The sequence below is a fragment of the Glycomyces lechevalierae genome (assembly GCF_027622945.1).
Lineage (GTDB): Bacteria > Actinomycetota > Actinomycetes > Mycobacteriales > Micromonosporaceae > Glycomyces > Glycomyces rutgersensis.
The window spans coordinates 51,102-160,148 of record NZ_JAPZVQ010000009.1; the positions used below are offsets into that span (position 1 = coordinate 51,102).

The 109,047-nt window shown below is 69.4% G+C and carries 113 protein-coding genes, 1 tRNA gene and 2 pseudogenes (1 of these 116 cut by a window edge); 55 read left to right on the top strand and 61 right to left on the bottom strand.

Features of this window, described 5'->3' with window-relative positions; genetic code table 11:
• Positions 1-108 precede the first annotated feature (108 nt).
• Positions 109-750: a formylglycine-generating enzyme family protein gene (locus tag O2L01_RS15200; RefSeq protein ID WP_270122810.1), complete on the bottom strand. Its 642-nt coding sequence runs from the start codon at positions 748-750 to the stop codon at positions 109-111.
• 139 nt (positions 751-889) lie between these two features.
• Between O2L01_RS15200 and O2L01_RS15205 the strand changes: the two genes are divergently transcribed.
• Positions 890-1,237 carry a DoxX family protein gene (locus tag O2L01_RS15205; protein ID WP_270122811.1) on the top strand — a complete coding sequence of 116 codons (348 nt, stop codon included), beginning with the start codon at positions 890-892 and terminating at the stop codon, positions 1,235-1,237.
• A gap of 51 nt (positions 1,238-1,288) precedes the next feature.
• Here O2L01_RS15205 and O2L01_RS15210 read toward each other — a convergent pair whose 3' ends face one another.
• The 3 genes from O2L01_RS15210 to O2L01_RS15220 form a co-directional block, all read right to left on the bottom strand.
• Complete coding sequence (locus O2L01_RS15210) at positions 1,289-1,759, bottom strand: carboxymuconolactone decarboxylase family protein (RefSeq protein ID WP_270122812.1); 471 nt, start codon at positions 1,757-1,759, stop codon at positions 1,289-1,291.
• Between the two features lie 170 nt (positions 1,760-1,929).
• On the bottom strand, positions 1,930-2,412 hold the full coding sequence (locus O2L01_RS15215) for a carboxymuconolactone decarboxylase family protein (RefSeq protein WP_270122813.1): 483 nt from the start codon (positions 2,410-2,412) through the stop codon (positions 1,930-1,932).
• A 115-nt stretch (positions 2,413-2,527) separates the two neighbouring features.
• Complete coding sequence (locus O2L01_RS15220) at positions 2,528-3,403, bottom strand: LysR family transcriptional regulator (RefSeq protein WP_270122814.1); 876 nt, start codon at positions 3,401-3,403, stop codon at positions 2,528-2,530.
• Positions 3,404-3,508: 105 nt separating this feature from the next.
• On the opposite strand from O2L01_RS15220, the gene O2L01_RS15225 reads away from it, so the two are divergent.
• Entirely contained in the window at positions 3,509-4,366 is an 858-nt protein-coding gene (locus O2L01_RS15225) for an oxidoreductase (RefSeq protein WP_270122815.1), read from the top strand.
• 22 nt (positions 4,367-4,388) lie between these two features.
• On the opposite strand, the gene O2L01_RS15230 is transcribed toward O2L01_RS15225, so the two are convergent.
• Positions 4,389-4,775 (bottom strand): hypothetical protein, encoded by a 387-nt coding sequence (locus tag O2L01_RS15230; protein WP_270122816.1) that lies wholly within the window; start codon positions 4,773-4,775, stop codon positions 4,389-4,391.
• A gap of 99 nt (positions 4,776-4,874) precedes the next feature.
• Positions 4,875-8,417: a DNA polymerase III subunit alpha gene (gene dnaE / locus O2L01_RS15235; RefSeq protein ID WP_270122817.1), complete on the bottom strand. Its 3,543-nt coding sequence runs from the start codon at positions 8,415-8,417 to the stop codon at positions 4,875-4,877.
• 312 nt (positions 8,418-8,729) lie between these two features.
• Here dnaE and O2L01_RS15240 point away from each other — a divergent pair, with 312 nt between their 5' ends.
• Both O2L01_RS15240 and O2L01_RS15245 read left to right on the top strand, forming a co-directional pair.
• A complete protein-coding gene (locus O2L01_RS15240) occupies positions 8,730-9,509 on the top strand; it encodes a DUF4192 domain-containing protein (protein ID WP_270122818.1) in 780 nt (259 codons plus the stop codon).
• Complete coding sequence (locus tag O2L01_RS15245; RefSeq protein ID WP_270122819.1) at positions 9,506-10,996, top strand: recombinase family protein; 1,491 nt, start codon at positions 9,506-9,508, stop codon at positions 10,994-10,996. Before O2L01_RS15240 ends, O2L01_RS15245 begins: the two co-directional genes overlap by 4 nt.
• Positions 10,997-11,616: 620 nt before the next feature.
• Here O2L01_RS15245 and O2L01_RS15250 read toward each other — a convergent pair.
• From O2L01_RS15250 to O2L01_RS15270, 5 genes are all read right to left on the bottom strand, one after another.
• Positions 11,617-12,348, bottom strand: coding sequence for a hypothetical protein (locus tag O2L01_RS15250; RefSeq protein ID WP_270122820.1), 732 nt, complete (start codon positions 12,346-12,348; stop codon positions 11,617-11,619).
• Positions 12,349-12,565: 217 nt separating this feature from the next.
• Positions 12,566-12,748: a hypothetical protein gene (locus O2L01_RS15255; RefSeq protein WP_270122821.1), complete on the bottom strand. Its 183-nt coding sequence runs from the start codon at positions 12,746-12,748 to the stop codon at positions 12,566-12,568.
• A 227-nt stretch (positions 12,749-12,975) separates the two neighbouring features.
• The gene (locus O2L01_RS15260; RefSeq protein WP_270122822.1) at positions 12,976-13,863 is read right to left on the bottom strand and encodes a hypothetical protein; all 888 of its coding nucleotides are present in this window, start codon (positions 13,861-13,863) and stop codon (positions 12,976-12,978) included.
• 11 nt (positions 13,864-13,874) lie between these two features.
• Complete coding sequence (locus O2L01_RS15265; RefSeq protein WP_270122823.1) at positions 13,875-14,066, bottom strand: hypothetical protein; 192 nt, start codon at positions 14,064-14,066, stop codon at positions 13,875-13,877.
• A complete protein-coding gene (locus tag O2L01_RS15270; protein WP_270122824.1) occupies positions 14,063-14,314 on the bottom strand; it encodes a helix-turn-helix transcriptional regulator in 252 nt (83 codons plus the stop codon). Before O2L01_RS15270 ends, O2L01_RS15265 begins: the two co-directional genes overlap by 4 nt.
• 1,424 nt (positions 14,315-15,738) lie before the next feature.
• On the opposite strand from O2L01_RS15270, the gene O2L01_RS15275 reads away from it, so the two are divergent.
• Both O2L01_RS15275 and O2L01_RS15280 read left to right on the top strand, forming a co-directional pair.
• Entirely contained in the window at positions 15,739-16,932 is a 1,194-nt protein-coding gene (locus tag O2L01_RS15275) for a helix-turn-helix domain-containing protein (RefSeq protein WP_270122825.1), read from the top strand.
• Complete coding sequence (locus O2L01_RS15280) at positions 16,933-17,298, top strand: hypothetical protein (RefSeq protein WP_270122826.1); 366 nt, start codon at positions 16,933-16,935, stop codon at positions 17,296-17,298. It begins immediately after the preceding gene.
• A 519-nt stretch (positions 17,299-17,817) separates the two neighbouring features.
• Here the strand turns inward: O2L01_RS15280 and O2L01_RS15285 are convergent.
• The 3 genes from O2L01_RS15285 to O2L01_RS15295 form a co-directional block, all read right to left on the bottom strand.
• Entirely contained in the window at positions 17,818-18,768 is a 951-nt protein-coding gene (locus tag O2L01_RS15285; RefSeq protein WP_270122827.1) for an AAA family ATPase, read from the bottom strand.
• A gap of 359 nt (positions 18,769-19,127) precedes the next feature.
• Positions 19,128-19,466, bottom strand: coding sequence for a hypothetical protein (locus O2L01_RS15290; protein WP_270122828.1), 339 nt, complete (start codon positions 19,464-19,466; stop codon positions 19,128-19,130).
• Between the two features lie 511 nt (positions 19,467-19,977).
• Positions 19,978-20,304, bottom strand: coding sequence for a hypothetical protein (locus tag O2L01_RS15295; protein WP_270122829.1), 327 nt, complete (start codon positions 20,302-20,304; stop codon positions 19,978-19,980).
• Between the two features lie 197 nt (positions 20,305-20,501).
• Between O2L01_RS15295 and O2L01_RS15300 the strand changes: the two genes are divergently transcribed.
• Together O2L01_RS15300 and mobA are read left to right on the top strand one after the other, a co-directional pair.
• The gene (locus O2L01_RS15300) at positions 20,502-20,738 is read left to right on the top strand and encodes a DUF4192 family protein (RefSeq protein ID WP_270122830.1); all 237 of its coding nucleotides are present in this window, start codon (positions 20,502-20,504) and stop codon (positions 20,736-20,738) included.
• 297 nt (positions 20,739-21,035) lie between these two features.
• On the top strand, positions 21,036-21,650 hold the full coding sequence (gene mobA, locus O2L01_RS15305; protein ID WP_270122831.1) for a molybdenum cofactor guanylyltransferase: 615 nt from the start codon (positions 21,036-21,038) through the stop codon (positions 21,648-21,650).
• Positions 21,651-21,840: 190 nt separating this feature from the next.
• Here mobA and O2L01_RS15310 read toward each other — a convergent pair whose 3' ends face one another.
• Positions 21,841-22,767: a rhomboid family intramembrane serine protease gene (locus O2L01_RS15310; protein ID WP_270122832.1), complete on the bottom strand. Its 927-nt coding sequence runs from the start codon at positions 22,765-22,767 to the stop codon at positions 21,841-21,843.
• Between the two features lie 9 nt (positions 22,768-22,776).
• Complete coding sequence (locus O2L01_RS15315) at positions 22,777-23,289, bottom strand: peptidylprolyl isomerase (protein ID WP_270122833.1); 513 nt, start codon at positions 23,287-23,289, stop codon at positions 22,777-22,779.
• 116 nt (positions 23,290-23,405) lie between these two features.
• Here O2L01_RS15315 and O2L01_RS15320 point away from each other — a divergent pair, with 116 nt between their 5' ends.
• Entirely contained in the window at positions 23,406-23,777 is a 372-nt protein-coding gene (locus tag O2L01_RS15320) for a hypothetical protein (protein WP_270122834.1), read from the top strand.
• A gap of 418 nt (positions 23,778-24,195) precedes the next feature.
• On the opposite strand, the gene O2L01_RS15325 is transcribed toward O2L01_RS15320, so the two are convergent.
• Positions 24,196-25,371, bottom strand: coding sequence for an aminotransferase-like domain-containing protein (locus O2L01_RS15325; RefSeq protein WP_270122835.1), 1,176 nt, complete (start codon positions 25,369-25,371; stop codon positions 24,196-24,198).
• Between the two features lie 497 nt (positions 25,372-25,868).
• Between O2L01_RS15325 and O2L01_RS15330 the strand changes: the two genes are divergently transcribed.
• Complete coding sequence (locus O2L01_RS15330) at positions 25,869-26,387, top strand: YbhB/YbcL family Raf kinase inhibitor-like protein (RefSeq protein ID WP_270122836.1); 519 nt, start codon at positions 25,869-25,871, stop codon at positions 26,385-26,387.
• On the top strand, positions 26,380-27,537 hold the full coding sequence (locus O2L01_RS15335; protein WP_270122837.1) for a thiolase family protein: 1,158 nt from the start codon (positions 26,380-26,382) through the stop codon (positions 27,535-27,537). Before O2L01_RS15330 ends, O2L01_RS15335 begins: the two co-directional genes overlap by 8 nt.
• Before the next feature lie 189 nt (positions 27,538-27,726).
• Here the strand turns inward: O2L01_RS15335 and O2L01_RS15340 are convergent, their stop codons facing one another.
• On the bottom strand, positions 27,727-27,990 hold the full coding sequence (locus O2L01_RS15340) for a cell division protein CrgA (protein WP_270122838.1): 264 nt from the start codon (positions 27,988-27,990) through the stop codon (positions 27,727-27,729).
• 299 nt (positions 27,991-28,289) lie between these two features.
• Between O2L01_RS15340 and O2L01_RS15345 the strand changes: the two genes are divergently transcribed.
• The 5 genes from O2L01_RS15345 (at position 28,290) to O2L01_RS15365 (ending at position 32,012) form a co-directional block, all read left to right on the top strand.
• A complete protein-coding gene (locus tag O2L01_RS15345; protein WP_270122839.1) occupies positions 28,290-29,438 on the top strand; it encodes a class E sortase in 1,149 nt (382 codons plus the stop codon).
• Between the two features lies 1 nt (position 29,439).
• Positions 29,440-29,727, top strand: a complete 288-nt coding sequence (locus O2L01_RS15350) for a hypothetical protein (protein ID WP_270122840.1) — start codon at positions 29,440-29,442, stop codon at positions 29,725-29,727.
• Between the two features lie 45 nt (positions 29,728-29,772).
• On the top strand, positions 29,773-30,363 hold the full coding sequence (locus O2L01_RS15355; protein ID WP_270122841.1) for an anthranilate synthase component II: 591 nt from the start codon (positions 29,773-29,775) through the stop codon (positions 30,361-30,363).
• Positions 30,364-30,498: 135 nt separating this feature from the next.
• Positions 30,499-30,924: a DUF7144 family membrane protein gene (locus O2L01_RS15360; protein WP_270122842.1), complete on the top strand. Its 426-nt coding sequence runs from the start codon at positions 30,499-30,501 to the stop codon at positions 30,922-30,924.
• Between the two features lie 59 nt (positions 30,925-30,983).
• Positions 30,984-32,012 carry a YihY/virulence factor BrkB family protein gene (locus O2L01_RS15365; RefSeq protein WP_270122843.1) on the top strand — a complete coding sequence of 343 codons (1,029 nt, stop codon included), beginning with the start codon at positions 30,984-30,986 and terminating at the stop codon, positions 32,010-32,012.
• A gap of 277 nt (positions 32,013-32,289) precedes the next feature.
• Here O2L01_RS15365 and O2L01_RS15370 read toward each other — a convergent pair whose 3' ends face one another.
• A complete protein-coding gene (locus O2L01_RS15370; RefSeq protein WP_270122844.1) occupies positions 32,290-32,952 on the bottom strand; it encodes a response regulator in 663 nt (220 codons plus the stop codon).
• Entirely contained in the window at positions 32,949-34,124 is a 1,176-nt protein-coding gene (locus O2L01_RS15375) for a sensor histidine kinase (protein ID WP_270122845.1), read from the bottom strand. The genes O2L01_RS15370 and O2L01_RS15375 overlap by 4 nt, the downstream gene beginning before the upstream one ends.
• Positions 34,125-34,343: 219 nt before the next feature.
• Between O2L01_RS15375 and O2L01_RS15380 the strand changes: the two genes are divergently transcribed.
• Together O2L01_RS15380 and O2L01_RS15385 are read left to right on the top strand one after the other, a co-directional pair.
• Entirely contained in the window at positions 34,344-35,375 is a 1,032-nt protein-coding gene (locus O2L01_RS15380; RefSeq protein WP_270122846.1) for a carboxymuconolactone decarboxylase family protein, read from the top strand.
• On the top strand, positions 35,368-35,796 hold the full coding sequence (locus O2L01_RS15385) for a DUF6220 domain-containing protein (protein ID WP_270122847.1): 429 nt from the start codon (positions 35,368-35,370) through the stop codon (positions 35,794-35,796). The genes O2L01_RS15380 and O2L01_RS15385 overlap by 8 nt, the downstream gene beginning before the upstream one ends.
• Before the next feature lie 57 nt (positions 35,797-35,853).
• Here O2L01_RS15385 and O2L01_RS15390 read toward each other — a convergent pair whose 3' ends face one another.
• The gene (locus tag O2L01_RS15390) at positions 35,854-36,213 is read right to left on the bottom strand and encodes a YybH family protein (RefSeq protein ID WP_270122848.1); all 360 of its coding nucleotides are present in this window, start codon (positions 36,211-36,213) and stop codon (positions 35,854-35,856) included.
• 105 nt (positions 36,214-36,318) lie between these two features.
• Between O2L01_RS15390 and O2L01_RS15395 the strand changes: the two genes are divergently transcribed.
• From O2L01_RS15395 to O2L01_RS15415, 5 genes are all read left to right on the top strand, one after another.
• Positions 36,319-36,837 (top strand): NUDIX hydrolase, encoded by a 519-nt coding sequence (locus O2L01_RS15395; protein ID WP_270122849.1) that lies wholly within the window; start codon positions 36,319-36,321, stop codon positions 36,835-36,837.
• 314 nt (positions 36,838-37,151) lie between these two features.
• Positions 37,152-37,688: a hypothetical protein gene (locus tag O2L01_RS15400; RefSeq protein WP_270122850.1), complete on the top strand. Its 537-nt coding sequence runs from the start codon at positions 37,152-37,154 to the stop codon at positions 37,686-37,688.
• A gap of 83 nt (positions 37,689-37,771) precedes the next feature.
• Positions 37,772-38,335 carry an NUDIX hydrolase gene (locus O2L01_RS15405; protein ID WP_270122851.1) on the top strand — a complete coding sequence of 188 codons (564 nt, stop codon included), beginning with the start codon at positions 37,772-37,774 and terminating at the stop codon, positions 38,333-38,335.
• Positions 38,332-38,850, top strand: coding sequence for an NUDIX domain-containing protein (locus O2L01_RS15410; protein ID WP_270122853.1), 519 nt, complete (start codon positions 38,332-38,334; stop codon positions 38,848-38,850). Before O2L01_RS15405 ends, O2L01_RS15410 begins: the two co-directional genes overlap by 4 nt.
• A gap of 9 nt (positions 38,851-38,859) precedes the next feature.
• Positions 38,860-39,378, top strand: a complete 519-nt coding sequence (locus O2L01_RS15415; protein ID WP_270122854.1) for an NUDIX domain-containing protein — start codon at positions 38,860-38,862, stop codon at positions 39,376-39,378.
• Here the strand turns inward: O2L01_RS15415 and O2L01_RS15420 are convergent.
• From O2L01_RS15420 to gndA, 3 genes are all read right to left on the bottom strand, one after another.
• The gene (locus tag O2L01_RS15420) at positions 39,375-40,007 is read right to left on the bottom strand and encodes a TetR/AcrR family transcriptional regulator (RefSeq protein ID WP_270122855.1); all 633 of its coding nucleotides are present in this window, start codon (positions 40,005-40,007) and stop codon (positions 39,375-39,377) included. The two genes, O2L01_RS15415 and O2L01_RS15420, sit on opposite strands and share 4 nt — an antisense overlap.
• A 71-nt stretch (positions 40,008-40,078) precedes the next feature.
• Positions 40,079-40,891, bottom strand: a complete 813-nt coding sequence (locus O2L01_RS15425) for an alpha/beta fold hydrolase (RefSeq protein ID WP_270122856.1) — start codon at positions 40,889-40,891, stop codon at positions 40,079-40,081.
• Between the two features lie 187 nt (positions 40,892-41,078).
• The gene (gndA, locus tag O2L01_RS15430; protein ID WP_270122857.1) at positions 41,079-42,509 is read right to left on the bottom strand and encodes an NADP-dependent phosphogluconate dehydrogenase; all 1,431 of its coding nucleotides are present in this window, start codon (positions 42,507-42,509) and stop codon (positions 41,079-41,081) included.
• Positions 42,510-42,672: 163 nt separating this feature from the next.
• Here gndA and O2L01_RS15435 point away from each other — a divergent pair, with 163 nt between their 5' ends.
• The 5 genes from O2L01_RS15435 (at position 42,673) to O2L01_RS15455 (ending at position 46,984) form a co-directional block, all read left to right on the top strand.
• The gene (locus tag O2L01_RS15435) at positions 42,673-44,037 is read left to right on the top strand and encodes a cystathionine beta-synthase (protein ID WP_270122858.1); all 1,365 of its coding nucleotides are present in this window, start codon (positions 42,673-42,675) and stop codon (positions 44,035-44,037) included.
• An 83-nt stretch (positions 44,038-44,120) separates the two neighbouring features.
• The gene (locus tag O2L01_RS15440; protein WP_270122859.1) at positions 44,121-44,768 is read left to right on the top strand and encodes an SRPBCC family protein; all 648 of its coding nucleotides are present in this window, start codon (positions 44,121-44,123) and stop codon (positions 44,766-44,768) included.
• Positions 44,765-45,157, top strand: a complete 393-nt coding sequence (locus O2L01_RS15445) for an ArsR/SmtB family transcription factor (protein ID WP_270122860.1) — start codon at positions 44,765-44,767, stop codon at positions 45,155-45,157. Before O2L01_RS15440 ends, O2L01_RS15445 begins: the two co-directional genes overlap by 4 nt.
• Before the next feature lie 174 nt (positions 45,158-45,331).
• On the top strand, positions 45,332-46,573 hold the full coding sequence (locus O2L01_RS15450) for a chitinase (RefSeq protein ID WP_270122861.1): 1,242 nt from the start codon (positions 45,332-45,334) through the stop codon (positions 46,571-46,573).
• A gap of 138 nt (positions 46,574-46,711) precedes the next feature.
• Complete coding sequence (locus O2L01_RS15455) at positions 46,712-46,984, top strand: hypothetical protein (RefSeq protein WP_270122862.1); 273 nt, start codon at positions 46,712-46,714, stop codon at positions 46,982-46,984.
• Positions 46,985-47,013: 29 nt separating this feature from the next.
• Here O2L01_RS15455 and O2L01_RS15460 read toward each other — a convergent pair whose 3' ends face one another.
• Positions 47,014-48,675: a fumarate hydratase gene (locus tag O2L01_RS15460; RefSeq protein ID WP_270122863.1), complete on the bottom strand. Its 1,662-nt coding sequence runs from the start codon at positions 48,673-48,675 to the stop codon at positions 47,014-47,016.
• Between the two features lie 280 nt (positions 48,676-48,955).
• Here O2L01_RS15460 and rpsF point away from each other — a divergent pair, with 280 nt between their 5' ends.
• Genes rpsF through rplI form a run of 4 tightly spaced genes read left to right on the top strand, consistent with a single transcriptional unit; the run spans position 48,956 to position 50,567 of the window.
• Positions 48,956-49,246 (top strand): 30S ribosomal protein S6, encoded by a 291-nt coding sequence (rpsF, locus tag O2L01_RS15465; protein ID WP_208497184.1) that lies wholly within the window; start codon positions 48,956-48,958, stop codon positions 49,244-49,246.
• Between the two features lie 39 nt (positions 49,247-49,285).
• The gene (locus O2L01_RS15470) at positions 49,286-49,795 is read left to right on the top strand and encodes a single-stranded DNA-binding protein (protein WP_205324454.1); all 510 of its coding nucleotides are present in this window, start codon (positions 49,286-49,288) and stop codon (positions 49,793-49,795) included.
• Positions 49,796-49,845: 50 nt separating this feature from the next.
• Positions 49,846-50,091, top strand: a complete 246-nt coding sequence (gene rpsR / locus O2L01_RS15475) for a 30S ribosomal protein S18 (RefSeq protein ID WP_030160643.1) — start codon at positions 49,846-49,848, stop codon at positions 50,089-50,091.
• A gap of 14 nt (positions 50,092-50,105) precedes the next feature.
• The gene (rplI, locus tag O2L01_RS15480; RefSeq protein ID WP_270122864.1) at positions 50,106-50,567 is read left to right on the top strand and encodes a 50S ribosomal protein L9; all 462 of its coding nucleotides are present in this window, start codon (positions 50,106-50,108) and stop codon (positions 50,565-50,567) included.
• Positions 50,568-50,645: 78 nt separating this feature from the next.
• On the opposite strand, the gene O2L01_RS15485 is transcribed toward rplI, so the two are convergent.
• The gene (locus O2L01_RS15485; protein ID WP_270122865.1) at positions 50,646-51,035 is read right to left on the bottom strand and encodes a hypothetical protein; all 390 of its coding nucleotides are present in this window, start codon (positions 51,033-51,035) and stop codon (positions 50,646-50,648) included.
• Positions 51,036-51,336: 301 nt separating this feature from the next.
• Between O2L01_RS15485 and dnaB the strand changes: the two genes are divergently transcribed.
• Complete coding sequence (gene dnaB / locus O2L01_RS15490; RefSeq protein WP_270122866.1) at positions 51,337-52,815, top strand: replicative DNA helicase; 1,479 nt, start codon at positions 51,337-51,339, stop codon at positions 52,813-52,815.
• Between the two features lie 72 nt (positions 52,816-52,887).
• Here dnaB and O2L01_RS15495 read toward each other — a convergent pair whose 3' ends face one another.
• The 7 genes from O2L01_RS15495 to O2L01_RS15525 form a co-directional block, all read right to left on the bottom strand.
• Positions 52,888-53,982 (bottom strand): polysaccharide deacetylase family protein, encoded by a 1,095-nt coding sequence (locus O2L01_RS15495; protein WP_270122867.1) that lies wholly within the window; start codon positions 53,980-53,982, stop codon positions 52,888-52,890.
• 202 nt (positions 53,983-54,184) lie between these two features.
• Complete coding sequence (locus O2L01_RS15500; RefSeq protein WP_270122868.1) at positions 54,185-55,396, bottom strand: RNA polymerase sigma factor; 1,212 nt, start codon at positions 55,394-55,396, stop codon at positions 54,185-54,187.
• Positions 55,396-55,788, bottom strand: coding sequence for a YciI family protein (locus tag O2L01_RS15505; protein ID WP_270122869.1), 393 nt, complete (start codon positions 55,786-55,788; stop codon positions 55,396-55,398). Before O2L01_RS15505 ends, O2L01_RS15500 begins: the two co-directional genes overlap by 1 nt.
• A gap of 188 nt (positions 55,789-55,976) precedes the next feature.
• Complete coding sequence (locus O2L01_RS15510; protein ID WP_270122870.1) at positions 55,977-56,234, bottom strand: TFIIB-type zinc ribbon-containing protein; 258 nt, start codon at positions 56,232-56,234, stop codon at positions 55,977-55,979.
• Between the two features lie 106 nt (positions 56,235-56,340).
• Positions 56,341-57,690 (bottom strand): glycosyltransferase 87 family protein, encoded by a 1,350-nt coding sequence (locus O2L01_RS15515; protein ID WP_270122871.1) that lies wholly within the window; start codon positions 57,688-57,690, stop codon positions 56,341-56,343.
• Between the two features lie 355 nt (positions 57,691-58,045).
• Positions 58,046-58,447, bottom strand: coding sequence for an ATP-binding protein (locus tag O2L01_RS15520; RefSeq protein ID WP_270122872.1), 402 nt, complete (start codon positions 58,445-58,447; stop codon positions 58,046-58,048).
• 116 nt (positions 58,448-58,563) lie between these two features.
• Positions 58,564-59,295: a glycerophosphodiester phosphodiesterase gene (locus O2L01_RS15525; protein WP_270122873.1), complete on the bottom strand. Its 732-nt coding sequence runs from the start codon at positions 59,293-59,295 to the stop codon at positions 58,564-58,566.
• A 186-nt stretch (positions 59,296-59,481) separates the two neighbouring features.
• Here O2L01_RS15525 and larB point away from each other — a divergent pair, with 186 nt between their 5' ends.
• The 4 genes from larB (at position 59,482) to O2L01_RS15545 (ending at position 62,537) form a co-directional block, all read left to right on the top strand.
• The gene (gene larB, locus O2L01_RS15530; RefSeq protein WP_270122874.1) at positions 59,482-60,258 is read left to right on the top strand and encodes a nickel pincer cofactor biosynthesis protein LarB; all 777 of its coding nucleotides are present in this window, start codon (positions 59,482-59,484) and stop codon (positions 60,256-60,258) included.
• A gap of 7 nt (positions 60,259-60,265) precedes the next feature.
• Positions 60,266-61,618 (top strand): nickel pincer cofactor biosynthesis protein LarC, encoded by a 1,353-nt coding sequence (gene larC / locus O2L01_RS15535; protein ID WP_270122875.1) that lies wholly within the window; start codon positions 60,266-60,268, stop codon positions 61,616-61,618.
• A gap of 40 nt (positions 61,619-61,658) precedes the next feature.
• On the top strand, positions 61,659-62,033 hold the full coding sequence (locus O2L01_RS15540; protein ID WP_270122876.1) for a PH domain-containing protein: 375 nt from the start codon (positions 61,659-61,661) through the stop codon (positions 62,031-62,033).
• A 129-nt stretch (positions 62,034-62,162) separates the two neighbouring features.
• Entirely contained in the window at positions 62,163-62,537 is a 375-nt protein-coding gene (locus O2L01_RS15545; RefSeq protein ID WP_270122877.1) for a PH domain-containing protein, read from the top strand.
• A gap of 94 nt (positions 62,538-62,631) precedes the next feature.
• Here the strand turns inward: O2L01_RS15545 and O2L01_RS15550 are convergent, their stop codons facing one another.
• The 4 genes from O2L01_RS15550 to O2L01_RS15565 all read right to left on the bottom strand — a co-directional run bounded on the left by O2L01_RS15550 (position 62,632) and on the right by O2L01_RS15565 (position 70,266).
• Positions 62,632-64,170, bottom strand: coding sequence for a multicopper oxidase family protein (locus tag O2L01_RS15550; protein WP_270122878.1), 1,539 nt, complete (start codon positions 64,168-64,170; stop codon positions 62,632-62,634).
• A 449-nt stretch (positions 64,171-64,619) separates the two neighbouring features.
• On the bottom strand, positions 64,620-67,751 hold the full coding sequence (locus O2L01_RS15555) for a helix-turn-helix transcriptional regulator (RefSeq protein WP_270122879.1): 3,132 nt from the start codon (positions 67,749-67,751) through the stop codon (positions 64,620-64,622).
• 40 nt (positions 67,752-67,791) lie between these two features.
• Positions 67,792-68,031, bottom strand: coding sequence for a hypothetical protein (locus O2L01_RS15560; RefSeq protein ID WP_270122880.1), 240 nt, complete (start codon positions 68,029-68,031; stop codon positions 67,792-67,794).
• A gap of 141 nt (positions 68,032-68,172) precedes the next feature.
• Positions 68,173-70,266: an MMPL family transporter gene (locus O2L01_RS15565; RefSeq protein WP_270122881.1), complete on the bottom strand. Its 2,094-nt coding sequence runs from the start codon at positions 70,264-70,266 to the stop codon at positions 68,173-68,175.
• Between the two features lie 105 nt (positions 70,267-70,371).
• Between O2L01_RS15565 and O2L01_RS15570 the strand changes: the two genes are divergently transcribed.
• Complete coding sequence (locus O2L01_RS15570) at positions 70,372-70,869, top strand: MarR family winged helix-turn-helix transcriptional regulator (RefSeq protein WP_270122882.1); 498 nt, start codon at positions 70,372-70,374, stop codon at positions 70,867-70,869.
• Here O2L01_RS15570 and O2L01_RS15575 read toward each other — a convergent pair.
• The 3 genes from O2L01_RS15575 to msrA form a co-directional block, all read right to left on the bottom strand.
• The gene (locus O2L01_RS15575; protein ID WP_270122883.1) at positions 70,842-72,035 is read right to left on the bottom strand and encodes a cryptochrome/photolyase family protein; all 1,194 of its coding nucleotides are present in this window, start codon (positions 72,033-72,035) and stop codon (positions 70,842-70,844) included. The two genes, O2L01_RS15570 and O2L01_RS15575, sit on opposite strands and share 28 nt — an antisense overlap.
• Before the next feature lie 61 nt (positions 72,036-72,096).
• A complete protein-coding gene (locus O2L01_RS15580; RefSeq protein WP_270122885.1) occupies positions 72,097-72,237 on the bottom strand; it encodes a sigma factor in 141 nt (46 codons plus the stop codon).
• A gap of 259 nt (positions 72,238-72,496) precedes the next feature.
• On the bottom strand, positions 72,497-73,099 hold the full coding sequence (gene msrA, locus O2L01_RS15585) for a peptide-methionine (S)-S-oxide reductase MsrA (RefSeq protein WP_270122886.1): 603 nt from the start codon (positions 73,097-73,099) through the stop codon (positions 72,497-72,499).
• A 65-nt stretch (positions 73,100-73,164) separates the two neighbouring features.
• Here msrA and O2L01_RS15590 point away from each other — a divergent pair, with 65 nt between their 5' ends.
• Positions 73,165-73,551, top strand: a complete 387-nt coding sequence (locus O2L01_RS15590; protein WP_270122887.1) for a VOC family protein — start codon at positions 73,165-73,167, stop codon at positions 73,549-73,551.
• Between the two features lie 91 nt (positions 73,552-73,642).
• Here the strand turns inward: O2L01_RS15590 and O2L01_RS15595 are convergent, their stop codons facing one another.
• Positions 73,643-73,906 (bottom strand): hypothetical protein, encoded by a 264-nt coding sequence (locus O2L01_RS15595; RefSeq protein ID WP_270122888.1) that lies wholly within the window; start codon positions 73,904-73,906, stop codon positions 73,643-73,645.
• 92 nt (positions 73,907-73,998) lie between these two features.
• Between O2L01_RS15595 and O2L01_RS15600 the strand changes: the two genes are divergently transcribed.
• The 3 genes from O2L01_RS15600 (at position 73,999) to O2L01_RS15610 (ending at position 76,835) form a co-directional block, all read left to right on the top strand.
• On the top strand, positions 73,999-75,144 hold the full coding sequence (locus O2L01_RS15600; protein ID WP_270122889.1) for a cystathionine gamma-synthase: 1,146 nt from the start codon (positions 73,999-74,001) through the stop codon (positions 75,142-75,144).
• Between the two features lie 62 nt (positions 75,145-75,206).
• Positions 75,207-76,574: an amidase gene (locus tag O2L01_RS15605; protein ID WP_270122890.1), complete on the top strand. Its 1,368-nt coding sequence runs from the start codon at positions 75,207-75,209 to the stop codon at positions 76,572-76,574.
• A gap of 188 nt (positions 76,575-76,762) precedes the next feature.
• Positions 76,763-76,835: transfer RNA gene (locus O2L01_RS15610), tRNA-Ala, on the top strand.
• Positions 76,836-77,133: 298 nt separating this feature from the next.
• Here O2L01_RS15610 and O2L01_RS25840 read toward each other — a convergent pair.
• Positions 77,134-77,682 (bottom strand): annotated as a pseudogene (locus O2L01_RS25840) (RICIN domain-containing protein); the annotation flags it as partial.
• Between the two features lie 132 nt (positions 77,683-77,814).
• Positions 77,815-80,313 (bottom strand): annotated as a pseudogene (locus O2L01_RS15615) (beta-xylosidase family glycoside hydrolase); the annotation flags it as partial.
• A gap of 785 nt (positions 80,314-81,098) precedes the next feature.
• Here O2L01_RS15615 and O2L01_RS15620 point away from each other — a divergent pair.
• Positions 81,099-82,478 carry a glycoside hydrolase family 43 protein gene (locus O2L01_RS15620; protein WP_270122892.1) on the top strand — a complete coding sequence of 460 codons (1,380 nt, stop codon included), beginning with the start codon at positions 81,099-81,101 and terminating at the stop codon, positions 82,476-82,478.
• 122 nt (positions 82,479-82,600) lie between these two features.
• On the opposite strand, the gene O2L01_RS15625 is transcribed toward O2L01_RS15620, so the two are convergent.
• The gene (locus O2L01_RS15625; RefSeq protein ID WP_270122893.1) at positions 82,601-83,701 is read right to left on the bottom strand and encodes a ricin-type beta-trefoil lectin domain protein; all 1,101 of its coding nucleotides are present in this window, start codon (positions 83,699-83,701) and stop codon (positions 82,601-82,603) included.
• A gap of 280 nt (positions 83,702-83,981) precedes the next feature.
• Between O2L01_RS15625 and O2L01_RS15630 the strand changes: the two genes are divergently transcribed.
• The 3 genes from O2L01_RS15630 (at position 83,982) to O2L01_RS15640 (ending at position 85,823) form a co-directional block, all read left to right on the top strand.
• Positions 83,982-84,572, top strand: coding sequence for a TetR/AcrR family transcriptional regulator (locus O2L01_RS15630; RefSeq protein WP_270122894.1), 591 nt, complete (start codon positions 83,982-83,984; stop codon positions 84,570-84,572).
• A 47-nt stretch (positions 84,573-84,619) separates the two neighbouring features.
• The gene (locus tag O2L01_RS15635) at positions 84,620-85,546 is read left to right on the top strand and encodes an SDR family NAD(P)-dependent oxidoreductase (RefSeq protein ID WP_270122895.1); all 927 of its coding nucleotides are present in this window, start codon (positions 84,620-84,622) and stop codon (positions 85,544-85,546) included.
• A gap of 94 nt (positions 85,547-85,640) precedes the next feature.
• A complete protein-coding gene (locus O2L01_RS15640; protein ID WP_270122896.1) occupies positions 85,641-85,823 on the top strand; it encodes a hypothetical protein in 183 nt (60 codons plus the stop codon).
• A 126-nt stretch (positions 85,824-85,949) separates the two neighbouring features.
• Here O2L01_RS15640 and O2L01_RS15645 read toward each other — a convergent pair whose 3' ends face one another.
• On the bottom strand, positions 85,950-86,633 hold the full coding sequence (locus O2L01_RS15645; RefSeq protein WP_270122897.1) for a hypothetical protein: 684 nt from the start codon (positions 86,631-86,633) through the stop codon (positions 85,950-85,952).
• A complete protein-coding gene (locus O2L01_RS15650) occupies positions 86,633-87,325 on the bottom strand; it encodes a hypothetical protein (RefSeq protein ID WP_270122898.1) in 693 nt (230 codons plus the stop codon). Before O2L01_RS15650 ends, O2L01_RS15645 begins: the two co-directional genes overlap by 1 nt.
• 152 nt (positions 87,326-87,477) lie before the next feature.
• Between O2L01_RS15650 and O2L01_RS15655 the strand changes: the two genes are divergently transcribed.
• Positions 87,478-90,306, top strand: coding sequence for an AfsR/SARP family transcriptional regulator (locus O2L01_RS15655; RefSeq protein ID WP_270122899.1), 2,829 nt, complete (start codon positions 87,478-87,480; stop codon positions 90,304-90,306).
• A 67-nt stretch (positions 90,307-90,373) separates the two neighbouring features.
• On the opposite strand, the gene O2L01_RS15660 is transcribed toward O2L01_RS15655, so the two are convergent.
• On the bottom strand, positions 90,374-90,589 hold the full coding sequence (locus O2L01_RS15660; protein ID WP_270122900.1) for a hypothetical protein: 216 nt from the start codon (positions 90,587-90,589) through the stop codon (positions 90,374-90,376).
• A 61-nt stretch (positions 90,590-90,650) separates the two neighbouring features.
• Positions 90,651-91,523, bottom strand: a complete 873-nt coding sequence (locus O2L01_RS15665) for a LysR family transcriptional regulator (protein WP_270122901.1) — start codon at positions 91,521-91,523, stop codon at positions 90,651-90,653.
• 94 nt (positions 91,524-91,617) lie between these two features.
• On the opposite strand from O2L01_RS15665, the gene O2L01_RS15670 reads away from it, so the two are divergent.
• Positions 91,618-92,355: an SDR family oxidoreductase gene (locus O2L01_RS15670; protein ID WP_270122902.1), complete on the top strand. Its 738-nt coding sequence runs from the start codon at positions 91,618-91,620 to the stop codon at positions 92,353-92,355.
• 19 nt (positions 92,356-92,374) lie between these two features.
• On the opposite strand, the gene O2L01_RS15675 is transcribed toward O2L01_RS15670, so the two are convergent.
• From O2L01_RS15675 to O2L01_RS15700, 6 genes are all read right to left on the bottom strand, one after another.
• Positions 92,375-93,118, bottom strand: a complete 744-nt coding sequence (locus O2L01_RS15675) for an SDR family NAD(P)-dependent oxidoreductase (protein ID WP_270122903.1) — start codon at positions 93,116-93,118, stop codon at positions 92,375-92,377.
• A gap of 2 nt (positions 93,119-93,120) precedes the next feature.
• Entirely contained in the window at positions 93,121-94,326 is a 1,206-nt protein-coding gene (kynU, locus tag O2L01_RS15680; RefSeq protein WP_270122904.1) for a kynureninase, read from the bottom strand.
• Positions 94,323-95,234: an alpha/beta hydrolase gene (locus O2L01_RS15685; protein WP_270122905.1), complete on the bottom strand. Its 912-nt coding sequence runs from the start codon at positions 95,232-95,234 to the stop codon at positions 94,323-94,325. Before O2L01_RS15685 ends, kynU begins: the two co-directional genes overlap by 4 nt.
• Complete coding sequence (locus O2L01_RS15690) at positions 95,231-96,076, bottom strand: tryptophan 2,3-dioxygenase (protein WP_270122906.1); 846 nt, start codon at positions 96,074-96,076, stop codon at positions 95,231-95,233. Before O2L01_RS15690 ends, O2L01_RS15685 begins: the two co-directional genes overlap by 4 nt.
• Positions 96,077-96,139: 63 nt before the next feature.
• A complete protein-coding gene (locus O2L01_RS15695) occupies positions 96,140-96,613 on the bottom strand; it encodes an SRPBCC domain-containing protein (protein WP_344469294.1) in 474 nt (157 codons plus the stop codon).
• Between the two features lie 8 nt (positions 96,614-96,621).
• A complete protein-coding gene (locus O2L01_RS15700) occupies positions 96,622-96,957 on the bottom strand; it encodes an ArsR/SmtB family transcription factor (RefSeq protein ID WP_270122908.1) in 336 nt (111 codons plus the stop codon).
• 110 nt (positions 96,958-97,067) lie between these two features.
• On the opposite strand from O2L01_RS15700, the gene O2L01_RS15705 reads away from it, so the two are divergent.
• On the top strand, positions 97,068-97,421 hold the full coding sequence (locus O2L01_RS15705) for a helix-turn-helix domain-containing protein (protein WP_270122909.1): 354 nt from the start codon (positions 97,068-97,070) through the stop codon (positions 97,419-97,421).
• Between the two features lie 34 nt (positions 97,422-97,455).
• On the opposite strand, the gene O2L01_RS15710 is transcribed toward O2L01_RS15705, so the two are convergent.
• The 3 genes from O2L01_RS15710 to O2L01_RS15720 form a co-directional block, all read right to left on the bottom strand.
• Positions 97,456-98,043, bottom strand: a complete 588-nt coding sequence (locus O2L01_RS15710; RefSeq protein ID WP_270122910.1) for a ClpP family protease — start codon at positions 98,041-98,043, stop codon at positions 97,456-97,458.
• Complete coding sequence (locus tag O2L01_RS15715; protein ID WP_270122911.1) at positions 98,040-98,669, bottom strand: ClpP family protease; 630 nt, start codon at positions 98,667-98,669, stop codon at positions 98,040-98,042. Before O2L01_RS15715 ends, O2L01_RS15710 begins: the two co-directional genes overlap by 4 nt.
• A 76-nt stretch (positions 98,670-98,745) precedes the next feature.
• The gene (locus O2L01_RS15720) at positions 98,746-99,354 is read right to left on the bottom strand and encodes a TetR/AcrR family transcriptional regulator (protein ID WP_270122912.1); all 609 of its coding nucleotides are present in this window, start codon (positions 99,352-99,354) and stop codon (positions 98,746-98,748) included.
• Positions 99,355-99,453: 99 nt separating this feature from the next.
• Here O2L01_RS15720 and O2L01_RS15725 point away from each other — a divergent pair, with 99 nt between their 5' ends.
• Together O2L01_RS15725 and O2L01_RS15730 are read left to right on the top strand one after the other, a co-directional pair.
• Complete coding sequence (locus tag O2L01_RS15725; protein WP_270122913.1) at positions 99,454-100,614, top strand: FAD-dependent monooxygenase; 1,161 nt, start codon at positions 99,454-99,456, stop codon at positions 100,612-100,614.
• A gap of 48 nt (positions 100,615-100,662) precedes the next feature.
• On the top strand, positions 100,663-101,193 hold the full coding sequence (locus tag O2L01_RS15730; protein ID WP_270122914.1) for a COG4315 family predicted lipoprotein: 531 nt from the start codon (positions 100,663-100,665) through the stop codon (positions 101,191-101,193).
• Here the strand turns inward: O2L01_RS15730 and O2L01_RS15735 are convergent.
• Entirely contained in the window at positions 101,190-101,882 is a 693-nt protein-coding gene (locus O2L01_RS15735; protein WP_270122915.1) for a response regulator, read from the bottom strand. The genes O2L01_RS15730 and O2L01_RS15735 overlap by 4 nt on opposite strands.
• Positions 101,879-103,561 carry a sensor histidine kinase gene (locus tag O2L01_RS15740; protein ID WP_270122916.1) on the bottom strand — a complete coding sequence of 561 codons (1,683 nt, stop codon included), beginning with the start codon at positions 103,559-103,561 and terminating at the stop codon, positions 101,879-101,881. The genes O2L01_RS15735 and O2L01_RS15740 overlap by 4 nt, the downstream gene beginning before the upstream one ends.
• A gap of 100 nt (positions 103,562-103,661) precedes the next feature.
• Between O2L01_RS15740 and O2L01_RS15745 the strand changes: the two genes are divergently transcribed.
• The 3 genes from O2L01_RS15745 to O2L01_RS15755 are packed head-to-tail and all read left to right on the top strand — an operon-like array spanning position 103,662 to position 106,695.
• Entirely contained in the window at positions 103,662-104,657 is a 996-nt protein-coding gene (locus O2L01_RS15745) for a Bug family tripartite tricarboxylate transporter substrate binding protein (RefSeq protein WP_270122917.1), read from the top strand.
• On the top strand, positions 104,654-105,178 hold the full coding sequence (locus O2L01_RS15750; RefSeq protein ID WP_270122918.1) for a tripartite tricarboxylate transporter TctB family protein: 525 nt from the start codon (positions 104,654-104,656) through the stop codon (positions 105,176-105,178). The genes O2L01_RS15745 and O2L01_RS15750 overlap by 4 nt, the downstream gene beginning before the upstream one ends.
• An 8-nt stretch (positions 105,179-105,186) precedes the next feature.
• On the top strand, positions 105,187-106,695 hold the full coding sequence (locus O2L01_RS15755; protein ID WP_270122919.1) for a tripartite tricarboxylate transporter permease: 1,509 nt from the start codon (positions 105,187-105,189) through the stop codon (positions 106,693-106,695).
• Positions 106,696-106,750: 55 nt separating this feature from the next.
• Here the strand turns inward: O2L01_RS15755 and O2L01_RS15760 are convergent, their stop codons facing one another.
• Both O2L01_RS15760 and O2L01_RS15765 read right to left on the bottom strand, forming a co-directional pair.
• Positions 106,751-107,902, bottom strand: a complete 1,152-nt coding sequence (locus tag O2L01_RS15760; protein ID WP_270122920.1) for a DUF418 domain-containing protein — start codon at positions 107,900-107,902, stop codon at positions 106,751-106,753.
• 111 nt (positions 107,903-108,013) lie between these two features.
• Positions 108,014-108,766 (bottom strand): DUF2306 domain-containing protein, encoded by a 753-nt coding sequence (locus tag O2L01_RS15765; protein WP_270122921.1) that lies wholly within the window; start codon positions 108,764-108,766, stop codon positions 108,014-108,016.
• A gap of 142 nt (positions 108,767-108,908) precedes the next feature.
• On the opposite strand from O2L01_RS15765, the gene O2L01_RS15770 reads away from it, so the two are divergent.
• Positions 108,909-109,047 carry the 5' portion of a TetR/AcrR family transcriptional regulator gene (locus O2L01_RS15770; protein ID WP_270122922.1) on the top strand. It continues 548 nt past the right edge of the window, so 139 of the gene's 687 nt are visible here — the first part of the coding sequence; its start codon is at positions 108,909-108,911; its stop codon lies beyond the right edge, outside the window.

Sequence of the window (109,047 nt, forward strand, 5' to 3'; positions counted from 1 at the left end):
GCCCCGGGGGCCCCCGCCGGGTTGTGGGGGCGGCCCCCCCCCCCCCCCCGCCCCCGCGGGGGGGGGGCCCCCCCCCCCCCCCCCGCTTCCACGTGCCCGCGGTCGTACTCAAGAGGCGTTGCGCGCCAGGCGGAAGCCGAGGTCGTCGATGCGGAGCGTCGGCATGGTCCGGCGGCGCACGCCCGCCCGGCAGGACCAGTGCTCGTCGAACCAGCCGCCGCCCTTGATGACGCGGTAGTCCTTGTAGACCTCGGCGTCGTAGACGTCCCAGCACCATTCCCAGGCGTTGCCGATCATGTCGTGCAGGCCCCACGCGTTCGGCGCCTTCTCGCCGCCGCGGTGCAGGCGCTCGCCGGAGTTGTCCCGGTACCAGGCGATCTCGTCGAGCTCGCCGTAACGGGGGCCGGTCGTGCCGGCCCGGCAGGCGTGCTCCCATTCGGCCTCGGTCGGCAGCCGGTACCCGTCGGCGGCGCGGTCCCACACCACGGCTCCGCCCTCGCCCGCCGCGCCGGTGACCGTGTAGGCGGGTCGCAGGCCCGCCCGCTCGGAAGCGCGGTTGCAGTAGTCGACGGCCTCGAACCAGGACGTGTTCACCGCGGGCAGCAGATCGTCGGCACTCCCGCGCGCCTCGCCGATCTCGCACTGCGCGACCTGCAACGGCGACAACAGGAACGGTGCGACCTCGACCGTCCAGCTCCGCTCGGTGCGCCGGTCGGTGATCGTCACGGCCCCGGCTTCGATCCTCTGCATCGCCGAATCCTAGGCCTCCGGCCGGCCACGACCGGACGCTCGTGATCCACGACACCTTTCAGGCGTCGCTGTCACGTTCGCGGCGCGCGGCGGTTCAACCGGATGTAAGCGTCCCCGCGAATCGAACCGGAGCATTCCCATGGCCATCGCCCACGTCATCGTCACCATCGCCGCCGCGCTCTGGGTCGGATTCTCGGCCTACTCGCTGCTCACCAAGGCGGCCTTCGTCATCGAGCCTTTGCAGCACTACGGGGTGCCGCAGTCGTGGTGGGCCCCGCTCGGCCTGCTCAAGGCCGCCGGGGCGGTGGGCCTGCTCGTCGGCCTGGTGATCCCGTGGATCGGGGTCGCCGCGGCCGTCGGCGTCATCCTCTACTTCAGCGGCGCGGTCGTCACCGTGCTGCGGGCCCGCTCATACGCGACGGTGGCGTACCCGGTCCTGTACCTGGTCCCGACCGCCGCCGCACTCGTCCTCGGCGTCCTCGCCTGAGCCCGCGCACAGGACAGGGCCCGCGCCGCGCGCGGGCCCTGAACGGTGTTCCTACTTCTGCCACTGCTCGGCGAAGGAGACGCCGACCTTCGGGCTGCCGATGAGGGCCAGCGGGATGAAGTACCCGATCTGGCCGAGGACCCCCGTGAGTACCACGAGCTCCTTGTCGCTGAAGTGCTTCGCGGCCTCGTCGAACAGCTCGTCGCTGACGCGCTCGCCGGTCGGGTTCGGCGTGTGCACGGCCTCGGTGAGCGCGAGGGCGGCCCGCTCGGCTTCGGTGAAGTACGGCGAGGTGCGCCAGGTGGCGACGGCGCCGAGCCGCTCGGGGGTGTCCTCGGCTTCGCCGAGCTGGCGGGCCGTGAAGTAGGAGCTGCCGACCAGCTGGCCGACGCGCAGGCCCACCAGGGTGACCAGCTCCTTGGGAAGCACGCCCTCCTCGTTCACGCGGTTGACGGCCGCGGCGATCTCGCCGACGACGGGAAGGTGCTGGGCGGGGTTCTCGATGCGAGGTGAAGTGCTCATGACGGTGTTCCTTTCTCGTCTTTCCGGTACACCGCCATGACGGATGCCGCCGCGCCGATGTGACCGCCCGAGCCGATCCTCCGTCCGTGATGCCGGTCACTTCCGATGAGTTCGGCAGGGCGGCAACGAAAAAGGGCCCGCGCCGAGCGCGGGCCCTCGCCGTCGTGCCTTCACTGCCTCCACTGCTTGGACGGGGAGGTGCCGGGGATCGGCTGGCCGATGACCGCCAGCGGGACGAAGAACCCGATCTGGCCGATCACGGTCGCGAGCGTCACGAGCCCCTCCTCGTCGTAGTGCTTCGCGGCCTCGGCGTACACCTCGTCGGTGACGCGCTGCCCGGTGGGGCTCTCGGTGAAGACCGCTTCGGCGAGGGCGAGCGCGGCCCGCTCGGCGTCGTCGAAGACCGCGGCGTCCTTCCAGTCGGCGACGGCGCCGATCCGCTCCTCGGTCTCGCCGATGCCGCGGAGGATGTTGACCTGCAGGGTCGTGAGGTACTCGCTCTGGAAGATCTGACCGATGCGGAGCTGCACCAGGGAGATGGTGGCGCGCGGGATCGAGCCGTTGCCGGTGGCCTGGTAGAGGACCTTGGTGGCGTCGTTGACGGCGGGGACGAGGGAGCCGGGGTTCGGGAAGCGGGGCGTGGTGGCGCTCATGGCTGTCTGCCTTCTTTCTCGTTGTGCTCTATGCCCTTATGACGGATGGCGGGCGGCGGATGTGACCGGATCGGACCGGTGTTCTTTCACCGCATCGCCGCTCCGGCTCACGGCCTCACCGCTCGGCGAGTTCGCGGACGACCTCGACGAAGCCGCGCACGAGCGGCGAATCGTCGAATCCGCGCCAGGCCAGGGCCACCCGCAGCGGCTCGGCGTCCGTGAGCGGCACCCAGACCAGGTCCGGCCGGGCGTAGTACGCGGCCATGCTCTGCGGCGCGAAGCAGATCGCGGCGCCCTCGGCGACCTGCTCCAGCATCTCCTCGACGTTGTCGTTCTGCGGTCCCCACAACGGCTCCGAGCCGTCCGGCCTCGGATTGACGGCCCACCAGTCGACCCAGTCGCGCGGCGCCTTGTCCGTCCACATGAGGGGTTCGCTGTTCGTCTCGACCACGCTCACGCCCTCGCGCGACGCCAGCCGGTGCCCGACAGGGAGGCCTACCACGCGCGGCTCGGAGTGGACGACCACGCTGCGGCAGCGGGTGAGATCTGCAGGGAGCCAGACGAAAGCGACGTCCACTTGGCCCTCGCGCAGCGCCGGTCCCTCACCGCCCCAGTCGAACCGCCGGGGCACCACCCGCACGTCCGGGTGCCGCCGGGCGAACTCGGCGCGGGCCCGCGTGGTCAACTCGCCCGCGCCGCTCGCCTCGAAACCGACCCGCAGGACCTGGCCGAGACGGTGCCGGTCGGCAACGGCCGCAACCCGTTCCGCGGCGGCGACCGCTTCGGCCGCTGCGGCCAGGACCTCCCGGCCCGCCTCGGTCGGCACGACCCCGGACGGGTTGCGGTCGAAGACCCGCAGCCCGATCTCGGCCTCGAACCGCTTGAGCGCGTATGAAAGCGCGGGCTGGCTGACGTACAGCGCGTTCGCCGCCCGCCCGAGGTTCCCATGCTCGGCTATCACCGTCACATACCGCAGTTGCCGCAACTCCACGCAGCGATCATAAACGCCGTTTATGACATCTTCCGAAATCGGTATTGGACGCTCCCCATCCCCCAGGGGGATAAAGGAACCGCACACAGCACTGGAAGGAACCCCATGAGCGACAACCCCACCCGCGCCGCCGAAGGCCGCGTCTGGCTCATCACCGGCGCCTCCTCCGGCTTCGGCCGCGCGCTCGCCGAGGCCGCGCTCGCCAAGGGCGACACCGTGATCGCGACGGCCCGCAAGCCCGAGACCCTCGACGACCTGGCCGCCGCCCACCCCGGCCGGGCGATCCCGGTGGCGCTCGACGTCACCGACCCGGCCCGGATCAAGGCGGTCGTGGCCGAGGCCGTGCTCTGGTACGGCCGCATCGACGTCCTGGTCAACAACGCCGGACGCGGGCACATCGGCGCGGTCGAGGAGACCACGGACGCCGAGCTCCGCGCCCTCATGGACCTGCACTTCTTCGGTCCCGCCGACCTCGTGCGGGCCGTCCTCCCGCACATGCGCGCCCAGGGGAGCGGCGCGATCGTGCAGTTCAGCAGCATGGGCGGGCGCATGTCGTTCCCCGGCGTGGGCGCCTACTCCGCCACGAAGTACGCGCTCGAGGGGCTCAGCGACGCGCTCGTGGCCGAGGTCGCGCCGCACGGGATCGACGTGCTCGTGGTCGAGCCGGGCGCGTTCCGGACCGGCCTGACCAGCGGCTCGCAGACGACCTCGGCGCCGCTCGACGCCTACGAGGAGACCGTGGGGCCCTTCAGGACTGCGTTCCCCGACTCGAACGGCAAGGAGCCGGGCGACCCGGCGAAGGCGGCCGCCGCGGTCCTCGAAGCCCTTGCGGCCGAGCAGGTCCCGCTGCGCCTCGTGCTGGGAAACGACGCGGCGGACGCGATCGGCGGCGCGCTCAAGTCCCAGGTCGAAGAGCTCGCCGCGTGGGAGCACGTCTCGCGCGGGACCGACTTCGACGCTTGACGCTCAGGGCCCGTCGGCGACTTCACTGACGGGCCTTCGCGGTCAGCAGCCAGCGCCACCGCGGCAGTTCCGCGATGAGGCTCGCGATCGTCAAGGCGCTCAGAGCGGCCGCGGCCCACCAGGGCCAGGCGATCCAGGCGGCGACGACGCCGCCGGCCATGGTCGCGGCGAGGATCACGATGGTCACCCAGCCGGGGACGGGGACGTGGGCCTGCGGTTTGTCGCCGGGCGTGGCGTAGACGGTGGGGAGTGCGATCGCGGCGAGGACCACGGCGATGGCGAGGGGCAGCGAGATCTGGGCGAAGGCCGTGCCGATGGCGCCCCAGGCGCCGAGCTCGGTGGCGAAGCGCAGGAGGGAGGCTTTCCGCCGGGTCGGCGAGGCTGCACCCAGTTCGTGAACGGGAGTCATGTCGTCATCCTTGCGCAGTGCGCGGTGGACGGCGGGACCGGTAGCCGGAATGCGAAGGGCCCGGCCGCGTTGCAGCGGCCGGGCCCTTTTTCCATGCTTCTAGCCGACGAGGGCGCCGACGCCGAGGATCGCCTTGAGGTCGGCCGAGAGTTCGACCGAGGGCCGCACGCGCCACTGGTCGCCGAGGGCGAGCAGGGTGGTCTTGGGTCCGTTGGCGAGCTGGACTCGGACCTGGGCTTCGCCGCGGTGGGTCTTGAACGTGTCGGAGAGCTTCTCGATGAGGTCCTGGTTCACCGCGGCCGCCCTGAGCGCCAACGTGATCGGCGCCGAGTTCGCTTCGGGGCCGGTCGAGGTGTCGAGGACGGCGAGGTCCTGGGCGATGAGCTGCGCGGTGCCGTCGCGGCGGTCGAGCTTGCCCTTGACGCAGCACACGAGGTCGTCCGCGAGCGAGTCGGAGACGAGCTCGTACGTGTTGGGGAAGAACCGGACCTCGATCGAGCCGGCCAGGTCCTCCAGGGTCGCGGAGGCCCACAGCTTGCCCTGCTTGGTGACGCGCTTGGCAACGTTCTGGAGGATGCCGGCGACGCGCACGTTCGCACCGTCGGCGATCTCCTCGCCGTGGAGCGCGGCGATGGGGCGGTCGGCGTTGGAGGAGAGCAGCCGCTCGAAGCCGTTGAGCGGGTGGTCGGAGACGTAGAGGCCGAGCATTTCGCGTTCGAAGGCGAGCTTGTCGCGGCGGTCCCATTCGTCGTCGGCGATGGTGAGGTCGACGCCGAGGGTCTCGGTGGTGTCCTCCATCATGCCGCCGAACAGGTCGAACTGACCGCGGGCCTCCTCCTTCTTGATGGAGACCATGGCGTCGATCGCCTTCTCGTGCACTTCGGCGAGGCCGCGGCGGGCGTGCCCGAGGGAGTCGAACGCGCCGGCCTTGATCAGCGATTCGACGGTGCGCTTGTTGCAGACCGGGGCGGGGACCTTCTGGAGGAAGTCCTTGAAGTCGGCGTAGGCGCCCTTCTCCTCGCGGGCCTCGATGATGCCGGCGACGACGTTCGCGCCGACGTTGCGGACCGCGCCCATGCCGTAGCGGATGTCCTTGCCGACCGGGTGGAACATGTGGCGCGACTCGTTGACGTCCGGGGGCATGACGGTGATGCCCATGCGGCGGCATTCGGAGAGGTAGATCGCGGCCTTGTCCTTGGAGTCGCCCACGGAGGTGAGCAGCGCGGACATGTACTCGGCGGGGTAGTTGGCCTTGAGGTAGGCGGTCCAGTACCCGACGAGGGCGTAGCCGGCGGCGTGCGACTTGTTGAACGCGTAGCCGGCGAAGGGGAGCATGATGTCCCACAGGGTCTTGATCGAGTCCTTGGAGTAGCCGTTGCCGAGCATGCCGGCCTCGTAGTCGGCGTACATCTTCTCCAGGACGTCGATCTTCTTCTTGCCCATGGCCTTGCGGAGCATGTCCGCTTGGCCCATCGTGAAGCCGGCGAGCTTCTGGGCGATGCGCATGATCTGCTCTTGGTAGACGATGAGACCGTACGTCTCGGAGAGGATGTCCTCGAGGGCCTCGCCGAGCTCGGGGTGGAGCGGGACGACCTCTTGGCGCTTGTTCTTGCGGTCGGCGTAGTTGTTGTGCGAGTTCGCGGCCATCGGGCCGGGCCGGTAGAGGGCGTTGACGGCGATGATGTCGTTGAACTCGGTGGGCTGCATGCGCTTCAGGAGTTCGCGCATGGCCGCGCCGTCGAGCTGGAACACGCCGAGGCTGTCGCCGCGGGCGAGCAGTTCGTAGGCCTTCGGGTCGTCCGTGGGGAGCGTGTCGAGGTCGATCTCGACGCCCCGGTTGAGCTTGATCGCCTCGATCGCGTCGCCGATGACGGTGAGGTTGCGCAGGCCCAGGAAGTCCATCTTCAGGAGGCCGATGTCCTCGCAGGACGGGTAGTCCCAGCCGGTGATGATCGAGCCGTCCGGCCTGGCCCACATGGGGATGCAGTCGATCAGGGGCTGCGAGGAGAGGATGACGGCGCAGGCGTGGACGCCGGCGTTGCGGATCAGGCCTTCGAGGCCGAGCGCGGTGTCGAAGATGGTGCGGACTTCGTTGTCGGTCTCGATGAGGGTGCGGACCTCGCCGGCCTCCTTGTACCGCGGGTGGTCGGCGTCGAGGATGCCCGAGAGCGGGATGTCGGTCGCGGCGACGGGCGGCGGGAGGGCCTTGGTGATGCGCTCGGCGATGGAGAAGCCTGGCTGGCCGTGGTGGACGCGGGCGGCGTCCTTGATCGCGGCCTTGGTCTTGATGGTGCCGAAGGTGATGACCTGGGCGACGAACTCCTTGCCGTACTTCTCGGTGGCGTAGGTGATCATCTCGCCGCGGCGGCGGTCGTCGAAGTCGATGTCGATGTCGGGCATCGAGACGCGCTCGGGGTTGAGGAACCGCTCGAAGAGGAGGCCGTGCTCGATCGGGTCGATGTTCGTGATCTTCATGGCGTACGCGACGAGCGAGCCGGCGGCGGAGCCGCGGCCGGGGCCGACGTAGATGCCGATGGAGCGGGCGTGGCTGATGAGGTCGGCGACGACGAGGAAGTAGGAGGGGTAGCCGGCGTTGATGATGACGTTGAGCTCGAGGTCGGCGCGCTCGAGGTAGTCGGCGGGGACCTCTTGGCCGGGGAAGCGGTCCTTGAGGCCGCCGAGGACGAGGTGGCGCAGCCAGGAGCCCTGGTCGTGGCCTTCGGGGACGTCGATGACGGGCATGCGGTCCTGGACGGCGAAGATCTCGTCGTAGGACTCGACCATCTCGGCGACGAGGAGCGTGTTCTGGCACCCCTCCTGCCACAGGTCGTCGGTCTTGATGCCGTACATCTGCTCGGCCGAGCGCAGGAAGTAGCCCTCGCCGTCGAACTTGAACCGCTTCGGGTCGTCCAGGGTGGTGCCCGACTGGACGCACAGCAGGGCCGCGTGCGTGGACTTCTGCTCCTCGGTCACGAAGTGGGAGTCGTTCGTGACCAGCGGCTTGATGTTCATCTTGCGGCCCAGCTCGTACAGCTCGTCCTTGACGCGCACGTCGATCTGGTTGTTGTGGTCCATGATCTCGAGGAAGAAGTTGTCGGCCCCGAAGATGTCCCGGTAGTCGGAGGCGGCTTGGTAGGCCTCCTTGGTCTGGCCGAGGCGGAAGCGGGTCTGCACCTCGCCGGAGGGGCAGCCGGTGGTCGCGACGATGCCCTCGGCGTTCTGGGCGATGAGCTCGCGGTCCATGCGGGGCTTGTAGTAGTAGCCCTCGAAGGAGGCGAGGCTCGACATGCGGAAGAGGTTCCGCAGGCCGGTGGAGCTCTTGGCGACCATCGTCATGTGCGTGTAGGAGCCGCCGCCGGAGAGGTCGTCGCCGCGCTGGGACGGCTCGCCCCAGAACACGGGCTTCTTGTGGAAGCGGTCCTGCGGCGCGATGTAGGCCTCGATGCCGAGGATCGGCTTCACGCCGGTCTTCTTCGCCTGCTGATAGAAGGCGTAGCCGCCGTACATGTTCCCGTGGTCGGTCATCGCGATCGCGGGCTGACCCAGTCGCTCCGCCTCTGCGAACAGGGGTTTGAGTTTCGCAGCCCCGTCGAGCATCGAGTACTCGGTGTGCACGTGCAGGTGGACGTACTGGTTCGACACGCTTCGCTCCCGCTTTGACCTGTGGTTTCGCCCGCTGCGGGCCCCCGCGCGGCGCTCTTGCGGCACGGGCGCGGGCGGCCCGGTTCAGACCTTCCACCCTATCGCCCCGCGCCGGACGGCCGCGCCGACTCCAGGCCCGCGATGCCCTCCCTCTCAGCCCTCCGAGCCGCCCCGGACGGACCCGCGACGCGCCGCTATCACACTCCGCAAACGGGTCCAAACAATCCACAGGGTGAATTCACCCTGTTTTAGTTATCCACAGGTCAAAAAATAATTCTTGCCAGTACTAGGCAGGTCACGGACAGTTGTTATATGCACACGACACAAGCGAGAATCCGACTCAACGGCCCCACTGATCTTCTTACGACCGTTCCGCTCCTCCTGGGTTTCCATCCGGAGCACAGCCTGGTCGTGGTCGGCCTCCTCAAGGGAGAACTCCAGTGCACCTTCCGGGTGGACCTGCCCGGTTCGGCAGACCATCTGGAGCACCTGCCGGACCTCACGGCGCAGTTGAGCCTCAACGAATGCGACGGCTGCGTGGTCATCGTCTACGGCGAGGCCGAACTCGCGGAGGCGGCCGCCCAGCGGGTCTCGACCCGGTACCACGCCGCCGGCATCGCACCACTCGACCTGCTGCGGGTGGCCGAGGGCCGCTGGTTCAGCCTCACCTGTGAGAAGGCCTGCTGCCCGCCCGAAGGCCTGCCGATCCCCGAGACCTCAGCGGCCTCCTGCGAAGTGGCGGTCGCGGGCGGCTACGCGGAGGCGGACCGCAGCGCCATATCGGCCCAACTGGCCCCGGCCCCCGCCGGAAGCCGCGCGGCTGTGGAACGGGCGGTCTTCAGGGCGCTCACAGTCGACGCCGAAATCGACTGGGTCGTGCAGCGCGACGTCGACCTCCGCGCGATCGACCACTGGATGGAGACGAACGCCCTCCCCGGACCCGACGGCATCGCCGCCGTGGGCTTGGCCCTCGGCGACCTGGACATCCGCGACTACGCGCTGCGGCGCATCAACTCGGGCAAGTTCGAAGGCAACCGGGTCGACCTGTGGAGGTGTTCAGATTACCCCCGGCTTGCTAGGCTGTCAACATGAGGGTTTTGATAGTGACGCGGCTGAGTAAAGCCGCAGATGAGAGCACAAGTATCGAGCGTCAGCGCGAGGCTGTGGAGCTATGGGCGAAGCTCCACGGTCACGAAATCATCGGAGAAGCCGTGGACAACGGCGTGTCGGGGGCAACGTCCCCCTTCGACCGCGAGGGCTTCGGCGAGTGGCTGACCGACGCCAAGGCGGCTGAGTTCGACATCGTATGTGCCTGGAAGCTTGATCGCTTCTCGCGCAGCGTCTCTGAGTTCCTGAAGCTTGCCGACTGGATGACTGAGCACGGCAAGCAGATCGCTACCACAGACGGCACGGTCGATACCACAACGCCTCAGGGCAGGTTCTTCACTGTCCTGCTGTCGGCTATGGCGGAGTGGGAACGGGCAATGGTCAGTATGCGTGCAACTAGCTCGCAAGCCAAGCTCAGGAGCCTAGGCCGTGTTCACGGCTCTACCGCCCCGTTCGGCTACAAGACTGTTCGCCGAGATGACGGCGCGTACCTAGAGATTGACCCCGAAACGGCGCAGATCGCGCGGGAGATGGTAAACAAGCGTCTCGCTGGCATGTCGCAACGCCAGCTTGCGAAGTGGCTCAACGAGAAAGGCGTTCCTACCAAGTACGGCAAGCAGTGGCGCCAGACTTCCGTGAGCGCGATCCTCGGTTCATACGCCTTGATCGGGCAGAGGACATCGAAGGGCCGACTCGTGACAGACGAGTCGGGCACACCCATTCAGTTCGGAGAGCCGCTGATCAGTTTCGAGAAGTTCCAGGAGTTGCGAGCGTTCGAAGACGCTCAGGAGGTTCGTAAGGGTCCGCTGACCGGCCCTTCTTACTTGCTCCGAGGGCTCATAACGTGTGCGTCCTGTGGCCTCGTGATGTATCGAAGCGCAAGGGGCAAGGGTCAGCCATATTCCTACGTGTGTAGCTCTGGCGTCCGAATGTTGCCTTGTGAAGCACCACAACGCATTCGGGCCGATGCGGTAGAGCCAATGATTGAAGCCCTGTTCCTAGATGAGATGGGGGAACGACACGTCTTGGAGCCCGTGTTCGTCCCTGGTGAGGATCACAGCAGAGCACTTGAACAAGTGCAAGCCAATATCGATCGCACCCGTGCTGAGGCGGACGCTGGACTCTGGGAAGGCCACTCCGAGGATTACATGAAGCGTCTGACGGCGCTGACGGCCGAACGCACCCGGCTCGAAGCATTGCCGCAGCGTCCCGACAGAATTGAGATGCAGCCGACCGCGCAAACCTATGCAGAGGCTTGGGCGTCAGCCGATGTTGAGGAGCGGCGCAAGCTATTGGCGAATCTAGAGGCTGCAGCCTGGATCTACGGCGATCCCGAGGCGCCGAGTGTTGAGCCGCCTCCTGCAGGCTATGCCGATATGGTCACGCCCTTGACCATCCGGGGTGGCTATAAGTGGTTGCGGGTCAAGTGGAAGCGACCAGAGAACGAAGAGGTTGTGTTACCTTCATCCTGACAACCGTCAGCCTGTCGGATACAGGCGACACAGCCCCTGGCTTCGGCTAGGGGCTTCTCTTTGTCCTCATGACGACTGACTATCCAGAGCAGAGCTGAGGGAAGGCAGACGGAGCCCTAGCCTTAGAGCGTCCGGCGACGCAAAAGGGCTAGGTGAGTGACTATCCGTCGCTGTCGCTTCGGTCAGTTGACATCACACTAGGCAGGCTGGTTAGGGCTCTGCAAGGGCGGCTGTGTGTCAAGCGCTCTGGTCTCCAGGCATCCTGTCCCCCAAAGCGGGGGAAGCGATGGAGTGTCGCCCTGTAGCTGGTTCTCTGCGAACACACGAGGCCGGGCCTTCCTTGGATGCGTCACGGTCACCCGTGACACACAGCCTCGCTGGCGCTTGACGTCCATTACGAGAGAAGCCCCTTTGACGGGCGAAACACGGGCCGTGAACCCGGTCCCCAACTTCTAGGCCGCCTGGGGCTCCAGCGGCGTTCCGGGCGTTTGGTGGTAGCCTGGCACCTGATTCATTTCCTAGACAGCTATGAATCATACGGAACCCCCGGGGCCAAGTGCCCTGGGGGTTCTTCCGTTGTCTACCAGGGAAAACCCGCTCAGATTGATTCTGAGGGCCGTTCAGGGCCGGTCCAAGGGTTGAGTTGGGGTCCCGTCCGCGCTGGATGGAGCTAAATCAGTTCTAGGCGGCGGAAGTTCGTCGTCGTCCCAAGTGTGGTTGAAATCTGAATAACGGGGTGGTTCGTCAGCTCTAAGCGCGTTCGCTTCTTTCGGACTGAGGAAGCGTATTCGATTGCTTCGAACCACTTGACCATTTCCTAGAAAGACTTGGGCTTTTGTACCATCGCGCCCCAACCGGCTATCAATCCACGCACGGAAGCCATACAAAGACTCATCCTCGGCTATCATCTTCTCCCAGCGGAGAATGCTTTTTCCGCCAATACGCCAGCTTTTTGATTCTCCAGCTTCGAGGCGGCATGGAAAATCCGGTCCCTCGAACCTTCGGTACTCACCAAAAGAGATGCTACTGTATCGAATATTTATACGATTCACGGTGACCGGCATTCTTCCAGTACTTACCACCTTTATCACGACCGAAGGCCGTTCGGCGGTGCGCGCTTTCTCCTCATCACCTAGCCGCAGTCGACGCACTATGGAATCTAGTGGCGCGTCCATGCGTTTGCCGTTGTCAGTTTCGAAGTAAGGCCAAGCTTCCACTTCTACGAGGGGGCCGGACTCCTTATGGGATCGAAACTGCAAGCTCAGGGCAGCGAGCGAGCATAGAAGCGCAAGGATGGCGATCAGAAAAGCGGATACGGGGTTGGAAGCGGCGTCGCTGATGTTGCTCCACATGTCGGCATTCTAGGCGCAGAGACGCGAGAACGGAAGCCCCGAAAAGCTGCGGTCAGAATCCCGGACAACAAGTGTCCTGATTAGATTGTACCGTTCGCCCAGCTAGCGAGCTTGTGTCTGAATTTCGCGAACCTTGAAACCTGTAAGATTCGGCAGCCGGTAGCGCCACGGCGCTTGGATCAGGGCGGGGGGAGGGGGACTCCCCCCACCTGCAGAGCTATAAGACAGCCCAGCTAATCGAGACAATCTGGTTCGGGAAGATAACAGCGTGCACCGTAGCCATCTGGACAGTCACAACCTTGCCAAGCGCGAGCGCCGCAAGGATGCTGTCACGTCCCGTCTTGTCGAGAGAGACAACAAGCGTAGTGCCGTCAGCAAGGGTAAAAGTGTGGTCAATCATGATTCATGTTCCTTAGTCGTAGTTGCTTCTAACGAGGCCGAATCAGGGCAGCTAGCTCATCAGCAGACAAGCCTTTAAGACGCTCTTCACGAGCCTTAGCCGTCTCGCGCTCTGTCTCGACGCGAGCCTTAAGGTAAGCAATGGTGTCAGGACTGGAATCCACGGAGATTCCTGCTTCTGCCCTGGCAAGCATGTCCTCGTATTTGGTAGTCATCGAAATTGTCCCTTCAGAAAATGATGGACTCAGGGTCAGTCTGGCCCTGAGTTTGAATAGCTTTGTCGAGATAGACTGCGAACGGACCGGACAACGGCTTGATACGCGCGCTAGCGGCTTCTACTGCAGCTTCATACTTCAATGCCGTGCTGTGTCGAGTGATGGCTACAGCCTCGCTGAGCGAGGCAAGGCGGAAGTCACCAGCGGTCAAGACCTTGACATCGGCAAGCGACGGAATACCGTCATACGGATCAGCTACCGCAGTTGACGGAACGTCGTCAGGCTTTGCCCACAGCATCGCGGGCGCATCCCAGTTGAAAGACAGCCGGACCAACGTAAACGGGAATTCGACTCGCGCGCCTGCTGAGGCGGCGTATTCGTCGTGGCTGCCGTGCCCTAGGTCGTACGTCTCGGTCATCGAAATGACGTAGGCAAGAGTTGCAATCCAATGACGGCCGAGGAGACTAAACGTCTCCGCATCTTCCGTCGTAGCCGTCTTCTTGGCAATGATCTTCTGCGCAGCCTCATTCAGCGTTGCAATGATCTCGTCAGCATTAGCAAGGATGACCTTGGCTGAGTTGTTCGGTCCCGTCGCACCTCGGCGGTTGGCAAGCTCGGCTCGTGCTTTGGCACGGTCGGCAGAGTCAGCCTCAATCCTGGTGACTGTGCGCTGGTAGGCGTCGAACTCATCTTCAGGTGCATCAGGAGCAGGCAGAGAGGGAGCGACTACTGCAGGCCTACCTAGTCGTGCCCTGAGCGCTTCGACGCGCTCTAGGTGGTCAGCAACCGGCTGAGGCAGGTCAATGAGCCCTGCCAACTCAGTCAAGGTTTCGTAGGGCTGTTCAATCGACAACGGCTTGCGACGCTTGCCGGTAGCAGCGTCGTAGCGGGAGAATGACATTTGGATCTTCCTTAGGGGTTGAGCTGGGAATTGATGGTGTCAATAGCGGCCGCAAGAAACGCCACTCGCGCACGTAGCCGCTCGGCTTCATCGTGTGGGATCACGTCGGCGGCTTCGTCAAGGTGAGACCTGTGCCGGTCAAGTTCGGTGGCTAGCTGGGTGGCAACATCAGGAGCCATGGACAGGGTTACTTTCAAGGTCATTCGCTTTCCTCGGTAGGGCTAACAAGGTCATCAAGGCCGCACCGCAGGGCTCGGGCAAGTTTGAAAAGCAGATGCACCGATCCAGCGGACCGACCTGCTTCGAGGTTGTGGATATGAGCCGCAGAGACCTTCACAGCCCGGGCAAGCTCTTCTGTAGTCCAGCCCTTCTCGATCCGAAAAGTTGCGACGTTGGACTGATAAGCTCGAATATCTTCAGCAACATCAACGGGTTCTGTAAATAGGGGCATGGCAGGTACTCCTTTGCTTCGTAACACAAAATCGTCATCCAAATAAAAAGCCGCGCCGTAGCGCGGTAGCTCGTTGAAGGAGGAAGCCCTTCATAGAGAGATGGGGTTAAAAGCTCTCCCCTACTTACTTACTTCGGTTAAACTAGAACCCCTGGTCAGAGTCGCGGCGCTACGCCGCTGCTACTTCTGACCTCGCTGTTTACTTCGACAGAAGGCGTGAACCCTCTGCAAGATCTTCGGAATTATTTTTGACCCTCAAAGAGAGATGGGGAAGAACCAGGGGTTTCTCTGCGATCCGTGACCGAGATAACATCTACTGAGTTTCCCAGGGATGCCTTTCGCGGAGAGATCCAGTCTGCGAAGGAGAACCAGGCAAGGAAAAGGCCCCTACCGGAGAGGTAGGGGCCTACTAAGGTTCTTACTCTTCTCAGTCTTTCTCTTTGCCTGCTTCCGCCGATTCTATTTCATCCTGGACTGACACACGGTGCTCCATCGCAGAGTTTCGAACATTCCTGACCGTGCCATGCACCGTTGCCCTGACTTCGTCACTGGTGTTGCTGACGACCTCTTCCCTCGCTTCTTTCTCAGAGCGACGGATGTTTTCCCGATCCATTAGATTCCCTCCCAATTTTGAGTCTACCCGTTCAGTCCTAAGAGGGAGATGTTTCGGCCCCCTACGAGAGCCGTAGAGCGCCGATAGAGCCCCGGGGCTAGCGGGATATGCAAACGAAGAGTGTAAGACTTACAGAGGCTCTGAGGGCTTTTGAGGTTCGAACTGATCGAGTTGTTCCAGCAACCTGCGCCCGTACCGCACGGGCTCACACTCGTACGGAGCAACTTCGATGCCAGCAAAGGTCAGGCAGCACGCGCAGTGCTGCCCATCTTCGGTTGGAAAGTGTCTGCGAATGATCCGCTCTGCCTCCTCCCGGGGCGATAGCGGCTTGTAGCTGGCGTACTTGGTCCTCTGCACTGCTCAGCCCTCGCACGCTCGGTACTCGACAAGATTCCGATGCAGCCGCTTCAGCTGTCGTGCGAGCCCGGTCTTCTTGCCCTCTGAGTAGGGGCAGGACTCAAGCCAGGAAACGGCAATCTCCGGGTCCGTCTCTGCCGAAGTGGTCGCGATCGTCGCCACGGCTCGGCCGCGTAGCTCTCGGATCTCTTGCGCGTCAGGGAACCAGAACGCGCCGACCACGGTCTTAGCTCTGTTCTCGAACCAAGCCCCTAGCGGGAACCTCCGCTCTGGCAAGGGTTTCACCTCACGCGTTGTGTGCTCTCGCCTTGACATGACCAGCCCTCCTTGCCAGCTACCAGGGCGAACGCCCTTACAGCTACTCTGGAGCGAAGAGCCGATTACCGGGAGACGCCAGGCGTTGCCAAGTGGTGACTTCCCGAGCTGGCAACAGCATCGCGCGAAGGGTCAGCGCATGGAGTTTGGCGAACTGGTGCGGTCCGAGCTGGACAGCCGAGCGCTGTCGATTCGCGCTGCTGCCAAGAAGATGCATCGTGACCCCGCGATGCTCTCGCGGGTGGTCAACGGTCATCAAGCCATGAGCTTGGGACTCGCTGAGGATCTGGATACTCTCTGTGGCACAGGCAAGTTCGTCAAGGCGTACAGAGCTGGGAAGCAGCCTCGCAAGGCGGCAGAGAGAGGAGTAGACCCGATGCTCAGACGGGAAATACTCCGGCTCGCTGGCGCCAGCGGAGCCATGATGTTGACCAGCTCAGGATATTTGCCGGCCAAACCCGCATTTGCAGAGTTTTCCCAGTTCAACGGGTATGCTGCTGTAAGTTCTCACCTCTGGCGCTTCTACGGGCGCGTAGAAAACAAGGCTGATGTGTTTCCTGCCGTGGCAGAGCACTTGCAGAGCTTGCACGAAGCGCTGACTACCAGCTCAAACGCTGGTCTCTGCGCCCTCCACTCCGAAGCACTTCAGCTTTCGGGTGAGGTTCTGTTTGACCAGGGCCACCATGACGACTCGATCGCGGCCTATGTGCTGGCCGCGAGCGCTGCCAAGGAAGCCAAAGACTACGACCGCTGGGCTACCGCCCTTGTCCGCTGGTCTCTCGTCCTGAACGCTGAACAGCGCTGGGCAGATTCCCGAGAGCTGTTGACTGCAGCGGCTCGGGTAGCCGCCCGTGGTGACCGCCATCTTCCTACTAGGCAATGGGTCGCGTCTGTGCGTGCCGAGGTTGCCGCTGCCGAAGGTGACGCATCAGAAGCTGAGAGATCGCTCGACGCCGCCAGCACAGTCCTGGAGCTGACTGCCCCCGGCGGTTGGCTGCGGTACAGCGGGGATCGCCTGTCCGAGCAACGAGCTTCGGCGTTCCTCGCACTCGGCGAGTACGCGAAGGCTGAGGCCGAACTTGAAAAAGCCCTACAAGCCACGCTGACGCCCCGGAGGGCTGCAGCGATCCTCGTAGACCAAGCACGGCTGAGAGTCCGTCAGGGAGCCGCTGAGGCGGCCAGGGAATCGGTGGAGGCGGCTGCAGAGATTGCCAGCCGCACCAAGTCTGACTACGTGCTAGGAAAGCTGGCTCAGCTCCGAGCTGAGCTGGAAGACGAACCGGATACGGCTGAGCTGAGCGAAGTGCTCAGCGCTGTAACGAAGGGGCAGTAGATGAGTGTTGAGGGTCGGCGGTTCCGGCAAGCCTGGATCGATGGCGTTCGGAAGCACATGGAAGGCGAGCCGAAACCAGGCTATGTAGCGCCCTGGGAGGAGATGGGGCTATGGGAACAGCTCTCAGCGACGGCCGTCTATCAGCAGATTGCCGACTTCATTAAGACAAGCGAGGTTGCTACTGCCAAGCTCAGCCGAGAGGAGCGCGGCAGGTTCGTAAGCATCTGCTGGAACGGACAGGTCTTGAGGTTCTTCGAGGATCCGAAGCCCTCGTATCGGGCTCCCTGGGAAGACCTTCCCAAGTGGCAGCAGGAGACCAACTGTGACATCTTCGATGCCATCGAAGAGCAGGTAACCAAGTCATGAGGCGGAGGGCTAGTCAGCCCGTAGGCGAATGACCTGCAAATACAGCAATAGCCGCCCGCAGGCGGCTAGTTGATCAACCAACTTTCAAACCAACGGCACGGTCACACCGTGCCAGTAGCTTGACTATCAATACTCGGCGGCTCCCTCAAAGGGCCGCCAATTGATTGGCTAACTATCAATCAGGCAGGCCGCGAGCCTGCCATTGAATTATCAATCAATATGATATACCGGCCGCCTCAGCGGCCAGTCATAGTTAGTAGCTAACTATCCACCCGCCGAAGCTTAGAAGCGGGTGGCAAGAGTGGGAATCAATATCAATACGCGGGTCGCGTAGCGAGCCCGTATATATGGGACCCATCTCCCCAATCCCCATAGCCGTTGACCTGCTGATATGCTCAGGCATTGGGGGACTCTGGGACTTTTGTTTCCCCAACCTCAAGCCAACTGCCAGGGCAAACAGAAAACAGGGTTGGGAAAGCTAGAGAAATGCTCCCCCAACCTCCCCAACCCTTGGACCTGCTAGTTTGCGTCAAGCAGCCTTGCCACTGGGCCACCCGGCTTGAGCTTGTCGTACACAGTCGCCTTGTTCAGTCCGAAGTGCTTAGCGGCATTCTCTGCCTGCTGAGTCTTGTTTACGCTTCGACAGTTGGCCTTGATCCAGTTTGCAAGTTCCCTATTTTGGTCCAGCGTTTCAGGCTTCCGCTGCTGCGGAGCCGTCAGCACCTTGTAAACCGGCCGGTCAATTCCTCGCGGCATCTCAAGTTTGAGCTGTTCGCCTTCCGCGTAGTTACCGTCAACGAACAGAGTCCGGCCGCTACCCTCGCGGTCTTTTGCGAGTGTCAGTCGGTGGCGTACATGCCGAACCAGGTTCGAGCTTCCCGAAGGGCCACGGTTAGCGACTGAGGCAGTCGTGTTGACCTTCTGCGAGTGATGGTTAACCACGACAACAGGGATGCCCGCCTGGGTGAACAGCCGCACACCAGCGAACGTCCGGTTCACGTCAGCGCCGCTGTTCTCATCTTCGATCATCTGCGTGACGTTGTCGACAATGACGAAATCAGATCCAGACTCCATTACGGCCTCAAACAAATCTCTCCAGTCTTCGTACTGAAGCAGCCCCTCAGCCGTGAACACGTTCAGATTGTCTCTGACTGACTCAGCAGCCCCAGGTCCGATCCTCGCTAGCCGTTCTGTGTACTCAAGGTGTGCGCGATCATCGGTGCCGATGATCGCAGGGCGATACATCCGGTTCGGCTTTCGTCCGAGGAAGGGCCTGCCGGTAGCCAACGAGAACGTCAGAGCAGCACAGAGCATGGATTTCCCAGCTTCTGACCGACCTGAGATACTGGTAGTGCCGTCTGAAATCAGCCCGTCAATGACCCAGACCGGCCGCGCCTCGCGCTCGGCTTCAATCTCGTCCCATGTCCAGCGACGGAACCGTTGCCGACGCTGCTCAATGATTTGACTCAAAATTTCTCCTTCTAAAGTTGGCGAGAGGGGCCACCAAACGTGGCCCCTCTCAGGTGTCTAACTCAGTAGCTGTGTGGCTGCCTGAGCGACTTCAGATGCGGTCCCAATGATCATCAGGATCACGACGACTGCTGACATGTCCTTCATAGAAGGACGTTCCTTCCGAGCCATGGATGGCTCCTTTCGATCGGTGCAAGTTGACCCTGTTGCCAACCTTGCTCGGAAGTCAGTTGTAACTCGGAAATCTACATTTGGTGACACCGATGTGATTCTCAGCTACCTCACCGTTTAAACACTCTTTCTGAGACGAGACTCAGGCGTGAATCGCCATCAAGAAGGCCCTTCACGTGATCCAATTCTCACTCGCTGGAATTCGCTATATGTGCCAGGGCTGCAGCCATGCCGACCACTACGACTGGCACAGTCGAGATGAAAGCGGTGACCCACCAGGGGGCCGTTTCGATCCCTGCAGCGGCGAGCACGTGATACGCCACCTGACCTAGTCCGCCAATGCACAAGGCAACGATGCTCGATACCTTGGCGAACCCGATTGCCTTCGGAGCTGCCCGACCGGACAGCCACACGTACATTGCGAACGCGGAATACGCTTCCACCCCGATCGGAAGGGCAATCGCTGAGTTGATCGTGAATTCGTCAGCGATCCCCGGAAGCGGCTGGATCTCCCCGAATCCGGTCATTGCACCCAGCCCGACCCAGCCAGACCACACCGCGACGAATGCGGAGATGTAGAGGACCCAAAGGGGCCAGATACGAACCCGCTTGCGTGCTGTCTGGTCTGGTGTCTCCTTCGCTGCGTGCCCAGTAGGGGCCGCAGGGGCTTGCGTGGGTCCCTCAGTAGGGGGCGGCTCTGTAGCTTCGGGAGAGACAGCCTCAGACGCTTTGACTGTCTCGTATTCCGTCTGGCCTGCCCTGTCCGGCTCTGCTGAGTCTCTGCGGAGCTCGTTGAGGTATTTCGAGACGGTTGGACGAGACGCAGGCACCTCAGCCCGCGTCAGGATGTTCATGATCTGCGCTGGCGTGGCTGTGTCGAGTCCGAGCGAATCGGCGACAAGGCGAACGCGCTCGCGGTGGTCTGCTGCTCTCTGCAGCGTGGCGTTACGCACCAAGGCGCACCGCCCGGTTAAGGTAGTTCTGCATGGTTCCTCGGTTTCGATCGGGGGACGGGTCGCAGGTGGCAGCCTGCGGCCCTTACTTGTTGTCGGCCTTGGTTTTTGCATCGCGGTAAAACCGCCAGTAGTCGAGATAGACGCGGTTCTTGGTGTCGAGTCCGACACCTGCAGGGGCGAGCGGCCAGCCGTTGGCCTGGTGTTCGACCTCTAGCAACATCAGGTCGATTTGCTCGCTGGTGAGGCTGAAAGGCTGGCGCGCAACGATCCTCACAGCCGCGCCGTCCGCGTCGTAGCACTTGGCGACCACAGCCCCGGAAGGCTGAAACGTCACTTCCTTTTCGCTCTCAAGGCTGAGCAGCCAAGTAGCCAGCGCCAGTGCTTCGGCTTCCTTCTCTTCGTTGTTCATGGGGGATCATCTCCTTGTCGGCCCCTCCCTGGGAGGGCGTTGGTTGTTCGCCTGCCCCGAGTGGGGTCAGGGATGAGGCAGCTTCGGGAGCTTGGTTACGCGTCTGGCGGAAGGTGCGGCTTCCCGACGTGGTATCTCCGTGGCCTGTGCTCACCCAAGGAGGTGAGTAATCTCAACAGTTTTAGCTGTGGATCTGGGTGGCCCGGCATCTGGAGGACGACCTAGTCCCCGCGGCCGCAACGGTGGCCGGCTTCGCCGCCTACCGCTTCGGCAACGGCGTGCTCGCCTTGGAGGCCCTCGAACTCGCCTTGAAGGCGAGCCCGCACTACCGGCTCGCGCAAATGCTCATGGCCGCTTTGCAAGCCGGCATCCCGCCCGCCGCCCTGTCGAGGATCGGCTGCGGAGACCGAGAAGAAGCCGAGGTCAATGACTGACGAACCCGGCCCCACCTGACGAACATCCCACGGCCCCACGGCCCCACGGCCCCACGGCCCCACGGCCCCACGGCCCCACGGCCCCACGGCCCCACGGCCCCACGGCCCCACGGCCCCACGGCCCCACGGCCCCACGGCCCCACGGCCCCACGGCCCCAACCGATGATCCACCGGACCCGACCCCGAACCCGTAAAGCGCAAAGGAGAAAGCATGGCCAACACCATCCGTAGGAAACCCGACGCGAACGACCTCGCAGCGGCACCTCCCCAGCGCGGAGTGATCGCTACGCTGAGAGCATGGTTGAGCACCCGGGCGGCTTTGCCGCGATCATCCTCATCGGCGGCAAGGCACGGCGATTCAACGGGCGTGCCAAGAGCGAACTGGTGGTCGCAGGTTCCACCATCCTCGAGCGGATGCTCGCGGCCACCGAGGGCGCGGCGTCCCGGGTCGTGGTGGGCACGCGGCCCCCCGAGGCCGGGCCCCTCCCGGAGGGGGTGCTCCAGGTCCTCGAGGATCCACCGGGCTCGGGCCCGGCCCGGTCGGTGCAGGCCGGTCTGGCAGCGGTGCCGGACGACTGCGACCGAGTCGCGATCCTCGGCGGCGACCTGCCTTTCCTGACCACCGAGGCACTGCGCCAGCTCCATCAGTACGCGAGCGAGGGCGGCCCGGAGCACGGAGCGCTGTTCTGCGACAACGCGGGACGAAGGCAGTGGCTGTGCGGCCTGTGGCCCGCTGAACCGGTCCGCCGAAACGCGGCCGAGGTCGAACCGGGAGCCCCCGCGAGGCTCTTGTTCGACGGCATCGACGTCGAGACCATCACCTGGGAGGACGAAAGTCCGCCCCCATGGTTCGACTGCGACACACCAGAAGACCTCGCTCAGGCACGCACCTGGGCTGCGGATCTCAAATAACAATCGGGGCGGGTGGGGTGGGGGCGGGGGGGGAGGGCCCCAAAGGCCTTCCGGTCAGGATCGGTTAATCAAGAAGATCGGCGGGACCACCCGCAAGAGGATCCCCCAAGCCCCTCCGCAGAAGCCAGACCGTCTGGACACGACAAAACCCGAGCGCGAAGCGCTCGGGTTGGGCCGCCTTTCGGCGGCGTCAGACGATGTCGTACTGGTTGTCGAGCACGCCGGTCTGGAAGAACGTGATCGCGGCCAGCACCACCAGGAACAGCGCGAAGCCGACCCAGTGCAGCGACCGTCGCCGGCGCGGTGTGAACGTCAGGATCGCGCCGCAGATCGCGCCACCGACTAGGCCGCCCACGTGGCCCGCGAAGCTGAAGCCCATGACGAGCGTCAGGATCAGGTTGAGCCCGAGCAGGATGTAGATGCCCTGGTTGTCGCGCTTCATCTTGCGGTTGACGAGGATCAGCAGGCCGAAGAGCCCGTAGACCGCGCCGGAGGCGCCCGCGGTGAAGGTGTCGAACGAGAACAGGTACACCGCGACCGAACCGGCCAGGCCCGAAAGCAGATAGGCCGTGAGGTACCGCGCGGGGCCGAGGTCGCGTTCGAGGATCCGCCCGAGCATCCAGAGCACCACCATGTTGAACAGCAGGTGGATGACCCCGAAATGCAGGAACATCGCGGTGAGCATGCGGAAGTAGCCGCCGGCCGCGATGACGGGTGCCGTGATGTGGAGACCGAACAGGTCCACGGTCACGATGGGGTTGTATCCGGGGAGGAAGCCGATCTCCGCGCCGATCAGGTGGAGCGGCGTCAGGCCGGAGCTGGTCGTGGCGCCGATGTTGCCCGCGGAGATGACCGCGAGCAGGAACACGGCGACGTTGAGGCCGATGAGCACCTTGGTGACGGTGCCCGCGGCGCCCGCGCGGGCGCCGCCGCCGAACGAGGAGCGCGCTTGGCGCATCGTCCGGCGGCCGGCGGCCACACAGTCAGGGCATTGGAACCCGACGGGAGCGTCGATGCGGCAGTCGGCGCAGATCGGCTTGTCGCAGCGGACGCACCGCAGATACGTCTGGCGGTTCCGGTGGCGATAGCAGGTGGGGGCCGACTGCTCTTCGCTCATCGAGGCTCGTTACTTCTCGATGACGACGGACTCGATGACGACGTCGTTGACCGGACGGTCCATCGGGCCGGTCGCGACCTTGCCGATGCGGTCCACGACGGACTTGGAGTCCTCGTCGACGACCTTGCCGAAGATGGTGTGGCGGAAGTTCAGGTGCGGGGTCGGGCCCAGCGTGATGAAGAACTGCGAGCCGTTCGTGCCGGGCCCGGCGTTCGCCATGGCGAGCAGGTAGGGCTCGCCGAAGTGCAGGTCCGGGTGGAACTCGTCGGCGAACTGGTAGCCGGGGCCGCCGCGGCCGGTGCCGGTCGGGTCGCCGCCCTGGATCATGAAGCCGTCGATGATCCGGTGGAAGATGACACCGTCGTAGTACGGGCCCGAGCCCGGCTTGCCCGTCGCGGGGTCCTTGTACTCCTTGGTGCCCTCGGCCAGACCCACGAAGTTCGCCACGGTCTTGGGCGCGTGGTTGTCGAGCAGTTCGATCTTGATGTCGCCTGCATTGGTCTTGAGCGTCGCCTTCGTCATGGCGTCTATGGTGCCAGACCGCCGAGGTTCGTCCAACTTTCTCCCCCGTTTCCCTCGACGGGTGTCACAGGCCGGGGCACGATGAGACCTACAGGCACCTAGAGGAGGCATTCACGATGGGCTTCAGCCGACATGCCACGACTCCGACCAAGGAGGCCGTGGACCATTTCACGCAGGGTGTGACCTCGTTCAAGAACGCGGGTTTCGCTGCGGCCAGAGGTACGAAGGAGGCGGCCGCTCCGCGAGTCAACGTCGTTCTGACGAAGGTCGGGCTCAGGAAGCCGCCGGCCCCGAAGTGGCCGTGGGTCCTGGGAGCGATCGGCGCGGGCCTCGCGCTCGGTGGCGTCGCGGCCTACGTGTGGTACCGGCAGCGGACCGAGTCGATCGGGGAGGCGCTCCTCGCGGACGAGCTCCTCGACGACTCAGAGCTCGACAACAACCGGAACCGGGCCCTCACCGAGGAGCTCGTCGACAGCGTCACGCGCTGACGGCGCGCTCCGGGGGGAGTGCGCGGGACCGGGGCGAGGCCGCTACGGCTGAGCCGCGTGAAACGAATAAGGGGGGCACCGGTCGGCGACGACACCGGCCGGAAGCCCGTGTGCGGCCGCCAGGCGGGAACCGGCGGCGGCACGGCAGATCGGGGATCCACGGCGACGTGGATCCCCGAACGCGTGTGCAGAGAAAACGCCGGATCGGTGCCTCGCCTCGGGGGGAGTGGGCGAGTCCACCGATCCGGCGTCAATGGGGGCGGGATAACGACCGCACCGCGGCGAACCGCGGTCACGCACCGATCTTCGCTCCCCGTTTCCGTTCTGGGAAGGGCGTCGCGGTGGCGGTTATACGCCATGGCGCATAACCGCCATCCATTGTCGACGTAACGTCCGCGATCGCTCACGGAGTGTGCGACTAGAGGCTCTTCGAGGCTTCGACGGCCTTCGCGAGGCGGCGCACGCCTTCGTCGATCCGGTCGGCCTTCACCGCCGAGTACGCCAGGCGCAGGCAGGTCTGGCCGCCTTCGAGCACGAAGTCGGTGCCCTTGACGACCTGGACGCCCTCGTCCGCGGCGGCCGCGGCGACCTTCGCGCAGTCGATCCCCTCGCCGAGGTCGACCCACAGGAAGTAGCCGCCGTCGGGGACGATGAACTCGGCGTTCGGCAGGTGCGCGCGCAGCGAAGCGGAGAGCTGGTCGACGCGCTCTTCGAGGGCGGCTTTGACCGTGGCGATCGAGCGGTCCAGCGCCCCGGAGGCCGCGAACTGGTAGATCGTGGCCTGCGCGAACATGTTCGGCGCGATGTACGTGTTGGTGGCGGCGGCCGCGATCTTCGCGATGATGTCGGCCGGGCCCACCAGGTAGCCGGTGCGCAGGCCCGGGCAGACGGTCTTGGAGAACGAGCACGCGTACACGACGCGGCCCGAGCGGTCCTGCTCGAGCATGGTCGGGAACTGCTCGCCGCGGAAGCGGATGTCGTAGTACGGGTCGTCCTCGAAGATCGTGAACTCGTACTCGTCCGCGAGCGCCAGCAGCCGGGTGCGCTTCTCGCCCGAGAGCGTCACGCCCGCCGGGTTCTGGAAGTTCGGGATGATGTGCGCGAGGGTCGGTCGGACGCCGCCCTTGAGGATCCCCTCGAGCTCGTCGACGTCGAGGCCGTCGGCCTGGAGGCGCACCGGGTGCAGCTCGCCGCGGCGGTTGCGCAGGCCGAGGAGGGTGCGGTCGTACGTGGGCCGCTCGACGATCACCGGCGAGTCGGGCTTGACGAGCTCGTCGAACAGGAACGCGTCGGCCTGCATCGAGCCGTTCGTGACCAGCACGTTCGCGGGGGTCACGCCGTGCTTGGCGGCGATCCACTCGCGCAGCGGGCCGTAGCCCACGGACGTGCCGTAGCCGGTGACCCCGGCCGGATCGGCTTCGAGCGCGGCCACGGCGGCGGCCTTGAGGCCTTCCGTGTCGACGATGTCGAGCGACGGGGCGCCCCGGGAGAAAGAGATGACGTCGGTGTTCGGCATGACACCAGCGTAAGCGGCCCGGAGGGTGGACGTCGAGCGGCATATGGGCGGGCTCCGGCACACCCCACCGGGCGGCATCCCGGGTCAGCTTCGGGCACACCGGCGGACGCGGCGGCAGCGCCTGCCGCGGCGGCGTCCACGATGCGGACGGCGGGCCACCGGCGGGGCGAAGAGGATCCCCGTTCGGAGGCCTCAGGAGGCGGCTTGAGGTAGGCAGGGCTGTCGGTACCGTCGCCGGGCGGCGGTGCCAGGCCCGTCGAGCCGGGGCCGGGCCCGCCGCCGGACAGAACGGTCGCGCGGGGGTTCGGGGCGGATCCGGGCCCGGATCCGCCCGCGGGTGGCGGTGCCGCCGGGCCGAACGGGTGCCCGGCGGCGGTCGGGACGGGAGTTCGCCGCGCGGCCCGCTCGTGCCCGGGGCCGGGCCGCGATACGGTGCAAGTGTGGGGCCCCGGCGCCCCGCGAGGTACTTGACGGTTCCGTCGAACATGCGGCCCCGCAAGCGGAAGCGGTCCCGCCGCCCCGAACGGGCGGGGTGGGCCGGTGCCGCGGGCCGGGCCGAGAAGTTGAGGAGAACGATGACGTCGCTCGATCGCACCAGGGCCCCGTGGCCCTACGACTACCTGCCTCCGCTCCCGTCGTTCAGCGTCGTCTCGGACGACGTCGCCGACGGCGTCACCCTCGACCACGCACAGGTCGCCGGGAACGACGTCTCCCCGCACCTGACCTGGTCGGGCTTCCCGGCCGAGACGGCCGCGTTCGCCGTCACCTGCTTCGACCCGGACGCGCCGACCGGCGCCGGCTGGTGGCACTGGATGCTCCTGGGCCTCGACGCGTCGACCACCGAGCTGCCTACCGGCGCGGCCGCCGCGCCGCCGCCGGGAACCGTGCAGCTGCGCAACGACTCCGGAACCGTCGGCTTCGCGGGCGCCGCGCCGCCGCCCGGCGACCCCGAGCACCGCTACCTGTTCGCCGTGCACGCCCTCAAGGCGCCGATCGAGGTCGACCACACCGCTTCGATGGCGGTGGGCTCCTTCCACCTGACGTTCAACGCGATCGCGCGGGGCGTCGTCGCGCCGGTGTACCGCCATGCCTGAGGCCGTCATCCTCGCCGCCGCCCGCACGCCGCTCGGACGGCGCGGCGGGGTGCTCTCCGGCGTGCACGCCGTGGACCTCGCCGCGCACGCGATGATCGCGGCGCTCGAACGCTCCGGACTCGGGCCGGACGCGGTCGACGACGTGGTCCTCGGCTGCGTCTCCCAGGTGGGCGAGCAGTCCTGGAACGTCGCCCGCAACGCCGTGCTGGCCGCGGGCTGGCCCGACCGCATCCCGGGCACCACCGTGGACCGCCAGTGCGGTTCGAGCCAGCAGGCCCTCTCGTTCGCGGCCGCCGCGGTCCTCGCCGGGCACGCCGATGTCGTCGTCGCGGGCGGGGTCGAGTCGATGAGCCGCGTGCCGATGGGGTCGAGCGTCGGCACCGGCGCGGGCGAACCGTACGGTCCGGTAGTGCGCGAACGCTATGCGGCGCATGTGGACGCGACGGCGCCGGTGCTGTTCAACCAGGGCCTGGCCGCTGAGCTGGTGGCCGAGCGGTACGGGATCGGGCGCGAGGCGATGGACGCGTTCGCGCTGTCCAGCCACGAGAAGGCCGCGGCCGCGAGCGACGGCGGCCTGTTCGCCGCCGAGATCGCGCCGATCGCGGGCGTGACCGCCGACGAGGGCATCCGGCGGGACACGAGCATGGCGAAGCTCGCCGGGCTGAAGCCGGCGTTCACGGCGGAGGGTTCGGTGACGGCCGGGTCGTCCTCGCAGATCTCGGACGGCGCGGCGGCGCTGGTGGTGACCACGGACGAGCACGCGCGCCGGCTCGGGGTGCGGCCGCTGGCGCGGATCGCGGCGGCGTGCGCGGTCGGCTCGGACCCGGTGCTCATGCTGGACGGGCCGATCCCGGCGACCGCGAAGATCCTGGCGCGCGCGGGCCTGGACCTGGACGAGATCGACGTGTTCGAGGTGAACGAGGCGTTCGCGGCGGTCCCGCTGGCGTGGCTGGCGGAGACCGGTGCGGACGAGGAGCGGCTCAACCCGCGCGGCGGGGCGATCGCGCTCGGGCATCCGCTGGGCGCGTCAGGGGCGCGGCTGGCCGCGACGATGCTGCACTACATGCGCGACACCGGATCCCGGCGCGGGCTGCAGGTGATGTGCGAGGGCGGCGGCATGGCCAACGCGACCGTGCTCGAGCTGTGGTGAAGGGACGGAACCGGTTGGATCAGGAATTATCCCGATCAATCCGCCCTTAGGGACCCCGGCCTCGGCGAAGCTTGCGAGCCGTAAACTCGCACAGCGCAACGATGTGCCGGGGGTCCGACAGCGTTCGGTTCGAACAAGAGGCGAGGGAGCCTCGGCTCGCGACCGGGGTGAGCGGCCTTCAGGCCGGGGTCAGCGCCACTTCGAGAGGACGAGGAGCGCGGCGACCATGCACGAGAAGCCGACCGCGAGGTTCCAGTAGCCCCAGGCCCCGACCGGGTAGTTCATGCCCGAGAGGTAGAACAGGGTCAGCCACCCGATGCCGATCACGATGAGGGCGACGGCGGTGATCGGCACCCACATCGGGCTCGGCTCGTAGCTCTCGCCCGAGGTCGAACTCGTACTCGTGCCGGAGCTCGAGTAGACCTTCTTCTTGCGCACACGTGACTTCGGCATCGACGACTCTCCAACTGAGGGACATGTCCGGCGTCCAGGGTACCGCCCGCCGGTGACGCGGCGTCCGCGCGGCATCGCGTAGCTCACACCCCTCGGCCTGAGCTGCCGATGCGCCCGGGCCGCACCGCGACACGCCCGATACGGGCCCGCTCGCGCCCATAACCGCGGGAACACTGCGCAGACCTGCCCGTTCGGTTGATATTCGGGTTCGCGGTACAACCCTAGGATTGCCTCGCGCGTTATGGTTACGAGATTCCCCCTACGAAGAGAACACCGGCACTATGGAGGCGACGTTCCAGGTGAGCGATCAGGACTGGTCCCCCTTCGCGAACGAGCCTCCGCCACCGCGGCGGCCCTCGCCGGGACCGGCGGCGAGCGCCGCGCCGAACCCCGGAACGCCGCCGCACCCAGCGGCACCCAATCCCGGAACGCCGCCGCCACCTGCTGCACCGAACCCCGGAACACCGCCCCGCGCAACGAATCCGGGACCGAACCCGGGATCGCCGCCGCGGAGGCCGAGTCCTGGCGCCCCGAACCCCGGCCGCGCCAGCGTCCCCGGCCCGAACCCCGCCCCGGCCGCCGCCGACCCCGACCGGACCACCGCGCTCCGCCCGCCCGGCCTCGCGAAGAAGGCCCAGCAGGCCCCCCTCGTCCCCGAACCCGACGGGACCGCGATCCTCCCCGTCATCCCCGCCGACGCGACCCCCGCCCCGCCCGGCGCCGACAGCGAGGCCCGCAAGAAGCGCTCGGTCAAACGCCACCGCGGCGACGGCGGCCTCCGCACCACCGTGCGCGGCCTCGGCGAAGCGCTCATCACCCTCGGCGCGGTCGTCCTCCTCTACGCCGGCTACGAGGTCTTCGGCGTCTCCGAGGCGATCAACCACGAGCAGGAGGACCTCTCCACCAACCTCGACACGATCTGGGACGGGGAGGCCGAGGAGGAAGGCGTCGACGGCGCGCCCGTCCCCGAACTGGGCGACGCGTTCGCGCGCATGTGGGCGCCCGACATCCGGCCCGAGTCCTGGACCCTCGTCGAAGGCACCGAACCGGCCGACATCGAGTACGCGCCCGGCCGCTTCCTCGACGGCGCCTACCCCGGCGAGCAGGGCAACTTCACCCTCGCCGGCCACAACGTGCCCGCGATCTTCTCCGAGATCCGCTCCCTCGAACCGGGGGACAAGGTCGTCATCGAGACCAAGGAGAACTTCTACATCTACGAGGTCCAGGAGCACGTCGTCGTCGACGAGACCCAGATCGACATCACCGCGCCCGTGCCGGGCCAGCCCGGCGCCGAGCCCGGCGACGAGGACTACTGGCTGACGCTCTTCACTTGCCACCCAAGGTGGGACAACTACGAGCGGTACGTCGTCTACAGCCAACTCGTCGAGACCGTCCCGCGCGACCCCGCGGGCGACCTCCCCGACGCCGCGATCGACCCGGAGGCCTGACGTGTACTCGTGGATATGGAGGAAGCTCCCCGGCGGGCTCCCGGGTAAACTGATCGGCTCGGTCGCCTTGAGCGTCGGCGTGGTCGCCCTGCTGTGGTACATCGTGTTCCCGGCCGTGCGGCCCCTCATGCCGTGGAGCAACGTGGACCCTGCCGGGCAGGTGAACATGGAGAACGGCGAGAGCGGCGCGCCCGCGGACGGCGAGACCTGCACACCGGGCGTCGACTGCCCGGGCACCGGTTTCGACCCCGAGGACTGGGAGACCGCGGAGTCCCCGGACGGGGAGTAGGGCAAGACTCGAACGCACTGGTGGGGGCGCTGATGGAAGACACCGATGGGTAGCGTGCTGGTCGTCGACTTCCGCGACTCGTTCGTCCACACCATCGTCTCCTACCTGCGGGCGCTGGGCGCCCGCGTGGAGGTGCGCCGTTCCGACCGGACCGATGTGGACGAAGCCGTGAGGCTGCGGCCCGCCGGCGTGCTCCTCTCGCCCGGGCCGGGGCGGCCGGACGAGGCCCGGCTCGGACACGACCTGCTCGACCGCTTCGCCGGCGAGGTCCCGATCCTCGGTGTCTGCCTGGGGCACCAGGTGATCGCCGAACACTGGGGCGCCGAGGTCACGCGCGCCGCCGAACTGCGACACGGCGAGACCTCCCCGATCCGGCACGACGGCGAAGGCGTCTTCGCCGGGCTCGCCAACCCGTTCACCGCCACCCGGTACCACTCGCTCGCGGTCGAGCCGGCCAGCGTGCACGACCCGCTCACGGTGACCGCCACGAGCGACGACGGGACCGTCATGGGGCTGCGGCACCGCCGCCTCGACGTCGAAGGGGTGCAGTTCCACCCCGAGTCGATCCTCACCGAGGACGGCAGCGCGCTGCTCGGCAACTGGCTGCGCCGCTTGGAAGGACCGGCGGGCGGCTAGGCGGCGCGCACGGCCGCGCACCTGCCGTTGTGCGGTGAAACCCGAGCGTGGAAACCGCGCACGGAGCGCCGCGTCGCCTAAGCTGTGTGCGCAAGCGGCGCCGTCGGCGCCGCCCGGCACCCCAGGGGACCCCACATGACCCGAGAGGACTGGCTGCCTCGCCGCCGCGCGGACGGCTCCGCGCTCGCGGGCGTCCTGCTGCTGCTCATGGGCGTGTGGCAGGTGTGCATCGGGTACGCGGTCGCGGTCGGCGACGCGTTCGTCTTCACCGGCGGCGGCTACTGGTACCGCGGCGACCACACCGGCTGGGGCTGGGTCAACCTCGCGATCGGCTTGGCGGCCATCGTGATCGGGCTCGGCCAGTTCGGCACGTGGCGGAAGCTGGGCCGCTGGAGCACGCACCCCGCGCCCGCACTGGCGATCGCCGCGCTCTCAGCGGTGAACCAGGCCCTGCTCGCCCCGACGTATCCACTGTGGGCCGCGATGGTGATCGCGGTGGACGTCTTCGTGATCTGGGAGCTCGCCACGCGCGCCCGCGGCGAGGAGACCGGCCGGCGCTGAGGCGTGCCGAGTTCGCCGGAACCGGCCCGTCCCAGGGCGACGCCTGGCACGGTGGGGACATGGGCGCCAGATCATTCCTCAAGGCCGCCAAACGGTACGGCTCGGGCAGCCGCGGGGACACCGCGGCGGCCCTCACGTACTACTCGGTGATGTCGCTGTTCCCCGCGATCCTCGTGGGCGCCTCCGTCATCGGCATGCTCAACGAGGACGCGACCGAGACGCTGCTCGACGGCGTCGCCTCGCTCGCGCCCGGCGAGGGCTTCGACATCATCGAGGACGCGGTGGCGCGGCTCCAGATGAACCCGGGCGCGGCGGGGCTGCTGGCGCTGGTGGGCCTGGTCGCGGCGTTGTGGGCCGCGTCGAACTATGTGGCGGCGTTCTCGCGGGCCCTCAACGCGGTCAACGGGACCGACGAGACGCGCAAGTGGTGGACCGTGCTCATCGTGCGGGTCGTGCTCACCCTCGTGGTGGGCGTGCTGACGGCGGTGTGCGGGCTCGTCGCGGCCACGGGCGGATCGGTGGCGCGCGCGATCGGCGACGCGATCAACGCGGACGCCGCCGCGGTCACGGTGTGGGGCTGGGTGAAGTGGCCGGTCGTGATCGTGCTCGTGGTGGTGATCGTGGCGCTGCTGTACTGGCTCGCGCCCGCGAAACGCTCGCGCTTCGGCCAGCGCGCGCCGGGCGCTGCGCTGGCGGTGGTGCTGTGGCTGGCGGCTTCGGTGCTGTTCGGGTTGTACGCGGCGAACTTCGGGAGGTACGACAAGACGTACGGGGCGCTCGGCGGGGTGATCGTGTTCCTGATCTGGTTGTGGATCACGAACGCGGCCTTGCTGTTCGGCGCGGAGTACAACGCGACGGCGGAGCCGGAGACGGACACGGCCGGGACCGCTTCGGGTGAGGCGGGCGAGCCGAGCGCGGCTGAAATCGATGACTCGGATGAGGCGGGCCGGCCGAATGCGGCCGAGGTGGAAGACTCCGGCGAGCCGGGAAGGCCGAGTTCGGTTGAGGTGGACGACTCGACCGAGGCACACGAGGCTGACATGGACGACTCGGGTGAGTCGGGCTCGGGGCGGGCCGGGAGGGCTTAAGGCCGAATGCCATCCCTAACCCCCACCCACCCGGGGGACCGTAGTGCCCACGATGGCGCGGGGGTACGACAGAACGAGGGGTCCGCGGCGGTCGTGTCGCCCGGACGGGTGACACGGGCGCGGTGCCGCGGCCGCGCCAGCGGGTGCGGTGTGCGGAGGCGAGGGGCGGCCGTGTTTACGGGTGCGAGGGTGCGCGGGCGTGGGGTGCGAAGGGGCGGCCGCGGGTGCGGCGCGGCGCGGCGAAGGCCAGTGCGTTCGGCGGCGGCGAGTTCGCCGCCTAATTGCTCCCCTTGGGCTGCACCAGACCTGACTCGTAGGCGAAGACCACGAGGCCCGCGCGGTCGCGTACTGCGAGTTTCATCATCGCGCGGTGCACGTGGGTCTTCGCAGTCGCAGGGCTGATGAACAGGCGCTCGGCGATCTCGCCGTTCGTGAGCCCGCGCGCGACGAGGGCGACGATCTCGGTCTCGCGCGAGGTGAGCCCTTCGACCTGTCCGGCGAGCCGGGCGGGCGGGTGCGCGACGTACTCGGCGACGAGCTTCGCGGCGATCTGCGGGGACAGCAGCGTCTCCCCCGCGGCGGCGGCGCGGACGCAGCGCAGGAGCTCTTCCGGTTCGGTGTCCTTCACGAGGTATCCGGCGGCGCCGGCGCGGAGGGCGTCGAAGACGTAGGCGTCGAAGGAGTAGTTGGTGAGCATGACGACCCGCAGGGAGGCGAGGCGTTCGTCGGCGGCGATCTCCCGGACGGCGGTGATGCCGTCGCCGCCGGGCATCTCGACGTCGAGCAGGGCCACATCGGGCCGGTACTCGCCGGCGAGGCGGACGGCGGTCGGGCCGTCGGCGGCCTCGGCGACGACGGTCATGTCGTCTTCGGCGTCGATGAGGGCGCGGAAGCCGCCGCGCATGAGCGGCTGGTCGTCGGCGAGGAGGACCCGGATCATCGCTGGCTCCCGGGTTCGGCGCCGACCTGGGCCGGGATCGGGACGGCGGCGGGCTCGGGGAGCGGCAGCCGGGCGGTGACGGTGAAACCGTACTCGCCGGGCCCGACGGCGCCGTTGTCCACAGTGAGGGTGCCGCCGAGGGCGTCGACGCGTTCGCGCATGCCGGTGAGGCCGCGTCCGGGGGTGAAGTCGCGGGCGCGGCCGTTGTCGGCGACGTCGATGACGAGGGCGTCGTCGCCGCGGCGGACCCGGACGCGGACGCGGTCGCCCGCGGAGTGGCGGACCGCGTTGGTCAGTGCTTCCTGGACGATTCGGTAGGCGGCGTGGTCGACCTCTTCGTCGAGGACGGCGGTGTCGTCGACCTCGCATTCGACGTCGATCGTGAAGCCGAGGCCGCGGTAGCGGTCGGCGAGGGGCTTGACGCGGGAGAGCCGGTGGCCCTCGTCGTCGCGGAGCATCGTGAGGGTTTCGCGGAGTTCGCGGGTGGCGTCCTTGGCGGCCTCTTCGACGGCGACGAGCGCGGGCGGCGGTTCTTCGCCGCGTTTGCGCGCCAGGTGGAGCGCGACCCCGGCCTGGACGCGGATGACCGAGATCGAGTGGGTGAGGGAGTCGTGGAGTTCGCGGGCGATGCGGACGCGTTCGTCGGCGGCCTTGCGCTTGACCGCCTCCTCGCGGGTGTGCTCGGCCTCGGCCATGTAGGCGTCGCGCTGGCGCCGCGACTCGCCGGAGATGAGCGCGACGTGGAGCCAGCCGATGACGAGCATCGACTGTTCGAGGACTTCGCCCGTGAGCTGGAATCCGGCCGAGCTCCAGTTCGCGAGCATCGTGACCGTGGAGACGAACAGGACCAGGCCCACGGTGAGCTTGCGGTGGCCTCTGTAGGTCGCGACGGCGATCGCGACGAGCGCCGGGACGGCCGCGAGCGGGCCGACGCCGAGGTGCCCGGAGGCGATGAGGGCGCCGACGGTGACGAGCAGGACCGCCCGCGGGTAGCGGCGCCACAGCGGGAACACCAAGGGGCCGATGGCGAGCAGCGGCCAGCCGTACCAGGGGAGGCCTTCGTCGCTGACGGCCTTGGCCGCGCCCGAGACGAGCGTGTCGGACAGCAGGATCACGGCGACGACCAGGTCGAGGCGCCGGCCTGAGAGGCGGCTTCCGGCGGTGTTCGGCATGGGCCCAATCCTAGGTCGGGGCCGTCACCTCGGCATCGGCCCGCGGTGCAGCGCCGGCGTACGGCGCAGGGTGTACGCGGCGGGCCCGAATGCGGCGCTCGGCGCGGGCCCGAATGTCGGCGCCGGGACGACGCGCCGGAGGCCCGCGGCGGGGAGTCTGGAGGCATGAGGCGCCGCCGGCGAGAACCGGTGGGAGCCAGCCGAACGAGGAGGACCCCCATGCCCCAGATCAGATTCGTGACACCGGTCGACGCCAGACAGGCGGACGGCCTCGTCGCCGAGGTCTACACGCAGGCGAAGCGGGAGCTGGGCGCGGTCGGCGCGCCGTTCCAGATGCTCTCGCCCGCACCGGAGCTGCTCGCGTCCATGTGGTCGCTGCTGCGCGAGTCGCTGATGGTCGGCGGCCCGGAGGAGCGGCTCGCGAAGGAGGTCGTGGCGACCGCGATCGCGGTGCGCAACGGCTGCCGGTTCTGCACGGACGCGCACACGGTGCTGCTGCACGCTTTGGGCGAGTCCGCGCTGGCCGAGGGGCTGCGGGCCGCGAACCCGCCGAAGGAGTGGGCGCCGCTCGCCGAATGGGCGGTGGACCCGGGCCCGGAGGGGCCGTTCGCGGCGTCGGCCGCGCCTCGGTTCATCGGCACGGCGCTGGTGTTCGAGTTCATCACCCGCCTGGTGCAGGTGCTGGCGCACAACGAGGCGCCGCACCCCGTGACGGCTACCCGGCTGGGCCGGTCGGTGGCGTCGCGGACGCTGCGGTCGGCCGTCGCGGCCGACCTGGAGCCGGGCACGAGCCTGGAGCTCCTGGAGGAGCGGCCGGGCTGGGCGCGCGGTCTGAAGGTGCGCGAACCCGCTTGGGCCGCAGGCTCACCGGTGGGCGTGGCCTACGGGCATCTGCGGGCGTACGCGTCGTCCGGGCCGGGCCTGCTCGGTGGGGACGCGGCCGAGGCTGTGGCGCGGACGATCGGCGTCCGCGAGGACGCGTTCATCGACGGCGCGGCCGGCGCGGGTCTGCCGGAGCTGGTGGGCGGCGGCTGGCTCGAGCGCGGTCCCGCGCTCGGGGCGCGGCTCGCGGTGGCGGCGGCGCTCGCGCCGGGCTCGGTGAACGAGGCGGATGTGGCGGTGTGGCGGGGCGCGAAGCACTCCGATCACTGCGTGGTCCACCTCCTCGCCTACGGGACCATGACGGGCGTCGACGCCCTGCAGGACGAAATCGCGACCAGGAACAGCGCCTTGGAGGGCATCGATGCTTAAGTTCTTCCGGATCTGGCTGTTCGCGCTCGGCGCGCTGATCGGCATCCAGTTCTTCCTCGCCGGCTACGGCGCGATCGGCACCGGCTCGCCCGACGAGGCGTTCGCCCTGCACATCATGAACGGCCGCGTGATCGCGGCGGTCTCGCTGCTGGCGATCCTGTTCGCCGCGGCGGCGCGCGCCGGCGGGAAGCTGGTCGGCCGGTCGGCGATCATCTTCGGCCTCGTGTTCCTCCAGTTCGTGATCGCGATGATCGCGGTGGCGGGGACGGTGCCGGGCCAGATCATCTTCGGGTTCCACGTGGTGAACGCGCTGATCATCGAAGGCATGGTCGGCAGCACCGGCAAACTCGCGAAGCAGCTCATCGACGCCCGCAAACCCGCCGAGACCGATGCGGAGACGGCGGCTCCCGCCACCGCTTGAGCTTGAAACCAGGAAACCGGGCCCGCGGCGACACCCCGCCGCGGGCCGCCTCCGTGCTCAGCGCGCCTCGGGGCGGTCCATGATCCGCTTCCACGTGCCGTCGACTTGGCGCCGGAGCACCTGCGTGCGGGCACCCTTGCCGTCGGCACTGACCGTGGACGCCAGCGCGAGGTCCCCGAAGTGGACGGTCGGCAGCTGCTCCTCGTCGGTCGCGAACTTCGCGCCCTGTGCGGCGATCTGGGCGTAGAGCGCCTTGATCGCGTCGATGCCGGTCGTGGTCCGGCCGGGCGGGAAGGCGATGACCGCGTCGTCTTCGTAGAGTTCGGCGATGCCGTCGATGTCGCCTGCGTTGAGTCGTTCCGCGACGAGGCGGGTGACGTGTTCGGGCTCGGTGGCCTTCTTGCCGTCTGCTGCCATGGGCTTTCCCTTCTCACGAGTGCGATGTGGTCCCACCAGCGTCGCACCGGGTACCGACAAATCGCCCCGCGGAAACGCCTTGCTCTCAGCCTTAGGGTGATTCGTATGGCGAACCCCACAGACCCGGCCCGGCGGCTTTCGGCGCGCGTCCTGCTCGTCGACGAGGACGACCGGGTGCTGCTGTTCTTCAACCAGGACTCGGTGGTGCCCGGCGCGGATTCCTATTACACGGTGGGCGGCAGGGTCGAGGCGGGCGAGTCGCTCGCGGAGGCCGCGGCGCGGGAACTCTTCGAGGAGACGAGCCTGCGCGCGACGCCGGAGACGCTGGACGCGGTGGTGTGCCGCCGCGAGGGCCCCATGCGCATGAGCGACGGCACTCTGATGCACGCCGAGGAGCATTACTTCTTCCTGCGAACCGATAACTTCGAGCCCGATCTCAGCGGCTTGGAGGAAGGCGAGCGGCGCGAGATCGTGCACGGCGCGTGGCTGTCGCTCGCGGACCTGGAGGCGACTGACGCGATCGTGTTCCCGATCGGCCTCGCAGGCCTGCTCGAGCGCCTGTTCACGGAGGGATCGCCTGCGGTCCCGATCGAACTGCCGTGGGCTGGTCTCACTTCCAGCTGATTGTTTCGCGCGCCGCGGCGTGTCGTTGCGGGACGATGGCCGTGAAATGTAGTGTTATTGATACATGCCGAGACATCCCAACAAGCACATCCGCGCGGCAATCGAATACATGGAAGGGAAGGGCTGGAAGATCGAAATTTCAGGCGGGCACGCCTGGGGACGTGCCTTCTGCCCCGGTGGTGGCGACGGATGCCGACCGCCCAGCTCGATCTACTCGACCCCGAGGTCGCCCGAACTGCACGCCAGACGATTGCGGTGGATCGCCGACCAATGTCCGCACGGTTTGACCGAGTCAGAGAAGGGAGCCTAAGACAGTGACTGTCTACGCGTTCGAACTGCATTTCTCCGCCCCGCCTGGCGAGGCCGTCATAGACGAGTTGTACGAGGCGGGCTGGGACGATGCCGTGGTCTCCTTCGATCCCGTCACCGGAGGCGAGGGATGGGCGACCTTCGATCGCGAAGCGCCCTCTGCGTTGCAGGCCGTGGTGACGGCGATCCGGGAGGGCCGCAAGGCCGGAGTGGAGCTTCTCGGCGTCACCGAGGACTACGTCTCCTTGAAGGGGATCGCCGAGCGGACCGGCCGCACGCCCGCTGCCGTCGACCATTGGGTGACCGGTCGGCGCGGGCCCGGCGAGTTTCCGGAGCCGCGGGTGCCGCGTCCGCGCGTGAGCCTGTACTCCTGGGCCGAGGTGTCGATGTGGCTGGTGGCGAACGGGCTTGCCGCCCTGTCGCCTGCCGATGTGGAGATCGCGCGGATCTGCGAGATCGCCGATTCGACCCTGCGCGCCAGGCGGCTCCAGCGGCAGCTTTCGGCTGCCGAGCGACGGGAGCTTGATCTCGCCGTCGCATGAGTGTCTGCTCGCCGGTCGTTCGATGCGCCCGGCGAGCACCGCCAGGGTGGACGCGGCCAGGGGCGGGTGCGGATACTCGGTTCATGACTGGTCCTGAGATCGTGCGGCGGCGGTGTGCGCGGGTGCTGCTCGTTGATGAGGCGGACCGGGTGCTGCTGTTCTACAGCCGGGACTACATGGGCCCGGGCGTGGAGTACTACGTGACGCCCGGCGGCGGGCTCGACGCCGGCGAGACGCTGGCTGAGGGTGCGGCGCGGGAGGTGTTCGAGGAGACCGGGTTGCGGATCGATCCGGGCGCGCTCGGGCCGGTGGTGGCGGAGTCGGAGGGGGACTGGTCGGACAGTCCGGAGCTGGTGATCCACTCGCGGGATTCGTTCTTCTTCCTGCGGGTGCCGCACTTCGAGCCGGTGCGCGACCGGCTCGAGGCGGTGGAGCAGGCCGAGTTCACGGCCGCGCGGTGGCTCACCCTCGACGAGATCGGCGAGGCCGACGCCCTCGTGTTCCCCGCGCGGATCGCGGGCCTGCTCAAGGGACTCTTGGCGGGTGTGGTTCCGGTTGCGCCCGTTGAGGTCCCGTGGGGCGCCTGGCGATGGGACGCGGATAGGGACTGGACGGTCACCGAGCGTGCCACCATACTTGACCGGTGAGCGCGACGAACGAACCCACCCGAATCGACCGGCGAGGAGCGCGGGGCATCATCGTGGATGAACAGGACTGCGTCCTGTTCATCGGCGGTTTCGCCACCCCTGAGCGTCCCGCCCGCTGGATCCTCCCCGGCGGCGGCATCGACCCGGGCGAGTCCATGCGGGACGCGGCCGCGCGCGAGCTGTACGAGGAGACCGGCCTGCGGGTCGCGCCGGCCGACCTGGTCGGCCCGGTCGCCCGGCAGTACTACCGGAAGGTCCGCCCCGACAGCACGTTCACGCAGGAGAACCACTTCTTCCTCGTGCGCGTGGAGCGGTTCGCGCCGAAGGTGACCGGCGGGGACGCGTACGAGCAGGACCTCGAGTTCAACTGGATCCCGGTGGACGACTTCCTGACCACCGACGGCTTCGAACAGGTCGAGCCGCTGCTGCATCTCGTCAAGCGCCTGATCAGCGGCGACGTCCCCGCCGAGCCGGTCGAGCTCGATCCGATCGGCCGCCAGCTCGACGCGGCATAGGGAGCCCTCGTGAGCATCGAATCGGAGACCGGAGCGGTCTTCCGCACCGCCGCGCGCGTGCTGTTCCTCGACCAGCACGACACCGTCCTGCACATGGGCGGCGACCAGTGCCTCGACGGGATCACCCGCTGGATCACCCCCGGCGGCGGCGTCGAGTCGGGCGAGGACCTGCACGCGGCCGCCGTGCGCGAGGCCGCCGAGGAGACCGGTCGCGCGATCGACCCCGCGTCGCTCGTCGGGCCGGTCGCGTTCGGTGTCTTCACTGCGTTCCCCAAGGGCCGCTTGCTGGTGCAGAAGAACTGGTACTTCCTCTGCCGCACGGAGCGGTTCGAGCCGCGCGTCACCGGCGGCGACGCCTACGAGCAGAAGTTCGCGTTCGCGTGGCTGCCGATCGAGCAGTGCGGGGCGGCCGACGGGACGATCCTGCCCGACCGCACGGTCGCCCTCGTCAAGCGCCTGCGCGACGGCGACGTCCCGGCCGAGCCGGTCGATCTCGGCGGGACCCACAGCCCCCGCTGGAGTGATTAGGCGCCGTACAGGCGCAGGAACATCCGCACGCCCTCGGTGGTCGTCTCGACGAGCTCCCGTTCGGTGAACGGCAGCGCTCCGAAGAAGGTCCGCTCGGCCACAGGCGTGAACGTCAGCAGCGTGTAGTGCGCCGAGGCCTTCTCGGCGTCGTCGAAGGCCAAGAGGCCCTTCGCTTTCAGGTGCCGGAAGTGCTCGGCGACGACGCGCCGGGAGTGGAGCGGCCCGGTCTCCAGCCACGCGTCGAGGATCTCTCGCGGGAGGTGGGTGACCTCGGCGCGGATGGTCCTGGCGATCGCGGCGTGGTCCTCCCGGCCGAGCACGGCGCGGGTCCGGTCGACGCCGAAGTCGATGAGCTCGGCCTCCAGGTCGACGATCTTGTGCAGATGCCGGTCGGCGAGCGCCGTGATCTCCTCGGAGAGCTCCCGGGACGCCTCGAGCGCGCCGGTGAGGAACAGGGCTTCCTTGTCGGCGAAGTGGTTGTAGATGGTCTTCTTCGAGACCCCGGCTTCGCGGGCGATCGCGTCCACCGTGGCCCGGGTGAAGCCGTCGCGGCCGAACACGAGGTTGGCGGCGCGCACGATGGCGCGCCGCTTGTCGGGGCGTCCTCGGCTCTCGGCTGCGTCTCCCATGGCGGTCCCTTCCGGTTCGGCGCCAGTGTAGTGGCGGCGGGGACCCGCCCGTCCCCGCCGCCTGGCGCAGTTCACGAGAGGAAGTCGTCGACCGCCTTCAGCGCCGCGTCGGGCTGCTCGGCGAAGGTGACGTGGCCGCTGTCGAGCTCGACGTACTCGCTGCCGGCGATGCCGTGGGCGATCTCGCGGGTCAGTTCGACCGGGACCAGGGCGTCCTTGGCGTTCCCGACGACGAGGGTCGGCGCGGTGACGCGGGGCAGCAGGCCGCGGATGTCGAGCCGCAGGTCGAGGTCGATGTGGCGGAGGGTGCCCTCGTCGGGGACCATCCCCGCGTTGATGAAGTCGAGGGTCGGGGCGTCGATCGCGCCGAGGAAGCCCGGACTGAACGCGAGGACCGCGGCGAGCCTGCCGAAGCGCTCGGGGTCGTCGGCGAGGGACTGCCACAGCCGCACCGACTGCTGGAAGCCGAGGTGGTCCGAGCGGGAGAACCCGGCCATCGTGACGAGGCGGACGACGAGGTCGGGGCGCAGCGCCGCGACCGCGGCGACGACGGAGCCGCCGAGGGAGAAGCCGATGAGGTCGACCGGTTCGCCTTCGGCGCGTTCGGCTTCGATGACGGCGATGACCTGGTTCGCGAGGGTCTCGACGGTGAGCGGGGCGCCGTCGTCGACGGTGTGGACGGTGCCGGAGAGCTCGGGGAGGACGAGGGTGTGGGTGGCGGCGAAGTGGTCGAGGAGCTGGCCCCAGACGAATTCGGCGCCGCCGGAGCCGGTGCCGTGGACGAGGACGAGGCGGCGTTCGCTGCCGGAGGCGGAGGGGACGACGCGGTAGGCGACCTGGGCGGCGGCGACGGACAGGGTTGCGGGGGTGGAGAGGGCCGGCATGATGGATCCCTTCGAGGAGACTTAGCGGTTTCTTTAGGAAACCACTTGGTGCAAATCGAGCTTACAACGCCGCCGCGGAAAAGGAAACCCAGGAGTGTAAAAGTGATCGCCGTCATGGTGATCGCCCATGGGGGCGAACGCGAAACGGCGCCGCCCCGAGCGGGGCGGCGCCGTTGAAAGGCGGTGCTTAGAGCTCGATCTCGTTCCGGTCGCCCGACCAGTCCGTGTGGAACGTGCCCTCGCGGTCCACGCGCTTGTACGTGTGCGCCCCGAAGAAGTCGCGCTGCCCCTGGATCAGAGCCGCCGGCAGGCGGCGCGAACGCAGCCCGTCGTAGTACGCCAGCGCCGACGAGAAGCCCGGCGTCGGGATCCCCGCGAGCGCGGCGGTCGAGACGACCCGGCGCCACGCGTCCTGCGCGTCGGTGACGATCTTCGTGAACTCCGGCGCCGCAAGCAGAGTCGGGAGCTCGGGGTCCGAGCGCCACGCCTCGGTGATGCGGTCGAGGAAGCGCGCCCGGATGATGCAGCCCGCGCGCCACAGGGCCGAGCACGAGCCGAGGTCGATGCCCCAGTCGTATTCGGCGCTGGCGGCGGCGATCTGGTCGAAGCCCTGCGCGTACGCGACGATCTTGGAGGCGTAGAGCGCCTGGCGGACGTCCTCGACGAAGTCGGCGGGGAAGTCCACCTTGCCGGTGGGGCCGGTGAGGAGGTCGACGGCGCCTTCGCGCTGCCTGGTGCCCGAGGAGAGGGCGCGGGCGAAGGTGGCCTCGGCGATGCCGGTGACCGGGACGCCCAGGTCGAGGGCGTTCTGGACGGTCCAGCGGCCGGTGCCCTTCTGGCCGGCCTGGTCGACGATGACGTCGACGAGGGGCTTGCCGGTGGCGGCGTCGGTGTGGCCGAGGACCTCGGCGGTGACCTCGATGAGGTAGGAGTCGAGCTCGCCGGCGTTCCACTCGGAGAAGATCTTGGCGAGGTCGGCCGGTTCGATGCCGACGCCGCGGCGCAGGAGGTCGTAGGCCTCGCCGATGAGCTGCATGTCGGAGTACTCGATGCCGTTGTGCACCATCTTGACGAAGTGCCCGGCGCCGTCGGGGCCGAGGCGGGTGCAGCACGGGGTGCCGTCGGGGGCCTTGGCGGCGATGGCCTCGAGGATCGGGCCGAGGGACTCGTAGGACTCGGCGGAGCCGCCGGGCATGATCGCGGGGCCGAGGAGCGCGCCCTCTTCGCCGCCGGAGACGCCGGTGCCGACGAAGTGGAGGCCCTGCTCGCGGAGGGCGGCCTCGCGGCGGCGGGTGTTCTCGAAGTGGGCGTTGCCGCCGTCGATGATCATGTCGCCGGGCTCCATGAGCGCGGCGAGCTGGTCGATGACGGCGTCCGTGGCGTTGCCGGCCTGGACCATGATCATCGCCTTGCGGGGGCGCTTGAGCGAGGCGACGAAGTCTTCGAGCGCTTCGGAGGGCACGAAGTCGCCTTCATCGCCGTGGGCCTCGATCAGCTCGGTGGTCTTGGCGTGCGTGCGGTTGTAGACGGCGACGGTGAAGCCGTGGCGGGCGAAGTTCCTGGCGAGGTTGGAGCCCATGACGGCCAGCCCGACCACGCCGATGTCGGCGGTGCTCATGCCTGTGTCTCCCTACGTTGCGTAAGAGGTGTGCGCCCTGATTGTCGCCGAGCTGTGCGGCGGGGGCGGTCCCACCGCCGATCGTATCCACGAGGCGGGACGCGCGCACGGACACGGGTGCGGACTGTCCGGGTCGCACGGGGCGCAGGCCTAGGCTGTGAGCATGCAGTACTACGAATCGGTCCTGGACCTCATCGGCAACACCCCGCTGGTGCGGCTCAACTCGGTCACGGAGGGCGTGGCCGCGACGGTGCTCGCGAAGGTCGAGTACCTGAACCCCGGCGGGTCCATCAAGGACCGCATCGCCCAGCGCATGATCGACGAGGCCGAGGCCTCGGGCGCCTTGAAGCCGGGCGGCACGATCGTGGAGCCGACCAGCGGCAACACGGGCGTGGGCCTGGCGATGGTGGCGCAGCAGCGCGGCTACCACTGCGTGTTCGTGTGCCCGGACAAGGTCTCCGAGGACAAGCGGAACGTCCTGAAGGCGTACGGCGCGGAGGTCGTCGTGTGCCCCACCGCGGTCGACCCCGAGGACCCGCGCTCCTATTACAAGGTCTCCGACCGGCTCATCCACGAGATCGAGGGCGCGTGGAAGCCCGACCAGTACTCGAACCCGGCGAACCCGGCCTCGCACTACGCGCAGACCGGCCCTGAGCTGTGGAAGCAGACGGACGGGAAGATCACGCACCTCGTCGCCGGGGTCGGCACGGGCGGCACGATCACCGGGATCGGCAAGTACCTCAAGGAGGTCTCGGGCGGGAAGGTGCAGATCGTGGGCGCCGACCCGGAGGGCTCGGTGTACTCGGGCGGGACCGGGCGGCCGTACCTGGTCGAGGGCGTGGGCGAGGACTTCTGGCCGGAGAACTACGACCCCCAGCTCGCTGACCGGATCGTGGAGGTCACGGACGCCGAGTCGTTCGCGATGACCCGCCGCCTGGCCCGCGAGGAGGGGCTGCTCGTGGGCGGTTCGGCGGGGATGGCCGTGGTCGGGGCGCTCGCGGTCGCGCGCGACGCCTCCCCGGACGACGTGATCGTCGTGATCCTCCCGGACGGCGGGCGCGGGTACCTCTCGAAGATCTTCAACGACGCGTGGATGACCGAGTACGGCTTCATGGGCGGCTCGGGCGAGACCACTGTGGGCGAGGTGCTGGCCAGCAAGGGCGGGGAGATCCCCGAGCTCGTCCACGTGCACCCGCAGGACACGGTGCGCGAGGCGATCGACATCATGCGCCAGTACGGGGTCAGCCAGATGCCGGTGCTCAAGGCCGAGCCGCCGGTGACGAGCGGCGAGGTGGCCGGGGCGGTCGCGGAGCGGGACCTCATGGACGCGCTGTTCTCCGGGCGCGCGACCCTGCACGACCCGCTCGAGCGGCACATCGGCGCGCCGCTGCCGACGATCGGCTCGGGCGAGCAGGTCGAGCGGGCCGTCGCGGCGCTGCAGGACCGGGACGCGCTCATGGTCTTCGCCGAGGGCAAGCCGGTCGGCGTGCTGACCCGGCAGGACCTGCTGAGCTACGTGGAGCACTGAGCGCGCGCCTGAGTTCCGGCGTTTCCTCGACATTGCGGCCGTCGCCCTCCTAGTATAAGTAGCAACTTATATTAGGAGGCGACATGCCCGATCCTCGAGACCCGATCGCGTCCGCCGGGATGGTGGCCCGCGAGATCCGCACCGGCGAACGCGGCGGCTCCCCCACGAAAGTCCTCACCGCCCGGCGCACCTTCCGCGCCGACCGGGCCGACGTGTGGGACGCGCTCACCAGTCCCGAACGGCTCCCGCGCTGGTTCCAGCCGGTCACCGGCGACCTCCGCGTCGGCGGCCGCTACCAGTTCGAGGCGCAGGCCGGCGGGATCGTCGAACGCTGCGACGCCCCCGACCTGCTGGCCGTGACCTGGGAGTTCGGCGGCAATCTGTCCTGGGTCGAAGTGCGGCTCAGCGGGAGCGGCGACGGCACCGTCCTCGAACTCGTCCACGAGGCCCCGGTCGACCCGAAGATGTGGGAGCAGTACGGCCCGGGCGCGGTCGGCGTCGGCTGGGACGGCCTCCTGCACAGCCTCGGCTACCACCTCGAGACCGGCGAGGCGCTGGACCCGGACGAGTGGGAGCAGTGGATGACCAGCCCCATGGGCGTCGCGTACGCGCGCCTCCTGGGCGAGGCGTGGGGCGCGGCCGCGATCGCCGACGGCGACGACCCGGAGGCCGCGAAGGCCTCCGTCGACGCGGTCGTCGCGTTCTACACGACCCCGCCGGATCAAGCGTGACCGAGACCGGGCCCGCGGCCGAGGCCGCGTTCGACGCCCTCGGCGACCCGGTGCGCCGCCGGATCATGGAACTCCTCGGCGAGGGCGAACGCCCAGCCGGGGCCGTCGCCGAGATCCTGGGAGCGCACTTCGGGATCTCGCAGCCCGCCGTCTCGCAGCACCTGAAGGTGCTCCGCGAGGCCGGGCTCGTGACCGTGCGGGCCGAGGGGACCAGGCGCTTCTACGGCGTGGACGACGACGGCCTCGCGGCCGTGCGGCTCTGGCTCGAGCGCTTCGCGGACGGCTTCACCGGCCCGCTCGACGCCCTCGAGACCGAACTCGCCCGAGGCAAACGCGAACGCCGCCTTGCCGATCGGCCCGCGAGGACGCGCCGCCGGGACGTGGCGTAGTCGCCGGAAATCCAAATAGGAAAGTATCCGACTCGTTCGGTTGCGAGCCTTGCCAAGACGGGCCGCAAACCGGGCGAGTCGGATTTTTTCCATGCCCGCCTTCTTGACTTTCGCGCCGCGTCTCGACACGATGAGGTAATTATTTTTAGGAATCTTTATATATTTGGAGGTCCCTTGGGACGCATCCGCAGAACGGCCGTCATCGCGGCCGCCACCCTCGCCGCGGCGGGCGCCGCCGTGGCCGTGCCGATCGCCCTGGCCGGCAACGCCTCCGCCGAGACCGCCTGCACCGCAGCCGCATGGGCGCCCGGCGAGGTCTACGTCGGCGGCGACGAGGTCAGCCACGCCGGCCGCGAGTACCGCGCCAAGTGGTGGACCACCGGTGAAACCCCCGGCACCACCGGCGAATGGGGCGTCTGGCAGGACCTCGGCGCCTGCGGCGGCGCCGAACCGACCACCCCCGGCACCGGGTCCCCCACCGCCCAGGAGCCCACCGGCGAACCCACGGAGCAGCCCACAGGCGAACCGGGACAAGGGAACGCGCACCTCACGGGTTACTGGCACAACTTCGACAACGGCTCCGGCGTCATGGAGCTCAACGCGGTCCCCGCCGCGTACGACATCATCGCGGTCGCCTTCGCCGAATCCACGACCACGCCGGGCCGGGTCGACTTCGCGCTCGACTCCAGCCTCACCGCCGCCGGGTACACCGAAGCCGAGTTCAAGGCCGACATCACCGCGCTCAGGGCCGCGGGCCGCCACGTCGTGATCTCGGTGGGCGGCGAGAAGGGCAACGTCACCGTCAACGACGGCGCGACCGCCTCCGCGTTCTCCAGCTCGGTGCTCGCGCTCATGAACGAGTACGGGTTCGACGGCGTCGACATCGACCTCGAGCACGGCATCAACGCCCCGGCCCTGGAGACCGCGCTGCGCGCGATCGACGCCGCGAAGCCCGGCTTCACGTACACGATGGCCCCGCAGACCATCGACTTCCAGTCCACTTCGGCCGGTTACTACCAGCTCGCGGTGAACACCAAGGATCTCCTGACGATCGTCAACATGCAGTACTACAACTCGGGTTCGATGCTCGGCTGCGACGGCCGGGTGTACGCCCAGGGCGACGTCGACTTCCTGACCGCCCAGGCCTGCATCCAGCTCGAGGCCGGGCTCGACCCCGGCCAGGTCGGCCTCGGCCTCCCGGCCGTCTCGAGCGCCGCCGGCTCCGGCTACGTCGACCCGGCCATGGTCAACGCCGCCCTCGACTGCCTCGCCACGCTCGCCAACTGCGGCGACTTCAAGCCCGACCAGGCCTACCCCGGCATCGGCGGGGCCATGACCTGGTCGATCAACTGGGACAAGACCAGCGGCTACAAGTTCGCGAACACCGTGGCCGGCCACTTCCCCAACCTGCCATAACGACCGGAGGGCGGGGCCGGACGTCCGGCCCCGCCCGCTCACTTTCGCAACGCGCGTAGCGGGCTCAGCACTCTCACTGCCCGGCGCGCATTTGCGGGTGGGCGCCAGTTCGGGCTCGGACGCCCAGTCGTCCTTGGAGTGCCCGTCCCAGTCGTAGCCGTCGCCGAGCGGGTAGTGCTGCTCGCCGGGCCCGAACATCTGGAAGTAGTGGTCGAAGGCGCCGACGCCGAAGCGGTCGACCAGCTCGCGGTAGTCCGCCGGGGGCTCGGCGCCGATCTCTGCCGCGACCTGCGCCCAGTCGATGCCCGCGGGCGGCCGCTCGCGCATCCCGGCGCGCTCGGCGAGCGCGCGAAGCCGGTCGTCCACGGGAACTCCCAGGGGTGGAAGGAAACAGGGCCGCCCGCTCGGTGAGCGGACGGCCCCGATGTAGAGGTGCTCGGCTAGCCGATGCTGATCTTGGGTTTGCGGCCGACGGTGAGGACCGGTTTGCGGGTCTCGGCGTAGAAGTCGTTGCCCTTGTCGTCCACGACGATGAACGCCGGGAAGTTCTCGACCTCGATCTTCCAGACCGCCTCCATGCCGAGCTCGGGGTATTCCAGGACCTCCATCGACTTGATGTTGTCCTGGGCGAGCTTGGCGGCGGGGCCGCCGATGGAGCCGAGGTAGAAGCCGCCGTGGGCCTTGCAGGCGTTGGTCACCTGGTCGGAGCGGTTGCCCTTGGCGAGCATGACGAACGAGCCGCCCGCGGCCTGGAACTGCTCGACGTAGGTGTCCATGCGCCCGGCCGTGGTCGGACCGAACGAGCCGGAGGCGTAGCCCTCGGGGGTCTTCGCCGGGCCGGCGTAGTAGACGGCGTGGTCGCGCAGGTACTGCGGCATGGGCTCGCCGGCGTCCAGGCGCTCCTTGATCTTGGCGTGCGCGATGTCGCGGGCGACCACGAGCGTGCCGGTGAGCGAGACGCGGGTCTTGACCGGGTACTTGGAGAGCTCTTCGCGGATCTCGGCCATGGGCCGGTTGAGGTCGACGCGCACGACGTCCTCGTCGAGGTCGTCCTCCTGCACGTCCGGGACGTACCGGCTCGGGTCGGTCTCGAGCTGCTCGAGGAACACGCCCTCGGCGGTGATCTTGGCCGTGGCCTGGCGGTCCGCCGAGCACGACACCGCGATCGCCACCGGCAGCGACGCGCCGTGGCGCGGCAGGCGGATCACCCGCACGTCGTGGCAGAAGTACTTGCCGCCGAACTGCGCGCCGATCCCGAACTGGCGGGTGAGGGCCAGCACCTCCTGCTCCAGCTCGACGTCGCGGAAACCGCGGCCGAGCGGCGAGCCCTCGACGGGCATCCCGTCGAGGTACTTCGCCGACGCGTACTTCGCGGTCTTGAGCGCGTACTCGGCGCTCGTGCCGCCGATGACGATCGCCAGGTGGTACGGCGGGCACGCGGACGTGCCGATGTTCCTCAGCTTCTCCTCCAGGAACCGCAGCATCGAGTCCGGGTTGAGGATCGCCTTCGTCTCCTGGAACAGGAACGACTTGTTCGCCGAGCCGCCGCCCTTGGCCATGAACAGGAACTTGTACGCGTCGCCGTCCTCGGCGTACAGCTCGATCTGCGCGGGCAGGTTCGAGCCGGTGTTCTTCTCGTCCCACATGGTCACCGGCGCCATCTGGCTGTACCGGAGGTTGAGGTCGCGGTACGCCTGCCAGACGCCGCGCGACAGGTGCTCGGCGTCGCGGCCGTCGGTGAGGACGTGCTGCCCGCGCTTGCCCATGATGATGGCCGTGCCCGTGTCCTGGCACATCGGCAGGACCTCGCCGGAGGCGATGTTGGCGTTCTTGAGCAGGTCCATCGCCACGAACCGGTCGTTGCCGCTGGCCTCGGGGTCGTCGAGGATGGAGCGGAGCTGGGCGAGGTGCGCCGGGCGCAGGAAGTGGGAGATGTCCTTGACCGCCTCGGTCGCCAGCTTCGTGAGCGCCTCGGGCTCCACCGTGAGGAACCGCCGCCCGGCGGCCTCGACCGTGTTCACCCCGTCCTTGGTGATCAGGCGGTACTCGGCGGTGTCGGGGCCGAGGGGAATCTGTTCGGTGTACTGGAACTCCGATGTCACGCGTTCCAACTTAGCGCGCAGGGTGCGCGGGCCGTGTGTGAGGCGAAGCTCAGTGGGCGCCCGTGTTCGAACGGCGCGGGCTCGGATGTCGCCCGGCGAATGTCGGACCCGGCCGGTAGCGTCACATCCAGGCGGCGCGGCGCTGGCGCACCGCCTGTAAGCAGGTACGATTGCCCGGTTGTCCGTACCGGCCTCTACTGAGGGCGGGGCGGCACGCGCAAGTGAATCCTCCTGCTGCGGAGAGACCGCAGCCGTTGAGACCAAAGGGGGTGGAGCGATCTTGCGGCACTACGAACTCATGGTGATCCTCGAACCGAACATCGAGGAAGCACAGGTCAGCCCGACGCTGGACAAGTTCCTGAAGGGCGTCAAGGACGCCGGAGGGACCGTCGACAAGATCGACGTCTGGGGCCGGCGCCGTCTCGCCTACGAGATCAACAAGAGCAACGAGGGCGTCTACGCCGTCATCGACCTGCAGTCCGAGCCCGGTCCCGTCGCTGAGATGGACCGTCAGCTCCGGCTCAACGAGTCGGTGCTGCGCACCAAGGTGCTGCGACCGGAGCTTCGGTAACCCGACCTTGCAACTGCGAGACCTTAGGGAGAAGAGGTCATGGCAGGAGAGACAGTCATCACGGTTATCGGCAACCTCGTCGACGACCCCGAACTGCGTTACACGCCGTCCGGTGCCGCCGTCGCGAAGTTCCGAATCGCATCGACCCCGCGCACGTTCGACCGCGAGTCGAACGCGTGGAAAGACGGTGAGGCCCTGTTCCTCACCTGCAGCGTCTGGCGCCAGTACGCCGAGAACGTCGCCGAGTCGCTGTCGCGCGGTACCCGCGTGATCGTGCAGGGCAGGCTCAAGCAGCGCAGCTACGAGACCCGCGAGGGCGAGAAGCGCACTGTGTACGAGCTCGACGTCGAGGAAGTCGGCCCCGCGCTGCGTTTTTCCACAGCGAAGCTCAACAAGTCCGGTGCCGGTTCCGGCGGCGGTGGCGGTCGTTCCTTCGGGGGCGGCGGCAACACCGGCGGCGGCTCCGCACCTGACGACCCTTGGGCCTCGGCCGCCCCTGCCGGCGCTTCCGCCGGCGGTGGAGGCTTCGACGAGGACCCGCCGTTCTGATCGGTCTCGTGCAGACCGGTAACGATCTCGAGTAAGAGGCAAGACAACACATGGCCAACCCGAAATCGGCTCCCCTGCGGAAGCCGAAGAAGAAGCCGAACCCGCTTGAAAAAGAGGGTATCGAGTACGTCGACTACAAGGACACGGCGCTGCTGCGGAAGTTCATCTCCGACCGCGGCAAGATCCGTGCCCGCCGAGTGACCGGCGTGACCACCCAGCAGCAGCGCCAGATCGCCGCGGCCGTCAAGAACGCCCGCGAGATGGCTCTGCTCCCGTACACCAGCCAGACCCGCTAAGGAAGGAGCGCAACATGAAGATCATCCTGACTCATGAGGTGCCCAACCTCGGCTCGGCCGGCGATGTGGTCGAGGTGAAGAACGGCTACGGCCGCAACTACCTCCTGCCGCAGGGCCTGGCGATCGCCTGGACCAAGGGCGGTCAGAAGGAAGTCGACGCGATCCAGCGCGCCCGTGCGGCCCGCCAGATCCACGACCTCGACCAGGCGCGCGCCCTGGCCGAGCAGCTGAAGAAGACCGACGCCCACATCGTCGCCCGCACGGGTGACGGGGACCGTCTCTTCGGCTCGATCACCGCGGTCGACATCGTGAAGGCCGTCGACGAGGCCGGGGGTCCGAAGATCGACCGCCGCCGCGTCGAGCTGTCCTCCACGATCAAGTCGGTCGGCACCTACGACGTGTCGGTCAAGCTGCACCCGGAGGTGACCGCGAAGTTCAAGCTCCAGGTCACCCCGGCCAAGCGCCGCAAGAAGTAGCTCGCGCAAGCGACAGCGAAGGCCCGCGACCGATCCGGTCGCGGGCCTTCGACGTGTGCGCGGGAGTCAGTGGCGCGGTCAGATGACCCAGCCCGCCGTCCGCAGGACCACGGTGACCAGGCCGGCGCCGAGGATCGCGGCGGCCGAACCGGCGACGCCGGCGCGCCAGCCGGCGCGCGGGAGGCGCAGGAGCACGGCCACGAGGAGGCTCGCGGTGAGGGCCGAGAGCGTCCACGCCCAGCCGCCCGCGATGGCGGTGGAGAGCCGCCCGGCGACGGTGCAGCCGCCTTCGGCGCAGCGGGCGTCCACCGGCGGCTGCGAGAGCACCCACGCCAGGTAGACGACCATCGGCACCGCGTACCAGGCGAGCGTCACCAGCAACGTCGGGGTGAACGCGCGCTCCCCCGGGCGGTCGTCGCCGTCGGGGTCGAGCCGCGGCCTGCGCTCGGGTTGCCGGGGGGCGTTCATGGGGTCTCGCTCCTCTGATCCGTGCCGGGGTCGCCCCTCACCTTAGCCGCAAGTTGGCACGAACGAATCTCCGTCCACAGGCGGTGGACGACGTCGGCACAGGTGAACGCCGCGAATCGAGCCGCGATCACGTTCTTGTCCACAGGTTGTCCACAGGCCGGACGCGGTTATCCACAGGTTATCCACAGCTTTGTCCACAGGGTTGTCCACAGGTTCGTTTGCAACCGTGCCCGGCGCGACATAGCGTCGTTGACGCCGCCGAACTGTCGTATGCAGGCGGTACATTCTCCATGAACGCACGGTGACCGAGGGGGTGGACGGCATGACCGACGTGTCGGCGGAAGGCGTCTACTCGCGGGGCGCGAACGGCTCCAGCAACTCCTATTTCGACACTCCGCCCGAAGACCCGTTCAGCGACAACGGCGGTCGCGGCGGGGGCGGCGGCAGTGCCCGCGCCTACGAGCGCACCCCGCCCCAGGACCACCAGGCCGAGATGTCCGTCCTCGGCGGCATGCTCATGAGCAAGGACGCCATCGCGGACGTCATCGAAGTGCTCGGCCCGGGCGACTTCTACCAGCCCAAGCACGGCATGGTCTTCGACGCGATCATCGACAAGTTCGGCAACGGCGAGCCCGCCGACGCCGTCACGATCGCCGCGGCCCTCGCCGACTCCGGCGACCTCGCCAAGATCGGCGGCGGCCCCTACCTGCACGACCTGCTCAACGCCGTGCCCACGGCCGCGAACGCCGGGTACTACGCGAAGATCGTCAAGGAGAAGGCGATCCTGCGCCGCCTCATCGAGGCCGGGACCAAAGTGGTCCAGTACGGGTACGGCGGCGGCCAGGGCGGGCGCGACATCGACGACCTCGTCGACCTCGCCCAGCAGGCCGTCTACGAGGTCACTGACAACCGTCAGAGCGAGGACTTCGCGGTCCTCTCCGACCTCCTCCAGCCCGCCATGGACGAAATCGAGGCGATCGGCGCGAGCCAGGGCCTCATGACCGGCATCCCCACGGGTTTCGCCGACCTCGACCGGCTCCTCTCGGGCCTGCAGGCCGGCCAGCTCATCATCGTCGCCGGGCGTCCCGGTGCCGGTAAGTCAACGGCCGCAATGGACTTCATGCGGCACGCCTCGCTCCACCACCGGCACGCCGCGGCCCTGTTCAGCCTCGAAATGAGCAAGCTCGAGATCGTCATGCGCCTCTTGAGCGCCGAGACGCGCGTGCCCATGCACGTCCTGCGATCGGGCGACCTCTCGGACGACGACTGGACGCGCCTGGCGAAGCGCATGGGCGACATCTCCGAAGCGCCGCTGTTCGTCGACGACACGGCCTCGATGACCATGATGGAGATCCGGGCCAAGGCCCGAAGGCTCAAGCAGCGCCACGACCTCAAGCTCATCGTGGTCGACTACCTGCAGCTCATGACCTCGCCGAAGAAGACCGAGTCGCGCCAGCAGGAGGTCTCGGAGATCTCGCGCGGCCTCAAGCTCCTCGCGAAAGAGGTGCAGTGCCCGGTGATCGCGGTCGCGCAGCTCAACCGCGGTCCCGAGCAGCGCACGGACAAGCGCCCGCAGCTCTCCGACCTCCGCGAGTCCGGTTCGCTGGAGCAGGACGCGGACGTCGTCATCCTGCTGCACCGCGAGGACTACTACGACAAGGAGTCCCCGCGCGCGGGCGAGGCCGACTTCATCGTCGCCAAGCACCGCAACGGCGCGACGGACACGATCACCGTCGCGGCCCAGCTCCACCTCTCGCGCTTCGTCGACATGGCGGTCTAAGGAGATCCCCGCAGCCGCCGGCCCCGCGGCCGGAGCCGCGGGACCGGATGACTTCGGGTCGGTAATCCCTGCCTAGACGCGGGTCCACTTCTGGTTCGCGCCGGTCCAGCAGGAGTAGAGCTGGACGGCGGCGCCGTTCGCGCTGCTGTAGACGTCGAGGCAGAGGCCGGTCCCGGTGTTGCGGATCGTCCCGTCCGATCCGAAGGTCCACTTCTGGCCGCTCGCGCCGGAGCAGCCGCCGATCTGCGCGAGCGCCCCGTTCGCGCTGCCCGAGGGCTCCAGGCACTTGCCGAGGACGCGGAGCTCCTGCGCCGAGGTGTAGGTGAACTGCTGGTTCGCGCCCTCGTAGCAGGTGTAGAGCTGGACGCGGGTGCCGTTGGCGGTGTTGCCGCTCGGCACGTCGACGCACTTGCCGGCCGAGTCCGAACGGAGCAGGTCGGTGCCGGTGCCACCGCCACCGCCCCCGCCTCCGCTGCCCGTGGGGGCGACGGCCTGGCCGGTGGCCGGGGAGATCATCCCCGCGCACAGGCCGCGGGCGCGCAGATTGGAGGCGATCTGCGGGATCGCGTTGATGGTGTTCTGGTAGGCGTCGTGCATGAGGATGACGCCGCCGTTCTGGAGGTTGTTCGCCGCCGACACGATCTGCGCGGTGCTGGCGCCGTTCCAGTCCTGGGAGTCGACGCTCCACAGGACCTCGGTGAGCCCGTACTGGGCCTCGACGGACTTCAGGGTCTGGTTGGTCTCGCCGTAAGGCGGGCGGAACAGCACCGGGGTGCCGCCTCCGGCCTGCTGGACGGCCTGCTGCGTGCTGGAGATCTCCTGCGCCATCTGAGAGGACGACATCTGCGTCATGTGCGGGTGCGTGTAGGAGTGGTTGCCCACCCACATGCCGGCGCTGACCTGCGCCGCGACCAGCGACGGGTTGCTCGCGGCGCGCTGGCCCGTGTTGAACATGGTGGCGCGCAGGCCGTTCGAGGTGAGCGCGTTGAGGAGGCTGCTGGTGGTGCCGGGGTTGGGGCCGTCGTCGAAGGTGAGGCCGACGTAGCCGTTGCAGGTCTGGGCCTGCGCGGGGCTCGCGGCGAAGAGCGTTGCGGCGGTCGCGGCTGCGACGGCGAGTGCGGACAGGGTGGCGATGATCGGCCGGATGCGGCGGCGGATGCCGTGCATGCTGCCCTCCTTTGGGATGCGATGCGGCGCATCAGTCCGCGTCGACGGTTCCCGGGTGAGGGCCGCGATCGCCATGAGGGGGACGATGGAGCGATGCCTTAGACATTGACAATTATCAATGCATTCGGTTCGTCCGGGCAAGGCGCCTGCGCCGGACGGCGGCCCCGGTGCGCCGAACGCGCCGCGAACGGCCGCCCGGCGGTCACTCCGCGATCGTCGCGGCCTTCTTGAGGAGGTAGCGCTGCTCCGGGGTGCTGGTGGCGAGCCGGGCGGCCTCATGGAAGGCGTCGCGGGCCTCGGGCAGCCGTCCGGCCCGTTCGAGGAGGTGGGCCCGGACGGCGTGGAGGCGGTGGGCCCGTTCGAGGGCGGGTTCGCGCAGGAGCGGGTCGAGCATCGCCAAGCCCGCGTCGGGGCCCTCGGTCATGGCGACCGCCACGGCGCGGTTCATGGTGACGACCGGACCGGGCGCGGCGGCCTGCAGCATCCGGTAGAGCTCGGCGATCTGGAGCCAGTCGGTGTCGGCGTAGGCGCCGGCCTCGTCGTGGACGGCGGCGATCGCGGCCTGAAGCTGGAAGGGCCCCACCGGACCCGACGGGAGCGCCGCTTCGAGCAGGGCCACGCCCTCGGCGACGAGCGCCCGGTCCCAGCGGGACCGGTCCTGGTCGGCGAGCGGGACCAGGTCGCCGCGGCCGTCGGTGCGGGCGGCCCGGCGGGCCTCCGTCAGCAGCATGAGGGCGAGGAGCCCGGCGGTCTCGGTGTCGCTGGGGAGGCGGCGGCGCAGTTCGCGGGCGAGGCGGATCGCCTCGGCGGTGAGGGAGACGTCGACGAGGTCGGCGCCGCCGCTGGCCGCGTACCCCTCGTTGAAGATCAGGTACAGCACCTGGCGGGCCGCCCCGACGCGCTCCGGCAGGTCGGCCGCGGTGACATCGCCGAGACGGGCGCCCGCGGCCGACAGCCGGGCCTTGGCGCGGCTGATGCGCTGGCCCATCGTGGCCACGGGGACGAGGAACGCCGCGGCGATCTGCTCGGTGGTGAGGCCGCCGACGGCCCGGAGCGTCAGGGCCACTTGCGAAGCGGGGGCCAGCGACGGGTGGCAGCACAGGAGGAGCACGTGCAGCGAGTCGTCGCTGCCGGGGACCGCCGCTCCGGTCGGCACGTGCAGGCCCGCGTCGCTCTCGCGGTCGATCCTGGCGCGGTCCGAGCGCAGGGCGTCGACCAGCCGGCGGGAGGCGGCGCGGATCAGCCAGCCGCGGGGGTTGGCGGGCAGGCCCTCGCGCGGCCAGTGGACGGCCGCGGCGAGCAGGGCCTCCTGGACGGCGTCCTCGCAGGCGTCGAAGTGGCCGTAGCGGCGCACCAGCGCCCCGAGGACGTGCGGCGACTCGCGCCTCCACACGTCCTCGAGCTCGCCGTCCATCAGTGCTCCTCGCCGCCGGGCCACATCGCCGGGCGCAGCTCGACGGTCTCGCCGGGGCCGGAGAAGGCGTGCGCGATCTCCTGGGCGCGTTCCGGCCCGGAGACGTCGATGAGGAAGAACCCGGCGAGGTGCTCCTTGGTCTCGGAGTAGGGGCCGTCCGTGGCGAGCGGCCCGCCGCCGTTCCAGCGGTAGAGCGTCGAGGTGCTCGGGGCGGCGAGCGCCTCGCCGTGGACGAGCTCGCCGTTCTCGCTCATCTCGGTGAGGAGCCGCTCGAACTCCGCGTTCAGGCGCTCACGCTGCTCGGCGGGCAGCGCCTGGTGCTCGGGGATGTACTCCCCGGTCGGGTGGCCCCACGGCTGCGGGTTGGAGTGGATGAGGATGACGTACTTCATGGTGACCTCCTGGTCGCGGTTCCGGCTCTTGCGAATCTTCGTCTGGGACGACGGAGCCGGTCCGCGCTTTTCGACAACCGCGATGCATCCGTTCCCGATTTTCTTCACGGGGAGTCGAAGGGACTCGACCGGACTCGCCGGTTCCGCTCTTCGCCTGGCGGAGGTCTCGTGAAGCGGCCCGCTCGGGTCTAGTCGCCGAAGAGGATCTGCAGGAGGGTGCGGCGCTCGCGCACCTGCGGGGTCTCGCCGTTCGCGTACTGCGGCATCGGGCTCGTGGCGGCGCCGCCGTCCTGGGAGCCGTTGACCCACTTCTCGGTGTCGATGAGGTGTTCGAGCTCGCCGCGGTCGAGCAGGACGGCGCGGCAGGCCGAGCACTGGTCGACGACGATGCCGTTGCGCTCGTACTGGCGCATGAGGGCAGCACACTTGGGGCAGGTGAGTTGCATGCCCGTCACCGTACACTTCGCCGCGGCCCCTTGCGGTTCCGCTCGCGAGGGTCTTTCAGTGCCGCTTCGGCCGGGCCTCAGCGCCGTTCATCAGCGCCACCATTCATCAGCGCCACCATTCGACCGCGAGGGACGGGCCGAGGCCGGTCTCCTCCTCGAGTTCGTCGACCGCCTCGTCGTCCTGCGCCAGGCCCTGGAAGAGGCTGCCGGTCACGGTGCCCGCCACGGCGTCGCGCAGCGGGAGCCACCAGCCGAGCAGGACCACGGGGTAGAGGAGGTAGCCGAAGCGGGTGGACGGCATGAGCAGGAACGCCGCCGAGAGCCCGGCCGTGCACCAGAGCGCCGCCGACGCGGCCGTCACCGGCGGGCGCACCCAGATCAGCCCGGCGATGACCAGCGCGGCGAGCCCGAGGAGGGCCGGGGCGATGAGGTCGCCGCTCGGGACGTACTGGGCGATAAGGAAACCGGGCAGCGGGGACTGCGCGGGCGAGGTGACCACGCCGTGGCCGAGGCCGAATGCGATCACGTTGTCGAAGAACCCGCGGGCGTCCACGGCGAGGACCGGGAGCATGGTCGCGGCGACGGGCAGGGCGAAGCCCGCGAGATATCTCCGCACATTGATGGCTCGCAAGCTTCGCCAGGACTGCAGGTCGCCGTTGCGCCACAGGAGGAACGCAATGACGACGGCGGCGGGCCACGCGAAGAGCTTGAGGGCGCCGGCCGCGCCGATGGCCAGGCCGGCGGCGAAGGCGCGCTCGCGGTGGGCGAAGGCGAGCGCGAGGACCATGAGGGCGACGACGGGCATGTCGTCGCCGCCGGTCGCGAAGGTCAAGGCGCACACGGGGAAGACGAACGTGGCCTGGACGGCGCGCAGGAGGGGGCCCTTGCCGGCGCCGGTCGGGTTCAGGGCGCTGCCGGGGCCGCCGCGGAGGAGCCGGGCCGCGGCGATGGCGCACGCGGCGGCGGCGAGGAGGAAGTAGACGCGGGCGTCGGTCCACCAGTGCTCGCCGAAGAGCGCGGCGGGGATGCCGAAGACCGCCATGCCGGGCTGGTACGGGTTGTAGCCGAGGAGCGGTTCGGGGAGGGCGGCGATCGCGTCGGCGTGCAGGTAGGGGCTGCCGGTGTCGAGGAGGCGCGCGCCGGAGGCCTCGACGACGAGGACTTCCTCCTGGGCGCGGCCGCTGATGCCGGCGGCGCGGTCGATCGCCATGAACACCAAGGGGATCGCGGTGACGGCGAGGGCGGCGCCGACGGCGACGAAGGCGCGGCGGCGCCAGACGGGGCCGGGCTGGGCGAGGAGGATCGCGGCGCAGATCGCGGCGGGCAGGTAGCCGCCGAAGGCGATCGCGCCCCACTGGGCGTGCGAGTCGAGCGTGGTCCACAGCGCGGTGGCGCCCGCGAAGAGCGCGGCCACGCCGTAGAAGGCGAGGTCGATGATGAGCGGACGGTTGGACACCCGCACAGCGTACGGGGACCGGGCACATGCGGATGGCGGGCAGCCCGCAGGTCCACAGGCCCCGGATTCTTGGGCCCCCGAAGCTCAAGGGTGGCGCGGGGGTACGACATTTTCGAGCGGCTGCCTGCCGACTCGGAAGCAGCCTGCCGCTCGCCGGTTCGATGGCAGCCCGCAGGTCCACAGGCCCCGGATTCTTGGGCCCCCGATGCACAAGGGTGGCGCGGGGGTACGACATTTTCGGGTCGGCTCAGCGGGCAGCCCGAACGTCTTCAGAACCCGGATTTTTGGGCCCCCGGTTATCAAGGGTGATGCGGGGGTGTGACATTTCAGAGGCCGCGGGCAGCCGTGTTCGCTTTCAGCGGACGGGGATGCGGGCCCAGACCTCTTGGGTGCCGTCGCCGAGTGAGCGGGCGCCCCAGTCGTTGGACAGTTTGGACACGATGAACATGCCGCGGCCGTGGGCCGAGTCGAGGTTCACCGCGCATACGTGCGGGTGGGTGCGGGAGCCGCCGTCGATGACGCGGACCTCGACGTCGGCGGGGCCGAGCTCGTAGCTGACGCAGACGTCGCCGCCGGGGAGCGGCCGGGCGTGCCGCACCGCGTTCGAGACGAGTTCGGTCGCGCACACGAGGAGGTCGTCGCGGACCTCGTCGGGCAGATCGGGGAGCGATTCGCGCAGCCACCGGCGGACCTGGCTCGCGGCCCCGGACTGGTGGGGGACGCGCAGCCGCTCTGGTGCCGGTATCGCAGCGGGCATCGCGGTCCCCTTCCTTCCTCCGTGCCGTCGGGGAGGCTATACAGCAACCTACCCGTTGCTTCAGGATGACGCCAGCATTACGGACGGACCCTGAGTCCGTCTTGAGGTGCGGCGCTTCACCCCGCGAGGGTCTGGCGGATCGCGGCCGGGCGGTCGGTGAACATGACGTCGACCTCGAGTCCGGCCATCCGGTGCGCGGTGTCCGCGTCGTTCACCGTCCAGGTGTACACCTGGTACCCCGCGTCGTGGCTGCGCTGGACGAACTCGGGCGTCGAATCGAGGTAGTCGACCCGGGAGCTGAGCACCTGCACACCCTCGGGCGGGCGGCGGAACGGGTACTCGAAGATCCACACGAGCGGAGTGTCCGAGTCCAGGCTGCGCCAGGTCTTGAGGGCCGCCCGGGAGAAGGACATCACGGTCACGTCGAGCCCGGGCCAGCGCCGCAGCGTCTCCCAGAGGCGCAGTTCGAGCCGCGGCCCGAACTTCGACGGGTGCTTGGCCTCGATGAACAGCTTGAGGTCCTTGCCGGAGTCGATGACGAGCGCGAAGAGGTCCTCGAGGGTGGGGATGCGTTCGGCTTCGGGGTTGCCGGCGCAGTCGGGGAACTGGTGGGCGAAGTTCAGGCCCCGCAATTCGGCGAGAGTGAGATCCGCCACGGCGCCTTTCGCTCCGGCGGTGCGCTTGACGGTGCGGTCGTGGTGGAGGACGAGCTGCCCGTCGGCGGTGAGGCGGAGGTCGAACTCGAAGCCGTCGGCGCCCTCGACGATCGCCTGCCGGAACGCGGCGATCGAATGCTCCGGAAGGAACTCGTTCGCGCCTCGGTGGGCGGCGATCAGCGGCTGGGACACCCCTTGACGATAGTCGAGGTATCCGACACCGGGCCCGCTTGTCGGTGACCGGACGGGGTGGGGGTGATGAACGTCCCTCGGCCGGCCGGGTGCGGGTGAACGGCGGGCGCTCGGGCGCGGTCTCCGCGGCTGGGACGGGTGCGATTCCGGTGGCGGCGGGCGCGGGGCGGGAGGGAGGATAGGTCCGTGCGACACGACCCTGAACTTCCGCAAGCGTCCGCGGGGCCCGAATCCGCGCGTGCGTCCGACGAGCGTGCCGAGGCGGTGGCGCCGGCGTTCGGCGACGCCGGGGAGGGGTACCGCGACCTGGGCTGGGCGAAGATCGACACGGGCCGGCCGGCCCGGACGGGCACGGCGGAGGCCGTGTACGCGGCGGGGAAGACGCCCGCGCAGGTCGTGGGCGCGCTCGCGGCGCTGCGTGAGGCGCACCCGGGCCGGGTGGCGGTCGCGACCCGCTGCGATGAGGCGTGCGTGGCGGCGGTGCGGGAGGCCTTCGGCGAGGACGTGCTGGTCGAGAGCGGGGTGTGCGCGGTGGGCGCGTTCCCTGACGCCGAGACCGGGCTGCTCGCGGTGGTCTGCGCGGGGACTTCGGATCTGCCGGTGGCGCGCGAGGCCGAGATCGTGGCCCGCGCCAACGGGATCGACACGCGGATCGTGGCGGACGTGGGCGTCGCCGGCCTGCACCGGCTGCTCGACAAGGTCGGGGAGCTGCGGGAGGCGGCGTGCGTGATCGTCGTGGCGGGCATGGACGGGGCGCTGCCGTCGGTCGTGGCGGGCCTGGTGGCCGCGCCGGTGATCGCGGTGCCGACCTCGGTCGGGTACGGGGCGGCGTTCGGCGGGCTCGCGCCGCTGCTGACGATGCTGAACTCCTGCTCACCGGGGGTGGTCGTGGTGAACATCGACAACGGGTTCGGCGCGGCGATGGCCGCGGCGAAGATGCTCGGCGTGAAGGCGGAGCGGTGACGATCGCATGGTTATCGCATGGTTGGACTGCTCGGCGGGCGCGAGCGGCGACATGTTCTTGGGGGCTTTGGCCGACGCCGGGGTGGACCTCGCGGTGATGCAGGCGGCCGTGGACGCGCTCGGGACCGAGCCGATCCGCTTGCGCGCCAAGAAGGTGACGCGGCACGGGCTGGTGGGGACGAAGGTCGACGTCGAGGCCCCTGAGGTGGCGACGGACCGGCGCTGGCGGTCGATCCGGGCGATGCTCGAAGGAGCGGAACTCGATGCGGCCGTTCGGCGGTCGGCCCTGGACGCGTTCGCGCGACTGGCGGCGGCGGAGGCCGCGGCGCACGGCATCGACGTGGAGGACGTGCACTTCCACGAGGTGGGCGCGCTCGATTCGATCGCGGACATCGTGGGCGCGGCGGCGGGCTTGGCGGCCCTGGGCATCGAGCGGTTGACCGTTTCGACGGTGACCGTGGGCGGCGGCACGACGCGGGGTTCGCACGGGTCAATCCCGCTGCCAGCTCCGGCGGTGCTGCGGGTGCTGGCCGACGCGGGCGCGCCGGTGGTCGGGGCCGTGCCGTACGAGGCGTGCACGCCGACAGGCGCGGCGATCATCGCGGCTGCGGCCTCGGGTTTCGGGTCGATGCCGGAGCTGGTGGTCGAGCAGATCGGCGTCGGCGCGGGCGGCCGCGACCCGCAGGAGCGGGCGAACCTGCTGCGGTTGGTGATCGGCCGCGAGGTGGTACCGGCTCGCAGAACCGGTGCGGCGCATGTGCATCACGACGGGCATGAGCACCATGAACATGGTGCCGGTCATGCGCACGAGCACGCGGGCCACGGGACTGCAGCGCCCGAGCACTCGACCCACGATCATGGAGCCCCTGCGGCGCAGGGGAATCCTGTTTCAGGTTCTGCGGCGCAGGCCGCCGCTCCCGGCGCGAAGCCCGTCGTCATCGAGACCAATGTGGACGACCTTGATCCGCGGCTGTGGCCCGCCGCGCTGGCCGCGCTGCTGGCCGCCGGGGCCTCGGATGCCTGGTTGACGCCGATCCTGATGAAGAAGGGCCGCCCGGCGCACACCGTCCACGTGCTGTGCCGCCCCGAGATGATCGACGCGGTGCGGTCGGCACTGGTCCGGCACACCACCACGATCGGCATGCGCTCCTACGAGATCGAGAAGTATGCGCTGGAGCGGCAGTACACCCATGTCAATGTGGACGGTCATGAGATCGGGGTGAAGATCGCGCTCGAGCGCGGCGAGGTCGTGAACGCCTCGGTCGAGTACGAGGACGCGGCCGCCGCGGCCGCCGCATTGGGGCGTCCGCTCAAAGTGGTGATCGCCCAGGCCACTGCGCTTGCGGCCGAACAGTATTAGGCGGCCCGCGGCGGTGGGGACGTACCGATATCCTGCCCGCATGATCGATTTCGAGAACGGTTCGCTTTTCAAGCTCAAACTCACCGACGACCCCGGGTTCCGCGACGAGGTCGCCCCGCTCCTCGCCGACGGCGAAGAGGTCGCGCTGACCTTCGAAGGCGTGCGCGACTTCGTGGCCTTCACCAACAAGCGGGTCATCGCCGTGAACGTCCAGGGCCTGACCGGCCGCAAGAAGGACTACGCCTCCCTGCCCTACAACAGGATCCAGGCCTACTCGATCGAGACCGACGGCCTCATGGACAACGACGGCGAGCTCGACATGTGGTTCTCCGGCCTCGGCAAGGTCCGGTTCGAGTTCAAGGAGAACGTCGACCTCCCGGCCATCGCCAAGCACATCGCCAACGCCACCCTCTAGACGCGAACCGTCTCCGGCACAACGGATCGTGAAACGCTCGGACCGGGGGCGCCGCGGCGCGGCACCCCCGCCGAAGACCGGCCCGGTCGGAGGACCCGTGAAGAGCGCTCGCGTCACTACGATGAGTGCATGATCGACTTCTCGAACGGATCCCTCTTCAAACTCCAGCAGATCGACCCCGGCAGCGTCGCCACCGAACTGCAGCCCCTGCTCGTGCAGGGCGAACGCCTCGTGTCCGCCTACAAGGGCATCCGCGACTTCGTGGTCTTCACCGACAAGCGGGCGATCGCGGTCAACGCGCAGGGCATCACCGGCAAGAAGCGCGACTACACGTCCCTGCCCTACAGCAAGGTCCAGGCGTTCTCGGTCGAGACGGCCGGGCACTTCGACCTCGACGCCGAGCTCGACCTGTGGTTCTCCGGGCTCGGCAAGGTCCGGTTCGAGTTCAAGGGCAAGTCGGACATCCGGATGCTCGCCAACCTCATCGGCACCTACGTGCTCTAGCTGCTGTTGCGGCGCAGGGGATCCCGTTCGTGGTGCCTACGGGCGGGACCCCTGCGCCGCTCTGGTCCCCGGGCCCTGGCGGCCCGGGGAGGGCTCAGTGCCCGCCGTGGGAGGCCGCGGAGGCGCTGGGCGGGACCGCGCCGATCTCCTCGCCCTCGCCGAGGACCACGAACTGGCCCATCATCCCCGAGTCCTCGTGGACGAGGATGTGGCAGTGGAACATGTACGGCAGGTTCGGGTCGGTGTAGTCGGCGAACCGCATCGCGAGCCGGTACTTGGTCTGCGGGACCAGCTGCACGGTGTCCTTCCAACCGCGCAGGCGCGGCGGCGGCTCCTGGCCGTCCACGGTGAGGACCTGGTACTGGACGTCGTGCACGTGGAAGTTGTGCATGAAGCCGTCCGCGTTCTCGACCTCCCAGACCTCCACGGTCCCTTCGCGGACGCCGAAGTCGATGCGCATGGGGTCCATGGACTCGCCGTTGATCTGGTTGAAGCCCGAGAGGGAGAACGAGCGCTCTTCGGCGACCTCGGCGTCGGCGAGATCCGGTGCGGCGCCCATGGTCTCGGGGATCTCGGTGGTGTCGGCGAGGGTGTCGGCGGCGCGGAACTCGCAGATGTCGAGCAGGTCGTCGCCGCCGTTGAAGCGCGCGAGCGGGCCCTCGTAGCCCTCGTCGGCGGGGTTGGAGCGCAGGACGACCGACTCGCCGGGCTCGAAGGCGACCACGATCTCGGCGCGCTCGCCCGGTGAGAGCTGGAGGCGGTCGGTCTCCCAGGCCTGCGGGAGCAGGCCGCCGTCGGTGGCGATGAGGGAGAACGGCCGGTCGTCGCTGAACCCGAAGTTGTACAGGCGCGAGACGGAGCCGTTGAGCAGGCGCAGGCGCACCAGGCGGGTGCTGACGTCGAAGTAGGGGCCGAGGGTGCCGTTGACCATGATCTCGTCGCCGAGGATGCCCTGCATGCTCATGAACGAGGCGTTGTCGTCGAACTGGTTGTCGCCGTTGAACTTGCGGTCCTGGATGATCATCGGGACGTCGTCCACGCCGTAGTCGGAGGGCAGGTTCAGGCCCGCGGACTCGTCGTCGTCGACGATGAACATCCCGGCGAGGCCCCGGTAGACGTGGTGGCCGGTGCGGCCGTGGGGGTGCGGGTGGTACCAGAGGGTCGCGGCGGGCTGGTTCACCGTCCACTGGGGAGTCCAGACGCCGTCGGGTTCGACCTCCTGGTGGGGGCCGCCGTCCATGACCGAGGGGAGGTGCATGCCGTGCCAGTGGATCGAGGTGCCCTCGTCGAGGCCGTTGTGGACCGCGAAGGCGACCTCCTCGCCGCGCTTGGCGCGGATGGTCGGGCCGAGGAAGGGGCCGTTGACGCCCCAGGTCTCGGTCTCGCGGCCGTCCTTGAAGGCGACCGTGCCGGACTGGATCTCGAGGTTGAAGACCCGCGCGCCCGAGGGGTCCTCGGTCGGCTCGGCCAGCGGGGGGACGGCCAGAGGGGTGTCGAAGTCGATCTCGCCGACGGTCTCGAGCTTCGACTTGTTCCAGAAGTAGCCGAGGGTGCCGGCGCCGCCGAGGGCCACCGCCCCGACTCCGCCCCCGACGCCGATGAGGGTCCACTTCAGTGCTTTACGCCGCTTCATGGCTGCAATGTTCGTGCGGCGGCCACCCGATGACATCGGGCCGGGGAAGGCAATCCGCGTACCACTCCGGGACTACGCCACCGGGCGGCGTCAACCTCCAGTAGCGGTGCGACGCAGGATGCGGAGGTGGGCGGGCAGGTCGGGCAAGCCGGAAAGCAGGGCACGATTCACGGCGAGTCGGCGGGACTCCGAGTGGAAGCGGTGGCGGCTGAGCGGTCTCGAGCCGCGATCCGCAGGCGGGGTCGGCGACCTCGCGCCGCCGCCGGCCCTCGGCGCGGCGCCCGCGCATGGGCGCCTTCGCAGCGACTCGGCCGTTCAGGGGTGCGACCCGATTGCGTGGTCGTCGGTCTCGCGGCGTCGGTCTTCGGCGCGGAACCCGCGCAGGCGGGCGGCGTTCGCGGGTCGCTGGACTACGGCCCGTGTTCGTGCGGGCCGCAGACATCGCGCCGTCAGTCCTCGGTGAGGTAGCCGCGCAGGTGGGCCGCGTTCACCGCTGCCGCGCGGCCGGCGACCTCAAGCTTCGCCATGGCGCGTGAGAGGTGGACGCTCACGGTCTTCTCCGAGATGTACAGCTCGGCGCCGATCTGCTTGTTCGTGAGGCCGCGCGCGACCTGGCGCAGGACCGCCAGCTCCCGCGGCGTGAGCGGCGTCGAGGTCGGGGCGACGACGTCGAGCCGGGCCCGTTCCGCGAGCGCGCACAGCTCCTTCACGAGCGGCACCGCCCCGAGCCGGATCGCGGTCGTCTTCGCCTCGGCCAACACTGCGGCGGCCTCGGTGCGGGACTCCGCGCCGCTCTCCGAGAGCAGGGCCTCCGCGAGGCGCCAGCGGGCGTACGCCTGCCGGTACGGCTCCGCCCAGGTCCCGTCGAACGGCACCGCGTCCGCGGACCGGTCGGCTTCGATCAGCGCCAAGGCCTCCGAGGCGAACGGGTCGCGCAGGGCCAGCTCCAGGCGCTCATGCTCGTCGAGCTCGATCGCGCCGCTGTCCGCCTGCGGCGCTTCGGCACCACCGGTCACGGCGTGGCGGTAGTCGAAGGTCGCGGCGGCCGCGCGCCACAGGTCCGGGTCGCCGTCGCCGTAGAGGCGGGACTCCTCGGCGTCGAGCTGCGCGATCCACGCCAGGCCCTCCGGGCCGAGCTTGCCGGACAGGGGGCGGCCGTGCTCGTTGAAGAACCGGGCCCGCTCGGCCAGGCGCTCCCCCGCCGAGACGGCGGTCTTCGCGGCGGCGGCGTCGCCCTCGCGGCGGTGGCGCTGCGCGAGGTCGGCGGCGGCGCCGACCCCGGCGGCGCAGACCGAGACGCCCGCGAGGTAGTAGCCGCGCATGCGGGTCATCCGCTCGGTGGCGCGCTCGGCGCGGCGCAGCGCCGCCTCCGGGCGGCCGCGCCAGCGGTCGAGTTCGGCGCCGCACACCGAGGCGAGGGCGAGGACCTGGCCGTCGAGCTGCCAGCGGTCCGCGAGGTATTCGAGGCGGCGGTCGGCGGCCTCGAAGCGGCCGCGCGCGACGTCGACGAGGAGCACGGCGGCGGCCAGGCGGGTGAGCACCACGCCGGGCAGCACGCTGGAGGCCATCTCGCCGTTCACGTCGACCTCGTCCCAGCGGCCGATCATGTAGTTGGAGATGACCTGGCGCACCGCGATCTCGAGGCCGTAGCCGCTCCACTTGTCGCCGGTGCTGCGGGCCAGGTCCATGCCGCGGTTGAAGTGGGTGAGAGCCTCGGCGATGCGGGCGGCCTCGACCATGACCAGGCCGTTGTTGAAGTGCGCGCGCAGTTCGACCTCGTGCCAGCCCTTGCCGAGCACGAGCGCGCGGGCCTCGTCGTTGCGGGCCACGGTCTCGGCGAGGGTCTGCTCGCCGTGGCGGAACGCGCCGATGCTGAGGGTCAGGAGCGCGTCGGCCTTCGCCGCGAGGTGCCCGTCGTGCTCGTCGGCCGTGCCCGCCGCGGTGACCGCATCGGCGGTCGCGATCGCGCGGGCGCACCACTCGGCGGCCTCGTCGTACTTGCGGGCGTGGTAGACGGTGCGCGCGACCACGGCCTGGGCCCAGGCCTTGACGGTGTGCGGCTCGTCGTCCTTGACCAGTTGCCAGGCCTCCCAGGCGACCCGGTGGGCCTCCTGCTCGCCGCCCTCGATCGAGAGCAGGTGCTTGGCGTACTTGCGGCGCGTGTAAGCGCCCTCGAGGCGGTCGCCCGAGGCGTCCGCGAGGCGCACTGCGGCGGCCGAGTACGACTGGGCGCGCTTGATCTCGCCGGAGGCCTCGGCGTTCGAGGCGGCCCGCACGGTCAGGCGCAGTTCGGTGAGGCCTTCGGGCCGCTGCTCGGCCGGGACCTGTCCGAACAGGGTCAGGGCCCGCTCGAGGTGCAGCAGGGCCTCGGCCGGGGCGGCCAGCTCGACGGCTTCATCGGCCGCGCGCACCGACGCGGACAGGGCGCAGGAGAGGTCGCCCGACTCGTGGGCGTGATGCGCGAGCTCGGCTTCGGCGCCCTTCCCGTGGTCGTCCGCAAGCGACTCGGCGATCTTCTGGTGGTACCGGATGCGTTCGCCCGGAAGGAGATCGGTGTAGACCGCCTCGCCGAGGAGGGCGTGGCGGAACGCGTACGTGTCCGCGCTCTTCTGCACGATGATGCCGTGCGAGATCGCGGCGCGCAGGGCCTGGTCGAGCTCGCGCTCGTGCCGCAGGCCGTTCTCGTCGAGCATCGACCAGGCGGCGGCGTTGAGCCGCTGGTAGGTGAAGCGCCGGCCCATGACGGAGGCGAGCTGCACGACCTGCTTGGCCGATTCGGGGAGGCGCTCGAGCCGGGCGAGCAGGACCTCGGCGAGCTCGAACGTGACGGTGTGGGTCTCGGCGGCGGCCAGCTCTTCGGCGAGGAACGCGTTGCCCTCGGAGGCGGCGGCGATCTTGGAGACGGTCTCCTCGTCGAGCCCGGTGTTGAGCTCGCGCACGAAGTCGGCGGCGTGCTGGGCGTCGAACGGGTCGAGGTGGAGGCGCTGCACGGCGGGGAGGCGCACGAGCTCGGCGAGGAGGGGCCGGAGCGGGTGGGCGCGGTGCACGGCGTCGGCCCGGTAGGTGCCGAGGATGAGCACGCGCTGGCCGGTGAGGCGCGAGGTGAGGAAGGCGAGGAGGTCCCGGCTGGAGCGGTCGGCCCAGTGGAGGTCTTCGAGGGTGAGGACGAGGGGCCGCTCGGCGGAGAGGTCGGCGAGGGCGGCGTGGAAGGCCTCGAAGAGGCCCAGGCGGCCGAGGTCGCCTTCGGCGGGGGTGGGGTGGCCCGGGAGGAGGGGGCTGAGTCCGGGGTGGTCCGCGGCGAGGTCGGGGTTGTCGCGGGCGAGGGTGCCGACGATCTCGGCGAAGGGGAGGTAGGGAAGGGCGGAGTCGGCGGTGTCGAGGCAGTGGCCGGTGACGGTGAGGACACCGTCACCGGCGCTGTCGTTGAATTCGTGCAGGAGCCGGGTCTTCCCGACCCCTGCGTCTCCGGAGACGAGGACCGTCGCGGGGCGCCCGGCGCGGGCGGCGTCGAGCGTCTCGCGGAGCGAGGCGAGTTCGGCGTCGCGGGCGAACAGGGGGAGGTCGGAACCCAGGCGCGGCATGTCAGCAATCATGACACGGGCCTAAGACGTTCCGCGCCTGTCATTTCGCCGGCTGGACGCGGGCGGACCCGTGTCCTCCGGCGGATTCGCCGGCCCGCTCGCCGCGGCCGAAGGCCTTGGCGACGCGGGCGGCGAGCCCCTCGTGGCGCACGTTCGCACCCGCGCGGCGGGTCGCCTTGGCGGCCCTCACGAGCTCGCGGGCCTGGCGTTCGTGCTCGGCCTGCTTGATGAGCTCCTCGGATCGCGCGTAGTGGAGGTAGTTGAGCTCGAAGTCGTTCATGTGAACTTCCTTTGGTGTCGTAGGCCGGCTTTTCCGGCCTGACACCAATGCTCCGGCTGAGGCCCGCCAGGGGGCATCAGGCTTCCACGCAGTCCCCGCCCTTACGGGCCTCAGTTCCGGGCCCGTAAGGGGCTGAGGCCCTTACTCCGGGGGCCTCAGCGGGGTGAGGGCCTTACTCCGGGCGAGCCGCGACGGCCACCAGACGGCCCGGCCGACGTCGAAGGTGAGCGCCGGCACGAGCAGCGAGCGGACGATCACCGTGTCGAGCAGGACCCCGAAGGCGACCACGAACGCGATCTGCGCCAGGAACAGGATCGGCAGGACCGCCAACGCCGAGAACGTCGCCGCGAGCACCACGCCCGCCGAGGTGATGACCCCGCCCGTGGCGACCAGCCCCCGCAGCGTCCCCGCGCGCGTGCCGAGCCGCGCCGACTCCTCGCGCACCCGCGTCATCAGGAAGATGTTGTAGTCGATTCCCAAGGCCACCAAGAACACGAAGCCGAAGAGGACCACCGTCGGGTCGGCCCCCGGGAAGCCGAAGAGGTGGTTGAAGACGAGCGCCGAGACGCCCATCGTGGCGCCGAACGACAGCACCACGGTGGCCGTGAGCAGCAGCGGCGCCAGGATCGACCGCAGCAGCAGCATGAGCACCGCGAGGATGACCGCGAGGACGATCGGGATGATCACCGCACGGTCCCTTTCGGAGGTCTCCAGCGTGTCGAGCTGGATAGCGGTCGCGCCGCCGACCTTCGCGTCGGCGCCGTCCACGGCGTGCACCGAGTCGCGAAGGCGCTCAACGGTGTCCATCGCCGCGTCGCTGTCGGGCGCGTCCATCAGCACCGCCTCGATCAGCACCAGCCCGTCGGCCTCGAGCACCGCGCCGGAAGGGTCGGTCTTCGGGGCCGCCTCGGCGACGCCGTCCACTTCGGTCGCGGCGAGGACCGCGTCCAGTGCGTCCGCGTTCGCGACGACCACCGCGGGAGCGCCCGATCCGGCCGGGAAGTGCTCGGCGAGGACCTCCTGTCCGGCGACGGAGTCCACTTCGGTGAGGAACACGTCGGTCTGCCGGGTGCCGTCCGCCTTGAGCTGCAGCATGAACGCGGCGGCCACGACCAGGCCTGCGGCCGTCGTCGCCCACACCACGCGCGGTCGGCGCGCCACGAGACCCGCGACCGAGGACCACAGCCGGGAGCGGCCCGCGCCCTTGCCCGGGGCGACGCGGCGTGGCCAGAACGCCGCCCGCCCGCAGAGCGCCAGCACCGCGGGAAGGAACGTCACCGCCGACAGGAACGCCGCACCGATCCCGATGGCCGCCACCGGGCCCAGGCCCCGGTTCGATTCGAGCTGGCTGAACAGCAGGCACAGCACGCCGAGGATGACGGTCCCCGCCGAGGCGGCGATCGGCTCGATCGTGGCACGCAGGGCCCTGCGGACGGCGGTGAACCGGTCCGAGCCCGCGGTGAGCTCCTCGCGGAACCGCGCCACGAGCAGCAGCGCGTAGTCCGTGGCCGCGCCGAACACGAGGATGAACAGGATGCCCTGGCTCTGCCCGTTGAGGTCGATCGCGCCCGCGTCGGCGAGGGCGTAGACCGCGGCGCTGGCGGCGGCGAGCGCGAACCCGCACGAGAGCAGGACGAGCAGCGGCAGGAGCGGGGAGCGGTAGACGAGGACGAGGATGACCGCGACGACGGCGGCGGCCACGAGCAGGAGCAGGCCGTCGACGCCCGCGAAGGCCTCGCCGAGGTCGGCGCCGAGCGCGGCCTGGCCGGTGACGAGCACGTCGAGGCCGTCGGGGCGGCCGTCCTCGAGGACCGTGCGGATCTCCTCGACCGCGCCGTCCTCGGAGGCGGTGTCGATGAGGACGACGAGCTCGGCGGCCTCGGGCGGGGTCTCGGCCGAGAACTGCGGCGGGATCGGCGGCCCGGCGTTGAACTCGAGGGCCGCGAGCGCGGCGGCGGCCGACTCGAGGTAGGCCTGGTCGGCGCCGGTGAGGCCGCCGGGGCGCTCGGCGACGACGATCGCGGGGGTCGCGCCGGTGTCGTCGAACGCGGCGCGCAGGTCGTTGACCTCGGTGGATTCGGCGGTGGACGGCAGGAACGCGGAGCCGTCGTTCGAGGCGACCTCGCTGAGCTTCCCGGCGAAGGGGCCGGCGAAGGCGCCGAGGGCGAGCCAGGCGAGGGCCAGGAGCGCGGGCAGGAGCCAGCGCAGTCGCGGTACGGGTCGGTCGGGGGCCATGAGCGGGTCTCCTCGCGTCGTATCGGGTGGTTCCACGTCAGGATAATTCGATGATCGAAGTATTCGACGGCGGCGTGGCCGGGATCATGGGGGATGATGGGTCGCATGACCCGCGACGACGAGCGGCCGCTCACCGATCTCGACCTCACCCGTCTGCTCCAGACGCTGACGGTCGAGTCCGACCGGTACGCGGAGCGGTTCGGCACCCGGCACGGCCTGCACCGCACCGATGTGAACGCCCTCGCGCTCATCCTCGACGCCGCCCGCCGCGGCGACCCCTTGTCGCCCACCGCGCTCGCCCGTGAGCTGGGGCTGAGCCCTTCGGCGACGACCTCGCTCATCGACCGGCTCGAAGCCCTCGGCCATGTGGAGCGGACCCGCCCGGCCGGGGACCGGCGCCGCGTCGCGCTCGAGGTTCCCGAAGCGGCCCTTGAGGAAGGGCGGCGCATGTTCGTGCCGCTCGCGGCGGCCTTCGCGGCGGCGTGGACCGGTTTCGACGCGGCCGAAAGGGAGGTCGTGGCCCGGTTCCTCGAGGTGAGCACAGAGGCGATGCGCGAGGTCGGCGCCGAGTGGGGTCACGAAGGCCCCCAGCGCCGCCGGTAGGCCCCGTCCGGGTCGAAGCGCTCGGCCTGCCGCGCGTGGTTGAACCCGCGGTTCGGGCGGGTGTCGTTGCCCGTGCCCGCCGTCCACTGCCAGTTCCCCCAGTTGTTCGCCTCGTCGAGGTCGGCGAGGTGGCGGGCGAACCAGGCCGCGCCGTCGCGCCAGTCGAGGCCGAGGGTCTTCACGAGGTAGCCGGCGCAGATGAGCCGCGCGCGGTTGTGCATCCATCCTTCGTGGACGAGCTGGCGCATGCCCGCGTCGACGATGCCGATCCCGGTGGCGCCCTCCTGCCAGGCGTGCAGGGCGGTGAGGTCGGTGTCCCAGTCGTCGCGTGAGCCGGGCCGGTACGGCGTGTCGGCGAGGCGCGGGAACGCGGCGAGGACCTGCCGGTGGAAGTCGCGCCAGCAGAGCTGCCGCACGGCCGCTTCGGGCACGCGCGGGTCGGTCGCGAAGGCGCGGGCGGAGAGGCAGCCCAGGGCGAGGTGGGGGCTGAGGCGGGAGGTGCGGTCGCCGGGCAGGTCGTCGTGGCGTTCGGCGTAGTCCCCCGCGCCGGGCGCCCACGCGTCGAGCCGGGCGAGGGCGGCGCGCTCGCCGCCGGCGGGCAGGCCGGGTGCCGTCCCTTCGGGTTCGGGCAGGTCGTCGCTCGCCGGGAAGTCGGCGGGGACGCGCAGCCGCTCCGGTTCGGGCGCTTCGTCGCGCCATCGCGACTGGGACCAGGCGCGCCAGTACGGGGTGAAGACCTTGTAGTGGTCGCCGCCGCCCGAGGGCAGGAGGCGGCCGGGCTCGACGACCGACGGCCCGGGGGTGAGGAGGAGCGGCACGCGCTCGGCTTCGCAGGCGGCGGCGAGGCGTTCGCGCAGCCGCGTCTCGAACGGCCCGACGTCTGCGGCGCACACGAGCGCGTCCGCGCCGGTCTCGGCGCGGACGGCCATCACCCGGTCCGCGGTGTCCCCGCGTCGGACGGCGAGGTCGCCGCCGAGGTCTCGCAATGAAGCGCGCAGGTCCGCGAGGGCGTCGAGGAGGAGCCGGTGCCGGTTCGGGTTCGAGCGCCGGCCCGGGTCGTCCACGTACAGCGGCACGACCGTGTCGGCGCGGGCGGCCTCGGCGAGTGCCGGGTTGTCGTGCACGCGCAGGTCGGCGGTGAACAGCAGTAGCGCGGTGGCGGGCATGGCGGCTCCAGACGGCACTGGGGTCCGTCCAATGCGGACGGCCCCCGGAGATCGTATGCGATTACGACATGAGGACGGTGTCGATGATGGCGCCGGCCGACCCGCGGTGCGCGTCGAAGCGGGTGGCGGTGCGCCACACCTCGACCAGGACCTCCTGGGCGACCTCCTCGGCCTGGCCGGGTCGCGCAGGACGCGCAGGCACAGGCCGTAGACGCGCGGGGACATCACGTCGTAGAGGGCCGCGAAGGCCGCGTCCTCGCCGAGGGCCGTGCGGTGCAGCAGCGCCTCAGGGCTCTCCGGCTCGCCCGGTACGGGGGCCAGCCGCGGCTCACTCCGGGGGCCGGCCCCCGGCGCCGGTGTCGAACATCCTCACGCTCCCGTGCTCGTCTCGGTGGTCGTTGAATGTTCGGAGCCGCGGCGCGGCCGGATGCGTCGGCAGGACCGATTTCTTCCGCGCCGGGTCAGGCGCGCGGCGGCTCGACCTCGACCTGCGCCTTGACGACGCCGACGGGGCAGGAGAGGCCGTTGGGGCCGTGGTTGCAATAGCCGTTCGGATTGTGGTGCAGGTACTGCTGGTGGTAGTCCTCGGCGAGCCAGTACGGCCCGGCGGGCACGATCGCGGTCGTGATCGGGCCGAGGCCGGCGCCGCGCACGATCGGCTCGAACACCGCCTTGCTCGCCTCGGCGGCGGCCCGCTGCTCGGGCGTGGTCGTGAACAGGACCGACCGGTACTGGGTGCCGATGTCGTTGCCCTGCCGCATGCCCTGCGTCGGGTCGTGGTTCTCCCAGAAGACCTTGAGCAGGTCCTCGTAGTCGACCGCCTCGGGCTCCCAGACGACCTTGACGACCTCGGCGTGGCCGGTCAGGCCGGTGCAGACCTCCTCGTAGGAGGGCTTCTCGGTGTTCCCGCCCATGTAGCCGACGGAGGTCGTCCACACACCGGGGACGCGCCAGAAGAGGCGCTCGGCGCCCCAGAAGCAGCCCATGCCGAAGTACGCGGTCTCGGCGTCGGGCCCCGGGGAGCCGTCGATGGGATGCTTCAGGATCGGGTGCGTCGTGGTCATGCGGCAAGTCTGTCACGCGTGAATAACGATCGCCACCGCTCGCGGCGGCACGTTAGCGTATGCGCATGGTTTCATCAATCAACCAGGTCACGTTCGACAGCCGCGACGGCTATGCACTGTCCCTGTTCTGGGCGAAGGTCACCGGATACGTCGAAGACCCCGACGACCCGAACGCCCCCGAACACACCGAGTGCTTCATCGGCCCGGACGGCGGCCACCCCGGACTCCTCTTCATCAACATCCCGGAAGGCAAAACGGTCAAAAACCGTCTGCACCTGGACATCTCCCCCGACACCACCCGCGACGAGGAGGTCGAGCGGCTGCTCGGCCTCGGCGCCACCATCTTCGAGGACCACCGCAAGCCCGACGGCACCGGCTGGGTCACCATGCACGACCCCGAAGGCAACGAGTTCTGCGTCGAACGCTCCAAAGCCGAACGCGGCCAAGCATAAAGCGACGCCGCGGGCGCCCCTGCCGGGGCGCCCGCGGCGCGAAGTCTGACTGGCGTCTCGCTAGAGAACCGCTGCCTGCCGAGGGGGGTTCCTACTTCTCCGCGACCGCGTCGAGCTCGCCGTCGCCGTCCGCGTCCACCACGGCCGCGTCGTACTTGCCGTCGCCGTCGTGGTCGACCAGCACGTGGTCGATCACGCCGTCGCCGTCGACGTCCACGGCCTTCATGTCCGCGGTGCCGTCGCCGTCGATGTCCACGTGGTACTCGACCGAGCCGTCCTCGTTGCGGCGCACGCCGACCGTCTCGTCGACGCCGTCACCGGTGATGTCCATCTTGTGTACTTCGTCGAAGCCCATGAGGCGCCCCTTAACTGAAGTGGGAAAGTGTTGTCTGCACGATAGCGTGCCTATCCATGGGCAGTGGTACTCGCGTCGGTTAGCGTAGGGACATGCATGAGGGTCACGGGTTTTCCACACGAGCCATCCACGCCGGGCAGGAGCCCGACCCGCTCACCGGCGCGGTCGTCCCGCCCATCTACGCCACCTCGACCTACAAGCAGGACGGCGTCGGCGGCCTGCGCGGCGGCTACGAGTACTCCCGCTCCGGCAACCCGACCCGCACCGCCCTCGAGACCTGCCTCGCCTCCATCGAAGGCGGCAGCCGCGGCTTCGCGTTCGCGTCCGGCCTCGCCGCCGAGGACACGATCCTGCGGGCCCTCCTCGCCCCCGGCGACCACGTCGTCATCCCCGACGACGCCTACGGCGGCACGTTCCGCCTCTTCGACAAGGTCGCCAAGCGCTGGGGCGTCGACTACACCGCCGCGCCGCTCACCGACACGGACGCCGTCGCCGCGGCCATGAACGCGCGCACCAAGATGGTGTGGATCGAGACGCCCACCAACCCGCTCTTGAACATCGCGGACATCGAGCAGCTCTCCGACCTCGCCCACCGCGCCGGCGCGCTCGTCGTCGTCGACAACACCTTCGCCAGCCCCTACCTGCAGCAGCCGCTCGCGCTCGGCGCCGACCTCGTCGTGCACTCCACGACCAAGTACATCGGCGGCCACTCCGACGTCGTCGGCGGCGCGATCGTCGTGCAGGACGACACGATCGCGGACGCCATCGCGTTCCACCACAACTCGATGGGCGGCGTCGCCGGACCCTTCGACGCCTTCCTCACCCTGCGCGGCATCAAGACCCTCGGGGTTCGCATGGACCGCCACTGCGACAACGCCGAAGTGCTCGCCGAGTTCCTCGCCGGGCACGCCAAGGTCGCCGAGGTCCGCTACCCGGGCCTCTCGACCCACCCCGGACACGACGTGGCGGGCAAGCAGATGAAGCGCTACGGCGGCATGATCTCCTTCCGCCACAAGGACGGCGAGCAGGCGGCCGTCGACCTCTGCGCCCGCACTGAGGTGTTCACGCTCGGCGAATCGCTCGGCGGCGTCGAATCCCTCATCGAGCACCCCGGACGGATGACCCACGCCTCGGCCGCCGGCAGCGCCCTCGAGGTCCCCGCGGACCTCGTGCGCCTGTCCGTCGGCATCGAGGACGCCGACGACCTCCTGGCCGACCTGCGCCAGGCCCTGGGCTAGACGGCACCGGCACCCGCTGCGCCGTTGAGAGACACCGCCCCCGTGAGAAAGAAGGACGTGCAGTGAGCTGGTCGGGAACCACCGCGCAGCAGATAGCCAAGGCGGTCCGGCGCGGCGACGCCGACGCCGCGATCGTCGTCGACCACCACCTCCGCCGCATCGAGGACCACCGCGAGGCCGAAGGCGCCCTCACCAGCGTCCGCAAGATCGAATCCCTCGCTGAGGCCGCGGCCGTCGACGAGATCGACAACCGCGACTCCCTCCCCGCCGCGGGCGTGCCCGTGGCCGTCTGCGAGCAGCTCGCCGTCACCGGGCACGCGCCCCGGCTCGGCTCCAACGCCGCCGTCCTGCCGATCGCGGACACCGACCACCAAGCGGTGCAGCGCATCCGCGGCGCCGGCGCCGTGATCGTCGCCTTCGGCCGCTCCTCCGAGCTCGGGCTCTGGCCCGCCACCGACGACGACGGGAACGTCCCGGCCAACCCCTGGCGCCCCGACCGCGGCATCGGCGGCCCCAGCGGCGGCACCGCGCTCGCCGTCGCCACCGGCGCGGCGCCCATCGGCATCGGCCTCGACGGACCCGGCTCGGCCGGCGGCGTGCGCACCGCGGCCGCCGCGTGCGGCATCGTGGCCTACAGCCCCGAGCACGTGCCCGCGGACATCAACACCGACCCCGAGCACTGGCTCGGCGCCCACACCGGCGTCATGGCGACCACCGTCGAGGACGCCGCGCTCGCCTACGCGGCCCTCACCCACCGCCACCCGCGCTCGACCGGCGACCCCGGGCGCCTGCGCATCGCCGCCTCCAACATCGCGCCCCTTCCGGCCCGCGTCGACGACGACGCCACGAAGTGGCTCCTCAAGGCCGTGCGCTCCCTCACCGACCTCGGCCACGACACCTTCCGCGCCAAGCCCCGCTTCGGCGCCCGCCTCACCCCGGCCTCCTCCGGGGCCTGGACCTGCGCGGCCTACCTGCGCAGCCTCAAATGCGGCCCGGACGGGCTGCAGCGCCGCACCAAGCGGCTCGTGTCCGTGGGCGAGAGGACCTACCTGCGCGGCCTCTTCGGGGGCGTCCTCGGCGACGGCAACCGCGTCCGCCGCCACCTCGAGGACTGGTTCGACCTCGAGGACTACGACCTCCTCATCACCCCCGGCCTCCCCGCGGCGCCCCCGGCGGCCAAGGAGTGGTCCACGGAGACCCTGCGCGCCAACGTCACCCACCTCGCCAGCGCCGCCGCCTTCACCGCCCCCTTCGGCCTCGCCGGCCTCCCGGCCCTGGTCGTCCCGGTCGGCATGCGCAGCGACGGCGCCCCCGCCACGGTCCAACTCGTCGGCCCGCCCGGCTCCACCGGCCGCCTCTTCGACGTCGCAGCCCAACTCATCGCCAAACTCCGCCCCCGCCGCTACGCCCCCGGCCTCAGCTGGGACTGACGAACCAGGGCGGGCCCGCGTGCGGGCCCGCCCTTTCCCATCCCTGCAAACAGACCTGCCTCCCGGCCCAGCAAACCCCCAGCTCACCAACGTGACCGCCGTCTCCAGCCCCACCCTGGGGCCGCCCCTCAACACTGTGTAAACTAGTGCCGGTTCCAAGGTCTAAACGCCTCTGGAACGCCAATCAAGGGGCTTTGGCGCAGTTGGTAGCGCGTTTCCATGGCATGGAAAAGGTCAGGGGTTCGAATCCCCTAAGCTCCACAGAATCGGATATTGAGTAAATGAGCGGTCATCAGGTTGATGACCGCTTTTTGCTGTTCCAAGGGTGATTGCGGGTGAGGAGCCCTCTGGGCAATCCTGAGCCGACATCGCGCTGGTGGTGGTCCTCGAGACTTTCCCGAAAAATGGTCGGCACCTGCGGCATCGGGGTCAGTCCGCAGGCGGTTGTCGAGAATCTGGGGTCCAGTGGGACGTTGGGTTCCCGGTCCCGAGGGCCGCCTCGGGACCGGGTTCTGAGCGACGCGGACCCGGGTCGGCGGAGTCCGTGCCGCTCAGGTCAGCGGACGAGCTGCCACTGCTGGTTGGTGCCGTCCCAGTCGCTGTACTGCACGACGGTGGCGCCGTTGTTGGTCGCCGCGTTCCGGACCTCGATCGCCTTGTCGCTGTTGCGGTTGATCAGGCGCACGTAGCCGCCGCCGGAGTCGGCCAGCCGGAACTGCTGGTTGGCGCCGCCGTGGTCGGTCCACTGGTGGATGTTGGCTCCGTCGGCGGTCGACCAGCCGGACACGTCGAGCACCTTGCCCGAGTGCCGCGCCTTGATCGTGTAGTAGCCGCCGCCGGCGTCCACGAACTGGAACTGCTGGTTGGTGGCGTTCGTGCGAGTCCATTGGTGGAGCTGGGCGCCGTCGGCGGTGGACACGCCGCTGACGTCCAGGACCTTGCCGCTGTTGCGGTTCACCAGCACGTACCAGGCGGTGGGGTCCGGCCCCTTCAGCGTTCCGAGGCGGGCGAGCTCATAGCTGAGCGCTCGCTCGGGGGCGTCGATCTGGTTCTGCGTGCCGACCACCCCTTCTGCCACGGTTCGCGCTTCGGCGAGCGCGTCGAGCATCGCCGCCCACGCTTCGGCGGGATAGTCCCCCGAGTCCAGTGATTCGGCGTAGGCGATCGCTGCCTCCAGGTCGCCTTTGTCGAGCGGCTGGTTCTGCGATGTCAGTGTGTCGCTCAGCAGGAAGTGGTCGAAGTCGACGTGGCCGCCGGTCTGCTGGGTCGCGTAGTTGAACAGTGCGACCCGGTGCCCCATGAAGTGCATCGATCCGCCGAACTCGAGCGGTCCGACGGCGTCGCCGAGCTGGGTCCAATCGATCCCGTCCAGACTGTAATAGAAGGTCGTGAAGAGCTGCCCCTCTCTCCGGGTGAAGTCCAGATCCGCCTTGAGGTGCACCTCCGTGGCGTCCCCGAGTTCCGCAGTGGCTCCAGGCAGGAAACGCTCGATCGCCGCTTGGTCGATCGGCGCGGTGAAGGGACGTCCGCGATGGACGACCCCCACCGTGTTCTCCCCGTTCACGCGCTGGACCGCGACATATGAGAAGTCCTGGCCGAATGCTGCGAGTCCGGCGACGTCGCCGTCGTTCATGCCCGAGAAGTCGAGCTTCGTCTCGGCCGACTGCCGCGGTCCGAAGGAGCGCTGCGAGAGCGTGTTGCGCGCTTCTTCCAGCCACGCGAGCTCGCCACCGGAGTCGCGGTGTGTGTACGCACCGGTCACGACCTTGCCGGCCGTCAACCGCAACCACCCCTCGCGGTCGGTGAGCGACCAGTACCGGTTGTCGGGCGTGTGGTTCCACTCCCAGGCCAGATCGAGGTTCGACCCGTTCGGGGCGATCTCATCGGGATGCGGCAGCTCGACGGCGTCAGTCCGCCCGATGAGTGACACGTCGTCGACCTTGTAGTCCATGAGGTGCGTGTCGGGGTCGGTCGACGGATCGCTCACCCAGGGAGTCTCGATGAAGATGCGCACGTCGGAGAGCGCCTGGGAGGCAGGAATCGTGAACGACCCGGACACCTTGCCCCAGGTCCCGCGGGTGACCGCCGTCTGGGGCGTGAGGTTGGCGTAGTTCGTGTTGTCGCCGCCGTACCGGGCGGTGATGATGAACGGCTTGGTCGCCGGGCTTGCGGGGTTCTCGTATTTGATCCATGCCGAGACGTCGTATATGACGTTGTGCTGCACCTTGCCTGTGAGGTCCTGCGCCGGCCCCGATCCCGTGAGGTTCCGCCCGGTGACCGCGATAGCCGTCGAGCCACTGTGCGCGTCCGTCGTCGTCGAGAGCGTCGCACCGTCGTTGGCGATCCAGCCCTCGGTGTTTCCGGACTCGACGCCGGGATTGCCGAAGAGTTCGACCCCGACCAGCCTCTCGTCGATGTCGGGCGGTGTCGGCAGCGTCCACTGCTCGTCCTGGAAGGCACGGTGCGGTGCGTCGTTGTCGAAGTCGTCGGACACGACGATGCACCTGAGCCGCTCGAAGCGCTCCTGCTCCGGGGTGAGCCTGATCGGCTTCTCGAAGGCGCCGTCGACCGGCACGACGCCGTTGTCGCCGAAGGTCGGCCACCTGTCGCTCCAGGTCGCCGGGATCAGCGCCGGGATGCGACCGACCGGATACGAGTCGCGGAAGAAGAAGCCGTGCCAGTCGTCGTCGCCCGCGTCATTCGAGATGGGCACAAGACTGCCTTGCGCGAATCCGTTCGAAGCGAGCGCTCCATAGGACTCGTAGGCCACCGGTGTGTCCGCGAGGCGTCCGAGCAGTTCGGTCGAGCGGAACATGACGACCTGTCGACCGTTGCTGCGCCAGGTGATCATCACCACGTAGTAGTAGCCGTCGATGAACCACACTTGGGCGCCCTCGAAGATCCCGTCGCTGCCGACGTACGGCTCGCTCGAGTAGTCGCTGCGCCGGATGAAGTCCGGGAAATCCTGCTCGACCGCCGTCAGCGTCGGGTTCAGCCGAACCGCGCTGACGCCGCCGTAGACGATGTACGGCGTTCCGCCGTTGGCGTCGTCGAAGAAGAGCGACGGGTCGTGGAAGCCTCGACCGAACGCCGTCTTCGTCCACGCTCCGTTCTCGATGTCGTCGGTGCGGTAGAGGAAGGCGCCGCCGAGGTTCAGCGAATTGATGAGCACGTAGAAGGTGCCTTCGTGGAAGCGGATCGACGACGCCCACTGCCCCTGCCCGTAGGAGTTCGAGCCGTTGCGCAAGGACGCGGCGTCACTGATGTCGAGGCGGTCGAACGCGTAGCTCACGATCTCCCAGTTGACGAGGTCGTACGACTTCATGATCGGTGCGCCCGGGCTGAGATGCATCGTCGTACTGACCATGTAGTAGATGTCGCGCCGCTCATCGTTCTGCGATGCGGGGACGCGCTCGACACTGACATCCGGCACGTCGGAGTTCAGCATGGGAACCGTGTAGGAGCCGTCGCCGGTGTCCGTCGTCGTGTACGACGAATCGGGATTCCATGCTTCGGCGGCCTGGGCGGTGCCCGTCGACGCGAACACTTGCCGGGCTTGGGCTGCGGTGGGCGGGTCGAGTGCGGTCGCGGCGGCGGCCCCGGCGAGCACGCCGGCGCCGCCGATGAGCATCCGCCTGCGGCTCTTGGGCGTTTCCATCCAGGCCATGGTGGTCTCCTTAGTCGAGGGTCGCTTCCCCAGACGTCGCTGATGCGTCGGGTCATGGAGATGAGGGTTCATTGCTGGGGGTGGGACGGACCGACTGGCTGGTGCGCCGCGGTCCGGTCCGGATCGGTCAGTCGACGGAGGCCGCCGCGAGCGCGGCCATGCCTCGGGTCCAGCGGGGCAGGACCGAGAAATCGGGTGCAGCCGATGTCATCGGGCGCTCCTCAGCGGATGCGGGTACGGGAAATGAGGGATTCGCAGGGGGCCGGCAGGGGGTGCCTCCGCTAAGGGTCAGCGGGAGGCGCAGAACGGTCTCGTTGCATGAATTGCCTTTCCTCGAGCAGACAAAGCCGCCTGTTATCGCTCACATGACGACATCTAGCTCCGAAAGATCTGATGATTTTTTCCGGCGATCTGAACTATAGAGAGATCTCTATGTGTAGTCAACGGCTCGACAGAGGTTTGTTGGTACACCTGAAGTTTGTCCTGAAAATCGGCCTGGCCCACTGCGGCGTCGAGGTCAGACCGCTGGTGGGTAGTGGGCGAGGATCTGGTGCGCCAGTTCCCTGACGCGGTGGCGCGCACCTGACCTCCCCGCTCGCACTGGCCTATCACCGGCTCCTCGTCGAGAACGGTCGTGCCGCTGCTTCCACGCTGCTACCCGCCGCCACTGTCGCCAAGCCGCACCGTGCCGGTGCCCCTGCGCGGCAAGCGTTTCGCGCCGCGAGGGGTCTCGCTCACTTACATCGATGTCCTTGACTTTCTAAATGTTACGGGTCACACTTATGCGCGGCGCGGATGTTACCGATCATCTCGGTCGCTCATCGAGCGCTGCTCCTGCTTCAGAAAGGCTGAGAACGATGCCGTCTCGCCGTACCCTGCTCACCACCGCGATGGCCTCCGCCGTCACCGCTGCCATCGCCGTTCCCACTGCCGCACAAGCGCAGTCGTACGCGGCGTACGCGATGGTGTACTTCAAGGAGTCGCCGAACTCGACCGACGACAGCTACGCGCTGCACCTCGCCGTCAGCAGCGACGGCCTCGAGTGGACGCCGCTGCATCAGAACCAGCCCGTCGCCACGCCGACTGAGGGCATGCTGGGCCTGCGCGACCCGTTCCTCCTCCGCAAGCAGGACGGCACGTTCACCGTCCTCGCCACCGACCTCAAAGGACGCGTGTTCAACCTCAACAACCAGTACATCCACGTCTGGGATTCCGCGGACCTGCGCAGCTTCACCGGCTACCGCCGCGTCAAGCTCCACGACCTCGCGACCCACTCGTGGGCGCCCACCGCGTTCTGGGATCCCTCACGCAGCGCGTACGCGGTCGTGTACTCGGCCAACAACGGCACCCGCGACGTCTTCATGGTCAACTACACCACCGACTTCGTGAACATGGGCGCCGCAGAGGTCTTCTTCGACCCCGGCTTCAACGTCCTCGACGGCGACGTCCTCATGCACAACGGCGCGTTTTACCTGGCCTACAAGAACCTCGGCGACAACAACCTGTATGTCGCCCGCTCGGCCACCGGTCAGCCGAACACCTTCACCACGCTCACCTCGGGCCTGCGCCAGGGTGACGCGATCGAGGCCCCGATCCTCGTGAAGTCCAACGCGGGCAACATGTTCTGGCTCTGGGGCGACTCCTTCGGGCCCGCCAACGCCGTGTTCTACGCCTGGCAGTCCAGCGACATCGGCGGCAACTCATGGGCGAGACTCGACCAGCGCACCTTCACCGCACCCATGAGCAGCAAGCACGCCGGGATCGTGCCGATCACCGAGGCCGAGCGGGCCGCGCTCCTGACCCGTTGGGGCGCACCGCAATGGAACCGGCTCAAGTCCTACAACTACCCGGACCGGTATGTGCGCCACGCCGACGCCGTCGGCCGGATCGACCCCTTCCCGATGGAGCCGCCCGCCGACCAGCAGTGGCGACTCCGGTCGGGCCTGGCCGACGCCGCGGGCGTCTCGTTCGAATCGGTGAACTACCCCGGCCGCTTCCTGCGCCACTCCGGTTACGCGATCCGCTTGGACCCCAACGACAACACGGCCCAGTTCGCCGCCGACGCCACCTTCACCCGCACCCCCGGCCTCGCCGACGCCGCCTGGGCGTCGTTCCGGTCCTACAACTACCCGGACCGGTACCTCCGCCACGCCGGGTACGTCCTGCGGATCGATCCGCTCACCAGCTCTTCGTCCGCATCGGACCGCCAGGACGCGACGTTCAGAGTCACTTTCTAACACCCTCCACGGCAAAGGGCCCCCGCGCGACGGCGGCGTGGATGCCCCGAATGGCCCGGCGGGCGTCCGGTGAGTGGTCGAGGATCTGGTGTGCCAGCTCTCAACGAGCTGGCACTCCTTAGTTACCGTCGGGTCCATTGCTGGTTGGCCTGGGCGCTGCCGCAGGTCCAGAGAGTGACCTTCGTGCCGTTACTGGTGCCCCAGCCCGAGGCGTCCAGGCACAGGCCGGACTGCACCCCGGTGATGGTGCCGTTGGCGTTGACGTTCCATTGTTGGTTGGCTTGTCCGTTGCAGTCCCAGATCACCACCTTGGTGCCGTTGCTGGTGCCCCCGCCGGAGGCGTCCAGGCACTTGTTGCCGTACACCTTCAACTGCTTGCCGGCGGTGTAGGTCCACTGCTGGTTGGAACCGCCCCAGCAGTCCCACAGCTGGACGTCGGTGCCGTTGGCGGTGCCGACCCCGGTGACCTCGAGGCAGCGACCGGACTGGGCGCCCACGATCTCGGTGCCGTCCGCAGAGCCGATGCTGCCGGGTACCGATCGCAGTGCGGAGTACCAGACCGCGGCCATCTTGTCGTATCCGGTGGCGGTCGGGTGGACCCCGTCGTCCAGGTCGGCGGTGGTCAGGGCGCTGTGCATGTCGACCATGTGGACGTGCTTGCCGGCGTTCACCTTGCTCTGCACGATGCCGGGGATGGTCGCGTTGAAGCTGTTCACCGCCGCGTCGCCCTCGGGCCACCCGAGCGGAGTGATCTGCGCGACGAACACCTCGGCGTTCGGCGCCGCCGTGTTGATGTGGTCGATCAGGGCGGACAGCCGGTTCGGGGCGGTCGAGACGTTGTAGTCCTGCAGGATGTCGTTGGTGCCGATGTGCAGCAGCACGGTCTGCGGCTGGTAGGTGTTCACCCAGTTGACGATGTTCGCGTCGATCTGGTCGATACGCCAGCCGGGGTGGCCCTCGTGATCGTGGTCGCCGAGGTTCCCCGGCCCGTTGAACTGCGACCCGACGAAGTCCGTGGTGTACCCGCCGCCCGCGAGGCGCTGCCACAGGCCGATCCGATATCCGCCCGGCGTCGCGGTGCCCTCGGTGATGGAGTCGCCCAGCGGCATGACCCGAACCCCGCCGTTCGACTCCGCACTGGCGGAACCGACCGGCGCCGTCACGATGGCCGCCGCGACACCGAGTGCCGCGAGGACCCCGAGCCACCTTGCTCTTATTCGCATCTCTTGCCCCTTGAATTCATAGGATTATTTCCGTTCCAGATGGCCGTAGTGATCAGATCTGGGCGGGGCCGGTCGCAACCTAGTCCCGAAACATCTGATGATTTTTCCGGCGATTCGAACTATAGAGAGATATCTATGTGTAGTCAACGACTCGACGGGGGTTTGTTGGTACACCTAGCGTTAATTGCCGCGTCGAGTGCCACCTTCAAGTGGGATAGAGCACAGTGATGATGAATTCGTAGTGACTACGGAATTGTAGTGACTGCTGTATGGTCGACTGATGGCGACGACCGATGGATCCACCCCGGGCAGGCGCGAGCGGAAGAAGGCGGCGACTCGCAAAGCCCTGTCCGACGCCGCGCTGGAACTCTTCTTGGAGCGGGGGTACGACAAGGTCACGGTCGCGCAGATCGCGGAGGCCGCGGACACGGCCGTCACGACGCTCTTCGCGCACTTCCCCGCCGGCAAGGAAGCCCTCATCCTCGACGACAGCGGCGAGCGGGAGCGGTCGCTGACCGCGGCCGTCCGCGACCGTCCTGAAGGGACATCCGTGCTGGACGCGCTGCACGCGTTCTTCGCCGGTCGGGCCCCTTTTGCCGAGGACCTTCCCGAGGAGTACCGGCGCCGCATGGATCTGGTGCTGCGCACCCCGGAGCTCTGCGCCTACGCCCGCCAGGTCTGGATCGCATGTCAGGCCGCCCTCGCCGACCTCCTGGCCGAGGCCGCGGGCCGCGCGGAGCCCGACGAGTCCCTGCGCATCCTCGCCCGCTACATCCTGGAGACCCCCGACCTCGCGTCCGGCCGACCGGACCGCCGGGCCGCCCTCGCCGAGGCGTTCACCCGGCTCAAGCGCGGCTGGCCCGACCTGTGAGCCTCACCCGTCTCTTCCCATCCCCATGCAACGCATAGGACGCTGTCATGAACTGGAATCCCCGCCGACTGCCGCGCGCCGACGACAAGAACGTCCTGGTGACCGGCGGAAACGCCGGCATCGGCTACTTCATCGCCGAACAGTTCGCCGCGGCGGGAGCCGTTGTCGTCCTCGGTTGCCGCGACCCGTCCAAGGCCGCCGTCGCCGGTGCGGCGATACGGGCCCGGGTACCGGGCGCCCGGATCCACCACATGCAGCTCGACCTCGCTGACCTCGCTTCGCTGCAGGCGGCGGTGGACGGGATGCCGCTCGACTGTCTCGACGTCGCCGTCCTCAACGCCGGGATCGCGATCGACGACCCGCCGCGCCGGGAGAACACCGCCGGTCATGAGTTGATGCTCGCCACCAACCACCTCGGGCATTTCGCACTCACGCACCGGCTCGCCCCGCTGCTCGCCGCCGCGCCCGCCGCGCGGATCGTCACCATGGGCAGCTTCGCCGCGCGCTCCGAGCGGCTAGACCTGGACGACCTCCAGTCCACCCGCTCCTACCAGCCGAAGCGGACCTACGGCCGTTCCAAACTGGCGCAGATGATCTTCGCCTTCGAGCTCGACCGCCGCCTCCGCGCCGCGGGTGGCGATCTCATCAGCGTCCTCGCCCATCCCGGCGGCGCCCTCGACTCCCTGACCCCCGCGCGGCCCGGCGTCCACGTGCGCTCCCGCGCGAGCTACTTGAGGGGCCTGGCGGGCGGACTCGTCCTGCAGGGCAAGGACGCCGGCGCCTGGTCCGCGGTCCGAGCCGCACTCGACCCCGAGGTCGTCGGCGGCCAGCTCTGGGGTCCGCGGGTGTTCGGCCTCCGCGGACAGCCCCGCCTGGAGCAGCCGCAGCAGCACATGACCGACCCCGAGACCGCCCGGCAACTGTGGACCGCGAGCGTCGAGCTGACCGGCGTCGATCCTGTAGCGGCACTGTGAAATCGGAGCACCGGCTGCCGCCGCCCGCGCGACGGCCGGGACCGGTCCCGGGAGCGGTTTGCTACAAAGGAAGTCGCTCTTGGAAGGAGGCACGATGACGCACAAGCGCTTGATAGGCGGGGCGTTCATCGTGGCGGCCGTGATCGTGTTGGCGGTCGTCGCGGTGATCGTCGTCGTCATCGACGACGTCAGGAATCCGCCGGAAGCCCGATCGGGTTGCGCCGGAGGCGAGCGCGTTCGCCATCGGTCCGACCAGGAACTGATGCTCGCCGCGTGAACCGTCGTCGAACGTGTTGTCGGGCCTGGGGGAGTTTCGCCCCCAGGCCCGAATCCTGTTGTGCCCGAACCGTCCTCGGCAGGGTCGGAGCCGCCCGCGTTCAGAGACGGCGAGGACCGGTGCCCCTCAGCTCCACGGTTCCGCCGGTGCCGGGACCGTGATGCAGTTGTCCGCGCGGCTGAGGTCGCGGCCGGTGGCGCAGAGCTGCATGTCGCCTGACAGATCGGCGTCGTCCATGATCTGGAAGGCCAGGCCGCCGATCATGGTCGCGCCGGCCTGGAGGTCGACGCGCCCGAAGGCGTCGGCGCTGCCCCACATGTGGTCGCGCCACTCGTCGTCGGGGACCGCTTCGAGACTGGTGATGGGGTTGGCGACGCAGTCCCCGTAGGCGTCGGTGCCGTCGGCCGCGCAGGCGCCGTCGACAGCGGGGAAGTCCAGCTTGAAGTCGAAGTAGTTCAACCAGGCGTCGGCCACGCCGCGGTCGTCGGCTTCGCCGGTCACCGCGACGTAGACGACCATGTAGTGCGCGTCCGCGTCGGCAATGTGGTCGGCGAGTTCGGTCTGCCAGACCGTGTCCACGGCCTTGAGCCGCAACCCGACTGGCGCCACCCCCTGCTCGACGTACAGCAGCTCCTCGCCGGGGAAGTCGGCGAAGGCGGTGTAGGTCGGCCCGGACGGGCCCTCAGACGACTCCTGTTGCGACTCTTGCTGCGAGGTCGATTCGGCGGCGTCGGTGTCGCCGCTGTTCGTGCATCCGGTGAGCGCCAGAAGGAGTGCCGCGGTGACGGCGGAGATCGGTCGCGTCGACATCAGCTTCGCTCCTCGGTCGGCGCGGGAACGGTGACGCAGTTGTCCCACTCCATGAGGACCGACTCGCCGCCCCCGCAGAACTCGATCGCGCTAGTCACCTCGAAGTCGTCCGGGACGGTGAAGGCCGCGACCCCGGCCACGGTCGCCCCGGCGTCCAGCGGCGAGCCGCCGAGGGTCGATTCCGTCCAACCATAGGTGCCCCAGTCCTCGTAGGGCACGTCCTCGAGGTAGGTGACCATGGTGGCCATGTCGTGGCAGATCTCCTCCATCGACTCGTCCCGGGCGCCGAGCGCGTCCCGGTTGCAGTCGTCGCCGGACCCGAACCGCAGCCCCACCGAGAAGGCGTTCAGGTAGGCCTCTTCCACACCGCGGTCGGCCTGTTCGCCGGTCGCCACGACGTAGACCGCGAGGTAGTGGGATCCCATCTGGGCGGGCCTGCCGGCCAGCTCGGTGAGCCACGCGGTCTCCACCGGCTTGACCCGCAGGCGGTACTCCTCGCGGCCGTCGGTGTACAGCAGCTCCTCGCCGGGGTAGTCCTCGAATTGCGAGTACGCGGGCTCGGACGCGCTCGTCGGCGCGTCCGCTTCAGTGGTCGTCGCCTCGGACGAGCTCTCGTCGCCACCGCTTTCGGAGCATCCGGCGAGTGCGAGGAGCAGACTCAGCGCGAGTAGGGACGGGGAACGAAAGGACATGCGGTTTCCTTGGTCTATCGCTGGGCTTCGCCGCCTTCGCCCGCCACGCCGATGGCGGGTTCTCGCGGCCATAGGGAGCACTCTCCCCGAACCCGGCTTCAGATCGGCTTCACCATGCCGACGCCCCTGTTCGCCAGGGCTAAAATGACGACGTGTCGGACCTTGACGGCGGCGAAAGCTGCGCCAGCACGCCTGCCGGATCACCTGGCCGCGTTGAACTCGGTGTACTCGGGCCCCTGCGGGTCGCCGCGGGCGGCACGGAACTGGAGCTGACCTCCCCGCGGTCGCGCAGCTTCCTTGCACTGCTGGTGCTCAACGCCGGCAGGCAGGTCTCGTTGTCCGAGTTCGCGGATGCCCTGTGGGGGGCGGAACTTCCGCAGAACCCCCGCCGCGCGGTGCAGTTGTGCGCGGTGCGGGTGCGGGCGCAACTCGACCGGATCGGCGCCGGCGACATCGTGGTGACCTGTCCCGACGGGTACCGGCTCGACGTCCCACCGGAGGCCACCGATACCGGGGCCCTCGCGCTCCGCCTGAGTGAAGCCGATGCGGCCGCGGACGACGCCGAACGCGAACTGGCCGCGGTGACGGCGGCGCTCGGACTGTGGCGGGGTGAGCCGCTGGCGGACGTCCCGTCAGAGGAGCTGCAGCGCGAGGTCGCGCCCGGCCTGCGCGAGAAGCGGCTGCAGCTGCTGGAGCGGCGCTTCGACATCCTGCTCCGCCGCGGGAGCGGCGCCGAGCTGGTGGACGAACTGGTGGCCCTCACGGCTCGGCACCCGTTGCGCGAGGGGCTCAGCGGCCAGTTGATGCAGGCGCTGCACCACTGTGGACGACGCGGCGAGGCTTTGGACGTCTACCACCGGTTCCGCCGCCGATTGAGCGACGAGTTCGGGGTCGAACCGAGCGAGTCGATGCGGACGCTGCACGCCGCGATCCTGACCGGCAGGCAGGACGAGGACCGCGGCACCGAGCCGCTGCGGCTGCCGGTTCCGCGCCAGCTCCCGGCGAGTGCGGGGGCCTTCTCGGGGCGCAAGGGCGAACTCGCCGAGCTCGACGGGCTGCTGACGGCGATGAACGGGTCGTCAGGGCCGGTCGTCGGTGTGGTCACCGGGACGGCCGGGGTCGGGAAGACCACGCTGGCGGTCCACTGGGCGCGCCGGGTCGCCGACCGGTTCGTCGACGGGCAGCTCTTCGCCGACCTGCGCGGTTACCATCCGGGGCAGGCGTTGTCGCCGGATCGTGTGCAGGCGCGGTTCCTGCGGACGCTGGGGGTGCGCGGTGAGGACATCCCCACCGACGCCGACGAACTCACCGCGATGTTCCGGTCCACGATGGACGGCCGACGTCTGCTCATGGTGCTGGACAACGCGAACAGCGCCGACCAGGTCCGGCCGCTGCTGCCGACCGGGCCCGACTGCCTGGCCGTCGTCACCAGCCGGGACGCCCTGCTGAGCCTGATCGCCATCGACGGGGCGAGCCGGGTCAACCTGGAGCTGTTCGACATGGTCGAGGCGCGGGAGCTGCTGGCGCGGCGGCTCGGCCCCGAACGGCTGGCCGTCGAGTCGCAGGCCGCCGATGACATCATCGCCGCCAGCGCACGGCTTCCGCTGGCGCTCGCGATCGCCGCCGCCCGCGCCGTGATCGACCGGGGCGCCCCGCTCAGCGCGCTCGCCGAGCAGCTGCGCGGCGGGCTCGACGCCTTCGACACCGCATCGGACCTGACGGACGTGCGCGCGGTGTTCTCGTGGTCGTATCGCGCGTTGAGCCCGGACGCCGCCCGTATGCTGCGGCTGCTCGGGCTCCATCCGGGTCCGCATCTGACGGTGCCCGCCGCGGCGAGCCTCGGCGGCCTCCCGGTGCGGACGGCAGGGAGGCTGCTCGACGAGCTGGTGCGGGCGAACCTCGTCACCGAACCGGTCCCGGGGCGCTTCGCCTTGCACGACTTGATGCGTGAGTACGCCGCCGAGCTGGTGTCCGCCGACGAGGCCGAGGCCGACCGGGATCGAGCCGTCCGCCGCCTCCTCGACCACTACCTGCACAACGGTTACGCCGCAGTGGACGTCATCGACCCGCTGCTGACCGGCGACGGGCCGGGTGAGGCGCTTCCCGAGGTCGCGCTGGAGGATCTGGCGGACCATGACGCGGCCCTGAACTGGATCACGGCCGAGCAGGAGGTGCTGCTGTCCATCCTGGACTGGGCGGCGGACGCCGGGTTCGACCGGCAGGTATGGCAACTGGTGTGGGTCCTCTTCCCGTACCTCATGCGGCAGGGAAGCCCGGCGCAGGCCATCAGTTGTCTCGAGGCGGCGCTGAAGGCCGGTGAACGGCTCGGCGAACCCCTCCTGCAGGCGCGGGCGCACCGGGGGCTCGGGAACATGTACCTGCGGGCGGCCCGCGACGAGGACGCCGACCGGCACTTCGAGACGGCGCTGACCCTCTATCGCGACAACGGCGACCTCTCGGGCGAGGCGCACGTCGCCATGGGCCTGGCGGCGTTCCGCGAACAGCAGGGCCGGCACCCCGAGGCCCTGGAGCACGCGCTGCGGGCGCTGGACCTGCACGAGCGGCTGGGCGACACCGGTTCTCACGCGAACGCCCTCAACTCGGTGGCCTGCTGCTACATCCAGGTGGGGCAGCATCAACTGGCGCTCGACCACGGTCGACGGTCGCTCGCGGCGTTCCGGGAACTGAAGGCCCCTGAGGCGGAATCCGCGGTGATGGACACGATCGGCGACGCCCACCAGCAGTTGGGGCAGTTCACCGAGGCGATCGACAGCTATCAGGAGGCCATCCGGCTGGCCCGGCAGGTGGGAAACCGCTTCTACACGGCCCGGAGCCTCGACAACCTCGGCGACACCTATCACGCGAGCGGCGACCAGGCTGCGGCCCAAGGCGCTTGGCGCGAAGCCGAGGCCATCTTCGACGAGCTCCAGCACCCCGCCGTACGACAGGTCCGGGGCAAGCTCGCCGGAGCCGCTGCGTAACGGCCGAATGGACCGCCGTCGTCCCGGGCGTTGCCCAGGGCTCTTCGCGAGCCATGCCCGGCACGAGTCAGCGCAGGGCTCCGTAGATCGCGGTGAGGGCGTGCCGGCGGGCGGTCTCGGTGTCGAAGCCGCCGGGGTTCCAGGTGCAGGCGAGGTTGAGGGCCGCGAGTCTGCCGGTGGCCCTGATGGTGCTGACCGCGTGGAGGATCGCGCCGAGGTCGGGGCCGCCTTCGGCCTGGTAGCGGGCGTCGACCAGGTGGAAGGGCACGCGAATGAAGGCCATGGCATCACGCTAGACGGTATCCGTTGCCGCCCAAAAGGTCTCGCCTCCAGATGCCTCGCCGTCAAAGCTGGATGGCGGTGCGGATGAGTCGGGCGAGCGGGCGGGAGCGGCTGTGCGGGGGCCAGGCGATGTGGGTGGTGACGGGCGGGGCGTCGGTGAGGGCGACGGCGGCGTGTTCGGCCCAGAGCCAGGTGCGCGAGGACTCGGGGCAGACGGCGGCGGTGCGGCCGAGCGCGATGAGTTGGGCCAGTTGGGTCTGGTCGCGGATCTCGGGGCCGGGGCCGGGCGGATAGGTCCCGTTGCGGGGCCAGCGGGCGAGAGGAAGGTCCGGGAGGTCGGTGACCTCGGTCAGGCTGAGCGTCGTGCGGGTGGCGAGCGGGTGCGAGGCGGGGAGGACGGCGATGCGGCCTTCGGTCAGGAGTTCCTCGCTGTCGAACCCGGCGAGGGAGTCGAACGGGGTCTGCATGAGCGCCACGTCGGCGCGGCCGTCGCGCAGCATGATCTCCTGCTCGCCTATGCCGCAAGGCAACAGCTCGATCTCGGCGGCCTCGGGTTGGGCCGCATACGCATCGAGCAGCTTGCGCAGCAGTTCCTGGGAGGCGGCGGCCTTGACCGCCAGGACCAGGCGCTCGCAGGCCACGCCTGAGTGACCGGCGCCGCCGGCGCGGCGGGTCCGGCGCGCGGCGGCCGTGGTCGCGCACAGGGCGGCGCGGCCCTCGGCGAGGAGGACCTCTCCGGCGCCGGTCAGCGAGACGCCGCGGCGGTTGCGGTTCAGGAGCGGGACGCCGAGGCGCCGTTCGAGCTGCTGGATCGCCCGGGACAGCGGCGGCTGGGCGATGCCGAGTCGCCTTGCGGCGCGGCCGAAGTGCAGTTCCTCGGCGACGGCCACGAAGTATCGGAGCTCGCGGGTCTCCAGGATCTCGGACGTGTCCATGCCCAGAGTGTACTTTCCGGTGATACTCGAGGGGTATCACTGGATGCCCGATCGGTGTTGTTCGCATCGCTTCCCCAGGGCGAGTATCGATCCCGTGAATGAAACGAAGATTGCGCTGGTTACCGGCGCGAACAAGGGAATCGGGTACGAGATCGCGACCGGTCTCGGTGCCCTCGGATACCGCGTGGGCGTGGGCGCCCGGGACGAGGCGCGGCTCGAGGCCGCCGTGGAGAAGCTGCGCGCGGCTGGCTTGGACGCGTTCGGTGTGCCGCTCGATGTGACCGCCGACCAGAGTGTCACCGCCGCAGCGGAACTCATCGACCAGCAGGCGGGACGCCTGGACGTCCTGGTCAACAACGCCGGGGTCTCGGGACCGACCGGCCCGGACTGGGGGCAGGACCCGACCACGCTCGACCTCGACGTGGTCCGCACGGTCGTGGACACCAACGTCTTCGGCGTCATCCGCGTCACCAACGCGATGCTGCCGCTGCTGCGGCGCTCCGCGTCGCCGCGCATCGTCAACGTCTCCAGCAGCGTCGGCTCCCTTTCCCTGCAAGCGGACCCGAACGTCGAGATCGGGCCCGTCATGGCGGCCTACGCGCCGACGAAGTCGTACCTCAACGCCTTCACCGTGCAGTACGCCCGGCAGTTCGCCGGGACGAACCTCCTGATCAACGCCGCCTGCCCGGGCCTCGTCGCGACCGACTTCACCGGTTTCTTCGGCCCCCGCACCCCCGAGCAGGGCGCGGCCGTCGCGATCCGGCTCGCCACCCTCCCGGACGACGGCCCGACCGGTTCGTTCTTCAACGACGACGGCGTCGTGCCCTGGTAGAACCGGGATCGCCTGGCGGTCAGCGCAGGTAGGACGCTCCGAACATGTCGAGGATCGCCCCGGTCGCGAACTCGGCGTCGGGGGAAGCGCAGAAGAGGACGGCCGCGGCGATCTCCTCGGGGCGGGCGACGCGGCCCAGCGGGCTCTGGGCCTTGATGGCCTCGACGTCGGGACCGGCCAGGATCGGGTCGGCCATGCCGGCGTCGACGAAGCCGGGGGCGACGGTCATGACGGCGATGCCCCGGTGGCCGACCGCCTGGGCGAGGGATTGGCCGAAGGCGTTGAGGCCCGCTTTGGCTGCGGCGTAGGCCATCTCCTCGGGTTCGCCGCGCACGGCGCTGCGGGAGGAGATGTTGACGATCCGGCCGCCGCCGTGGTCCTTCATGTGGTGGACCGCGCAGTACGCGAGGTTCACGGGCCCTTGGAGGTTGGCGGCCATCGTGAACGACCAGGCGTCCTGCCATTCGCCGTACGAGACGTCGAGGACGGGATGGGGACGTTCGACCCCGGCATTGTTGACGAGGACGTCCAGTCCGCCAAGGGCTTCGACGGTGTCGGCGACCAGTTGCCGCGCCTGTTCCGGGTCGGTGAGGTCGGCTCCGATCACGTGGTGGCCGGTGCCGGGGAGTGCGGACAGGACTTTCTCGGCCGCTTCGCGTCTGCGGTGGTAGTGGACGACGACGCGGTCACCGGCCTCGGCGAACGCGTGCGCGATGGCCGCGCCGATGCCGCCCGAAGCGCCTGTCACCAGCACTGATCTCATGGTCAACCTCGAATCTGCGTGGAAGGGGGGAAGTGCCGTACGGCCTCCCAGATCTGCTCGAAGCTCGTCGACAGCGCACCCGGCGCCAGCCTGATCCGGTTGGGGCCCAGGTAATCGACGAGGACGTTGTGCTGGGCCAGTCCGGCCGCGATCGCGCGGGCCTCAGGATGCTCGAAGGTCACGTGCGCGCCGCGGCCTTCGGCGTCGCGCGGGGAGGCGAGCCGCAGATACGGCGCGTACGCCGCGACCAGGTCGATGACGAACTCGGTCAAGAGGAGGCTCTTCGCGCGCACCCGGTCGATGCCCGCTTCGAGGAGCAGGTCCAGGCTCGGTTCGACAGCCGCCAGGGCGAGGATCGACGGCGTGCCGCACAGGAAACGCTCGATCCCGGGCACGGGGTCGTACGCCGGGCCCATCCCGAACTGGTCGCGCTGGCCGAACCATCCCCAGATCGGCTGCCGCAGTACGGGATGGAGGTCCTTGCGCACGTAGAGGAACGCGGGCGCGCCCGGCCCGCCGCACAGGTACTTGTACGAGCAGCCCACGGCCAGGTCCGCGCCCGTGGCGTCGAGCGCGATCGGGACCGCGCCGGTCGCGTGGCTGAGGTCCCAGAGGACCAGAGCGCCCGCTTCATGGGCGAGTTCGTTGGCCCGGGCCATGTCGAGCAGTGCGCCGGAGCGGTAGTCCACTAGGGAGAGGACTACGACCGCCACCTCTTCGTCCAGCAGGCTCCCGAGGGAATTGAGGTCCACGCCCTTGTCCGGGTGGGCTTCCACGGGGCGGAGGTCGGCTTGGCCCAGGGCTTCGATGCCCTGGGCCACATAGCGATCGGTGGCGAAGTTCCGGTCGTCGGTGATCATCGCGCGACGGCCGCTGTGGCGCAGTGCGGCCATGGCGAGCTTGTACAGGTTGACCGTCACCGAGTCGCTGTAGACGACCTGTCCTGGTGCGGCGCCGAGCATGCCGGCTCCCAGGCGGTCGCCCAGGCGCTGGGGGTGGTCGAGCCACGAGTCCCAGCCCTGGACGAGTCGGCCGGCCCATTCCCGGTCGACGAAGCGCGCGAGCGCGTCGGCGGTGTCTGCGGGCGGGCGTCCGAGCGAGGCCTCGTCGAGGTAGCGCAGCTCGGGGCCGGGGACGCGGAAGCGGTCGGCGTACGCACGGAGCGGGTCGGCGGCGTCGAGTTCGCGGGCCTTCGCCTGCCAGGTCATGGCCGGACCCCCATGAGTTCCAGTGCCTTGCGGCCCAACGTGGTGGAGGGATCGCCCAGGTCCAGCGGGAGGTCGAAGTGGTTGCGGTCCTGGACGATCAGCGAGTCGCCCGGGTGGGCGCGGAGCCAGGCCTCGTGTTGCTCCGAAAATCCGGCGGGTTCGCGCTCTCCTCGCGCCACTATGGACGGCGGTGTCTCGATCGGCAGGCGCAGCGGGCTGTTGCGGCGTGCGGTCGCCTCGTCCATGCCGACCGCGCCGTTGATGTACGTCCCCACCAAGGGTTCGAGGTCGTACACGCCGCTGAGGAGGATCGCGCCGCTCACCCGCTCGTCCGGCAGACACATCGCGGCGAGGTGCGCCCCCGCGGAACTGCCGGCGAGGTAGACGGGTCGCGATCCGGCTGCGCCCGTGAGGAAGCGGACCCCGGCCCGGACCATCGCGACGATCGCGTCCAGGTCGAGTCGGGGCGCGAGGCCGTAGCCGAGCACGGCGACCGTGACGCCCTGCGCGTGCAGGCCCGGGACCATGAAGGCCGAGTCCGACTTGTCGAGTTCCTGCCAGTAGCCGCCGTGGATATAGATGAGCAGCGGGCCGTCTGCCGGGAAGAGGTCGATCCGCGCCATGGGGTCGTCCCCGTAAGCGATCTCCTTCCACGGCACCGTCTCCCGCGCCTTCCGGCTCTCCTCCGCGTACCGGTCGAGGACGGCCGCGGCGTCGGGAACGAGCCTGCTGGGGGAGTAATCGCGGTCGCGGCGGACGCGGGCGAGGAATTCGGGTTCGGGGAGGTCGACGAGGCCAGGGCCGTGTCCGGCGAGGAGCATGGCGGCGAACGTCCGGGCGTCATCCGCGCCGAACTCGGGGAAGGCCTCCCGCAGCCGCGCCGCGAGGGCGTCCTGTGCCGGTCTCATATGTCGCTGCGGACCTCCCACAGATCCGGGAATGCCGGCGTGTGCAGGGTCGTCATCAGGTAGCCCGCGCCGGACGAGCCGCCCGTGCCGCGTTTGCCGCCGATCGTGCGCTGGACCATCTTGACGTGCCGGTAGCGCCATTCCTGCACGGCTTCATCGATGTCGACCATGCGCTCGGCGACCTGCGAGGGCTCGCCGTCGTCGCGGTAGACCTGCAGCAGCACGCGCTGGGTCTCGGCCGAGGGCTCGAGCGGGGCGCCGAGGTCGGCGCGCGGCGGGACCTCGTAGCCGGAGAGCGCGAGGTAGGCCAGGAAGGAGTCGTAGAGGGACGGGCGGGCCATCGCTGCCGCGATGCGTTGGCGCGCTTCGCCTTCGGGGTGCTGCTGAAGGACGCGCGGGTCGCGGCGGCCGAGGACGGCCTCAAGTTCGCGGAACTGGGCGGACTGGAAGCCGCTGGCGTCCTCGAGCCGGCCGCGGAAGCCCTTGAACTGGAGCGGGGTCATCGTCTCGAGGACGTGCACCTGCTCGACCAGCACGCCGAGGATCGCGAGGAGCCGCTTGAGGGTGCGCAGCGCGTGCTGGCCGTCCCCGGTCTCGAGGCGTTCCTGCAGGTGGGCGAGTTCGTGGAGGAGCTGCTTGAACCACAGCTCGTAGGTCTGGTGGATGACGATGAACAGCATCTCGTCGTGCTCTTCGGAGCGGGGGCGTTGCGCCGCAAGGAGTTCGTCGAGCGCGAGGTACGAGCTGTACGTCAGCGCCCGGTGCTCTCCGGCGGGGAACAGCCGCGCACCGTCGGGTTCGCCGCCCGGATCGCGGCTCGACAGCACTTGGGGCTCAGCCATACCGGTCAGCGTAACTGCTGCCGCCCGGGCCGAGTGCGATTCGCGGCGGTCCGGTTTCGCGCGCTAGCCGGCCTCGGATTCGGTGAGCGCGGCGAGCTGGCCGGTCACCGTGCCCCAGCCTTCGGCGAAGCCGAGCTTCTCGTGGAGCTCGCGCGCGGCCGGGTCGCCGTGGCGGACGCGGACGCGGTAGTCGGTGCCCTCCGGGTGGTCGGCGAGCATGATCTCGGCGGTCATGGCGACCGGCTGCGGGCTGGCCGGCCGCCAGTCGCTGTCGAGGCCGTTGGTGAAGACGAGCCGCAGGCGGTCCTCGACGAGGAGGAAGCAGCCGTCCAGGTGCGGGACGAACACCTCGCCGTCCTCGCTCATGCGGGTGACGAGCGCGCCGCCGGGCCGGGCTTCGAGGCGGTCGACGCGGCAGTGCAGCGGGGCCGGGAGCCACCATCGCGCGAAGCGGTCCGGGTCGGTCCAGGCCCGCCAGACGCGGTCGCGCGGAGCGCGGATGACGCGCTCGAGGCCCAGGTCCAGGGCAGGGTTCAGTGCGGGATTCATTGCTCCTCCTCAGGATCGGTGACGAAGCGCTCGAGCCTGTCGGTGCGCTCCTCCCAGCCCCGGCGCTGCTCGGCGAGCCAGCCGTCGACGAGCGCGAGGCGCTCGCGGCGGAGCGCGCAGGTGCGCACGCGACCGGATTTGGTGGTGCGGATGAGGCCGTTGGCCTCGAGCGTCCGCACGTGCTTCATGAACGAGGGCAGGGTGATCGGGAAGGCGTCCGCGAGGTCGCCCACGCTCTGGGGGCCGCGGCCGAGGCGTCGCACGACCTCGCGCCTGGTGGGGTCGGCGAGGGCGGTGAACAGGCCGTCCAGCTCCTCCGAATACTTTGCCATGAGGCTAAGTATCGCGCATCGCGGCGGTGGACGCAAGGGAACCGGGGTTTCCGTTCTGCTCAGGGCGAAACGTCCTGTTCAGCACGGCTCTCGCGGCTTTACGATGAGGCATGGCCGAGACTGCTGCACCGGATCACGCGTCGCCGGACGAGAGCCCGAAGCGCACCGAGGGCGAACCCCTGTGGCGCGACGCCCTCGGCGAATGCCTCCGCGACCTGCGCCACGACCGCGGCGAGAAGCTCACGGACACCGCCGGGCGGGCCGGGATCTCGCCGCAGTACCTCTCCGAGATCGAGCGCGGCATGAAGGACCCGTCGAGCGAGATGATCGCCGCCGTGGCCGGGGCCCTCGAACTCACGTTGACGGACTTGACGGTGGCGGTCGCCGAGCGGCTGCGGACGGTCCAGTTCACGGCCTCGGTCGCCGCGTACGTGCACCGCTCGGCGTACGCCCTCGCCGCCTAGCGCTCGACGGTCACCGTTCGCTTCACCGTTCGCTTCACCGTTCAACCATGACGTGGTCGATGAGGCCGTAGTCCTTCGCCGCCTCGGCGGTGAAGACGCGGTCCCGGTCGGTGTCCGCGCGCAGCGCCTCGGCGGTCTGGCCGGTGTGGCGCGAGAGGATCGCCTCGATGTCCGCGCGCACCCGCACGATCTCGTCGGCCGCGAGGATCAGGTCCGGGATCGTCCCGCGCCCCTGCCCGGCGGGCTGGTGGAGCACGACCCGGGCGTGCGGCAGCGCCGCGCGCATCCCCTCGGCGCCGGCCGCGAGGAGCACCGCGCCGACGGCCACGGCCTGGCCGACGCAGGTGGTCGCCACTTTCGCCTTGATGTACCGCATCGTGTCGTAGACGCCGAGCATCGCGCTCGGGTCGCCGCCCTCGCAGTTGATGAAGAGGTTGATGGTGCGCTCGGGGTTCTCCGCGTCCAGGTGCAGGAGCTGCGCGACGAGCGCGTTCGCCACGCCGGCGTCGATCCCGGTGCCCAGATAGATGATGCGCTCGCTGAGCAGGTACGAGTAGACGTCCATGATCCGCTCGCCGCGGTCGTTCTTGGTGATCACGTTGGGGATCGTGTAGCTGCTCATGCGGAGGCTCCTTCGCGGGTGAGGCCGAGGCCGATGCTGCGGCGGGCGTGCGGGGCGATCTCGTCGAACGCGGTGACGACGCCGTCGATGAAGCCGTAGTCGAGCGCTTCGGTCGCGGTGTACCAGCGGTCGTGGAGGGAGTCCTCGAAGACGCGCTCCAGCGGCTGGCCGGTGTCCTCGGCGATGAGGCCGAGCACGGTGTCGCGGGTGTGCCGCAGGTCGTTGGCCTGCAGTTCGATGTCGACGGCGGCGCCGCCGATCCCGGCCGAGCCCTGATGCATCAGGACGCGGGCGTGCGGGAGGGCGCGGCGCTTGCCCTTGGTGCCCGAGGAGAGCAGGAACTGGCCCGCGCTGCACGCCAGCCCCAGCGCCAATGTGGACACATCGCAGGGGATGAGCCGCATGACGTCCCGGATCGCGAGCATCGAGGGCACCGACCCGCCCGGGGAGTGGATCCACAGTGCGATGTCGGCGGAGGCGTTCTCCCCTGCGAGGGAGAGCATCTGCGTGGCGAGGAGGGTCCCGTTGTCGTCGTCCAGCGCGCCGTCGAGGACGAGCACGCGCTGCTGGTACAGCTCGCGGCGGGCCCTGTCGTCGAACAGCGGCGGTTTCCCGTTTTCACTCATGCCTCCACCATGGCGGGGCGCGGGTGCGGGCCGCCACCGATTCCGCCTGGGGCGGATCCGCTGTGAGCAGCGCGGGTCAGTCGCGCGGCCCGGCGAGCCCGGAATGCAGCAGGTCGGTGAGGGTGTCGATCACGGCGTCGTCGTCGAACTCGCGCCCGCGCGCGGAGTTGACCGCGTAGCCGAGCATCGCGAGCATCGCGCCGATCGCGGCGGCGACCAGCTCAGGGTCGCCGGGGAGCGCCTTGCCCTGCTCGGCGCTGTACTCCAGGTGCTGTTTGAGGATGCCGGTCTCGCCGACGAGGTCGTTCCAGGCGCGGCCGCTGCCCGGCTCGGCCGCGATCATGGCCTGGAACAGCGCGGAGACGACCGGGGCGTGCTCGCGGAACACGGTCCAGGAGACCGCCAGGTGCTGTCGCAGTTGGGCGCGGTCGGTGAGGTCGTGCTCCCGGGGATGGACGGCGGTGTCGACGAGTTCGTCCGCGCGGTCCTCCATGCCCTGCAGGAGCGCTTGCAGCAGTTCGTCTTTGCTCGTGAAGTGCTCGTAGAAGGACCCGGTCGCGCGGCCGGCCTCCTTGGTGATGTCGGTGATCTTGGTGTTGAGGTAGCCGCGCTCGGCGAACAGGCGCCGGGCCGCGTCGAGCAGCGCGGTCCTGGTCTCGGCCGCTTTCGCCTTGCGCACGCCCATGCGGGGAGCCCTTCCTGATAGGGGGTTGACAGGAGGCCAGTATACCGAACATACTTTCACCGAACTTAGATTCAGTGAACATACATTCAGGGAGTTTCCATGCGAGTGATCGTTGTGGGCGGAGGCGTCGCCGGAGCCGCGGCCGCGCTGGCGCTGCGGCGGGTCGGCGCCGAGGTCGTGGTCTACGAGGCCTACGCGGACCCGGCGGGTGACGTGGGGTCGTTCGTGAGCCTGGCCGCGAACGGACTGCGCGGCCTCGAACTGCTCGGCTGCCTCGCGGCCGTGCAGGAAGCGGGCATCGACGTGCCTCGGCAGCGCATGTGGTCGGCCGGCGGGATGCTGCTCGGCGACGTGGCGCGGGGGCGGCGCGAGGCGGACGGGTTGCATTCGGTCACGCTCATGCGCGGGCGCCTGGTCGAGGCCCTGCGCGGCGCCGCGATCGCGGCCGGGGCCGAGTTCCGGCTCGGGGAGCGGGTGACCGGCGCTGAAGGCGCCTCGGTCGAGTTCGCGAACGGATCGCGGGACCGCGGGGACCTGGTGGTGGCCGCCGACGGGATCTGGTCGGTGCTGCGCGGCGTGGTCGACGCGGCGGCGCCGCGGCCCGAGTACGCCGGGCTGTACACGGTTTCCGGTGTGGCCGAAGGGGTCGCGGTGGAGCCGGGGGTGTTCAACATGACCTTCGGGCGCGGCGGCGCGTTCATCCATGTGGCCGGTGAGCAGGGGGAGGTGTGGTGGGCGGCCCAGATCAACGACCCGGTCGAACCCCGACGCGACGGCGTCAGCGATGCGGAGCGGCTGCGGCGGACGGCCGCGGTGTACCGGGGCGAGGCCGAGACGTCGCGGGTGATCGCCGGGACGGTGCGGCTGCACCGCCCGGTCGTGCACCATGTGCTCGACGAAGTGCGGACCTGGCACCGCGGCCGCATCGTGCTGGTCGGGGACGCGGCGCATCCGGTCGGCGCGGGGCAGGGCGCGTCGATGGCGATCGAGGACGCGATCGCGCTGGCCGAGGCGGTGCGGGGATCGTCGGATGTGGAGGCGGCGCTGGAGGCGTATGCGGCGCAGCGCAAGCCGAGGATCAGCAAGCTGCTGGGCGCGGCCGAGGACAACCGCGGCGCGAAGCGGGCGGGTCCGGCGAAACGGCGGGTGCAGGCGCTGATGATGCGGATCTTCATCCCGCTGGTGTACGAGAAGGCCACGGGCTGGCTCTACGACTACCGCCCCGTCCTCGGGTCCGAGGCGCGGACGCCCGGAGCCTGAACCGCGGAAATCCCCCGGGCCCGGCGCCGCGCTGCTTAGGCTCCACGCATGACGAGATGGATACGACACCAGCGCGCGTGCGCGGTCGCGGCGGCCGCGTTCGCCCTGCTCGCGGCGGCCGCTTGCGGGGACTCCGACGGCGGCGGCACGCCGTACGGCGGCGACTCGACCACGGGGGCTTCAGCATCGCCGTCCGAGACGGCCACGGCCGAGACGGCGGCGGCGCTCGCGGTCGCGAACGACGACGACCACGGCGAGTTCCTGGTCGACGGCGACGGCCTCACGCTGTACCTGTTCACCTCGGACTCGCCGGACACGACGACCTGCTACGACGCGTGCGAGCGCACGTGGCCGCCGCTGCTCACCGACACGGCCGACGTCACGGCCGGGACCGGGATCGACGCCTCGCTCATCGGCACGATCGAGCGCAAGGACGGCACCACGCAGGTCACGTACAACCACTGGCCGCTGTACTACTACGCCGACGACGAAGGGCCGGGCGAGACGGACGGCCAAGGCGTGCAGGACGTCTGGTTCCTGGTCTCGCCCGCGGGCGACGCGAACAAGACGGATTCCTAGTGTGTCGCCGGGCCGTCCGGCCGGCGCCAGCGGTAGCGGCGCTCCGGGCGGCCCCGCCCCGCGTACTTCAAGGCGACCTCGGCGCGGCCGGTCTCGGCCAGCTGCTCGAGGTAGCGGCGGGCGCTCACACGGGAGACGCCGATCCGCTCGGCGCATTCGGCCGCGGAGAGGGTCTCGCGGGTCTCGCGCAGCGCGGTCTCCACGAGCTTCGCCGTCTCGGTGCTGAACCCCTTGGGCAGCAACGCGATCGGTCCCGTAGCGGGCCGGTCGAAGGCCCGGTCGACGTCGGCCTGGTCGCGCACGGCCGCCGCCGCGAGCCCGGCCCGGCGGTTCGCGTACTGCTCCAGCCGCTCGGCGAAGTCGTCGTAGCCGAAGGGCTTGAGCAGGTAGGAGACGACGCCGAGCCGCACGGCCGCGCGCACCGCCTCGGCCTCGCGGGCCGCCGAGATCACCATGACGTCGCATTCGTGGCCTTCGGCGCGCATCCGCGGCAGCAGGTCGAGCCCGAACACGTCCGGCAGGTACAGGTCGAGGAGCACCAGGTCGGGCTGGTGCTCGGCGAGCGCCGCGAGGGTCTCCTCACCGGAGCGGGCCGTGCCGACCACTCGGAATCCGGGAGTGCGTTCGACGAAGCCGCGGTGGATGTTGACCAGCCGGAAGTCGTCGTCGACGACCAGCACATCGATCATGTCGGTTCCTTCTCCGGGCGGGTGGCGGCGAACGGCGGGGCGGCTTCGCGGAGGAGCGGCAGGACGGCGGTGAAGCGGGCGCCCCGCTCGGTGTGCTCCAGGGCCACGGAGCCGCCGTGATGCTCGCACACGAGCCTGGTCAGCGCAAGTCCGATGCCGTGCTCGCCGGCCGCGGCCTTCGTCGTGTAGCCGTGCTCGAAGACCTCCCCGGCGGTCTCCGGCGGGACGCCCGGGCCGGAGTCGTGGACCGTGATCCGAACGGCCCCATCCGCTTCGACGATCTGCACCGCGACCCAAGCATCGGTGTCGCTGCGGCGCGGCAGCGGCGCGTCGCGCACGAGTCCGGCCGCCGCCTCGACCGCGTTGTCGACGAGGTTGCCGAGGACGGTGCCGACGTCGGCGGAGTCCTCGGGCGCGAGCGGCCCGAGCGCGCTCCCGTCGACCATGTCGAGCCGCACCCGCCGCTCGGAGGCCTGCGCGGACTTCGCCATGAGCAGGGCCGCGATCGCCTTGTCCCGGATCGGCTCGCCGATCGAGAGGTCCAGGGACTGGCGGTGCCGGTTGAGCGCGTCGATGTACCGCACGACCTCGTCCTGCTCGCCGATCTGGATGAGCCCGGAGATCGTGTGCAGCTTGTTGTCGAACTCGTGCGCCTGCGCCCGGAGGGCTTCGGCGGTGGAGCGGAACGAGCCGAGGTCGCGTTCGAGCTGCGCGAGCTCGGTGCGGTCGCGGAACGTGGCCACCGCGCCGAGCGGGCGGCCGTCCTTCTCGACGGGCATCCGGTTCACGACCAGCACCCGGTTCCCTTGCAGCACCACCTGGTCCGAGCCTTCGGCCGCGCCCGTGAGCACGTCGCGCAGCCGGGCGGTCAGGTCGAGCTCCCCGAGGGTGCGGCCCTCCGCGTCCTGCGGCAGGTCGAGCAGCCGCCGCGCCACGTCGTTCACCAGCGTCACCCGCTGCTGGTCGTCCAGGGCGACCACGCCCTCCGCGATCCCGTAGAGCATCGCCTCGCGGTGCTCGGCCAGCCCCGCGATCTCGCGCGGTTCCATCCCGAACGTCTGCCGCTTGATCCGCCGCGCCAGCAGCCACGACCCCGCGACCCCGACCGCCGACGCGATGCCGAGGTACAGCAGCAGGTCAGGGCTGTCCCCGGCGAGCATCGCGGCCGCCGACGGCACCTCCTGGCCGACGACCGCGACGCCGAGGAGGTCGTAGGTCTCGGCGCTGATCACGGGCGCCTGCGCGACGAGCTCGGTGAGCCCGCCCAGCTCGATCTCGCCCCGCCAGCCGCGGCCGTCCAGCACGCCCGGTCCGAGCGGCAGGTCACTGCCGATGAGCAGCGGGTTCGTGGACGCGACGACTTCGCCGTCCGCGTCCACGATCGTCACCGAGGACACCTGCCAGCGCTGTTGGCTCGACTGGATCTCAGGCGCGAGGGTCTGCGCCGGGACGGGCTCCGGGAGCCGCTCGCGCACCAGGTCGGAGGCGGCGAGGCTCTCCGCGAGCTGCGTGACGCGTCGGCCCTGCTCGACGTTGAACACCGCCGCGGACTGCGCGAGCGAGAGCCCGGCGACGGCGGCGAGCACCAGGAGGATCACCGTCAGCTGGAAGGCGAGCAGCTGACCGGCGAGGGTCGGACGGCGCGGGAAGCGCGGGCGGCGCAGTTTGGGCCTGAACACAATGAACTCAATGATCGTTACGGACACAAGGCTGACGTCGGGGCCGCGTCAGGGTGACCATCGTCTCTCACACCACCCTCGAAATGAAAGAGCAACGACGATGAAATTTCCCCGGAGGGCCCTCCTCAGCGCCGCGGCGGCCGTCCCCCTCGCTGCCACGGCCACGGCCTGCGGTCTCACCGCAGAAGACGGCGGCGACGGCGGACCGCTCACCGGTCTGCGCATCATGGTGCCCAACAGTCCCGGCGGCGGCTACGACACGACCGCCCGCTCCATCGCCCGCATCATGGAGGACGAGTCGATCGCGAAGGCGATCGAGGTGTTCAACCTCGAAGGCGCCGGCGGCACGGTCGGCCTGCAGCGGGTCGTGAGCGAAGAGGCCAACGGCAAGCTCGCGATGCAGATGGGCCTGGGCGTCGTGGGCGCCTCCTACACGCAGAACTCCGAGGCGAAGCTGACCGGGACGACCCCGCTGGCGAAGCTCGTCGAGGAGTCCGGCGCGATCGTCGTCCCGGCGGCCTCCCCGTTCCAGACCATCGACGACCTCGTCACGGCCTGGGCCGCGGACCTCAAGGGCGTCACCGTCGGCGGCGGCTCCTCCCCCGGCGGCCCCGACCACCTGCTGCCGATGCAGCTCGCGAAGGCCGTGGGCATCGACCCGACCCAGGTCAACTACGTCTCGTACGACGGCGGCGGGGAGCTCCTGCCCGCGCTGCTGGGCGAGAAGATCGGGTTCGGCGCGAGCGGCGTGGGCGAGTTCATCGACCAGATCGAGGCCGGTCAGCTCCGGGTCCTCGCGGTGTCCGGCGCCGAGCGCGTCGACGTCGTCCCGGACGCGCCCACGTTCGGTGAGTCCGGCATCGACCTGGAGTTCACGAACTGGCGCGGCTGGGTGGCCCCGCCCGGGATCGAGGACGCCGACCGGCAGGCCTGGATCGACGCGCTCACCGCCATGCACGACTCCGCGGCCTGGCAGGACGAGCTCGAGAAGCAGGGCTGGACCGACGCGTTCATCACCGGCGACGAGTTCGGGGACTTCCTCGCCGAGCAGGACGCGACGGTGGCCGCGACCCTCCAGGAACTGGGCCTGGCATGACGGTCGAAAGCGAAGCGGCCGTCGAGGAGACCGAGGCGCCCGAGCCGAAGCGCGACCTCGCGCAGCTCTGGGTGTGCGGGTTCCTCGCGGTCCTCGGCATCCTGGTGATCGTCGACGCCTCCCGCCTCGGCGGGTTCTCCGCGTCGAACGACCCGATCGGCCCCAAGCCGGTGCCGATCCTCCTCGGCGTGCTCCTGTTCGCCGTCGCCGCGCTCTACGCGCTCGACGTGCTCCGCGGGGGGCACGGCGAGGACGAGGGCAAGCACGCCGGCGACCACTACGACTGGAAGACCATCGGCCTGCTGTGCGCGGTGTTCATCGCGAACGCGCTGCTCATCGACTGGCTGGGCTGGGTCATCTCCGGTTCGCTGCTGTTCTGGGGCGCGGCGATCGTGCTCGGCTCGCGCCGGTACTTCCTGGCGCTGGCCGCCGGGGTCGTGCTCGGCCTGGCCACGTTCTACGGGTTCGCGATCGGCCTGGGCCTCGGCCTGCCGGCGGGCATCCTCCAAGGCATCCTCTAGGAGCGGGCATGGACAATCTCAATTCGCTCCTCGACGGCTTCGCGGCGATCCTGACGCCGGGGAACCTGCTCATCGCCCTCATCGGCGTCACCATCGGCACGGCCGTGGGCATGCTGCCGGGCCTGGGCACGGCGATGGCGATCGCGCTGCTGCTGCCGATCACGTACGGCATGGAGCCGACGCAGGCGTTCATCATGTTCGGCGGGATCTTCTACGGCGGCATGTACGGCGGGTCGACAACGGCGATCCTGCTGAACACGCCGGGCCAGTCCTCGTCGGTGGTCACGGTCCTCGAGGGCTTCAAGATGGCGAAGAACGGCCGGGGCGGGCAGGCCCTCGCGACCGCCGCCATCGGCTCGTTCGTGGCCGGGACGATCGCGACGATCGCGCTCGTGTTCGTCACTCCGATCACCGTGGACTTCGCGATCGGCCTCGGCGCGCCCGAGTACTTCGCGATCATGATGCTCGCGCTGGTCGCGACGGCCTCGGTGCTCGGCTCCTCGCGCATCCGCGGGTTCGCGTCGCTCCTGGTCGGCCTCGTCATCGGGACCATCGGGATCGACGCGGTCACGGGCCAGCAGCGCCTCACGTACGGCGTGCCGGAGCTCGCGAACGGCATCGATATCGTCGTGGTCGCGGTGGGCGCGTTCGCGGTCGGCGAGGCGCTGTGGACGGCGGCCCGCCGCAAGAACGGCGGGGACGAGATCATCCCGGTCGGCCGGGTGTGGATGGGCAAGAGCGACTGGCGTCGCTCGTGGGGCCCGTGGCTGCGCGGTTCCGCGCTGGGCTTCCCGTTCGGGGCGGTCCCGGCGGGCGGCGCCGAGGTGCCCACGTTCCTGTCCTATGTGACCGAACGCCGTCTTTCGAAGCACAAGAAGGAGTTCGGGAACGGCGCGATCGAGGGCGTCGCGGGGCCGGAGGCGGCGAACAACGCCTCGGCGGCCGGGACGCTCGTGCCGATGCTCGCGCTCGGCCTGCCGTGCAACGCGACGGCGGCGGTCATGCTGGCGGCGTTCCAGACGTACGGCATCCAGCCGGGCCCGCTCCTGTTCGAGAAGGAGTCGGCGCTGGTGTGGACGCTCATCGCGGGTCTGTTCGTGGGCAACGCGATGCTGCTGGTGCTGAACATGCCGCTGATCCCGATGTGGGTGAAGCTGCTGCGCATCCCGAAGCCGTACCTGTTCGCGGGGATCCTGTTCTTCGCGTCGATGGGCGCTTATGCCACCAGTGGGCAGGCGTTCGAGCTGTACATCCTGATCGTGCTGGGCCTCATCGGCCTCGCCATGCGGCGCTTCGGGATCCCGATGCTGCCGATGATCGTGGGCGTGATCCTCGGGCCCATGGCCGAACGGCAGGCGCGCATGTCGCTGCAGCTCTCGGGCGGCGACCTGTCGGGGCTGATCGGCGGCCCGGTGTCGTGGACGGTGTACGCGATCGTGGCCGTGATCGCGCTGTGGCCGCTGGTGTCCCTGGTCCGCCGCCGCGCCACGCGGGAGAAGGAGCCCGTCGCGGCTTAGTTGCAAGAGGGGGAGGTGCGGGCCGGGGGCTTCCGGCCCGCACCTTGTCGCGTCCCTAGCGGAGAACGGCTTTCTGCAGCATCTCGGCGGGGCCGGTCGTGAAGCGGCGCAGCCACAGGCTCGATCCGACGAGCAGGACGGCGCTGATCCCGATCCACAGCGAGACGACCAGCCACGGGCTGGAGTCAAACCGCGCGGCGAGGCCGAGGCCCCAGCCGTAGCAGAGCGCCGAGGCCAGCAGGTTCTGGAGGATGTAGCCGCTGAGGGCCGTGCGGCCGAGGCTTTGGAAGGCGGACATGACGATCCCGCGCCGAGCGTGCTCGACGACGAGGCCGACCAGGCCGATGTAACCGAGCATGACCACGGGCGCGGCCACGTACCGTTCGAGGAAGAACAGCTCTTCGGGGCCGACCATCAGCGCGAGGTTCAGCGGCAGGCCGATCCCCAGGCCCCACCCGAGGAGGCGGCGGCGGATCCGGCTTCCGGCCGCGTCGTCGCCGAAGGCGCCGGAGCGGAACAGTCGGACGCCCAGCATGAACAGGAACACCAGGAGCGGGAAGGTGACGACCGGTTCGATGCGGAAGGCGAGGGCGTTGTCGAGCCGGAACTGCACCTGCTCCAACCAGGAGCCGGAGGCGTAGAGCGCTTCGATCTCGGGGTCCGGCTGCGGGTCGACGCCGGGGCCGGCGAACATCGCGGTCGTCATGAGCCCGATGATCGTCAGGTGCAGGCCCAGTGCGGTCCACATGACGGCGTGCTGGGCGCGCTGCGAGCGCCGGAGCATCCAGGCCACGACGATCGCCGTCACGGCGTACCCCATGAGCACGTCCCAGGCGAAGATCAGTACGAAGTGGACGGTGCCTTCGGCGAAGAGGAACAGTGCCCGGAGGTGGTAGCGGCCGGGCCAGCGGCGTCCTCGCTTTTCGGCCGAGCGGTACTGGATCGCCAGGCCGACGCCGAAGAGGACGGTGAGCATCGACAGGAACTTGCCGTTGGTGAGCATCTCGAAGACCGCGCCGAGGACGCTGCCGTCGTTGGAGGCGGAGCCGACGAGCGGTTCGGCCTCGCCGTGCGCGGAGGCGAAGATCCAGATGTTGGTGCCGAGCGTGCCGAGGATCGCGACGCCGCGGAGCACGTCGAGCAGCGGGAGCCGGGCCTTCGGTGCGGTGGCGGCGGCGGTCTCGACCGCCGCGGTAGTGGTCTGCATGTACTCAGGTTCGCGCGCCGCCGGGCCGAAAGAATCCTTCCGCGGCATGGACTTTCGCCTCGGAGAGGGGCGACCGGGGGTGCAGGGCCGGCCGCCCCGAAAGTGGCAGGCTCAAGCGCCGACTGCGACTTTGGTGGCAGACCCGGTCCGCCTGCCGCGCTGCGGTTTCCGGTCGAGCCACCATTGGGCGATCATGAGGTTGACGATCCAGCTCGCCCAGATCGAGGCGAACGCCGCGTCCATGGTGAGGGCGTCCATGTCGCCGCCGTAGGCGCTGTCGAGGAACGGCATGAACGCGACCATGAAGACCACCAGCCACAACCGGTTCATGATGATCGACGTGCAGAGCGCGAAGCTGCGGACCATCCAGCGGCGGTGCTCCTGGTACCGGCGGCGCCGCGCGGCGACGAGCCCCGCGAAGGTGGTGGCGAACCACAGCAGCGACAGAAGCAGGTTGCCGGTCATGGCACCGGGACTGGCGATCGTGGACATGAGGGTGACGACGACGGCGAAGATCCCGGAGGGGACGACGCCGGCGAACACGTAGATCCGGCCGCTGACGCGGTGGACCTTCGGGTGGTGCTGCCGGAGCCAGGGCCACACCTGCATCGAGCAGGTGATGATCGCGATGGAACCGAACAGGATGTGCGCGGAGAGCATCAGGTAGTGGAGCTCCGGGTCGTCCTCCCGCAGCACGATCAGCGAGTCGCCGGTGTCGAAGGTGAGATAGCTCGGGAGGCGGGCCGCGACGAAGAGGCCCACGATGACGAAGAGCGGCACGATCCACGGGCGGCGGTACCACTTCGGCTTCGCCTGCGCGGGCGGGGTTTCGGGGGTCGGGGCGAGGAGGGTGGACTCGGCCATGGGGTCTCCGATCACGTGGTCCGATCGATGCGTATGAGATACGCTAAATAGCGTACCTCATACGCAAGACTCACGGGTGCCACCGGCGCCCGACCGCGACGTAGGCTGCGGGGCACGGGACGCGAGCGGAAGGAACGCACCAGTGGGGAAAGCCGACTACGACCTGCTCTGGGGCGAGGCGACCCGCACCGGACGCGGACGGCCCGCCGGGCTCAGCCGCGAGCGCATCGTCGCCGAGGCCGTCGCCATCGCCGATGCCGAAGGCCTGCAGAAGGTCTCGA

What these genes read in the sequence shown, in the direction of transcription:
- O2L01_RS15315 (WP_270122833.1), bottom strand. Translation starts at nt 23,289, where the DNA reads ATGACGAAGGCGACGCTCAAGACCAATGCAGGCGACATCAAGATCGAA.
- O2L01_RS15335 (WP_270122837.1), top strand. Translation starts at nt 26,380, where the DNA reads ATGCCTGAGGCCGTCATCCTCGCCGCCGCCCGCACGCCGCTCGGACGG.
- O2L01_RS15540 (WP_270122876.1), top strand. Translation starts at nt 61,659, where the DNA reads ATGATCGATTTCGAGAACGGTTCGCTTTTCAAGCTCAAACTCACCGAC.
- O2L01_RS15360 (WP_270122842.1), top strand. Translation starts at nt 30,499, where the DNA reads ATGACCCGAGAGGACTGGCTGCCTCGCCGCCGCGCGGACGGCTCCGCG.
- O2L01_RS15575 (WP_270122883.1), bottom strand. Translation starts at nt 72,035, where the DNA reads ATGCCCGCCACCGCGCTACTGCTGTTCACCGCCGACCTGCGCGTGCAC.
- O2L01_RS15390 (WP_270122848.1), bottom strand. Translation starts at nt 36,213, where the DNA reads ATGGCAGCAGACGGCAAGAAGGCCACCGAGCCCGAACACGTCACCCGC.
- O2L01_RS15255 (WP_270122821.1), bottom strand. Translation starts at nt 12,748, where the DNA reads ATGATTGACCACACTTTTACCCTTGCTGACGGCACTACGCTTGTTGTC.
- O2L01_RS15745 (WP_270122917.1), top strand. Translation starts at nt 103,662, where the DNA reads ATGAAATTTCCCCGGAGGGCCCTCCTCAGCGCCGCGGCGGCCGTCCCC.
- O2L01_RS15635 (WP_270122895.1), top strand. Translation starts at nt 84,620, where the DNA reads ATGAACTGGAATCCCCGCCGACTGCCGCGCGCCGACGACAAGAACGTC.
- O2L01_RS15675 (WP_270122903.1), bottom strand. Translation starts at nt 93,118, where the DNA reads ATGAGATCAGTGCTGGTGACAGGCGCTTCGGGCGGCATCGGCGCGGCC.
- O2L01_RS15665 (WP_270122901.1), bottom strand. Translation starts at nt 91,523, where the DNA reads ATGGACACGTCCGAGATCCTGGAGACCCGCGAGCTCCGATACTTCGTG.
- O2L01_RS15765 (WP_270122921.1), bottom strand. Translation starts at nt 108,766, where the DNA reads ATGGCCGAGTCCACCCTCCTCGCCCCGACCCCCGAAACCCCGCCCGCG.
- O2L01_RS15600 (WP_270122889.1), top strand. Translation starts at nt 73,999, where the DNA reads ATGCATGAGGGTCACGGGTTTTCCACACGAGCCATCCACGCCGGGCAG.
- O2L01_RS15505 (WP_270122869.1), bottom strand. Translation starts at nt 55,788, where the DNA reads ATGAAGTACGTCATCCTCATCCACTCCAACCCGCAGCCGTGGGGCCAC.
- O2L01_RS15365 (WP_270122843.1), top strand. Translation starts at nt 30,984, where the DNA reads ATGGGCGCCAGATCATTCCTCAAGGCCGCCAAACGGTACGGCTCGGGC.
- gndA (WP_270122857.1), bottom strand. Translation starts at nt 42,509, where the DNA reads ATGAGCACCGCCGACATCGGCGTGGTCGGGCTGGCCGTCATGGGCTCC.
- O2L01_RS15750 (WP_270122918.1), top strand. Translation starts at nt 104,654, where the DNA reads ATGACGGTCGAAAGCGAAGCGGCCGTCGAGGAGACCGAGGCGCCCGAG.
- kynU (WP_270122904.1), bottom strand. Translation starts at nt 94,326, where the DNA reads ATGACCTGGCAGGCGAAGGCCCGCGAACTCGACGCCGCCGACCCGCTC.
- O2L01_RS15210 (WP_270122812.1), bottom strand. Translation starts at nt 1,759, where the DNA reads ATGAGCACTTCACCTCGCATCGAGAACCCCGCCCAGCACCTTCCCGTC.
- O2L01_RS15545 (WP_270122877.1), top strand. Translation starts at nt 62,163, where the DNA reads ATGATCGACTTCTCGAACGGATCCCTCTTCAAACTCCAGCAGATCGAC.
- O2L01_RS15760 (WP_270122920.1), bottom strand. Translation starts at nt 107,902, where the DNA reads ATGCAGACCACTACCGCGGCGGTCGAGACCGCCGCCGCCACCGCACCG.
- O2L01_RS15275 (WP_270122825.1), top strand. Translation starts at nt 15,739, where the DNA reads ATGGAGTTTGGCGAACTGGTGCGGTCCGAGCTGGACAGCCGAGCGCTG.
- O2L01_RS15650 (WP_270122898.1), bottom strand. Translation starts at nt 87,325, where the DNA reads ATGTCCTTTCGTTCCCCGTCCCTACTCGCGCTGAGTCTGCTCCTCGCA.
- O2L01_RS15225 (WP_270122815.1), top strand. Translation starts at nt 3,509, where the DNA reads ATGAGCGACAACCCCACCCGCGCCGCCGAAGGCCGCGTCTGGCTCATC.
- O2L01_RS15340 (WP_270122838.1), bottom strand. Translation starts at nt 27,990, where the DNA reads ATGCCGAAGTCACGTGTGCGCAAGAAGAAGGTCTACTCGAGCTCCGGC.
- mobA (WP_270122831.1), top strand. Translation starts at nt 21,036, where the DNA reads ATGGTTGAGCACCCGGGCGGCTTTGCCGCGATCATCCTCATCGGCGGC.
- O2L01_RS15640 (WP_270122896.1), top strand. Translation starts at nt 85,641, where the DNA reads ATGACGCACAAGCGCTTGATAGGCGGGGCGTTCATCGTGGCGGCCGTG.
- O2L01_RS15245 (WP_270122819.1), top strand. Translation starts at nt 9,506, where the DNA reads ATGAGGGTTTTGATAGTGACGCGGCTGAGTAAAGCCGCAGATGAGAGC.
- O2L01_RS15730 (WP_270122914.1), top strand. Translation starts at nt 100,663, where the DNA reads ATGACGAGATGGATACGACACCAGCGCGCGTGCGCGGTCGCGGCGGCC.
- O2L01_RS15550 (WP_270122878.1), bottom strand. Translation starts at nt 64,170, where the DNA reads ATGAAGCGGCGTAAAGCACTGAAGTGGACCCTCATCGGCGTCGGGGGC.
- O2L01_RS15520 (WP_270122872.1), bottom strand. Translation starts at nt 58,447, where the DNA reads ATGCCCGCTGCGATACCGGCACCAGAGCGGCTGCGCGTCCCCCACCAG.
- O2L01_RS15200 (WP_270122810.1), bottom strand. Translation starts at nt 750, where the DNA reads ATGCAGAGGATCGAAGCCGGGGCCGTGACGATCACCGACCGGCGCACC.
- O2L01_RS15595 (WP_270122888.1), bottom strand. Translation starts at nt 73,906, where the DNA reads ATGGGCTTCGACGAAGTACACAAGATGGACATCACCGGTGACGGCGTC.
- O2L01_RS15310 (WP_270122832.1), bottom strand. Translation starts at nt 22,767, where the DNA reads ATGAGCGAAGAGCAGTCGGCCCCCACCTGCTATCGCCACCGGAACCGC.
- O2L01_RS15660 (WP_270122900.1), bottom strand. Translation starts at nt 90,589, where the DNA reads ATGGCCTTCATTCGCGTGCCCTTCCACCTGGTCGACGCCCGCTACCAG.
- O2L01_RS15270 (WP_270122824.1), bottom strand. Translation starts at nt 14,314, where the DNA reads ATGCCCCTATTTACAGAACCCGTTGATGTTGCTGAAGATATTCGAGCT.
- O2L01_RS15260 (WP_270122822.1), bottom strand. Translation starts at nt 13,863, where the DNA reads ATGTCATTCTCCCGCTACGACGCTGCTACCGGCAAGCGTCGCAAGCCG.
- O2L01_RS15385 (WP_270122847.1), top strand. Translation starts at nt 35,368, where the DNA reads ATGCTTAAGTTCTTCCGGATCTGGCTGTTCGCGCTCGGCGCGCTGATC.
- O2L01_RS15620 (WP_270122892.1), top strand. Translation starts at nt 81,099, where the DNA reads ATGCCGTCTCGCCGTACCCTGCTCACCACCGCGATGGCCTCCGCCGTC.
- O2L01_RS15735 (WP_270122915.1), bottom strand. Translation starts at nt 101,882, where the DNA reads ATGATCGATGTGCTGGTCGTCGACGACGACTTCCGGCTGGTCAACATC.
- O2L01_RS15425 (WP_270122856.1), bottom strand. Translation starts at nt 40,891, where the DNA reads ATGCCGGCCCTCTCCACCCCCGCAACCCTGTCCGTCGCCGCCGCCCAG.
- O2L01_RS15380 (WP_270122846.1), top strand. Translation starts at nt 34,344, where the DNA reads ATGCCCCAGATCAGATTCGTGACACCGGTCGACGCCAGACAGGCGGAC.
- O2L01_RS15700 (WP_270122908.1), bottom strand. Translation starts at nt 96,957, where the DNA reads ATGGCAAAGTATTCGGAGGAGCTGGACGGCCTGTTCACCGCCCTCGCC.
- O2L01_RS15470 (WP_205324454.1), top strand. Translation starts at nt 49,286, where the DNA reads ATGGCAGGAGAGACAGTCATCACGGTTATCGGCAACCTCGTCGACGAC.
- O2L01_RS15230 (WP_270122816.1), bottom strand. Translation starts at nt 4,775, where the DNA reads ATGACTCCCGTTCACGAACTGGGTGCAGCCTCGCCGACCCGGCGGAAA.
- O2L01_RS15320 (WP_270122834.1), top strand. Translation starts at nt 23,406, where the DNA reads ATGGGCTTCAGCCGACATGCCACGACTCCGACCAAGGAGGCCGTGGAC.
- O2L01_RS15495 (WP_270122867.1), bottom strand. Translation starts at nt 53,982, where the DNA reads ATGCACGGCATCCGCCGCCGCATCCGGCCGATCATCGCCACCCTGTCC.
- O2L01_RS15720 (WP_270122912.1), bottom strand. Translation starts at nt 99,354, where the DNA reads ATGGGCGTGCGCAAGGCGAAAGCGGCCGAGACCAGGACCGCGCTGCTC.
- O2L01_RS15645 (WP_270122897.1), bottom strand. Translation starts at nt 86,633, where the DNA reads ATGTCGACGCGACCGATCTCCGCCGTCACCGCGGCACTCCTTCTGGCG.
- O2L01_RS15565 (WP_270122881.1), bottom strand. Translation starts at nt 70,266, where the DNA reads ATGGCCCCCGACCGACCCGTACCGCGACTGCGCTGGCTCCTGCCCGCG.
- msrA (WP_270122886.1), bottom strand. Translation starts at nt 73,099, where the DNA reads ATGACCACGACGCACCCGATCCTGAAGCATCCCATCGACGGCTCCCCG.
- O2L01_RS15560 (WP_270122880.1), bottom strand. Translation starts at nt 68,031, where the DNA reads ATGAACGACTTCGAGCTCAACTACCTCCACTACGCGCGATCCGAGGAG.
- larC (WP_270122875.1), top strand. Translation starts at nt 60,266, where the DNA reads ATGGTTATCGCATGGTTGGACTGCTCGGCGGGCGCGAGCGGCGACATG.
- O2L01_RS15715 (WP_270122911.1), bottom strand. Translation starts at nt 98,669, where the DNA reads ATGAGTGAAAACGGGAAACCGCCGCTGTTCGACGACAGGGCCCGCCGC.
- O2L01_RS15630 (WP_270122894.1), top strand. Translation starts at nt 83,982, where the DNA reads ATGGCGACGACCGATGGATCCACCCCGGGCAGGCGCGAGCGGAAGAAG.
- O2L01_RS15500 (WP_270122868.1), bottom strand. Translation starts at nt 55,396, where the DNA reads ATGGACGGCGAGCTCGAGGACGTGTGGAGGCGCGAGTCGCCGCACGTC.
- O2L01_RS15685 (WP_270122905.1), bottom strand. Translation starts at nt 95,234, where the DNA reads ATGAGACCGGCACAGGACGCCCTCGCGGCGCGGCTGCGGGAGGCCTTC.
- O2L01_RS15250 (WP_270122820.1), bottom strand. Translation starts at nt 12,348, where the DNA reads ATGTGGAGCAACATCAGCGACGCCGCTTCCAACCCCGTATCCGCTTTT.
- O2L01_RS15625 (WP_270122893.1), bottom strand. Translation starts at nt 83,701, where the DNA reads ATGCGAATAAGAGCAAGGTGGCTCGGGGTCCTCGCGGCACTCGGTGTC.
- O2L01_RS15710 (WP_270122910.1), bottom strand. Translation starts at nt 98,043, where the DNA reads ATGAGCAGCTACACGATCCCCAACGTGATCACCAAGAACGACCGCGGC.
- O2L01_RS15590 (WP_270122887.1), top strand. Translation starts at nt 73,165, where the DNA reads ATGGTTTCATCAATCAACCAGGTCACGTTCGACAGCCGCGACGGCTAT.
- rplI (WP_270122864.1), top strand. Translation starts at nt 50,106, where the DNA reads ATGAAGATCATCCTGACTCATGAGGTGCCCAACCTCGGCTCGGCCGGC.
- O2L01_RS15295 (WP_270122829.1), bottom strand. Translation starts at nt 20,304, where the DNA reads ATGAACAACGAAGAGAAGGAAGCCGAAGCACTGGCGCTGGCTACTTGG.
- O2L01_RS15725 (WP_270122913.1), top strand. Translation starts at nt 99,454, where the DNA reads ATGCGAGTGATCGTTGTGGGCGGAGGCGTCGCCGGAGCCGCGGCCGCG.
- O2L01_RS15705 (WP_270122909.1), top strand. Translation starts at nt 97,068, where the DNA reads ATGGCCGAGACTGCTGCACCGGATCACGCGTCGCCGGACGAGAGCCCG.
- O2L01_RS15215 (WP_270122813.1), bottom strand. Translation starts at nt 2,412, where the DNA reads ATGAGCGCCACCACGCCCCGCTTCCCGAACCCCGGCTCCCTCGTCCCC.
- rpsR (WP_030160643.1), top strand. Translation starts at nt 49,846, where the DNA reads ATGGCCAACCCGAAATCGGCTCCCCTGCGGAAGCCGAAGAAGAAGCCG.
- O2L01_RS15240 (WP_270122818.1), top strand. Translation starts at nt 8,730, where the DNA reads ATGCACACGACACAAGCGAGAATCCGACTCAACGGCCCCACTGATCTT.
- O2L01_RS15570 (WP_270122882.1), top strand. Translation starts at nt 70,372, where the DNA reads ATGACCCGCGACGACGAGCGGCCGCTCACCGATCTCGACCTCACCCGT.
- O2L01_RS15265 (WP_270122823.1), bottom strand. Translation starts at nt 14,066, where the DNA reads ATGACCTTGAAAGTAACCCTGTCCATGGCTCCTGATGTTGCCACCCAG.
- O2L01_RS15290 (WP_270122828.1), bottom strand. Translation starts at nt 19,466, where the DNA reads ATGACCGGATTCGGGGAGATCCAGCCGCTTCCGGGGATCGCTGACGAA.
- O2L01_RS15755 (WP_270122919.1), top strand. Translation starts at nt 105,187, where the DNA reads ATGGACAATCTCAATTCGCTCCTCGACGGCTTCGCGGCGATCCTGACG.
- O2L01_RS15330 (WP_270122836.1), top strand. Translation starts at nt 25,869, where the DNA reads ATGACGTCGCTCGATCGCACCAGGGCCCCGTGGCCCTACGACTACCTG.
- O2L01_RS15395 (WP_270122849.1), top strand. Translation starts at nt 36,319, where the DNA reads ATGGCGAACCCCACAGACCCGGCCCGGCGGCTTTCGGCGCGCGTCCTG.
- O2L01_RS15435 (WP_270122858.1), top strand. Translation starts at nt 42,673, where the DNA reads ATGCAGTACTACGAATCGGTCCTGGACCTCATCGGCAACACCCCGCTG.
- O2L01_RS15205 (WP_270122811.1), top strand. Translation starts at nt 890, where the DNA reads ATGGCCATCGCCCACGTCATCGTCACCATCGCCGCCGCGCTCTGGGTC.
- O2L01_RS15510 (WP_270122870.1), bottom strand. Translation starts at nt 56,234, where the DNA reads ATGCAACTCACCTGCCCCAAGTGTGCTGCCCTCATGCGCCAGTACGAG.
- O2L01_RS15325 (WP_270122835.1), bottom strand. Translation starts at nt 25,371, where the DNA reads ATGCCGCCCGGTGGGGTGTGCCGGAGCCCGCCCATATGCCGCTCGACG.
- O2L01_RS15690 (WP_270122906.1), bottom strand. Translation starts at nt 96,076, where the DNA reads ATGGCTGAGCCCCAAGTGCTGTCGAGCCGCGATCCGGGCGGCGAACCC.
- O2L01_RS15485 (WP_270122865.1), bottom strand. Translation starts at nt 51,035, where the DNA reads ATGAACGCCCCCCGGCAACCCGAGCGCAGGCCGCGGCTCGACCCCGAC.
- O2L01_RS15440 (WP_270122859.1), top strand. Translation starts at nt 44,121, where the DNA reads ATGCCCGATCCTCGAGACCCGATCGCGTCCGCCGGGATGGTGGCCCGC.
- O2L01_RS15555 (WP_270122879.1), bottom strand. Translation starts at nt 67,751, where the DNA reads ATGCCGCGCCTGGGTTCCGACCTCCCCCTGTTCGCCCGCGACGCCGAA.
- O2L01_RS15355 (WP_270122841.1), top strand. Translation starts at nt 29,773, where the DNA reads ATGGGTAGCGTGCTGGTCGTCGACTTCCGCGACTCGTTCGTCCACACC.
- O2L01_RS15370 (WP_270122844.1), bottom strand. Translation starts at nt 32,952, where the DNA reads ATGATCCGGGTCCTCCTCGCCGACGACCAGCCGCTCATGCGCGGCGGC.
- O2L01_RS15375 (WP_270122845.1), bottom strand. Translation starts at nt 34,124, where the DNA reads ATGCCGAACACCGCCGGAAGCCGCCTCTCAGGCCGGCGCCTCGACCTG.
- O2L01_RS15420 (WP_270122855.1), bottom strand. Translation starts at nt 40,007, where the DNA reads ATGGGAGACGCAGCCGAGAGCCGAGGACGCCCCGACAAGCGGCGCGCC.
- O2L01_RS15405 (WP_270122851.1), top strand. Translation starts at nt 37,772, where the DNA reads ATGACTGGTCCTGAGATCGTGCGGCGGCGGTGTGCGCGGGTGCTGCTC.
- O2L01_RS15280 (WP_270122826.1), top strand. Translation starts at nt 16,933, where the DNA reads ATGAGTGTTGAGGGTCGGCGGTTCCGGCAAGCCTGGATCGATGGCGTT.